Source organism: Candidatus Rickettsiella isopodorum, from assembly GCF_001881495.1.
Taxonomy (GTDB): domain Bacteria; phylum Pseudomonadota; class Gammaproteobacteria; order Diplorickettsiales; family Diplorickettsiaceae; genus Aquirickettsiella; species Aquirickettsiella isopodorum.
Map to the genome: position 1 here is coordinate 1 of NZ_LUKY01000029.1, position 87,813 is coordinate 87,813.

Annotated in this window: 66 protein-coding genes, 1 tRNA gene and 1 pseudogene; 42 read left to right on the forward strand and 26 right to left on the reverse strand. The window is 36.1% G+C overall.

The features are described 5' to 3' along the window. Positions 1–151 precede the first annotated feature (151 nt). The 5 genes from A1D18_RS01030 to panC all read left to right on the forward strand — a co-directional run bounded on the left by A1D18_RS01030 (position 152) and on the right by panC (position 5,670). A complete protein-coding gene (locus tag A1D18_RS01030; protein ID WP_071661969.1) occupies positions 152–880 on the forward strand; it encodes a TerC family protein in 729 nt (242 codons plus the stop codon). 138 nt (positions 881–1,018) lie between these two features. Then, complete coding sequence (locus A1D18_RS01035; RefSeq protein WP_071661970.1) at positions 1,019–2,536, forward strand: LbtU family siderophore porin; 1,518 nt, start codon at positions 1,019–1,021, stop codon at positions 2,534–2,536. Between the two features lie 188 nt (positions 2,537–2,724). After that, complete coding sequence (gene coaBC / locus A1D18_RS01040; protein WP_071661971.1) at positions 2,725–3,945, forward strand: bifunctional phosphopantothenoylcysteine decarboxylase/phosphopantothenate--cysteine ligase CoaBC; 1,221 nt, start codon at positions 2,725–2,727, stop codon at positions 3,943–3,945. Between the two features lie 191 nt (positions 3,946–4,136). After that, entirely contained in the window at positions 4,137–4,928 is a 792-nt protein-coding gene (panB, locus tag A1D18_RS01045) for a 3-methyl-2-oxobutanoate hydroxymethyltransferase (RefSeq protein WP_071661972.1), read from the forward strand. Continuing rightward, on the forward strand, positions 4,906–5,670 hold the full coding sequence (gene panC / locus A1D18_RS01050) for a pantoate--beta-alanine ligase (protein ID WP_071661973.1): 765 nt from the start codon (positions 4,906–4,908) through the stop codon (positions 5,668–5,670). The genes panB and panC overlap by 23 nt, the downstream gene beginning before the upstream one ends. Positions 5,671–5,686: 16 nt before the next feature. Here panC and A1D18_RS01055 read toward each other — a convergent pair whose 3' ends face one another. The 8 genes from A1D18_RS01055 to A1D18_RS01090 form a co-directional block, all read right to left on the reverse strand. Then, on the reverse strand, positions 5,687–7,804 hold the full coding sequence (locus A1D18_RS01055; RefSeq protein WP_071661974.1) for a RelA/SpoT family protein: 2,118 nt from the start codon (positions 7,802–7,804) through the stop codon (positions 5,687–5,689). 18 nt (positions 7,805–7,822) lie between these two features. Further along, positions 7,823–8,062 carry a DNA-directed RNA polymerase subunit omega gene (rpoZ, locus tag A1D18_RS01060; RefSeq protein ID WP_071661975.1) on the reverse strand — a complete coding sequence of 80 codons (240 nt, stop codon included), beginning with the start codon at positions 8,060–8,062 and terminating at the stop codon, positions 7,823–7,825. A 160-nt stretch (positions 8,063–8,222) separates the two neighbouring features. Continuing rightward, positions 8,223–9,239: a type I glyceraldehyde-3-phosphate dehydrogenase gene (gene gap / locus A1D18_RS01065; protein WP_071661976.1), complete on the reverse strand. Its 1,017-nt coding sequence runs from the start codon at positions 9,237–9,239 to the stop codon at positions 8,223–8,225. Positions 9,240–9,254: 15 nt separating this feature from the next. After that, positions 9,255–11,258 carry a transketolase gene (tkt, locus tag A1D18_RS01070; protein WP_071661977.1) on the reverse strand — a complete coding sequence of 668 codons (2,004 nt, stop codon included), beginning with the start codon at positions 11,256–11,258 and terminating at the stop codon, positions 9,255–9,257. A 58-nt stretch (positions 11,259–11,316) separates the two neighbouring features. Continuing rightward, complete coding sequence (locus A1D18_RS01075) at positions 11,317–12,504, reverse strand: amino acid permease (protein WP_071661978.1); 1,188 nt, start codon at positions 12,502–12,504, stop codon at positions 11,317–11,319. 7 nt (positions 12,505–12,511) lie between these two features. After that, the gene (locus tag A1D18_RS01080) at positions 12,512–13,708 is read right to left on the reverse strand and encodes an amino acid permease (RefSeq protein WP_084028684.1); all 1,197 of its coding nucleotides are present in this window, start codon (positions 13,706–13,708) and stop codon (positions 12,512–12,514) included. A gap of 8 nt (positions 13,709–13,716) precedes the next feature. Continuing rightward, complete coding sequence (gene lpxL / locus A1D18_RS01085) at positions 13,717–14,625, reverse strand: LpxL/LpxP family Kdo(2)-lipid IV(A) lauroyl/palmitoleoyl acyltransferase (RefSeq protein ID WP_071661980.1); 909 nt, start codon at positions 14,623–14,625, stop codon at positions 13,717–13,719. Then, a complete protein-coding gene (locus tag A1D18_RS01090; RefSeq protein WP_071661981.1) occupies positions 14,615–14,935 on the reverse strand; it encodes a (2Fe-2S) ferredoxin domain-containing protein in 321 nt (106 codons plus the stop codon). Before A1D18_RS01090 ends, lpxL begins: the two co-directional genes overlap by 11 nt. A 190-nt stretch (positions 14,936–15,125) precedes the next feature. Between A1D18_RS01090 and A1D18_RS01095 the strand changes: the two genes are divergently transcribed. Continuing rightward, entirely contained in the window at positions 15,126–15,590 is a 465-nt protein-coding gene (locus tag A1D18_RS01095; protein WP_071661982.1) for an Hsp20/alpha crystallin family protein, read from the forward strand. 136 nt (positions 15,591–15,726) lie between these two features. Here the strand turns inward: A1D18_RS01095 and A1D18_RS01100 are convergent, their stop codons facing one another. Further along, the gene (locus tag A1D18_RS01100) at positions 15,727–16,236 is read right to left on the reverse strand and encodes a uracil-DNA glycosylase family protein (protein WP_216095007.1); all 510 of its coding nucleotides are present in this window, start codon (positions 16,234–16,236) and stop codon (positions 15,727–15,729) included. Positions 16,237–16,325: 89 nt separating this feature from the next. Between A1D18_RS01100 and A1D18_RS01105 the strand changes: the two genes are divergently transcribed. The 4 genes from A1D18_RS01105 (at position 16,326) to tilS (ending at position 19,640) form a co-directional block, all read left to right on the forward strand. Then, positions 16,326–16,622 carry a PA3496 family putative envelope integrity protein gene (locus A1D18_RS01105; RefSeq protein WP_071661983.1) on the forward strand — a complete coding sequence of 99 codons (297 nt, stop codon included), beginning with the start codon at positions 16,326–16,328 and terminating at the stop codon, positions 16,620–16,622. Positions 16,623–16,624: 2 nt separating this feature from the next. After that, positions 16,625–17,572 (forward strand): acetyl-CoA carboxylase carboxyltransferase subunit alpha, encoded by a 948-nt coding sequence (locus tag A1D18_RS01110; protein WP_071661984.1) that lies wholly within the window; start codon positions 16,625–16,627, stop codon positions 17,570–17,572. A 39-nt stretch (positions 17,573–17,611) separates the two neighbouring features. Further along, entirely contained in the window at positions 17,612–18,211 is a 600-nt protein-coding gene (pnuC, locus tag A1D18_RS01115; RefSeq protein ID WP_071661985.1) for a nicotinamide riboside transporter PnuC, read from the forward strand. 91 nt (positions 18,212–18,302) lie between these two features. Next, complete coding sequence (gene tilS / locus A1D18_RS01120) at positions 18,303–19,640, forward strand: tRNA lysidine(34) synthetase TilS (protein WP_071661986.1); 1,338 nt, start codon at positions 18,303–18,305, stop codon at positions 19,638–19,640. Positions 19,641–19,736: 96 nt separating this feature from the next. On the opposite strand, the gene A1D18_RS01125 is transcribed toward tilS, so the two are convergent. Continuing rightward, on the reverse strand, positions 19,737–20,966 hold the full coding sequence (locus tag A1D18_RS01125; protein WP_143750408.1) for a Do family serine endopeptidase: 1,230 nt from the start codon (positions 20,964–20,966) through the stop codon (positions 19,737–19,739). A 216-nt stretch (positions 20,967–21,182) separates the two neighbouring features. Between A1D18_RS01125 and coq7 the strand changes: the two genes are divergently transcribed. Genes coq7 through A1D18_RS01140 form a run of 3 tightly spaced genes read left to right on the forward strand, consistent with a single transcriptional unit; the run spans position 21,183 to position 23,844 of the window. After that, positions 21,183–21,824 carry a 2-polyprenyl-3-methyl-6-methoxy-1,4-benzoquinone monooxygenase gene (coq7, locus tag A1D18_RS01130; protein WP_071661988.1) on the forward strand — a complete coding sequence of 214 codons (642 nt, stop codon included), beginning with the start codon at positions 21,183–21,185 and terminating at the stop codon, positions 21,822–21,824. 16 nt (positions 21,825–21,840) lie between these two features. Further along, the gene (locus A1D18_RS01135) at positions 21,841–22,962 is read left to right on the forward strand and encodes a mechanosensitive ion channel family protein (RefSeq protein WP_071661989.1); all 1,122 of its coding nucleotides are present in this window, start codon (positions 21,841–21,843) and stop codon (positions 22,960–22,962) included. A gap of 18 nt (positions 22,963–22,980) precedes the next feature. After that, positions 22,981–23,844, forward strand: coding sequence for a Rossmann-like and DUF2520 domain-containing protein (locus tag A1D18_RS01140; RefSeq protein WP_071661990.1), 864 nt, complete (start codon positions 22,981–22,983; stop codon positions 23,842–23,844). 9 nt (positions 23,845–23,853) lie between these two features. On the opposite strand, the gene rpsT is transcribed toward A1D18_RS01140, so the two are convergent. Next, positions 23,854–24,213, reverse strand: coding sequence for a 30S ribosomal protein S20 (rpsT, locus tag A1D18_RS01145; protein ID WP_425429434.1), 360 nt, complete (start codon positions 24,211–24,213; stop codon positions 23,854–23,856). A 44-nt stretch (positions 24,214–24,257) separates the two neighbouring features. Then, a complete protein-coding gene (mrdA, locus tag A1D18_RS01150) occupies positions 24,258–26,357 on the reverse strand; it encodes a penicillin-binding protein 2 (RefSeq protein WP_084028685.1) in 2,100 nt (699 codons plus the stop codon). Positions 26,358–26,598: 241 nt separating this feature from the next. On the opposite strand from mrdA, the gene hemL reads away from it, so the two are divergent. Further along, a complete protein-coding gene (hemL, locus tag A1D18_RS01155) occupies positions 26,599–27,903 on the forward strand; it encodes a glutamate-1-semialdehyde 2,1-aminomutase (protein ID WP_071661991.1) in 1,305 nt (434 codons plus the stop codon). A 128-nt stretch (positions 27,904–28,031) separates the two neighbouring features. Further along, on the forward strand, positions 28,032–31,742 hold the full coding sequence (locus tag A1D18_RS01160; RefSeq protein ID WP_216095008.1) for a hypothetical protein: 3,711 nt from the start codon (positions 28,032–28,034) through the stop codon (positions 31,740–31,742). Here the strand turns inward: A1D18_RS01160 and A1D18_RS01165 are convergent, their stop codons facing one another. Further along, on the reverse strand, positions 31,743–33,065 hold the full coding sequence (locus A1D18_RS01165) for a M16 family metallopeptidase (protein WP_071661993.1): 1,323 nt from the start codon (positions 33,063–33,065) through the stop codon (positions 31,743–31,745). It abuts the gene before it with no gap. Beyond that, entirely contained in the window at positions 33,055–34,428 is a 1,374-nt protein-coding gene (locus tag A1D18_RS01170; RefSeq protein ID WP_071661994.1) for a M16 family metallopeptidase, read from the reverse strand. The genes A1D18_RS01165 and A1D18_RS01170 overlap by 11 nt, the downstream gene beginning before the upstream one ends. 282 nt (positions 34,429–34,710) lie before the next feature. Between A1D18_RS01170 and A1D18_RS01175 the strand changes: the two genes are divergently transcribed. From A1D18_RS01175 to A1D18_RS06910, 4 genes and pseudogenes are all read left to right on the forward strand, one after another. Further along, positions 34,711–34,965, forward strand: coding sequence for an exodeoxyribonuclease VII small subunit (locus A1D18_RS01175; RefSeq protein ID WP_071661995.1), 255 nt, complete (start codon positions 34,711–34,713; stop codon positions 34,963–34,965). Next, complete coding sequence (locus A1D18_RS01180; protein WP_071661996.1) at positions 34,965–35,837, forward strand: polyprenyl synthetase family protein; 873 nt, start codon at positions 34,965–34,967, stop codon at positions 35,835–35,837. Before A1D18_RS01175 ends, A1D18_RS01180 begins: the two co-directional genes overlap by 1 nt. Positions 35,838–36,013: 176 nt before the next feature. Beyond that, on the forward strand, positions 36,014–36,562 hold the full coding sequence (locus A1D18_RS01185) for a peroxiredoxin (RefSeq protein ID WP_071662028.1): 549 nt from the start codon (positions 36,014–36,016) through the stop codon (positions 36,560–36,562). A gap of 140 nt (positions 36,563–36,702) precedes the next feature. Further along, positions 36,703–37,583 (forward strand): annotated as a pseudogene (locus A1D18_RS06910) (bifunctional methionine sulfoxide reductase B/A protein). 113 nt (positions 37,584–37,696) lie between these two features. Here A1D18_RS06910 and A1D18_RS01200 read toward each other — a convergent pair. Together A1D18_RS01200 and A1D18_RS01205 are read right to left on the reverse strand one after the other, a co-directional pair. Continuing rightward, complete coding sequence (locus A1D18_RS01200; protein ID WP_071661999.1) at positions 37,697–38,710, reverse strand: alpha/beta hydrolase fold domain-containing protein; 1,014 nt, start codon at positions 38,708–38,710, stop codon at positions 37,697–37,699. A gap of 20 nt (positions 38,711–38,730) precedes the next feature. After that, the gene (locus A1D18_RS01205) at positions 38,731–39,519 is read right to left on the reverse strand and encodes a class I SAM-dependent methyltransferase (protein ID WP_071662000.1); all 789 of its coding nucleotides are present in this window, start codon (positions 39,517–39,519) and stop codon (positions 38,731–38,733) included. 96 nt (positions 39,520–39,615) lie between these two features. On the opposite strand from A1D18_RS01205, the gene cdd reads away from it, so the two are divergent. Both cdd and A1D18_RS01215 read left to right on the forward strand, forming a co-directional pair. Further along, positions 39,616–40,011, forward strand: a complete 396-nt coding sequence (cdd, locus tag A1D18_RS01210; protein ID WP_071662001.1) for a cytidine deaminase — start codon at positions 39,616–39,618, stop codon at positions 40,009–40,011. 41 nt (positions 40,012–40,052) lie between these two features. Then, on the forward strand, positions 40,053–42,140 hold the full coding sequence (locus tag A1D18_RS01215; protein ID WP_071662002.1) for an ATP-binding protein: 2,088 nt from the start codon (positions 40,053–40,055) through the stop codon (positions 42,138–42,140). Between the two features lie 125 nt (positions 42,141–42,265). Here A1D18_RS01215 and A1D18_RS01220 read toward each other — a convergent pair whose 3' ends face one another. Together A1D18_RS01220 and A1D18_RS01225 are read right to left on the reverse strand one after the other, a co-directional pair. Beyond that, entirely contained in the window at positions 42,266–49,537 is a 7,272-nt protein-coding gene (locus A1D18_RS01220; RefSeq protein WP_071662003.1) for an NB-ARC domain-containing protein, read from the reverse strand. A 336-nt stretch (positions 49,538–49,873) separates the two neighbouring features. Beyond that, positions 49,874–49,949: transfer RNA gene (locus A1D18_RS01225), tRNA-Thr, on the reverse strand. A gap of 408 nt (positions 49,950–50,357) precedes the next feature. Between A1D18_RS01225 and A1D18_RS01230 the strand changes: the two genes are divergently transcribed. From A1D18_RS01230 to A1D18_RS01265, 8 genes are all read left to right on the forward strand, one after another. Next, positions 50,358–50,807 carry a pilin gene (locus tag A1D18_RS01230; RefSeq protein WP_071662004.1) on the forward strand — a complete coding sequence of 150 codons (450 nt, stop codon included), beginning with the start codon at positions 50,358–50,360 and terminating at the stop codon, positions 50,805–50,807. Between the two features lie 173 nt (positions 50,808–50,980). Then, entirely contained in the window at positions 50,981–53,821 is a 2,841-nt protein-coding gene (gene ileS, locus A1D18_RS01235) for an isoleucine--tRNA ligase (RefSeq protein WP_071662005.1), read from the forward strand. Positions 53,822–53,852: 31 nt separating this feature from the next. Further along, positions 53,853–54,332 (forward strand): signal peptidase II, encoded by a 480-nt coding sequence (lspA, locus tag A1D18_RS01240; protein WP_071662006.1) that lies wholly within the window; start codon positions 53,853–53,855, stop codon positions 54,330–54,332. Further along, positions 54,332–55,744 carry an amino acid permease gene (locus A1D18_RS01245; RefSeq protein ID WP_071662007.1) on the forward strand — a complete coding sequence of 471 codons (1,413 nt, stop codon included), beginning with the start codon at positions 54,332–54,334 and terminating at the stop codon, positions 55,742–55,744. Before lspA ends, A1D18_RS01245 begins: the two co-directional genes overlap by 1 nt. Before the next feature lie 40 nt (positions 55,745–55,784). Further along, positions 55,785–56,222 (forward strand): lytic transglycosylase domain-containing protein, encoded by a 438-nt coding sequence (locus A1D18_RS01250; protein WP_071662008.1) that lies wholly within the window; start codon positions 55,785–55,787, stop codon positions 56,220–56,222. Positions 56,223–56,349: 127 nt separating this feature from the next. Continuing rightward, positions 56,350–57,333, forward strand: coding sequence for a lipopolysaccharide heptosyltransferase I (waaC, locus tag A1D18_RS01255; protein ID WP_071662009.1), 984 nt, complete (start codon positions 56,350–56,352; stop codon positions 57,331–57,333). A 93-nt stretch (positions 57,334–57,426) separates the two neighbouring features. Beyond that, a complete protein-coding gene (locus A1D18_RS01260) occupies positions 57,427–59,496 on the forward strand; it encodes a primosomal protein N' (protein WP_245756765.1) in 2,070 nt (689 codons plus the stop codon). Positions 59,497–59,569: 73 nt separating this feature from the next. After that, positions 59,570–60,961, forward strand: coding sequence for an L-serine ammonia-lyase (locus A1D18_RS01265; RefSeq protein ID WP_071662010.1), 1,392 nt, complete (start codon positions 59,570–59,572; stop codon positions 60,959–60,961). 11 nt (positions 60,962–60,972) lie between these two features. Here A1D18_RS01265 and pssA read toward each other — a convergent pair whose 3' ends face one another. The 3 genes from pssA to A1D18_RS01280 all read right to left on the reverse strand — a co-directional run bounded on the left by pssA (position 60,973) and on the right by A1D18_RS01280 (position 64,970). Continuing rightward, positions 60,973–61,806: a CDP-diacylglycerol--serine O-phosphatidyltransferase gene (gene pssA / locus A1D18_RS01270; protein WP_084028686.1), complete on the reverse strand. Its 834-nt coding sequence runs from the start codon at positions 61,804–61,806 to the stop codon at positions 60,973–60,975. Further along, positions 61,799–64,396, reverse strand: coding sequence for a DNA mismatch repair protein MutS (gene mutS, locus A1D18_RS01275; RefSeq protein ID WP_084028687.1), 2,598 nt, complete (start codon positions 64,394–64,396; stop codon positions 61,799–61,801). The genes pssA and mutS overlap by 8 nt, the downstream gene beginning before the upstream one ends. A 205-nt stretch (positions 64,397–64,601) precedes the next feature. After that, entirely contained in the window at positions 64,602–64,970 is a 369-nt protein-coding gene (locus tag A1D18_RS01280) for a dihydroneopterin aldolase (protein WP_171910802.1), read from the reverse strand. 93 nt (positions 64,971–65,063) lie between these two features. On the opposite strand from A1D18_RS01280, the gene A1D18_RS01285 reads away from it, so the two are divergent. Further along, positions 65,064–65,528 (forward strand): PH domain-containing protein, encoded by a 465-nt coding sequence (locus A1D18_RS01285; RefSeq protein WP_071662013.1) that lies wholly within the window; start codon positions 65,064–65,066, stop codon positions 65,526–65,528. Between the two features lies 1 nt (position 65,529). Here A1D18_RS01285 and gloB read toward each other — a convergent pair whose 3' ends face one another. The 3 genes from gloB to asd all read right to left on the reverse strand — a co-directional run bounded on the left by gloB (position 65,530) and on the right by asd (position 67,790). Further along, complete coding sequence (gene gloB, locus A1D18_RS01290; RefSeq protein ID WP_071662031.1) at positions 65,530–66,303, reverse strand: hydroxyacylglutathione hydrolase; 774 nt, start codon at positions 66,301–66,303, stop codon at positions 65,530–65,532. 98 nt (positions 66,304–66,401) lie between these two features. Beyond that, positions 66,402–66,887, reverse strand: a complete 486-nt coding sequence (locus A1D18_RS01295; protein ID WP_071662014.1) for an acyl-CoA thioesterase — start codon at positions 66,885–66,887, stop codon at positions 66,402–66,404. Positions 66,888–66,953: 66 nt separating this feature from the next. After that, positions 66,954–67,790 carry an archaetidylserine decarboxylase gene (asd, locus tag A1D18_RS01300; RefSeq protein ID WP_071662015.1) on the reverse strand — a complete coding sequence of 279 codons (837 nt, stop codon included), beginning with the start codon at positions 67,788–67,790 and terminating at the stop codon, positions 66,954–66,956. 91 nt (positions 67,791–67,881) lie between these two features. Here asd and A1D18_RS01305 point away from each other — a divergent pair, with 91 nt between their 5' ends. From A1D18_RS01305 to rsmA, 9 genes are all read left to right on the forward strand, one after another. After that, positions 67,882–69,462: an FAD-dependent monooxygenase gene (locus A1D18_RS01305; protein WP_071662016.1), complete on the forward strand. Its 1,581-nt coding sequence runs from the start codon at positions 67,882–67,884 to the stop codon at positions 69,460–69,462. A gap of 137 nt (positions 69,463–69,599) precedes the next feature. Then, positions 69,600–71,510, forward strand: a complete 1,911-nt coding sequence (locus tag A1D18_RS01310) for a glycoside hydrolase (protein WP_071662017.1) — start codon at positions 69,600–69,602, stop codon at positions 71,508–71,510. 79 nt (positions 71,511–71,589) lie between these two features. Further along, a complete protein-coding gene (locus tag A1D18_RS01315; protein ID WP_143750409.1) occupies positions 71,590–73,521 on the forward strand; it encodes a hypothetical protein in 1,932 nt (643 codons plus the stop codon). A 220-nt stretch (positions 73,522–73,741) separates the two neighbouring features. Further along, positions 73,742–74,935, forward strand: a complete 1,194-nt coding sequence (locus A1D18_RS01320; RefSeq protein ID WP_071662032.1) for a multifunctional CCA addition/repair protein — start codon at positions 73,742–73,744, stop codon at positions 74,933–74,935. Between the two features lie 118 nt (positions 74,936–75,053). Further along, positions 75,054–76,097, forward strand: coding sequence for a Leu/Phe/Val dehydrogenase (locus tag A1D18_RS01325; RefSeq protein ID WP_071662033.1), 1,044 nt, complete (start codon positions 75,054–75,056; stop codon positions 76,095–76,097). 41 nt (positions 76,098–76,138) lie between these two features. Continuing rightward, positions 76,139–77,230: a pyruvate dehydrogenase (acetyl-transferring) E1 component subunit alpha gene (gene pdhA, locus A1D18_RS01330; protein ID WP_071662019.1), complete on the forward strand. Its 1,092-nt coding sequence runs from the start codon at positions 76,139–76,141 to the stop codon at positions 77,228–77,230. Continuing rightward, complete coding sequence (locus A1D18_RS01335; protein ID WP_071662020.1) at positions 77,223–78,206, forward strand: alpha-ketoacid dehydrogenase subunit beta; 984 nt, start codon at positions 77,223–77,225, stop codon at positions 78,204–78,206. Before pdhA ends, A1D18_RS01335 begins: the two co-directional genes overlap by 8 nt. Next, positions 78,203–79,363, forward strand: a complete 1,161-nt coding sequence (locus tag A1D18_RS01340) for a dihydrolipoamide acetyltransferase family protein (protein ID WP_071662021.1) — start codon at positions 78,203–78,205, stop codon at positions 79,361–79,363. Before A1D18_RS01335 ends, A1D18_RS01340 begins: the two co-directional genes overlap by 4 nt. An 8-nt stretch (positions 79,364–79,371) precedes the next feature. Beyond that, on the forward strand, positions 79,372–80,175 hold the full coding sequence (rsmA, locus tag A1D18_RS01345; protein ID WP_071662022.1) for a 16S rRNA (adenine(1518)-N(6)/adenine(1519)-N(6))-dimethyltransferase RsmA: 804 nt from the start codon (positions 79,372–79,374) through the stop codon (positions 80,173–80,175). Between the two features lie 77 nt (positions 80,176–80,252). On the opposite strand, the gene A1D18_RS01350 is transcribed toward rsmA, so the two are convergent. Continuing rightward, the gene (locus tag A1D18_RS01350; protein ID WP_071662023.1) at positions 80,253–80,462 is read right to left on the reverse strand and encodes a CsbD family protein; all 210 of its coding nucleotides are present in this window, start codon (positions 80,460–80,462) and stop codon (positions 80,253–80,255) included. A 218-nt stretch (positions 80,463–80,680) separates the two neighbouring features. After that, positions 80,681–81,436 carry an FKBP-type peptidyl-prolyl cis-trans isomerase N-terminal domain-containing protein gene (locus tag A1D18_RS01355; RefSeq protein ID WP_071662024.1) on the reverse strand — a complete coding sequence of 252 codons (756 nt, stop codon included), beginning with the start codon at positions 81,434–81,436 and terminating at the stop codon, positions 80,681–80,683. A gap of 89 nt (positions 81,437–81,525) precedes the next feature. Between A1D18_RS01355 and mnmG the strand changes: the two genes are divergently transcribed. The 3 genes from mnmG to A1D18_RS01370 form a co-directional block, all read left to right on the forward strand. Then, positions 81,526–83,394, forward strand: coding sequence for a tRNA uridine-5-carboxymethylaminomethyl(34) synthesis enzyme MnmG (gene mnmG, locus A1D18_RS01360; protein ID WP_425429435.1), 1,869 nt, complete (start codon positions 81,526–81,528; stop codon positions 83,392–83,394). Between the two features lie 15 nt (positions 83,395–83,409). Further along, complete coding sequence (mfd, locus tag A1D18_RS01365; RefSeq protein WP_071662026.1) at positions 83,410–86,859, forward strand: transcription-repair coupling factor; 3,450 nt, start codon at positions 83,410–83,412, stop codon at positions 86,857–86,859. 180 nt (positions 86,860–87,039) lie between these two features. Beyond that, a partial coding sequence (locus A1D18_RS01370) for a hypothetical protein (protein WP_143750410.1) occupies positions 87,040–87,813 on the forward strand: 774 nt, incomplete at its 3' end.

Here is an 87,813-nt window from a genome sequence, read left to right on the forward strand (position 1 = left end):
AATTATTTTTACAACCTAAATTTAAATAAAACATTAAGCCCGCGAAAGCGGGCTTTTTTATTAGGTAAGTAAAATTTTGTAATGCTATAGATCTTTTTACAATCGATTTATTTTATGATCTATAGTAATTAGAACTTTCCTGAGGATAATTATGTTTGAATTATTTTTTTCTGCTGAAGCTTGGATTAGTTTACTTACCTTAACCGCATTAGAAATTATTTTGGGAATTGATAACCTAGTTTTCATTTCTATAGTAACCAATAGACTTCCTAAAACTCAGCAACATTCAGCACGCCAATTTGGTTTATTACTCGCTTGTTTGACGCGCTTGCTTTTACTGGCAACCTTAGCTTGGATAACTAAGTTCACACAACCTCTTTTTACCTTAGTGGGTCATGTTTTTTCAGGAAGAGATTTGATACTCATCGTAGGAGGATTATTTTTACTTGCAAAAGGGACCAGTGAACTTCATTTTAATGTAACTATTACCGCAGAAAATAAAAGTAGTCTGCATCGATACTCACGATTTTCAATGGTTATCATTCAGATTATGTTACTAGATATTATTTTTTCATTAGATAGTGTGATCACCGCAGTAGGAATGGCTCAGGAATTTATCATTATGGCCTTAGCTATTATCATCGCAATCGTACTGATGATTTGGGCCAGTGGACCCATCAGTCATTTTATTAGTACCTACCCGAACTTAAAGATTCTCGGTTTAAGTTTTTTATTGTTAATTGGCTTAGTCTTAGTAGCGGATGGCTTTGGTTTACATGTGCCTAGAGCCTATCTCTATTTTGCTATTGCTTTCTCAGTATTTGTAGAATGGTTAAATATTCTGGCTAGTCGATGGCGACAGAAAAAAAATTCGAATTAGAGGCTTTTTTTAAAAATCTAGGGGTATTCACCCCCAGGTGAAGGCTTAGAGAGCCCATAAAGAAAAATATGCTTGCATTATCGACTCTTTTTTGATAAATAGAGGGCTAGCTTATTTCCAATAATAAGGTGTTCCCTCATGCTAAGTAATAAGTATAAATTAACAGTGATAATGGCTGGCTTTTTTTGGTTAAGCTTACTCGGCAACGTTGCTTTAGCGGATGAGACTTCACCATCAAATGATGATGAAATCAGAAGACTGGCACAAAAAACTCAAATTTTAGAGTCCGAATTGCAACGCGTGCAAAATCAAGTGGCTACTTTACGTAGGCAATCAAACCCAGATCATCTTTCTCCTACAGAAATTGCTAATCATCAAAGTTTAGTTACTTCTCTGCACCCTTTTTTTATTATTGGCACGCCTGTCGTTAGCTCACCGTATATTGGGATAAACTCCGAATTTAATGCTTCTGACTTAATCGTTAATCAGCCTTATGTGAACGAGGATCTCTATTTACTACAGCAGCGAAAACGGATTTACAATTATTTAATAGAAAATGGGCATTCTTTTCCAGCGACACCGGTTGTTAATCTGAGTGGAAAAGTAGAGTCCCAGATCTACCATACTAGCCATTTTGGTACTTTTCAAAATAACTCAGCGACAGATATTAATTTGACGGGTATTGAGTTAGATACTGAAATTTTAGTGAATCAGTGGGTAACAGGTCTTATCGCGTTTGTTTATGATAATACTCCTCCTGATATGTCGCCAAGACGCATTGATAATTCGCATGTTTTTTTAGAGCGGGGGTTTTTAACCATAGGAAATTTAGCTAAGTTTCCTCTGTATGCGACCATGGGTCAATTTTACGTGCCATTTGGTCAGTACTCATCTTCAATGATTAGCGATCCATTTACTAAAATCTTAGGCAGGACCAAAGCGAGGGCCTTGGAGTTAGCTTTTTCAAAACAATTTAATGATGAAAATAATTTAAATTTATCGACTTTTGTTTTTAGAGGACCAAGCCGAACCAGTATAGACAATAATGGTCTACGGAATTATGGAGCTAATGCGGAGTATATTTTTACTAAACCTAAATGGAATATTGATATAGCAGGAAGCTATATTCGTAGTATCGCGGATTCCATTGGAATGCAGCATAATGATAACGATGGAACTAATAATTTTGAAGGATTTGCTACTAACAATAATACTGAAATTCTTAATCCTGTGTCGGGTTTAGATGCTCGCGGAACGTTGAGCATCGAAGCATTTAGTGTTACGGGTGAATATGTTACGGCTAGCCGTTCATTTTCACAAACAGTATTATCATTTAACGGGCAGGGTGCTAAGCCTTCAGCTTTTCATGTAGAGGCAGAGTATAAATTTAATGTGTTAGAAAAACCTAGTGCAGTTATTATTGGATATGACCAATCCAAAGATGCTTTAGGTTTACTCATTCCTAAGAAGCGCTATATAGCAACCGTTAGTACATCCATTTGGAAATATACCATCGAAAGTTTAGAGTTTCGCCACGATATTGACTATAGTGCAACAGATGTTGCTCAAGGCCAATCGGGTTTAGGGTTTAATCCTATTAATGGAACAGGAAAAAGTGGTAATACAATTACTTTACAAGTTGGCTTATATTTCTAAAGATATACGCTTCGCACTTTAATTTTTGATTGTTGCTGCTCAACTCGTAATCCTCATGTAGGTTAATACAGTCTGGTTGCTTCGTTTTCACGCCGCTTTGCCAAAAAATCCAATTGCTGTGAGTATAAATTTAAGAAAATTTATATAGAGGACCATACTTTGATGCCCCTTTTTGTTATTCTAAGCCGATGAACAAGCGTATTTTGTTGGGTATTACAGGTAGTATTGCTGCTTATAAAACACCTGAACTTATTAGAAAATTAAAAGAACAACATTATGAAATTAGAGTTGTTTTAACTTCCTGTGGCAAAGCTTTTGTAACTCCTTTGACATTACAAGCAGTTTCACAGCATAAAATATATGATGAACTTATAGATATTGAAGCTGAAGCGGCAATGAGTCATATTGAGCTTGCACGATGGCCTGATTGCATTTTGATAGCCCCGGCTACAGCCCATCTGATTGCTAAATTAGCGCATGGTTTTGCGGATGACTTATTGAGTACCTTATGTTTAGCTGCCAACGCGCGTTTAATTATTGTGCCTGCCATGAATCAAGCGATGTGGTCAAATCAGGCAACCCAAGATAATATAAATAAACTCAAAGAAAGAGATTGCTTGTTTTTAGGGCCTGGGGAAGGAAGTCAAGCTTGTGGTGAGTTTGGTTTTGGTCGCATGCTAGAGCCGCTAGAGATAGTGGAAGCACTATCAAAAGTATTTATTAAACCTTATTTACAAGAACAGAGAATTTTAATTACCGCAGGTCCCACTCAGGAAGGTATCGATCCCGTGCGCTACTTATCAAATCGTAGTTCGGGTAAAATGGGATTTGCTTTAGCGCAGGCGGCTATTGAGGCAGGTGCTGAAGTGACACTCATTAGTGGACCGGTTGCTTTAATTCCCCCCCCCAAATTGAAGTTTATATCGGTGAAGACAGCTACTGAAATGCTAGTAGCTGTTCAGAAGGAAATTAGTCATCAGACAATTTTTATAAGTACTGCTGCGGTGGCAGATTATCAAATAGTAAATCCAGCATTACAAAAAATTAAAAAATCCAATGCGTTACTCACTTTGCAATTAAAACCCACAATTGATATTTTAGCCTCCGTTAGTCAAATGAATTTACAACCTAAACCTTTACTGGTTGGATTTGCTGCTGAAACTGAATATATCTTAAAATTTGCCGAAGAGAAGCGAAGAAATAAAAACATAGACTTAATGGTAGTTAACGATGTAAGTCAATCGGATATTGGTTTTGATAGTGATAAAAATGAAGTAACGGTATTGTCTTCAGATGTGCCTATACATCTTGCATGTGCAACTAAGCAATCAATAGCCCAACAATTATTACATATTGTGGCGAATCGTATACTTAGCATGTCAAAAAAAAATGCTAAAACGCCTCTTTAGAGCGAATGAAATAGGGATAAATAGTCAGATCGCTTGATAATGGGACATTTGCTCTTTAAACTAAGCATGCTCCTAGCCTTTGTGGCAGAGACAAAAATTTAAGTGCGAAGAAAGTATACCGATGAGGACTTGATCATGCGACAGGTACCTAGTGTTCTTTGCTATTACCATTCTTTACGGGTAAATAGCGTATGAACGTTTTAAAGTTTTCTGAAAAAAAAATAACTAAAGAAAAAATCGTAATCTTAACTTGTTATGATTACAGTACCGCAAAAATTCTTAATGAATCTTCTTTAGATGCCTTATTGATTGGCGATAGTCTTGCCATGACTATGCATGGCTTTAAAGATACGGTTATGGCTACATTGCTTATGATGGAGCTTCATACTGCGGCGGTGTCTCGAGGTGCCCCTTCTAAATTTATTATTAGTGATCTCCCTTTTTTAAGTTATCGTCAATCTGTTAGTCGTAGTGTTATTGCTGCGCAAAAGCTTATGCAAGCAGGTGCACAGGCTATTAAGTTAGAAGGTGCCGCAGGCAATCTTTCCTTGATAGCCCATTTAGTCGAGTCAGGTATTCCAGTTATGGGTCATATAGGTTTAACTCCGCAATTCATCCATAGCTTAGGTGGATATAAAGTCCAGGGGAAAACTCCTGCTCAAGCAGAGCGACTTAAACAAGACGCCTTAGCTCTAGAGCAAGCAGGTTGTTTTGCTATAGTCCTAGAATGTGTTCCATCACTGCTTGCAAAAGAAATAACGGCTTCTTTAAAAATTGCAACAATTGGTATAGGAGCGGGTGTTGATACCGACGGACAGGTTTTAGTCATACAGGATTTATTAGGGCTCAATCTAGATTTTAAACCAAAATTTGTTAATCACTTTCTTGATGGTAGTCAATTGTTTTTAAAAGCCGTTAATCAATATAGTCATTCTGTTAAATATAAAGAATTTCCTCGCTATGAACATAGTTACCCAACTTGATGATTGGCAAGTCATCAGAAAAAAAAATAATAATAAAAACATAGGTTTTGTGCATACGATGGGTCATTTGCATGCGGGACATTTAAGTCTTTGTGCTCGTTCGCAAGCAGAGAATGATTTGACTGTGCTAGCCATTTTTGTAAATGCGACACAATTCAATCAGATAGAGGATTTTAATCATTATCCTCGCACGCTTGAAGAGGATAAAGCTTTGTTACGGAAACAAAAAGTTGATTATTTATTATTGCTAGATGCTGCCATTATTTATGGTGATAATTATCAAATTCAGATTCATGATATAAGTGATTTGAGTAAAGAATTAGAAGCAAAGTTTCGTCCAGGACATTTTACGGGGATGTTGACCGTGGTATTAAAGTACTTGAATATTGTAAAGCCTACACGCTCCTATTATGGCGAAAAAGACTTCCAACAATTATTACTTATCAAAAAAATGGCGCAAGCACTTTTTTTAGAAACAGAAATCATTGGTTGCCCAACGATTCGTGCCGCAGATGGTTTGGCTTTAAGCTCTAGGAATACTCGTTTGAACTTAGAACAACGCGCTAAGGCGGGTCATTTCCCTACTATTTTACAGAGAGCCTCAAGCTCTGAAGAAGCTATGCAGCAATTAAAAACTTTAGGGTTTAGGGTTGATTACGTTACGGATCATTGGGGAAAACGTTTAGCCGCTGTTTACGTGGGAGAGGTAAGATTAATCGATGCTTTGCCTATTTCTGCGTAAATAGATTCATCAGATTTTATAAAGAAAGATGACGTGTAATTTTTATTGTATATTGAATCGTACGCAAAAAACGAATGACTTTTGCTAAGTGCTTGCGATTTAGAACGGATAAAGTAAAGTGAATAATACTATGTTTTCTATCACGACTTTCAACTTTAATATTTTCAATATTTGCATCTGCTTTAGCAATATTATGTGTTAATAATGCTAACACACCATGTTGATCGATAGTTTCAATATAAATATCTGTTTTAAAAAAACCATTGGTTTGTTTTTCCCATTGTATCGAAATGGCCCGTTCAGGATTTTTTTTAATAAGTCGTGCGGCGTACTTACAACGTTGTAAATGCACAGTAAGACCATGTCCAGCATTGAGTAAACCTATAATTTCATCGCCTGGAATAGGTCGGCAACATTCGGCAAATTTGATTAAGCTATTATCTGCATTTTTAAGAAACAAGGGTAAGGAGTTAATTTGATTTTTAAAACTAGATTTCAAACTACATAAGGAATAAGCGACTAAAGCAGGATGTATATAACCGAGCCCAATGGCTTCGAGTAGATCTTCTAATGATTGGGATTGAAATTTTTGCAATGCCTTATTTAGATTTTTAGGGTTGATATGTGTACTGTCTTGCCCTAAAGGCGTTAGATGGTTATCCAGCAGGCGTTGGCCTAATTGAACCGCTTCATTATGCTGCTTATTTTTGAAAAATTGTCTAATATGGCTGCGCGCACGTCCAGTTGCTACAAACTCTAACCAGCGTGAATCAGGAAAAGTTTTCGAATCAGTAATGATTTCTACCGTTTGACCACTTTGCAAGTGCGTACTGAGCGGAACTAAATGTTTATCTATTCTGGCTGCAATGCAGTGGTTCCCGATATCAGAATGAATGGCATAAGCAAAATCGATAAGAGTGGCTTTATGGGGAAGCTCAATGATGTCGCCTTTAGGTGTAAAAATATAAATATCTGTGGGGAAAAGATCAATCTTCACTGTCTCCATAAATTCGAGTGAACTAGGAGTTGTTTGTTGGATATCCAGTAAGCGTTTAAGCCACTCTCGTGCTCTTAAATGTGGGCGTAACTCGTTAACCTTCGTTTTTTCTTCTAACCAGTAACTGACAATACCATGATCAGCGCCATTATCCATCGTAGTTGTACGGATTTGTATGTGGATTGAAGTGGCTTCAGGGGCGAATAAAGTCGTATGTAATGCTTGGTAACCATTCGCTTTGGGTAGAGCGATATAGTCATGGAAATGATCAGGTAGAGGCTTATAAAGATTATGTACAGCACCTAGTACGCGATAACAACTATCTATCTTATCTACAATAATACAAAAAATGGGGATATCAATGATTTCATTGAAAGATAAGTGATTCTCGCACATTTTTTTGTAAATTTGGTAGAGGTGCTTTTTTTTATGCCAAATGGCATGGAAAGGTAAATGATGTTTATCCAAGCACTCTTTTAAAGCAGATTCTATTTTATGGATACTGGCTTTATGTTTGCGTCGATTTTTTTGTACAGTTTCTTGTAATATACGATATCGCCAGGGATAAAGATTTAAAAAACAGAGATCTTCTAACTCTATGCGCACCAGATGCATACCTAATCGCTGCGCAATAGGTGCATATATATCCAGGGTTTCTTTAGCAATACGGTGCCGTTTCTCTACAGAAACGGCAGATAAGGTACGCATGTTATGTAAACGATCGGCTAGTTTTATGATGATGATGCGGATATCTTTTGCCATAGCCAGCAGCATTTTGCGAAAATTTTCTGCTTGAGCTTCAGCGCGGCTTTGAAATTGAATTTGTGTCAGTTTACTCATCCCATCGACAAGTTCTGCTATTTCACTGCCAAATGTCGCAGTTAACACCGTTTTTTCAATGGGAGTGTCTTCAATAACATCATGTAAAATGGCGACGATTAGCGTTTGAACATCCATGCGCATTTGAGCAAGAATTTTAGCGACGGCTATAGGATGGCTAATATAAGGATCCCCACTATGGCGTTTTTGACCAGAATGGGCCCTAGCAGCAAATTGATAGGCGTTATAAACCTGCTTTATTTGCTCAGGAGATAAATAGATTTGTAGTTCTTGTTTGAGGTCACTAAACATGTGCATGCAAGCGCCTCCGATTTTTTACAAGCCCGTAGATTGTGACCCACTTATGCCGCTTTCTTGCACTGATTTTTCTTCAGCTTCATTGAGTCTGCCACCCGCGATTTCTCTTAAGGCGATTACGGTAGGTTTATCGTTTTCGGGATCAACCATGGCCATGCCACCTTTAGCAATTTGCCGGGCTCGTTTTGAGGCTATAATAACTAACTCGAAATGATTTTTAACCTTCTTTAAACAATCTTCAACTGTAACTCGTGCCATATGAATTCTCTGTTTATTGAGCGAAATTGAACCTAATACTATAACATTATTTAACTATATCTATACTATATTTCTGGTGAAAATATAGCTTTTCCGCTATTTTTTGGGCTTAAGTCTAAGCGATGTCTAACTAAATACTTGCTTTTTAAGAGGATTGACTTTAGTTAGCTGCATTCATCAATGCGACAGTAACATCCAGCATTCTATTGGAAAACCCCCATTCATTGTCATACCACGCAAGTACCTTAACAAAGTCACCTATAGCGCGAGTTTGCGGTGCATCTACTGTAGAAGAAGCCGGATTATGATTGTAATCGATGGAAACTAGAGGCTCTTCACTATAATTAAGCAGACCTTTCAGTGGACTAGTTTTAGAGGCCTTTTTTAAGATTTCATTCACCTCTTGAGCGGTTGTTTCGCGTTTAGCCTGAAAACTTAAATCAACTAAAGAAACGTTTATTGTAGGAACGCGTATTGCTAAACCATCGAGTTTTCCATCTAATTCAGGATACACCAAACCGAGTGCCGAAGCGGCGCCTGTTTTTGTAGGAATCATCGAATGAGTGGCTGAACGTGAACGATACATATCAGAGTGATAAGTGTCGATAAGTACTTGATCATTCGTATAAGCATGAATCGTGGTCATTAAACCATGGATTATACCTAGATTTTCATGTAAAACTTTGGCTAAGGGAGCTAGGCAATTGGTAGTACAGGAAGCATTAGAAATAATGGAATAGCTACTTTTTAAGGTATGGTGATTAACACCATAAACAATAGTTGCATCCACTCCTTTCCCAGCGGGAGCGGAGATAATGACTTTTTTTGCACCTGCATTAATATGTTTTCTCGCTTTTTCTGGCGAAGTGAACAGGCCTGTACATTCGTGAACGACATCAATATCTAGTTTTTTCCAAGGTAAATTTTCTGGATCACGTTCCGAGAGGATCTTTATTCGCTGATCATTGATAACTAAATAATCTTTATCAACGGTTATGGTCCCTGAAAATTTTCCGTGAGTGGTATCATAACGTGTCAGATGAGCATTAATATCGATATTTCCTAAGTCATTTATAGCAACAATCGCTATATCATGCTGCTTAGGATTTTCAAAAAAAGCTCTTAAAATATTACGGCCAATGCGACCATAGCCATTGATAGCGATACGTGTTGTCATAGTAATTCTCCTAGCTTAATCGGCTAATAGTGGGTTTAGTATTTTAATAATGTTTTCTATAGTAAATCCAAAATTTTTAAAAACATCTGATCCGGGTGCAGATTCGCCAAATTGACTAAGTCCGATTACTTTTCCCTTACTACCTACATATCGATACCAAAAATCTTTAGTTCCCGCTTCTATAGCAATGCGCAATGTAATCGAGTTAGGAAAAATTTTGGCTTTGTAGGAAAAATCTTGTTGTTCAAAGCGATCAGCGGAAGGCATAGAGACGACACGGATTTCCCTACCCTGTTGATTTAAAGACTGTGCAGCACTGATGGCTAAATTAACCTCAGAGCCTGTTGCTATGATGATGGCTTCAGGTGTTGTGGAGGGACTATCGAGAAGAATATAAGCTCCTCGATGGATAGATTGTAAAGTTTCTTGGCTGTGTGTTTGTGGAGGGATAGCTTGTCGAGTGAGTAATAAACAAGTAGGCCCTAAATGCTGTATCGCTTGTTGCCAGGCAACGGCGGTTTCTAATGCATCGCAAGGTCGCCAAACAGAAAGGTTGGGAATAAGTCGTAAGCTATTAATGTGTTCTATAGGTTGATGAGTCGGACCGTCTTCTCCTAGTCCAATAGAATCGTGTGTATAAATAAAAATAACATGCTGTTTCATTAATGCAGATAAGCGAACAGCATTACGTGCATAATCGCTAAAGACCAAAAAAGTTCCTCCATAAGGGATGAATCCTCCATGTAATGCTATGCCATTCATCATGGCGGACATACCAAATTCACGTACGCCATAATGTAGATAATTACCGGCTGGATTTTCTTTGGTTAAAACTTGAGATCCTTTCCAAAAAGTTGAATTAGATTCAGTCAGATCGGCCGATCCACCTAACAACTCCGGTAAAAGAGGTGCAAAGGCATTTAATGCATTTTGTGAGGCTTTACGCGTGGCTATTTTTTCTGGAAGATTTTGATAAATTTTTTCTAGAATTTTTTTAGTTTTTCCTTCCCAATTTAAAGGGAGTTTTTTATTAATTCTGCGTTCATACTCTTTGGCGAGTTCAGAAAATTCTGATTGATACGCACTCCATTTTTCTTCCCAAGCTTTTTCTAAAGCATTTCCTTTAGAACGAGCATCCCAAGCTTGATAAATATCCTCTGGTATTTCGAAAGGCGGATAGTCCCAATGTAGTGCAAGTCGGGTGGCAGCTATTTCTTTTTCACCTAATGCTGCACCATGCGCTTGGTGGCTGCCCATTAAATTAGGAGCACCGCATGCAATTTTGGTTTTACAACAAAGTAAGCTGGGTTTATCGGTAACAGCACGAGCTTTTTCAATAGATAATTTAATTTGTTGTGGATCGTGACCATCAATATCAGGAATAACATGCCAATGATACGCTTTAAAACGTTCAGGCGTATTGTCTTTAAACCAGTCTGAAACATCACCATCAATAGAAATGTTATTGTCATCCCAAAAAGCAATTAATTTACCTAAACCTAAACATCCTGCCAAAGAAGCAACTTCGTGAGAAATACCTTCCATTAAACAACCATCACCTAAGAATACATACGTAAAATGATCGATAACGGAGTGAGAAGGACGATTAAAACGAGCGGCTAAATTTTTTTCCGCTAAGGCCATACCGACAGCATTTGCGAATCCTTGACCGAGAGGACCCGTTGTAGTTTCTATGCCGGGAGTTAAACCGACTTCAGGATGTCCTGGTGCTTTAGAATGTAATTGGCGAAATCTTTTAATTTCAGCTAATGGAAGATCATAGCCGGTTAAATGAAGTAATGCATAATGCAACATCGATCCATGGCCATTAGATAAAATAAAACGATCTCGATTACTCCAGTTTGGGTTGTTGGGATTATGAACTAAAAATTCTCTCCATAGGACAGTTGCAATATCTGCCATTCCCATAGGCATGCCAGGATGGCCTGAATTGGCTTTTTCTACGGCATCTATGCTTAAAAATCGAATGGCATCCGCATATTTTTTTTGGTAAGACATCAAAGGTTTTCCTATTTACCCATAATCAGGAATATTTAAAAAATTCGATTCAAATAAATTAAAAAACATCACTCACGATCGCATGCGCAATAATAATAGAGGAGGACAGGATCAGCAAACTTAATAAACTTTTTCCGCCCGTTACTCGATATCGTCCATCGATTTGTTGACAATATCGTCCAGACCAAGCCATCAATGCCGGAAGCAAAGCTAATAAGACGGCACACCATATGCCAGCATAATTTAATGCCAACATAAATGAAGCAGGGTAAAATAAAACAATCATTAAAGGAGGTAAAAAAGTAAGTAGATAGACAATAAATTTATTTTTTTCAGTATGGGTTAAGCTTAACCCATCCATTAAAAAATCAGATAAACTAATACCTACACCTAAAAAAGAAGTTGCTAAACAAATGGATGTGAAAATCCAAGCAAATAAAGTAATGCTTTTTTTATTTAATAAATGACTCAATGTATTGGTTAAATAACTAGTGGATTGGCTAGATTGCGCAATAGCAAAAAGCTTATTGATAGGGATAACTCCCATAATGGCTGCATTCCAAAAAATATAACAGATAAGCGGAATTAAACTACCTAGAATAATGACGCGACGTAATTGTTTAACGTTACTATGGAAATAACTGCGTAAACTTGGGATAATCGCGGCAAAGCCAAATGATGTAATGAGGATAGTAAGACTATTGGGTAAATAATGTATATTTCCCTGTCCTAGCTGCTTGGCGGATATAAAAGGAAATAGAAATAATATTAGGAGAAAAAAGATAAGTAATTTTCCTCCCATTAGAATGCGATTCATTAAATCAACTGAACGCATGCCTTTATAAACAATAGGGCCTAAGATAAGTACAAATAAGATGGCTGTAGCGAATACAGAAAACTGAATATCAATTTTTTGTAAGATTCCTTGTAAAAAATCTGAACCTCCAGCGATATAAGCGGCTAGTAAAGTATAGAGTAATAATAAATAACATAACCAGGCTATGACCTCGCCTGGAGCTCCTAAAGTAGCTCGTGCCATGGAAATTAAATGGCTATTAGGGGGGAACCAAAGGTTTACTTCTAAAATAAGCAAACCACCGGCTAGCATAATACCCCAACAAGCAATCAAAAAAAGCGATGAATTTAAAAAGCCAGCTTGGGCGGTGGCAAGAGGAACAGCTAACATTCCACCGCCTATTGCATTACCAGTAATTAATAAAATACCACCCAATTGTTTAATATTCATAGGATACTTAGTTAATGAGGCTTAAAATAATAATAAATAAGGCAATTATTATTAAACTAATTAATAAAGGCTTTCCTCCAGTAACTTGATAGCCTGAAGCACATTTTTTGATATATCGTCCACTCCAGACCATCATAGCAGGAAGCAGAATTAATAGAATGGCACAAAGTACCCCCGCATAAGATAAAGCCAGGATGAAAGCATGAGGATAACGGTTGGCAATGAGTAAGGGAGGAAAAAAAGTGACGGCATAAAGAAGTAACTTTTTTAAACCTTTTTTTTCAATTTGCAATCCATCACTGAAAAAATCAAATAAGCTTAAAGCGACACCTAAAAAAGAGGTAGCAAAACATATTGATGTAAATATTTTTGCTAAAAAATTAATTAACTTGTTATCAAGTAAATGACTTAAAGCGGCCATTAAATTGCTAGTGGAATGGCCTGAATGATACATGAATATTAAACCTGAGTCCCCATGTGCGGGGATGGAGCCCATAATGGTTAATTCCCATAAAATGTAACAGAGTAAGGGAATTAAGCTACCAATGAGAATAGCTTTGCGTAACATAAACAAATCATTAGTAAAATAGCTACGTAAGCTGGGGACTATTATCGCAAAACCAAATGAGGTCATAATGACCGTTGTGCTGCCTAAAATAATGCTAAGCCGATAAGTATTTTCCAAGCTTAATAAGTAATGAATAGAAATAAATGGAAAAATACAAATCACTAACAAAATAAAGGTTAATAACTTACTAAACATTAAACTCCTATTAACATAATCCACTGAGCCTAATCCTTTGTAAACGATGAGACTTAATAATCCTGCAAATAAAAGAGCGGAAAGTTTTGCTGGTAGGTTGATATGAAACGTTAATAAAAGATGTTGTAAGAAATCACTACCACCGGCAATATAAGCGGCTAATAAAGCATAGAGCAATAAAAGATAGCTAAACCATGCGACGATCTGGCCAAATCTACCTAAAGTTGTTTTAGCCATACTAATTAAATTGCTATTTACACTATGCCAAAGATTAACTTCTAAAATAAGCAATGCAGCAGCGGTCATTATTGCCCAGCACGTCACTAAAAAAAATAGGGCATTGATAAAACCTAATTGTGCAGTAGCAATAGGTAGAGCTAACATGCCTCCACCGATGCTAGTGCCTACGATAAGTAATATTCCGCCGATAAGTTTATGCATGTTTATTTTTAATAGAGATAAGGTTCACCTTGCGGCCTTGTTTTAAACCGCCGATGTATCCAGAGATACTGTTCTGGATGAGCACGGACAGCTTGTTCTAGCAATTGATTAAAACACAGCATATCTTGGTAATCATTGCCTTGGGCAAAATTTTCTAAAATGGGTCCGATAGTAATTTGATAGCCTTCACCTTTTGGAAGACGATGATAAAATAAAGTGACAACAGTTGCGCCAGTTCGACTTGCATAGCGACTAGGGGTTGAGATGGTTGCAGTAGAAATGTTAAAAAATGGCGAAAAAATGCTGTGTGTAGGACCATAATCTTGATCAGCCGCATACCAAATTGCTTTGTTTTGTTTCAAAGTTTTAATAATTTGGCGGATTGCATGACGATGTATAGGCTGCATCCATTTAAATTGACGATGTTGTTTTAGTAATCTATCGATGACTTGATTTTTTTGTTCGCGATAAACCACATACATTGGAAAAATACTAGAAAACAGGCGGCCACAAATATCCAGCGATGTAAAATGACCACTTAAAATAAGCACCCCTTTTTTTCTGGATATAGCCTCTTGCAGATGTTCTAAGCCATCTACATGAATGAGCGAATCAATTTTGTGATCAGGCATCCACCAAGCCATAGCCGATTCGATGAGCCCCATTCCTAAAGATTGAAATTGTTTTTTAAGTAAGTTTGTTCGTTCTTTGTTGGATAACTCAGGAAAGCAAAGTTTCAGATTAATTTCTCCGATATGCCGAAATCTTTTCAATAAATAATAGGAGATACGCCCTAAATTTTTACCAAATTGTAGTTGTAATCGGTAAGATAGTTTTGTGATGAGATATAAAATTCCTAAACTTAACCACGTAGGCCAATAGCGAGGGTGTAACAGATCTAAAAATTTATTTTTCATTAGATAATAATAATCGATTTATTATTTGTTTTTTTATTAAATGTTGTTGAATAATTTCGTCAATATCATGTTGTGTTTCGTAGTGATACCAGGTGCTTTCAGGATAAATCACCAATACAGGGCCCAAACTACAACGCCCTAGGCATCCAGAATGGCTTACTCGAATTTTTTGCGGTTGATTTTTTATCAGTAGTTTTAGGTTTGCTTTTAAATAGTCTAATAAGGGTTTAGCCCCACGTTTCGCACAACAATCCTTATTATTTTCTCGTAGATTAGTGCATAAAAAGATATGATGTTGATAATAGGACATAAATTTTTTTGTAGCAAAAATAAGAAAGTTTTTACTCTACCAGAAAAAAATAAGTATCTCTATTAAGCAGCTGATTTACAGACATTAAAGATTAGGGCTCAAGCTTAAAAAGCGGGATCGAAATCATAAAACTGATCAAATGCGTCTTTTTGAGTTAAACTAATAGTTTAAAATAGGAAGGGAGTAACTTATGTCAAATATTATACGGCACCGATCACCTTCTTTATTACACCAATTACACCGTCTGTCACAAGAGTGGGATCAACTCTTTGACCCCAGTCATCAACTCATTGAAGATAGTTCCATGGTTGAAACGAGCCATTGGGCGCCTGCCGTGGATATCAAAGAAGAACCTACTCGCTTTGTGCTCTTTGCAGATATTCCAGGGGTTGATCCAAAAGATATAGAAATTTCTATGGAAAGTGGTATTTTGACAATTAAGGGTGAAAGAGTGGCGACTCATACCGAAGAGAAGGAAGGGTATACACGAATTGAGCGATCAAAAGGTAGTTTTTACCGCCGCTTTGCTTTGCCTGATACTGCAGACGCCGATAAGATAACTGCTGAAGGAAAACAGGGCGTACTTAGAATCATTATCCCTAAAAGTGAAAAGGCAGCGGCTAAAAAAATAAAGGTGGAGGATAAAAAAGATTAATTTTTTATCGCCAACTATGAATTAGGTAAAGAATTCGTGTATAAGCTAATAATCTCTTAGGGAGTTATACTTAATATTGTAGAACATGTTATACGTAAGGCGGGGAGAATGAATTTCTCAAACCATGGATTTCTTTTTAACCAAATATTATTGCGTGGTGATGGATGTGGTAGTGGAAAATAGGTGGGTAAATAATCTGCGAAAGAAGCGACGGTTTGGTTAAATTTGTTTTAGCCTGTTTACCTAAATAATGTTGTTGTGCATACTGGCCAATTAGTAAGGTCAGTTGAATGTTCGGCAGACCAGCTAAAAGTTTAGCTAACCATAAGCTTGCACATTCTTTTCGCGGAGGTAAATCGCCTGAAGGGCCCGTCCCAGGATAACAGAAACCCATGGGAATGATGGCAATTTGATTAATATCATAAAATGTTTTTTTATCGAGATTTGTCCAATGCCGTAAACGATCCCCGCTAGGATCGTTCCAAGGAATTCCCGTGTTATGTACGCGAATTCCTGGTGCTTGACCAACGATAAGTAAACGACTTAGATGATGTGCTTGTAATACAGGTCTGGGGTTTAAAGGTAAGTGATTGGCACAGAGTCGACATTCACGAATGTTTTTGATTAGAGGTAAAAGTTTATTCATAACAGGATGGAGGTTCTACTTGCCAAATGGGTATTACACCCACTAAAGTAAGCGCTGAAATAGGCTGCTTTATTTAATAGGTAGGATCTATGGAGTATAAAGAAACAGAGGCTTTATTAGAAGAAGATGATGGTGATGGAAGTAGTGATACTGAATTATCACCTGACATCTTAGACATTGAAGATGAAGAATTAGATACATGGCCTGAAGAATTGGCCTTAGATGCATTGAATAAGAAAACAAAAGTCTCGCCCGTTCGGTTTTCACTTGAAAAGCGCCGAGCTATTGAAGATTATTTAGAGCAACGACGATTACGTGAAGAATTCGATTATGAGTTTGAAAATGAACCTTCATCAGAAACTTCAGATGCAACAAAAAGTGAGTAGCTATGCACTTTAAGTTTTTGGATTTTGAACAGCCTATCGCAGAGCTCGGAGCCAAAATAGAAGAGCTACGTAAGTTAGGTAACGATGCCGAGCTTAATGTCAATGAAGAAATTAAACGCTTAGAGCAAAAAAAAATAGAATTAACCGAGTCTATTTTTCAGTCATTAAATGCCTGGCAAATAGTTCAGTTAGCGCGACATCCACAAAGACCCTATTTTTCGGATTACGTCAATAGAATTTTTTCTGATTTTGATGAGCTACATGGAGATAGAGAGTTTTCAGATGATTCTTCAATTATCGGTGGCGTGGCTAATTTAGCGGAACAACCCGTCGTTATTATTGGTCAACAGAAGGGTCGCTCCACGAATGAAAAAGTCCAACGTAATTTTGGAATGCCTAAGCCAGAAGGTTATCGTAAAACAATGCGGTTAATGGAATTAGCGGAGCGATTTAAATTACCTATTTTGACCTTTATTGATACCCCAGGAGCTTATCCTGGAATTGACGCCGAAGAACGTAACCAAAGTGGTGCAATTGCACAAAACTTACAGCGGATGTCTCAGCTGAAGACGCCTATTATTTCTACCATAATTGGAGAAGGTGGGTCAGGCGGGGCTTTAGCTATTGGAGTCGCCGATCGAATTTTAATGTTGCAATACAGTGTTTATTCAGTTATTTCACCAGAGGGATGTGCTTCTATTCTATGGAAAAGTGCTGAAAAAGCTTCTGAGGCGGCGGAAGCGATGGCTATGAATGCCGATCGTTTATATGAACTCAAACTGATAGATGCAGTGATTCAAGAACCTTTAGGTGGCGCTCATACTGATTTTGATGAGATGGCTAATCGACTAAAGGATGAACTTGTTAAACAACTAACACAGCTCCAGTATTTTTCTATGGAAAAATTACTCGAACTGCGTTTTAGCAAAATTTTAGCTGTAGGTACTTAGCTCTGAGATAAATCTAGTTTCTATTAATTGATTAAAATAATGAAACTTTTATATATTGAAGTAATAGCGTTTCTATCGGGTATAGTCAATATTTATCTTTTAACTCGCTGTAGTTTATGGAATTGGTTTTTCGGAATCATTACGGTTTCTTTATATGCCATCATTTTTTTTCGTACCAAGTTGTATGCCGATATGGGTCTACAGGGAGTTTTTTTAATTTTTCAGTTTTATGGACTTTATCAATGGTGTTATGGTAATCGTGGAAAGAAACCCATAGCGATGCAAATAATGCATTATTCTACGGGTTTGTCTTTAGTGCTAGCCGCGATTGTTTTATTTGCCAGTATTAGTTTTATTCTAAAACACAATACCGATTCTACGACTATTTATGCCGATACCACGATTACTACGTTAAGCTTGATTGCTCAATGGATGATGAGTAAGAAATATTTACATCATTGGGTTTTATGGATAGTGATTGATTTTATTTCTATAGGTTTGTATATCAGCAAAAACTTATATTTAACCTCCCTACTTTATTCAGTATTTCTTCTGCTGTGTATCAAGGGCTATTATCGATGGAGAGAAACTTTAATTAACTCGATATTGCCTCATTCCATCGCGGTTAAATCTGGCTAAAATCATCCTTGAGCCCACTTTTTTCATATTGGTTTAATTACTCTCGAACTTAGACTTTACAGATCCTAGGCAAATTTTGTAAGGTTAACTTATGTTTACGCACGAAAAACTCCAATTTTTATTAAAACAATACCCTGCATCTATTTGTTTTTGGATAGCCTATAGCGGCGGCTTGGATTCGCAAGTTTTACTCTATGCATTAAATCGCTTATTACCCACAAAACGTTTACGAGTTATTCATATCAATCATGGTTGGCATGTTGACTCAATAAAATGGGCGAATGTTTGCCGGCATACTTGTGAAAAACTAGGTGTTTATTGTGAAATCATCCCTGTGGATACGCATCCTAAATCAGGTGAAAGCCCAGAGGCATACGCCCGAGAAGTTCGCTATAGTGCTATAGCAAAAAGAATTCGACCAGGAGACTTTTTATTGACGGCTCATCACCGTAATGATCAAGCAGAAACTTTATTATTACAATTAGTTCGTGGCTCAGGTCTTAAAGGTTTAGTGAGTATGCCATTTTGTCAGAGGTTTGCAAAAGGTTATCTAATACGACCTTTGCTAGATTTTACCCGTACAGAACTTTATGAGTACGCTCAAAAGCATCATTTAACTTGGATAGAAGATGATAGCAATAGAGATTTACGTTTTAATCGTAATTTTATTCGTCATCAAGTGCTACCAGTTATTCAGCAACGTTGGCCTCAAGCAGACAAAACTATCGCAAGAGCCGCTGCAAATTTGGCAGAAGCGCATTCTCTGCTTGATGAGGTAGCCCACCAAGATTGGAGTATGGTTCAAGGGTCTGCACCTAATGTATTAATTATTTCTAGTTTGATGAAGTTAAGTGCTATACGTCGAAGTAATCTTTTGCGTTATTGGTTGCAGCAGTTACATTTTTCTTTACCTAGCCAAAAGCAATTAAAACAAATTGATATTTTACTAAAAAGTAGAGTGGATGCATCTCCTCAAGTTAATTGGAAAAATATTCAGTTACGTCGATACCGTGATAGTTTATATGTCTTAACTTTACTAGAAAACGAAAAAAATTTTATTTTTCAAGGTGTTACTCCATGGGAGTTGAGTCAGACACTGATATTACCAACATTAGATCAACTAACTACAAGGCAAGTTTTAGGGGTAGGATTGAACTATTCTTTACTCATAGAAGGACAAGTCGATGTGACTTTTCGGCAAGGAGGAGAACGGTTCTATGCAAGCAATCGTCAAGGTTCCCATCCGTTGAAAAAATTATTTCAAGAATGGGGAGTTCCTCCTTGGGAGCGTAATAGGGTGCCTTTAATTTACTATCGAAAGGAATTAATTGCTGTGGCTGGATATGGTATAAATCCTCATTTTGCAGCAAAGCAAAATGAGTTGGGTTTCGTTATTGAACTGATTCCAAAATCTTCTGACACAGCATGACCAAAATTGTCTAAAGGCGTAAACAAAGCAACAAGTATTCTATACTTCTAATGAATTGATCAGTGATTAAAATAATCAATTTGAACTAAAAGCTTCTTATTTAATCACTACAAATCTAAAGCCACCGCTGGATAATACGTTAACTAAAAGTTCGTGTTTACTTTGCTTAGCGATATCTTGTAGTTGAGCAACATTAGTTACAGCTATTTGATTAGCCGAGGTTATGACGTTTCCAGGACGGATACCGGCATGCCAGGCCATACTATTTTCATCGGTATCAACGACTTCTACACCGATCAAATGACCTTGACCTGTAATCGTTTGATTTAAGTCACGTAACACTAATCCATAGAGAAAGGGGTTATTATGTTCAGCGACTTTTTTAGAATCTTTAGGATCAGTCAAGTTTATTACTGTATTGATAGTTTTTCCTTTGCGCAATAGCTTGATAGTAATTTTATCTCCAACTCTAAGCATCCCGACGATATTTTTTACTTGTCCACCGTTATGGATGGGTGTACCGTTAATTGATTGAATGATATCACCGGTTTGAATGCCTGCTTTTTCAGCGGGTGAGTAATTAGGAACTTGAGAGACTAATGCACCGTTGGTGTCAGGCGAAATATGCAATGCGGTAGCTAATGCGGGTGTTAAATCTTGTACTAGAACACCCATTAAGCCTCGTTTTACCGAACCATATTCAGCTAATTGTTTCATAACGCCATGCGCCATGTTAATAGGTATAGCAAAACCAATCCCAATATTTCCTGGATTTGAGCCTGGCGCCAATATGGCCGTATTAATACCCATTAATTGGCCTTGTAAATTAATTAAAGCACCACCCGAGTTTCCTGGATTAATGGGAGCATCCGTCTGGATAAAATTCTCATAACCCTCTATTCCTAATCCTGTGCGCTGTAATGCGCTAACTATACCTGAAGTGACTGTTTGATTGAGGCCGAAAGGATTACCAATAGCGGCTACAAAATCACCTACTTTTAAATTATCAGAATTTCCTAGAGGAATAGCCGTTAGATGATCAGGGGTGATGGTAAGTAAAGCGATATCAGAAGCAGGATCTGATCCTTTAAGTGTTGCTTTAAAAACGCGACCATCACTTAAAGTAACGGTGATGGTTTTAGCCTCGCGAATAACATGTGCATTAGTTAAAATATAGCCTGCTTTTGCGTCTACAATAACGCCTGAACCCATGCTTTCAAAATGCCGTGGATAAGGACGCCCTGGTACAGGAGGGGGTAATTGATTAGGAGGAATATCTCCTTGAACAGAAACATTCACGACTGCTGGGAGTATAGGTTGTAACATCTGAGAGATGCTATTCTTGTTTATTTGATGAGCTAAGCTAAAGGGCCAGCCTGCGTAGCTTAAGGGGCAAAAGCCAATTATAAGTAAAGAACTGAATAATAATTGGTATAATAATTTTTTCATAGATTTGCGATGTCAAATGAGTAGCCGCTAAGCTTAACGTATTTTTTGGTTTTGTTGCAATTATCGATTATTATACACTCTAAAGGTTATTTAATGCGCGATTATTCTTTTTGGGATCAATTAATTTTACAGTTTGATGAAGCTTTAGGATCCATACCACTGCTCTCTGCGGCTACTCGGCCTAATCCGGCTGAAAATTTATTGATACAAGATAATGTTTTAAGTAAAAAAGAAAATCAACTTTCAGGCAGCTTGATGCGGATAAATCATGTAGGTGAAGTTTGTGCCCAAGCGCTCTATACCGGGCAAGCATTGACTGCCCGTTCCAAGATCATTAAACAAAAATTAAAAAAAGCGGCCGGAGAGGAGGTCGATCACCTCAATTGGTGCCGGCAGCGTATCCATGAATTAGATACCCATGTTAGTTATTTGAATCCATTTTGGTATATCAGTGCTTTGTTAATGGGTTTGATTGCCGGCTTGTGGGGCGATAGGGTAAGCTTGGGGTTTTTAGCTGAAACAGAACATCAAGTAGAAAGGCATTTGTATAAGCATTTACAGAAACTGCCATTACAGGATAAAAAAAGTCGGATTATTGTCGAGCAAATGCGCAAAGAGGAACTAGAACATGCCCTGACAGCTGAGTATGCTGGAGCTATTCCCTTACCGATTGTAATTCAATGGAGTATGCAAGGGTTGGCTAAATTTATGTCTATAATCGCGTATCGAATTTGATTCTAACTTCGGAAAAATGGTGAATTTTCTGCAAACACTCTTTAGAGCTTTATTACAATTTTGTATACTGAAAGCATTAATTATTCTTGTAGTAACAGCTATTCTTTGTTTCTTACTGCCTATTTTCTATCAAAAATACCAGCGACGTTTAAACAGTAAATCACCTATTTTAAGCGTTGCATTACTAGAGTCTATTTATAAACCCTTAATGGTATTGATTGCTATTATGGGCATAATCTATGCGTTGGAATCACTGTGTATCGCTTGGAAAGGGTTGAGTGTTGAGCAATTACATTTAATTCGAAATTTAACTTTCACAGGTTTATTTGCATGGTTTTTATGGCGTTTTGTTTCTGTTGCAAAAGAAGCTTTTCTGCAAACTTATAAAAATAAAACTCCGAATAAAGCCATTGATAAAACCCTAGTTCATGGCTTGAGTCAGATTGCGAAGCTATCCATTATTATTTTAACTGCTTTATCTGTATTTCAAATTTTTGGCTTTAGTATGGCGGGGATCTTAGCTTTTGGTGGTATGGGAGGAGTCGTCATAGGATTTGCCGCTAAAGATCTTTTGGCCAACTTATTTGGTAGTTTTATGTTGTTTTTAGATAGGCCTTTTGTGATAGGCGATCAAATCAGCTTACCGGCACTTAAAGTGGAAGGCGCCGTCGAAGAAATAGGTTGGCGAGTTTGCAGGTTACGAACCCCTGATTGTCGGCCTGTGTATATTCCAAATGCTTTATTTTTAAATTTAGTGGTCGAAAATCGATCAAGAATAAAATTTAGAAGATTTTATTGTCGAATTAGCTTACGTTACCAGGATTTAATGAAAGTTCCAGCTATTTTAGAGGATATGCAGTCAATATTAAAAGACAATACAGCTATTGATAAAAATAGGTCCATTACCGTAAACCTTAGTGAATTGGGTAATACTTCTCTTAATTTAGTAGTGATAGCCTATACCGATATTGTTAGTGGCGCAGATTTTTTAAAGCTTCAACAAGCATTATTTTTAGAATTGTTAGCCTGTATTCAGCAGCACGGCGCTGAATGGTCTTTTCCTAGTCATAATGTTTATTTAAACAAAGAAGGTAATCAGTTGCTTAGTTCTCAAAGTCAAAATGATAAAAACAATTAAACTAAGTTATTTGGCTAAATGAAATTAAAACTTAGTATCATCGGTTGTGGTCGCCTAGGAAAAACTTTGGCTACCTTGTTCCTTAAGACAGAACTTGTTTCTATTCAAGATATCATTAATTTCAGTATCGCTAGTAGTAAAAAGGCAGTTGCTTTTTTAGGGGAGGGTAGAATTTGTCATACCCTAAAGCAACTTAAACCCGCTGATATTTATTTAATTGCTACACCTGATGATTGTATTGAATTTATAGCGCAGCAAATAACTCAGCAAAATATATTAAAACAAGGTGATGTGGTTTTTCATTGCAGTGGTTTGGTCTCTTCTGAATCCTTGTATTCTGCAGCTCGTTTAGGTTGTTACACAGCGAGCTTGCACCCAATTTTTAGTTTTTCTGATCCAGTAATGGATGTAAAAAACTTTAGAGGAACGTATTTTGCATTTGAAGGGAGTAAAGAGGCATTCGATCGGCTGCTACCATTACTTAGCGCCATAGAAGGAAAGGTATTCGCAATTGAAAAAAAAAATAAGCCGATTTATCATGCCGCCAGCGTATTTTCCTCTAACTATCTAGTTACCTTATTGGCTATGGCAAAGGATTGTTATTCCAGAGCCGGATTACCGGATAAACTGGCTGAAAATCTTACGTTAGCGCTGATGTCTCAGGCCTTAGATAAAGCACAAAGACTGAAGCCTAAACAAGCGTTGACAGGGCCTCTGCAACGAGGAGATATAGTGACTTTAAAAGAACATCTATCTGCGCTGAAACCTTTTCCTGAATTAAAATATATTTATAAAAGTTTGGGAAAAGCTACATTAGCATTAACTAGGCACGACAAAAACCTAAAAAAATCATTAATGCAGCTTTTTATATCTGATATTTGAATGAGGATTTTAGGCAGTAACAGTATTTGTTAATTTGCGAATTCTAGCTAACAAACGACTCTTATGTCTTGCGGCTTTGTTTTTGTGGATGAAACCTTTATCAGCCATGCGATCAATAATGGGTGAAGCGACTCGGTAGGCCTCATCGGCTTCCATTGCTTTTCCATTCTCAATAGCGACAACAACACGTTTAATATAGGTCCGCATCATGGAGCGATAGCCGGTATTATGCTGGCGGTGTTTTTCTGCTTGTCGAACCCGTTTTTTTGCTTGTTTTGTATTGGCCAATGGACAACCTCCTGAAATAACAACAAACGAACTTACAATTAATAAATTTAGCGTAAGCCTGAATAAATAGGGGCCAATCATGCCCTTATAGAGGCTATTTGTCAATCAAGAGAGAATTTAATGGATTACTCTTCTATTGAGTTATCATGATCCTCTCTATCTTGAATATCTTGGTGTTTATCAGACTGAGTGGGGAGAGTGTCTTCTTCCATTTCGTTGTTATCTTCATCCTCTTCAGCTTCCAATTTATTGGTATTAGGTTGCTTTAGAGTATCAGAAGCCTCTGGGGAATTCGATAGATTTTTAGACGGCTCATCTAATTGATTATTCTTTGGTTTTTTTTCAGGAACAATAATCGGAAGAGCTTGTTGAGAAGTAATAGTTGGTATGGGTGAAGGGAGTATTAAATAATAGTCTAAAAGTTTGCGTGCGATTTGAGGAGCTGGAGTAACGCTATTCTGGATAACAATAGCAAGAGCAATAGTAGGTTTTTCAACGGGTGCAAAAGCAATAAATAATGAGTTATCGCGCAGCTTGGCAGCGATTGTTTTGGTATCATAACGCTCATCGTTTTTAAAACTATATACTTGCGCTGTTCCTGTTTTACCTGCCAAGGTATAGGGAACACCCGGAAAGAAACGTTCGGCTGTTCCACCTGGCGCATTCACAACGTGTTGCATAGCTGTACGGATAAAGCCTAAAATATCTTGAGGTAAATTGATTGGTTCTAAATGTTGTGGTTTAGTTAAGGTGATTGTTCCGTCCCCCTTGCGCCAGCTTAATACGACATGAGGTTTCCAACGATCTCCCCATTCAGCGAGAGCACTGACTGCGAAGGCAAGCTGTAGCGGTGTTACTAATAGATAACCTTGGCCTATGCCGCAATTTAATGTATCTCCAGCATACCAGGGAGTGTGATAGAATTTTTTTTTCCATTCAGGATTAGGTAAAACTCCACTCCCTTCATCAGGAAGATCAATATCAGTTAGAGCTCCGAACCCAAATCGTTTTAGGCTAGTATAAATCCGACGTATACCCATACGTAGACTCAGATTATAAAAATATATATCGGAAGAAACAGTCAGCGCTTTGAGTAAATTGACATCACCATAAGCATGACGACGAAAATTATGATAAATCCGCCCTCTGCCATTAATTTGAAACTCCCCAGCATCATGAATGGTAAAGGTGGGAGTTACCACATTTTCTAGAAGAGCCCCCGTACTGATGAAAGGTTTTATGGTAGATCCGGGATGGTAAGCCCCACGTAGGGCACGGTTATAGAGCGGATTTCCAGGTTCATTTTGTAATAATTCGTAATCATGTTGTCGAATTCCGCTCACAAATAGATTGGGATCAAAAGTAGGATTGCTTACAAAGGCTAAAACTTCACCATTACGAGGATCCAAAGCGACTATAGCTCCTTTTTGGCTGCCTAATGCTTGTTGTGCTAATTTTTGCAAACCACTATCGATGGTTAAGGTAATACTTCTTCCTGCAATGGGTCGAGTTTGTTTTAATATACGCACGATTTGGCCGTGTACATTCGTTTCTACTTGCTGGTAACCGACTGCACCATGTAGCTGTGCTTCATAATATTTCTCTACGCCTGTTTTTCCAATGAAATTACTTGCACTATAATTCACCGGATCTAAGGTTTGTAATTCTTTTTCATTAATTCTCCCCATATAACCCACTATTGCCGCAAAAGGAGCTCCCTGAGGGTAATAACGTATCATTTGTGCTTGTATCGCAACACCGGGAAAACGATATCTTTCTAGAGAAAATTTAGCTACTTCTTCTTCATTTAATTTTAAGCGTAGGGGTACAGGTTCAAAACGATGATGTAAATGCTTTTGACGGTTAAACTGTTTTAAATCCTCTGCGTCTATTTTTATAAAAGAGCTTAATTGTTGAATAGTCGCATCTATATTTTTTACCAAATCAGGTGTAATAACAAGATTAAAAATAGGTTTATTTTCTGCCAGTAATACACCCTTTCTATCATAAATTAAGCCGCGATTGGGCTCTATTGAGACTAGGCCAAGCTGATTTTGACGGGCTAAGGTGGTATAAAGTTTATGCTGAAAGACTTGTAAATAGACTAACCTGCTTAGCAAGAGGATGCTTAGAATCAATATCCCAATAAGAATAGCGATAGCTCTACGCTTAAATAATTTATGCTCTTGAAGAGTGTTTTTAAATGTATTAATTGACTTAAGCATAATATTTGATTGTGCCTTAGTTAAATGCTGAGTAACAGCATGGTCCTGTCCCTGTTACACTCAAATGGGTCGTATTTGGTTCTTACCCATTTAAAACGCTTGTAAGTCTTATGATGGCATTTTTGCTTTGGTTTATCGTTTACAATCAAGTAGATTGCTGCCCGGTATAAAAAATTTTATTAACATTTAATTTTTCTGAGTATATAAAAAAGTAAAGATTTAAGACAGGTCTAAGTTAAATATGGTTTCTTCACATGAGTTATTTAGTAAGGCTAAGCAGTTTATTCCAGGAGGGGTTAATTCTCCGGTGCGCTCGTTTAGTGCAGTGGGTGGTGATCCGATATTCTTTTCACATGGGAAAGGGGCTTACTTATTTGATGTTCAAGGTCAGTCCTATATCGATTATGTGGGGTCCTGGGGCGCGTTAATTCTTGGGCATGCTCCAGAAAAAATAGTATCCGCTGTAGAGCAAGCTGCTAGACGAGGTTTAAGTTTCGGTGCTCCAACACCCGGAGAGATTGACTTAGCAGAAAAAATTTCCAATTTAATGCCTAATTTAGCAAAAGTCCGTTTAATGAACTCAGGTACTGAAGCGACCATGACAGCGATACGGCTTGCCCGAGGATTTACTGGTCGCGATAAAATCCTTAAATTTAATGGGTGTTATCATGGCCATGTGGATGCACTGTTGGTAAAAGCAGGTTCAGGATTAGCCAGTTTTGGTATACCTGATAGTGCGGGTATACCGAAAGAAGTGGCGCAACAAACCTTGAGTGTTGACTTTAATAATCTTGAGCAAGTTACACAAATGTTTATGCATTATGGTAAGGAAATTGCTGCCGTCATCGTAGAGCCTATCGCAGCTAATATGAATTGTGTTTTACCACTGTCTGGTTTTTTAGAAGGATTACGTGAATTATGTGATTACTATGGAAGCTTACTCATTTTTGATGAAGTGATATCAGGTTTTAGGGTATCTTTAGGTGGTGCACAAGCAATCTATCAAGTGAAGCCCGATTTAACTACGCTAGGTAAAATTATTGGCGGTGGTTTACCAGTGGGCGCTTTAGGCGGTCGATCTGAAATTATGGATTGTTTGGCTCCACAAGGAAAAGTTTATCAAGCTGGCACTTTATCAGGTAATCCAATTGCAGTGGCAGCAGGTCTTGCTACTTTAGAAGTAGTCAGCCAACCAGAATTCTATGCTGAATTAAATTTTATAAACGAAAAACTAGTATCTGGATTATTAGCGCTTGCTAAAGAGGCCAACATTTGTTTTCAAGCCCACCATGTCGGAGGATTATTCGGGTTTCTTTTTACTCAAGAGATTGGAATCTATAATTACCAACAAGTAAAATCAGCCAATCAGCTCCTTTTCAAAGAATTTTTCCACAGAATGCTTGCTGAAGGTATTTATTTTTCACCCTCTGCTTTTGAATCAGGTTTTATATCCAGTCTACATGGAAGTCAGGAGATAAATTTTACGTTAGCAGCGGCAGAAAAAGTATTTGCTAAGCTAAAAGAACAAAATTTAATTCCCGCCTAATTTTCTATTCCACTCAGTTAACTTAAGTTTTTTTATAAAAATTCTCTTATTCTTCATTTTCTAGTATAATTTATAGTTAGCTAGAGTTTGGACATAAAAAATAATCAAAATTTATTGGAAAATAAGAAATGCTAATGGAAGAAGTGCACGCTATCACAAATACCGAAGATGAAAATAGGAGTGTACTTCACAATCTGGCTTTGCCTATTTCTTATTCTTTATCAAAAGAATTACATGATAATTCAGCTGAATTATTATTATTAGAAAAAAAAATTATATTAGGAAATAACTTATTAGCTAAGGTTAATGATCAAGCGTTAATATTAAAATTAAAGAAAGAGAGAAGAAAATTTCAAGAGAAAAAAACAGAACTAACTACTTTAATTGAAAAACTGAAATTTATTATTGGCTCTATAAAAGATTTTACTTTATTCTTTATTTTTATCGGAAGATTTTATACGCTGACAATTGAAAAATTAAATTTTGAACAGCGTGCCAAGAAAATTTCTTTAAAATTAATTTACGACTTAAAAAAAGAAGAGCAGAATTTATATAATGAATATGTTGAAGGAGATTGCTTTACTAAAGTATTAGAAGTCTTATCTTTTGAATCTTATCAATGTTATTTCCAGGAATATACCAAAAATTTTTTTGGTAATATCCCAAATTACAGTGATCGCTATGTCAATGTGCTTTTAATCATAAAAGCCATGTTTTCTATGTGCGCTTGTTTTAGAGTAGATCAATTTGATTTAACCAATGTCAAAATTTTTTTATCCAACCATATACCGCACGCGGTTGTTTTGCCAAACCATAATTATGAGTTAGTTGCATTGCGCTGCTTTTTTTTCTATGAAATTGTAAAAGAATATCTTAAGTTAAAATTAGTAAAAAATAATCTGAGTAATTTGAAAAAATCGATTAGTTTGGAATTAAACATAAGCAATTATAAATCACAAAACAAAAAGGTGCTTATAATGGGGTTATATAATTTGCAAGAATCTTTAAGCAAGATTGAAGAAAAATATAGTAATTTTCTAAAAAAAAAACCAGAAGATAATGAATCAGACATTAATGAATCGTTAGCTTTTTTTAAGATAATAGTCGATGACATTCAGTTGCTTAATACAAAAACAAAAAATTTAATTGAAGATAAATATGCTAAGTTGAATAAAATGTGTAGCCTTTTAGTAATCATTACGCATGAGAATTATCTGCCTAAATTTTTAGAAGTATTTAATATTAAAATAGGGAATGATTTTTTATTAAATGAAATAAAAGGATCAGAAAATATAGAGACAAATAAAGAAGCGCTTAATCATTTATTTCATGCTATCTGTAGAGATGAATTTTATATCCCATTAAGCAAAAGAGTTAATTTATTTATTAAGCAAATGACCGAAACTTATTGCAAAGCCGATATTTCAGTGCTTGAAAGTATAGAGTTGGAAGACTTAATAGAATTTAGCTTTTATTATATTTTTACTTTGGCTTATATGAATTTTAATGATCGTTTGAAAGGAACTAACACTAAATTGCTTTATGCTCAAATGGTTGCTTTTAATAGGTTTATCAATATTAAATTTGAATCCTTAGAAGTATTAGAAAAAAGAAAAAATGAAAAAATAAGTAAATTTTTAGAAAAAAACTTTAAAAATAAAGAAAACTACTTTCATCATAAGGAAAATATTCTTGAAGAAATCAAATTAAACTTAGAAATGATACAAAATATTAAAAGTATCTTGTCTGATGCCAAATCGCTAGAAACGGCTCTTATCCCCAAGTTAGAGTCAGATTTAATTCCGATGCCTGAAGCAAATACGCTAATTAATTTTTTAAAAAAATTAGAGAAAAAACAAAAAACTTGTGAAGCTGAGTATCAAAAAATAGAAAAGCACCTGTTCTTTGATAAATCTAAAACTAAAAAAATAATTAAAAAAAGTAATGAAGTTTATTCAGAGAAGGATAAGAGAGTAGAAGAGAATAAAATGATTGAATTTTTTTCAGAACCATTAATTTATTTGTCTAGAAATTTGATGGAAATTTTAAAAAATATAAATATAAAAGAGAACCTCCAAGATATAAATCAATTTTGCCAGAAACTTTCTTCTGCTATGGGGCAACTCTCCTCATCTATAAATAAGCTTATATTAAGTATGGGTAATTGGAATTATATTTATAAAACACACCATTTAACCGATCTAAGTTTACCTGAACTATTAAAATTAATGGATGAAATTATAATTAAGGAACCTTTAACAAAAAGTAGAGGCCATAAAAAGAAATTGTTTCAATTAAAAGAGTTGCTTAATACGTCATGTTTATCGACAGAACTTCTTATTGATCAAGTTAACCCAATAATTAAAAAATATCATAATTTAAATACGGAAGCCAAAAAATTTTTAAGTATGCTTCCTGTTTCTTTTATCGATGATCACAAAAATTTTAAACTCTTGTCTAAATCAATGATTAAAAAAGTAAAACGTAATATTAAGGAATATAAACAATTAAAAGAACAATCAAATTGTCTGGTAAAATTAATTCGATTAATTAAGTGCGAAATGGATGATCGAGCAATTAGATTATATGCCATCATCGTAGAAGCCGATGACTATCAAAGAACCTATAAATTTTTTGAAAAACTGTCTAGCAAAACTTTTAATCATTCAAAACAGATTCTTTCTGTTGTTAAACAAAGAAGTTCTGAGGATACGGATAAAAAAGTTGCCTTACCTCAGCCGAGCCAGTTAATGAATGCAACTAAAGAAATAACGATTGAAAGCTTGGGTGAAGCGCAAGTGGAATCTAATTATACTGCTAATGGAAATAGAGAACTCGAGCTTAATGAAGATTTGCTCAACAACCAAGAACCATTAAACGTTGAAAAAAAATTGATAGAAGAAGAGATCTTCATTGAGGCTTCTTTAAATAATCGTTCTAATAATTCGGGTTTGCCTGATATGACTTTACTACAAGACTATGAAGCTTGGAATTTTGAATTTGAAAAATGGAAAAACGATAAAAATGCTCAACTATACAAGCTTTTTCATATTATTGAAAATTGTTCGAAAACAGTTTTAATGAGTAGCGCAAATGCATTTTTAAAATATTTGTCTTTACATCAGAATGATCTTATTGAAAAAAATGACGAACTAAACAAACGTAAAAATCAAATAAGTTCTTTTTTTAACGATCCGGCTAAAAATAAACTATTTATAAGTTATTTGACTCAATACTTAAACTGGTTCGACGAAATCTTTCAGCGGATTATCGTTTGTAGGACACTGATTTTGCAGAATGAGCAAAATCCTGAAATTCAAGAATCTCCTCGTTTACCTAGTTCCTTCGCTAACAATAGAGCAGAGTTTAATAATTTATTAACTTTTTATTTAGGGGCTACTGATAAATACAATAAGTTTCGAGATAATTTAATTAATGAAGAAAAAGAATTAAATAATTTGAATCGAAATTTTATTAAACAAATACTTAGCCTAGGATCGCTTGATGAAATGGAAGAAGATAATGTATTATCTGGCTTCAGTAAACAATTAGATAGGGTCAATCAATTAAAACTAGCAATAGAACAAGAATTTGAAACTAAACAGAAAATCAAAGAGAAATTATCGTTGATTGCAAGCCCTGAAATTGTTAAGTTTTATTTAAGTCGTATTGATCCATGCGATGCAGACAGCTTAAAAACTGTAGGATCGGATTTGTTTCCCCCACAATTTCCTGCAATAGCAAGTTGTGGTCCGTCTACATTTTATTATTTGCCTCCATCTGCTCTTGGTCCCATTGATGGAGCTCAGTCATACAGTCAAATATTTTACACGATGTAATTATTTTTCCCCTAGCGTAATGACAATCATTTTTTTTGGTTTAATCCTTTGGAATGCCTGCTTAATTTGCCCTAAATTTACAGAATTAATATTTTGTTGGTAGGTGTCTAAGTAATTCAATGGTAATTGATAAAAACCTATCTTTTCTGTAGCCGCTAAAATGCCTTCATTACTAGTGATCGAAAGTGGAAAGCTGCCGACAAGAGCTCGTTTGGCTTCTTGCAAATTTTGCGAAGTGGGACCTTTAACAAGAAAGTTTTTTAAAGTTTGTTCAGTCAAAGAAAGTGCTTTAGCCGCTTGATCGCAGCGTGTTTGTAGCACAATTAAGAAAGGGCCAGCGGCTTGTAATGGCTTGAATCCACTATTTATGCCATAACATAAACCTCGTTTATTTCTAACCTCATTAAAAAGTTTTGAGGTAAGTATGCCACCACCTAAAATTTGGTTACCGACAACCAGTGGAAAATAGTCAGGATCTTTTATAGCAATACCGATTTGACCTAAAAAAATAGTTGTTTGTTTGGATGGATAAAGAACTTTTATGATGTGACTTTTTAAGTGAGGAGATAAAGGTGCATTGACAGGGATAGAGGCTTTTCCTTGTGCCAACGCACCTGAAAGTTGTTCGGCAATATTCATTGCTTTTGCTTTAGTTACATTTCCTACGATAGCGATGACGCCATTTTTTGCAACATAATGGCGATGGTAAAATTTTAATAATTTTTCTTGGGATATTTGCTTAATATTTGTTGTAGTTCCTAATATAGGTGAGGCATAAGGATGAAGACCATATAAAGCTTGGTAGAAGATTTTAGCGGCAATAGCACTCGGTGTTTGCGCTTCTTGTTGTAGAGAGATTAGAATTTGTTTTTTAATCCTATTGATAGCCGTTTTAGGGAAAGTCGCATCCTTAAGTAAGCCAGAAAAAGTGCTTAATGCTGAGTTGAAGAATTGTGGAGCGCTGAGTGAGCGTAGATTTAAGACGGTCATATCTTGGTTAACACCTGCATTATAATGAGCTCCGACGGCTTCAAATCGGTTAGCAATTTGATCAGCATTTAAATTTTGAGTCCCCTGGTCTAACATTTGTGCAGTAAATTGAGCAATCCCTGGTGAATCATGATCTTGAGCAGAGCCAGCATGAAATAAGACACCGATATCTATAATAGGTAGTTCTTTTTTAGCAACGAAATAAACCGGCATACCATTTTTTGTAGACCAGTGTTCAATTTTTAGAATAACGTGTGGGGTTTCTGCTTGCGTAGTGCCAATAATAAATATCGATAAAAAAGTCAAAAAATAAAAGTAAAATTTAATGCGCATGTATCGATCCTATCATTGATAAAGAATTGGGATTACTTGAGTTGATGGGTAAAGGCAGTAAGTAAGCGATAGTCAAATGAGAAGCGAGCAAATATTTATTGGCAACAGTTTGTATTTGACGTGGTGTAATAGCGTTAATATGTTTTAAGTAATCTCGTTCTATTTGCCAGGGCAAGTTAATTGCAGCTAAACTTCCAAGTTCATACGCTTGTGCAGTTATAGAATCTTCTCGATATATTTTGTCAGCAGCTATTTGGGCTTTTGCGCGTTTCAATTCTTCACTATTAACACTAAAAGTTTGTAACTGTTTGATTTGCTTTAATAAACTTAATTCAAGTTCTGATAAAGTATGTCCAGTCGTTGGTGTGGCTTGCAACAAAAATAAATTATTTAGACGACTGACAGGGTTATAAAATGCGTTAGCATTGGCAGCTATTTGTTGCCCTCTAATAAGATTTTTCGCAAAACGAGCACTATTACCACCTGATAATAAGGTTGTAATAAGATCTAAAACGTAAGGATCTTGACTATTTAAACCTTCCTTAATGACTGGCACTGGATAAGCCATGACAAGCCAAGCTAACTGAGCAGGGGTTTGTATGATGAGGCGCTTTTCTCCTAATGGGGGAATAGCTTTTTCTGGTTTTATTTTCGGGAGAGGGAGGGGTTTTAAATTAGAAAAATAAGCTTGTGCTAATTGATAAACTTGGTTGGGTTTTACATCTCCTACGACAACTAGTATGGCATTATTAGGTGCATACCAGGTTTCATACCATTTTCGTAAATCTTCAACGGTCATATTTTGTAGATCGCTTTTCCAGCCGATGACAGGATGATGATAAGAGCTTGCAACAAAAGCGGCAGCATTAAGACGTTCTAATAAAATTTCTTGGGGATTATCATCGACACGCATACGTCTTTCTTCCATTACAACCTGAATTTCTTTAAGAAAATCTTGTGGGCGTAATGATAAATTGCGCATTCTATCGGCTTCTAATTCAAAACTAATCGCTAATTTGTCAGCAGAAAATTTTTGATAATATGCAGTAAAATCTGAATCGGTGAAGGCATTTTGTTCTCCTCCATTTTCCGAGACAATTTTTTCTAGCATACCCGGTCCAAATTTTTTGGTTCCGCGAAACATCATATGTTCTAAAGCATGTGAAATACCAGTTATTCCATTAGGTTCATAACTGCTTCCAACTTTATACCAGATCTCTGAAATAACTACAGGGGCTCGATGATCCTCTTTAACTAGCAAAGTTATTCCATTTTTTAAGTGATATTCATGTACATCCTCTGCCAAGCTTAACGGAGATAAAAATATTAAACCTAAATAAACTAAAATTTTTTTAAAAAACATCGATTAATTTCCTAGAGAACTATGTTGCTCGTGTTCCTGATTTTCATGCCTGCCTAAGCTATATAGGGCTTACCTAACATGAGGACGAGTGGTTTCCTCTTGAGAATATCCGTACAAGACGAAGTATTTCAAGCGGCTTGTTTGAATTTAATAAATATGGTAACAATTATTAGCATTATTTGACATCACTTTATGGGGCTTTCATAATCATTAGATTATTTCTTAATTTAAAAAGTCTGGGCCTGATTTCTATTTAATCGCAGGTAAAACGAGGTTACTTTTATGTCAAAGACAAAAAAAAATACAGTTTTTCAATTCGAAAAAGGTTTAGAAGAGCTTGAAAAAATTGTTGAACAAATGGAGTGCGGTAACTCGACGTTAGAAGCTTCTCTTGAGCAATTTAGCCGAGCGGTGAGCTTATTAAAAGACTGTCAATTGACTTTAAAAAAAGCTGAGCAACGCGTGCAAATTTTAGTAAATACAGATACCAACCAGAAAAAGGAACTGTTACCTTTTCAAGCAGAAGAATTAGTCTAGTGAGCATAGAGCCTAACTTTGTAAGCTATCAGGAACGGGTTAATGGATTATTGACGCATTGTTTGTCAAATCCTCCTCCACTATCAAAACCCTTATACGATGCGATGTATTATGGAGTTTTAAAAGGTGGGAAACGTTTAAGACCTTTATTTGTTTATACGTTAGGAATGGCTTTAGGATTATCGTTGCAGGATTTAGATCATACCGCTTGTGCAATTGAATTGATTCATGCTTATTCATTAATTCATGATGATCTGCCTAGTATGGACAATGATGATTGGCGACGTGGAGAGCCTAGCTGCCATAAACAATTTGGTGAGGCTATGGCTTTGTTGGCAGGCGATGCGTTACAAGCATTAGCTTTTGATGTGCTTCTTAAGGCGCCATTCCAATCACCTAAAATCGTAAAAATGCTTAGTGTGTTGGCAAAAGCAATAGGATCATGGGGAATGGTGGCTGGGCAAGCAATGGATTTTACTGGCTCAAGCGGTGTCAATAAATCGGATGCTGAAAACATTCATTCTTTAAAAACGGGAGCATTATTCGGAGCCACTTTTCAGTTACCCGCCATAATCGCTAACCTGCCTCAGGATGATTTTTTAACCCTAACGAAAGTGGGTAATAGAATAGGTTTGGCTTTCCAAATTCAAGATGATATCTGCGATAATGAAAATATTCATTTTTGGAAGGACCCCCTCGAGAGAGAAAACCATCTAAAAGGACTTAAAGACCAAATTTTAGCTGATTTAGTTTCTATTTTACCTTCCTGCAGAGAAAAAAATTCCTCTCTTATCCAGTTGATAAAGATTTTGTTTATTGATAAAACGATTGACAATAACTATCGACTTGATAGAAAAAAATCATTTCTTTAATAGAGATGAGGCTGTTATAATCGGCTAGTAGCTTCAAATAGCTAGATGTACACAGTAAATAACGGATTTATTGCTTACCTAATTCTTCCTAGAAGCTGCTATCAACTAGATGCTTGCGAAAACTAAATTGTAGGCATTCTCACTAAATGAAATGAGAGGAAAATAACGATATGTCAATGCTGAAAGTAGGTGATAAATTACCTGAATTTAAACTCACAGCTACCGTTGATATTGATATCAACAAGGCTTTTACTGAGATTACTCATGCTTCTTACCCTGGTAAGTGGCTAGTACTGTTTTTCTGGCCTAAAGATTTCACCTTTGTATGCCCTACTGAAATAGTGGCATTTAACGATCTCAATGCTAAATTTAAAGAGAGTAATGCTGTATTATTAGGGGGTAGCACGGATAATGAATTTGTGCACCGTGCTTGGCGACAGTATAACGATGAATTACGGGATCTTTCATTCCCTATGTTGAGTGATATTAAACGTGAATTATGCAGTAATTTAGGGGTATTAGATAACGATGCAGGTGTTGCACAACGAGCAACGTTTATTATCGATCCAGAAGGTATTATTCGTTTTAATATGGTGACAGATTTGAGCGTTGGACGTAATCCTGAAGAAGTGCTACGTATACTTCATGCTTTACAAGATGGAGGACTCTGTCCTTGTAATTGGCAAAAAGGTCAACGTACTATTAACCTTACTGAAGTTACTTAATTTTACAAAATTAGTTTAACAAATAAACCCGCTTCATTAGCGGGTTTTTTATGTCAAAGATAGATGTAATTGGTATAGTGAAATGATGGACTTTCTCCTATAATCTACCTAATGTGTTATTTAAATTTCTTTGAGATAGAATGAAAAAACTGACTCCAGAAGAAGCGAGGGTTATTTTATTAAAAGGTACCGAGTCTGCGTATTCAGGAAAATATTATCGATTTAATGAAAAAGGAGATTACACCTGTAAACAATGTGGGACATTGCTCTATCATTCATCAGCTAAATTTGATTCTGGATGTGGTTGGCCCAGTTTTGATGATGAAATATCGGGTGCAATTAAACGGATACCGGATTCTGATGGTCATCGTACTGAAATTACTTGTGCGAAGTGTGGAGCGCATCTTGGCCATGTTTTTCTTGGCGAAAGATTGACACCTAAAAATATTCGACATTGTGTTAACTCTATATCTTTAGAATTTATTCCTGAAAATGCAAGTAAAAAGGAGAAAAAATGAAAGATAAAGCTAACCCAAAGACCGAAATAGCTATTTTTGCCGGAGGATGTTTTTGGGGCGTAGAACATTTAATGAAACAACTCCCAGGAGCTATTTCAGTAACGTCTGGATATATTGGCGGTAATACGTCTAACCCGACTTATGAAGAAGTGTGTAATGAAAATACCGGTCATGTTGAGGCAGTGGAAATTATTTTTGATCCTAGCAAAGTAAGTTATGAAACTTTAGCTAAACGGTTTTTTGAAATTCATGACCCCGAACAATTAAACCAACAAGGTCCCGATAAAGGTCCGCAATATCGTTCTGAAATTTTTTATACGACGCCTGAACAAAAGGAAATTGCTTTAAAACTGATTAGTATTTTAAAAGGCAAGGGCTTTAAAATTGTTACTAAAGTGACACCGGCAACAAAATTCTGGAAAGCAGAAGATTATCACCAAAACTATTATGAGAAAACTAAAAAAAAACCTTACTGCCATACCTATGTTAAAAAATTTTTATAGTTAGTTTTGACTTAACGAAAAAAGTAGTTAAGTCTCGAATTTTCATATTATCTTTTTTGCTTAGTATTAAGGACTCTGCACACTTTTTTGAATAGACTATATTTCTTATCAATTTATTTTGAAAGGCATATCGATGATTTTTTTCTAAAGAATTCAAATTTATCATTGTTTTCTTTGGCAAAAAATTTAAATTTTAAGGAAGGAGCTTCATTTGAAAAATTTGAGAACAAGAGTCTTGGTATTTTCATTAAATTAAATCCCATTTTTAATTGAGTGGATATAGTTTCTATAGCCTGTATATTTCGCCAAAATAAGGAATGGTTTTCTTCTTTAAAACTATATTTGTATGTCCATAAGCCAAGCTGATTTAATTTATCGTAAAAAACTTCGCTATCACTTCTAAAGCGGTCATATTCTCCAAATAAAAAATAAGTTGGAGGCAAACTAATAAGGGAATTTGACCAAAAAGGGGATATTTCTGGGGCATAATAGGCATTAAAATTATTTTGCAAGTAAAGTTCTATAAACCAATCGACTAAAGAATTTGGAAAGCTATCTTTATTTTCCAATTTAACGTATTTTTTCAAGCTTCGTGATAAATCTAATATAGGAGAAATTAATATTTGCAAAGCAACAGGAAGTTTGTCTTTTTTAGCTTGAATAGTCATTAAAGCAGCTAAATTTCCTCCTGAGCTATAGCCAGAAATAGCAATTTTGTTTACATCAATTTGCATGAAATTAGCATGAAAAATGATTGATTTATAGGCAGCATACACATCATTAAATGGTCGTGGAAAAGGATTTTCTGGAGCTAAGTGGTGATCTAAATCAATGACTTGGCAACCTGATTTTTCTGCTATATGACTACAGGTAATATAAGAATAGTATCTTGCAGATGCGTTAAAACCAGTGCCTCTAATATGAAGTAAGGTAGGATAGGGTGGATTTTTTAACTGAGCAGATCTGTAAATAACAAGAAAAAGATCGCTAGTCTCTTTTAATAAAACAGACATAAGTATAATTATTATTTTAACATTTTTTGCAGGAGATCTTTTTTCTCTTTCTTGCATACGTAAAATAAAAGCACGATGCTCAGTAAGTCTTTTTTTATCGTTTTTATATGGCACTATTGTAAGATACTTATTTTTTATACTTTAGTGGCCGTGATTATATAATAATCAATTAATCCTTTTCTATAGGCAATTTTCCAGTTGGTATCCCATATACAAGGATCGTTTTGTCTGACCCATACATCGTATCCTGGCCAAACATACTGACTAATATTTTCTAGCTTTACATTAGTGAATGAATTTTTTTTTAGTAAATGTAAAATATCAGGTAATGAAGCAAATTCTCCATTACAGCTATCTGCTAAAATAGCAGGTTTTGGTAGCAAGTTAAGTAAGTTCACAAAGCAAAGGCTATTTTTTGCGAAAAAAGTAGAAATGACTAGCGTGCCTCCTTGGCATAAAATTCTTTTTAATTCGGGGACAGCATTCGAAGCATTAAAGTGTTGAAAAGCTTCTACCGTATAAATTTTACTAATACTCTCGTCGGACAAAGGGATTGATTCCGCCGCCCCTTGAAGGAATTGAATTTTTTTCTCTTCAACAAGGGAAAAGTGAGTGTTTATTGAATGATCAATATGTTCTTTTAAATAATCTATACCTAATAGAGATTGAACAACATAGAAATTTGAAAAAAGTACACACCCTCCACCATGGCCAGAACCTAATTCTAATACAGTATCCTGTTCTTGAGGATTTAAACGTTTAAAGACTTGATGATACAGTTGTTTATTAGCTTCAATAACGTCTAGGCTAGATATTACATTAGGAACCGTTTCCCAATAGCCAAAATTAATAAAATTTCCTTTAAATAAAATATCTAAATCGGTACCTGAATAAAGATCGGAAAGATTTTTTGGAAGTAACATTTTTTAATTAATATTAATTTAATAATTATCTTTTTATACTAATTAAATTCTTTTAAAATAGCTAGTATATTTTTAGTATTTATTTGGATTTTTAGAATGAAAGATTATCTTATTCAGATGGTGTCGCTAGGAAAAAAAGCAGCAATGAATGCTTATGTGCCCTTATGCAAATTTTCAGTGGGTGCTTGCATTAGAACTAATGAGGGCCAATTATTTCACGGTTGTAACTGGGAAAATAGGGCGACTCCTCTTAGTCAGTGCGCAGAAACCTCAGCGCTTAGTGGGATGCTAACAGCGGGTTATAGAAAAATAAGTGAAATTGTTTTAGTTACTCCTAAATTTGTTTGTACGCCTTGTGGAGCTTGTAGACAGAGATTGCTTGAATTTTCTCATGAAGAAACAAACTTTTATTCATATAATAGAGATGGATTGTTACTTAAATCGATTAAATTAAATAAACTTCTACCAGAGGCATTTACTTGGAGGCCTTAATCTTAGACTGAATAGGTGTACATGATTCTTTAGGAAAAAAAATGATTTCGCCAGAACAAAAAAAAATATCTATTATTGAAGAGAAGGAATTATTTAATATCATTACAAAACAAAAAAAAGAAATAAAAAATCTAAAAGCTAAATACGAAAAGGATATTTTTACTTTAAATTTTATAGTCCAAAACCTTCCCGGAAGTATTTATTGGAAAAATAAAAATGGATTATATTTGGGAAATAACGATTATGCTAAACGGTTAATGAAAGTCCTTGGATTGGAAACAGACGTTATTGGAAAAACAGATTACGATATTTTCCCAAAAGAAGTAGCGGATGATTTTAAAAGAGCCGATTTAAAAGTTTTATCAGGGAAAAATTTGATCGTCGAAGAAGTGACTACTTTTTCTGATTCTACAGAAATGATTCAATTATCTTCAAAAATACCTCTATTGGATAAAACAAAAAAAATAGTTGGTATTCTAGGCATATCTCTTGATATTACTAAATTAAAAAAAACCGAGTTGGCGTTACAAATTGCTCTGGATAAAGCAAAAGCAGCGAGTCATGCTAAAACTGAATTTTTAGAAAATATGCGACATGATATTCGTACTCCCTTGAGTGGTATTGTGGGTTGCGCCCAAATTATTAAATCGCAAGCGAGTGATCCAGAAAAAGTATCAGAATATGCAGAAGATCTTATTCAATCTAGCGAAGCTTTGTTGAATTTTCTTAATAGGATTTTAGAAGGGATTAAAGTGGCTACTGGAGAAACGTTACTCTTAAAAAAGAAATTTGATTTTAAGAAAAATATTCAAGCTATTCTTAATTTAAACAAGTCACTGGCTGCTAAAAAAAATCTGGAATTAACTTTAGAGATTGATGAAAAAATCCCTCCTTATTTAATAGGAGATCCGATTCGATTACAACGAATTATATTAGAGTTAATGACTAATGCGCTAAGGTTTACACAACAAGGAACTATCAATATTGAAGCAAAAATAAACAAACGCGAAGCACAGCAAGTTGTTATTGAAATAAAAATCACAGATACTGGTATTGGGATACCGGCGGATAAAAAAGAGGATATTTTTACACGGTTTACGCGTTTAACTCCCTCTCATCAAGGTATCTACAAAGGGCTAGGGCTAGGATTATCTATTGTAAAGCAATTTGTTGATGACCTGGAAGGGGAGATCTATGTCGAAAGTCAGTTAAAGCAAGGAACCACCTTTACTTGCCTCCTTCCTTTTAAAGAACCATTGATTATGGATCACATGGGTGTTGAGGATATTACTTTGCCAATTGAAAGTAGAATATATAAGCATATTGCAGAAATTGTGCCAAACATTAGCTTAATAAATCAAGATTTTAATTCTTATCAAAGGAAAGTGTTGTTAGTCGAAGATGACAAATTAGCCGCTAAAATTGCACAAATTATTTTCTTAGAATTAAATTGTGTTATTGATATAGCGCATGACGCGAAGATGGCTTTACAACGAATTCAAAAGCAAGACTATCATCTTGTTTTGATGGATATTGGCTTGCCTGATATGGATGGTATTGCACTAACTCATCGAATTCGTCTACAGCAATGGCAGCGAACAGATATCACTCCAATCATTGGATTAACGGCTCATATTGATATTGAAAATAGACAGCGCTGTTTAGATGCGGGTATGAACACGGTTATATTAAAGCCTTTAAAAAAAGAAACCGCATCAGAATTATTGACAGCCTTTGTGCCAGATGCATGTATTAATCAATCATACTTATTTACTGAGATACGCCCAGTGAGTGGTCCCGTATTAGATGTTGATGCAATGAAAGCACTCTTAAAAAATGAAGGATTGATTAAGGATTGCATTAATTTAATAATCAATGGATTAGAAAAAGAACTCGTTAAACTTCCTGAATTGCATCAAGTCGCTAATTGGCACGCTATACGAGAAATTGCACATAAATTACAAGGCGGAGCTAGTTATTGCGGAGCTAAACGTTTGGAGCAAGCCTGCAAACGAATAGTAGATTATTTGCGAGAAAATGGTCCAGCTAGACACGTTAATGCGCTTTATCAACAATTACTTCAAGAAATGCAAGCTGCAAAAACGGTTTATAAAGATTATCTTAAATAAGAGGATTATCTAAAAACTTTAGAGATTAGGACTTTTCCCATTTCTATATTCAATGAAGTTAAATCATCAAAAACTATTCATTTTTTTTAAATTTCGCTTTTTTTACTAGGTTTTTTAGAAATTTTTTATAATTTTTGGAATCCAAAAGTTTTAGATTTAATGTTTTCTTTTTGTTTTTCAACTTTTCGAATAGTTTTATTTAATTTTTTATTGTAAGAAGAGGGTACGACCGGGTTTTTTAAAGATTTCCGAGCAATCAGATCAAAAAGCATGAGTGTGCTATGAAGATTCGGTGGCGCTATAGACGAAGGGACAGTGTGCTGATTCGATTTTTTCGGTCTCGATTCATTTGGTTGGTAGGTTAGTTTTGGAGATAGCGATAGTGCTTTCGTCGTCGATTTAAAACTTTCTTGATGAGGTAAAAATTTGGGCGTTACTAAAAAATTTCTTTTTTTATCAGAGTTTAGGTCGTTAAAAAAGGTTTTCTTTAGCTTAGTAGTTTCTGGTTTAGAAAAAGCGGGTGTTCGAAACTGATTTTTGGTGGGGGATTTGGCTAACGTTTTCGAATTATTTTGAGCCGAATAGTTCGGCATAGTTCGCCGATAAAAATTCCCCTCATTTTTATGTTGAACAGAGTCATTCTTTTCAATAAAGGATTTAGCTTTTTCCTTCTGAACAGAGAGAAGCGGATTTGTTTTTTTCTTTTTATTTTTTGTTTGATTGATGTTTTTCTTACCACGATAAGCTTTCATTTCCGAATCGTCATATTTTTTTAAATACTCATCGGCCATTGCTAAGATACGTTTTTTCTCATCAACAGTCCTAGATTGAGGATAGTGAGTCATTTGAGGAAAAAAGGTTTGATCAGTGTGCTGAGATACTTCTTTAGAAAGGGTTGATTTTTGAAGAGTATTGATGGTTCTCTTTTCTTCTCGATGAGCTTGGCGCTTACGGCGCAATATCTGCGGTGGCAACTTCTTCTGGTTCTGCATTCCTACCGTATTTAAAAAGGCATGGGCTATTATGTCGCTCACATTAGGAGAATTAGAAGAAAATAGTTGAGATAAATAAGAAAAATGAGTCGCATGCTTAATTTCTTTTTGATAATCCTGAGGATGAATTTCGTAGTCAAAAAATTTAAATGTCGCGGATAATATCTTTTTTTTCATTTCGGGCATTTGATAAAATTGGCAACAGATAATCGTGCAGTAATCCATAGAAGATGGAAAGGCATTCGTCAGAATAAGATTCATTTCATCACGAAAAAATGCAAAATTTCCTATGTTTTTCAATATAAGAATTTCTGATTTTTCTTCTAAATCTTGATGAGTCAGGAGGATAATCTTCTTATCATCAGTAAACATTAAAGGCGCTGCAGTCAAAGTCCAAACGTCATCCTCTAGGGCGACTATATTTCTAGAGACAGAATCCAAAACAATATCAAGTTTTTGATACCAATTACTATTATCAAGCAGTGCATTTTTTAATTGGATAGTTACCCAAGGCCAGAAACAAGTGGAGTCATAAAAATAAGGATAAATCGGAGAATAAACCGAATTACTTAATGTTAAGATTAAATCGTTTGCAGAGGGAAATACATGTGAAGAGATAACAGCCTTGGGATAGATTTGTTTATATTCCTTTATTATTTCGCGTAAATCTAACGTATCTATTAGCTCGATTAAGTCATTTGAATCTCTTTCTGAAGTATCGTATAAGATGACTTTAGGGAGTGGAAACTTAGTGTTCTTCCCCGGTAAAATAATATAAACATTTTCACCGCCATTACCTACTAAATGACTTTCATGCAAGCCGTTGATATAAAAAAGTTCATGTTTTTTTTGTCGCCCTATGGAGAGGGTGAGATTGTTTACTAATTGAATAGAGATAGTTTTTTCTAAACGATTCGCTATTTCGCTAAATAAACTAATTTTTTCGTCCATTGTTTTATTATTAGAGGTTATTTCTTGTCCATATAAATGCTCATTATGGATTAATTTTATTTCAATATCTTGAAAAAAATAAGCTATATTGTTTGAAAGATTCGCTGTATTCTTTGTTTGATTACTGCTTGAGGTAATCCGGTTTGAAATAGTAATAGCAAATAGTTTTCTATCTGTATTTTCAGAAGTGAGCACAGAAATATGTAGCGTATTATTTTTTACCGTCATTGCCTCTAGATTCTCTAAAGGATATTCAAAAAAGAATTGATGCTGAAGGGTTTCTTTAAAATAGTAAATCCACGATTCACCTACCTCGTCTGAGGGAATTCTATACTCGATAGAATCGGTTGTTGCGTCCGATAAAAATGTGATGAGTGTATTGTTTCTTAATACAAACTTCAGATTTTTATAAGAGTGATTAGTGATAAAAAAATTATCGGGATGGGTTTGATTTTTCCCCCCATAACCATCGATAAAGCAAACCGATTGATCCAGATAAAAAATATCGGATTCATTCTTTCGTCCGTAAATTTGATCAATTTGATCGATTTGAACGCGTATCTCATCAGAAGAGCAAAAAGGTGGAATCTGCTGCAATAAACTCTTATTTTTTCCGCATAAGAATCCATCCGTGTCAAGTAGCAAATAATCACTGTTTTCAGGATAAAAATTATCGAGAACCAGTATATCGGATCCCTTGCCGCCTTGTAGTTGGCCTGTAATCGAATTTCCTTGTAAATTAAATACATTGCCATTATCCCCACCGACGTACCATTTTTTACCGTTTTGTACAATGAATAATGTGGGTGAATGAGAAAAAGCAATGACTTCGTCCTCTCCTTCTCCTAAATCGACTAAAGTCCCATTACCCGTTCTGTTTAACGTGTAGCTTACGCCTAAGGCCTTATGACATAAATAATACTTCATCTTTATAGCTTCATTAAGCGCTTCATAAGGAGGTGGAGAGGCGGATAAACAAACTAAATTACCCTCAGCAGGTTCGTCAGGGTTATTATCGTCCGGTGTAAAATTTATTTTTTCATTTAAAAAAACTTTACGAATCTTGCATAAATCGGCTTCAAAGTGAAAAGAAGGAAAAATAGACCACTGAATATCCGTATTATTTTTTAAAAGATTAATCGCATTTTCTACCAATTGCCCATTATTTGCTTTAAGCTGTAAGTACTCTAAAGGCGCTTGATGAAGCGTAGCCAATAAAAACTCAAAAGATTTTTCACCCCTAGAAAGATGAACATATTTTTCAATGGCTTCCACTTGTTGTTTGGCCGCATATCCTTCAGCGCCTAGCCAAACGAGTAACGCAATGCCTTCTCCTAGAGGGCCTGTGAAGGCCGATAGGCCAGTAATAAATCCAAGAAATTCAGCGCCCTCGATAGTGGCTTCGATGCCATCAACAGCTACGATAAGACTATTTGAAGTTAAACTCGGAAGAACAGTTTCATCTCCCATTCTATAGAGTTGTATTTCATTTTTAAGATTGTAAGCAAAAAAAATTGACGTGGCTTTGGAAACAAAAGGCGAAGCAACTTGCATGGCTTTCCCTAACAATTTTCTTTTACCCATGGATAATACGTCTTCATTAAAGAGAATAGTGAGCACTTTTTTGTTTTCCAAGCCTAAATTCTTTTCAAGTAAACTGGCATCGGAGGCTAAGTTTTTTCCTTGAGCGAACAGACTATTGGATAGACTTCCAAAAAATAGACTGCTAGTCATTAATCCGAAATTAATGGCCACTTCATCAAAATGACCTTGAAGCAAAGCCGATAAGGTATCTTTGGTCATAAGTGCTGAGCTTATATAGCGGGATACCTGTTCTATTTTTTTAAAATGAGCTTTAATACGTGAATTACTGATTTCTTTAATTCTATCTTGATCTGGCTCTGATAAGGCACAAACACTCCTCTTTAAACTATGGGATGGACAGCTATCGTAATTGGAAAGCTGATTGCCAAATATTTTCATCTTTAATTCATAAAGAAGTTTTATTGCTTGTTTTTGATTTGCTTTTTTTGAAGGAATCGTTGAATAGCGCTTCATCTTCAAAAGAGGATTTTTCATATTATAAAAATGATCCAAAATGTACTTAATATTTTCCTTAGACAGGATTTCTATCTGCCATTTTTTTTCAATATAGTTAAATATTTCAGACAAATTAAAAAATGAGCCTAATTTGATATAATAAGCTACCGCATCGCCTAAAAACCTAAGGAATTTTTCTTTGGGGTACTTGAGATAGGCCAAATCAATAAAATAATGGCAATATTTTACATTCTGCAAAAGCAGATTATCAAAAAATGTTTTTTCTGGATGGGAATACATCACTTTAGATATTAACTCTGTGTGCTCAGACATATAGAGAAGAAAATGAAGATAATGAAAAACACTTTCTTCATCTTTTTTGAAAGTAAAATGCCAAAGCCAAAGTAAGTGTTGGGTTTTTTCGACTATTTCTTTAAATTTTGGTTGATTTTGTTCGAGATCAATCCGTATGATTTGTTGAACTAATCGATGAATCGTATACTTACCCTCATTTTCCAAATTAATCATGGAATAACTGCTCAGCAAATGCATAATGGTATCTAAGTCATCAATTGTTAGCTCGCGATTGATATGATTGAAATAATAAAATTTTTTACTTGTAATAATATCTGGGTATAAATAACCCATAATATTTAAAATTTCTATTGCATGGTTGCCCAGTGGATCTGCTTTAATTTTATCTAGCGTAATGAGCCAGGTTGTAAAAACTGTCTCTAAATAGGGGTCATTGGAATAATGTGAGAAATCAAAATTTAATAATTCTTTGGTTTTTTCTTTATAGAGTTCGATGTAATGAGAAAGAGAAAAACTAGTATCGGTGTTTCTTCTCAGTTTGATATAAGCGAGTGCTTGTTGTAATGCTAAAGGTAGGCCTTGAAGCAATTGATGTAATTCCTTTATTCTTTCATACGGAATATTATCACCTAAATCCAATGATTTTTTAATGAGTTCTTTGGTTTCTAGTTCCGAGAAAACATTCAGTGTCATAATAGTGGCAATATTACTCCAATTACTATAGCGTGAAGTGATTAACAAACTCGGTTTATTGCCAAGCATAGACTTAGGTAAATAAGCTTCTATGGCACGGTAATTCTCAACATTATCAAAAATAAATAGACTTTTTCGGTCCGAAAAATACTCATAAACCTCTTCTACAATCTTTTCCAGCATTTTTTCTTGGTTATAAGAGTCCTTAGTTATAATTTGTAACTTTGCAGTTAGTTTGTTGAAAGAATACGCTATATTTTCCTTAGTTTCTGCATTAATCCATAAAACATTATGATCGTAATTTTGCGCATAAAGCTCAGCATAGCGTAATGCTAATTGAGTTTTACCTATTCCCCCTAAACCATTAATTGATAATTGGGAACCGGAAGTTTGTGATGACTCGCTATCCGGTGGACTTAAGACCCCCGGAATGGGAGAAATAGATAACATAGACCAAGAAGGTACGATGGCGGTTGTTCTTTCTGAGATTAAGGTACGATGCAATCTCTCAAGTACTTGAATTCTTCCACTGAAGTTTTTAACTGGCTTTCTTAAGTCGAAATAAATAGGTTTTTTACTTAAAGGTTCTCTATTCAAAATGTGAGGGGGGTATCGATTCGCAATTTTATCTAGAATACGTCGTGCTTCGACTGGATTCGTTTCTTTATGTAAAACATAACGATATCCTTTTGAAATAAAATGAAAAATGCTTTTTTCCTGGAGAAATTGGTTTTCTGTATACTTATTTTTTAAGTTTTCTTTCAATTCTCCATTTTCTTCCTGTTCCCAATCTAATAGTCGACGATAACCATATGCGTTGTTAGATGCAGGTTTGAAAGCATAAAATTTATGAGATTGGCCCTTTTTGTCGAGATCAACTAAACCTATTTTTTCAAATAAATTGGCGGTATTAATAGCTTTTTCGTTGTTATCTTGTATGGTATATCCTGAAACGCGTAGTCGAGCTCGTTTAACGTTAGGATCAAAAAATTTTTCTGATGGCCCTTGTAACACACTTTTTTCTATCAGTTCCTTGGAAATAATCTTATCTAAGTTGGAATATTTATCTATAGCGTTGAACAGCCGTCCTACAGCATCCTCTGCTAATTTTTCCATCGCAACCTTACTGCCGGCCTTATCGGTTACTGCTACAAACTGACTTTCAAAACTTTGGAAGATATCAACCGCCGACTCAGATAAAATAGAGTTTAAATAATCTGACTGAATTTCAGAAAAAATTTTGGTAATTTTTTGGGCTTTATCTTTAGAGGGGTAAAATTTACCGCTAATCATTCTCAGCGAAGCCACCAATGAAGGAATTGAACCCACAAGGCTTTGAGAAATACCTATCCCTAATAACGCACCGCTTAACCCTGTTTTTAATTCAGTTTTCAGGCTTTCCTCTGTTAAGCTTTCTCCTTTGGCTAACAAATGATAGGCACCCAGTTTTTTTACAAAAGCACTCATAAAAGTTTCGACAAAAGTCTCTAATAAAATCGTTACTTTTTCTTTTTCATCGTTAAATGCTTTAAATCGTTTAAGATCAGGTTCAATGTTAGTGGGTAACGCTTCTTTGATAGTAAGGTCTTGCGAAAACAGCGGATGCCGTTCACGCCAAACAGAATCAGCACGAAGTTTTTCAGCAAAATATTCCCTTCTTGTATCAAAATATTCTTTACTGCGTGATCGTTTCAATTTATTAATTATCCAGTGTATGGATTGATCCTGGTCAATCATCTGATTCAGATCAGCGGCATTTTCGAGCGCCCATAAACCGCAATTGGAGTTATCTTTTTGTTGAATAAATCCAGGACTTAAATTTATTAATGGTTGTATTAAAAATCGATTAAATAGCAGTTGAAAATATCTTGATGGAATGGGATTATTTTTTGAATCTGTATAATAGCCCACATACTGATCATTTTTATAAGAAATAGCCAATGTCACCCAATGTAAATTTTCTAAATTAATAATTAAAGTAAGACGAGACTCAGTGAATTGATTAGCTTTAACTTTTAATTGAAATGACTCTAAGGTAATTTGCAATTGTGACATGGAGCCTAATATTTCAAATTCAGCATTGCTCTCTCCATGGTAATTGTTATATTCTAAGCGAGCGATCTCAGCGATATCCTCTTGGCTTAACCAATAGCTATACTGGTTTTTTACTGTTGCTTCCACAAGCGTTTTATCATCGCCTGCTCGCTTAATGCGAGAGTTTAAGAGATTGTGAATTAAACTATTATTAAAATGATTTTTTTTGATAGTGGCTGATGAATAGAATACGTTGCTTTTACTATGAATAAGTAAAGGCTCTCTAGCAGTTAGGTTAAATATCTCATGACTTGAGATATTTAACACATTTTGATCATGAAGCGGCGGATGTCCATTTTTTTTTATTTGCATTATTATATTTCCTTTTTTAATTTAACGATCCTATTTATAGTTACTCAGACGCTCTAAATAATTAGTACGAAAGCCTTGGCTAATTAATTTACTGAAGTCTGATGGTGGTGTCGATACCTTTTTGGAAGAAGTTGTGTCAGTATTTACTTATTTTTTATTCTGATTGTTGGTGAAAATTTAATATATAAATTTAAATTTTTGAAGTTCTAAAATACAAAAAATCCGCATTATTTAGTATCGCAGCCAATCTACTGAAAAAAATTATTAATTATTTCGCAATTGACTGTATTTTGTTTAGAAAGAGAAAAGTTATTGGGGCTAAGTCTTTGATTTAATTGGTGCCAACGAGACGAATCGAACGTCCGACCTACTGATTACGAATCAGTTGCTCTACCGACTGAGCTACGTTGGCAATATTCTAAAAAAAGCCAAATTGTAGTCAATTTCAGTGTGATTAGCAATTTCATCTTTAAGCTATTCATAATATTGGCTAAAGTAAATTTCTCTCTAGACGTAGGATCTGTATATCTATTGAATCTACAGGAAGTTTTTTTAAAGATTCCTAATCGTATAATTGACCTTGTTGTAGGATTGGCGTGCCTCAAGAAAGCAAAAAACTGAGTCCAATGATTAACTTTATGATCTTAATACCTATCAATTAGATTAAAGAGAATTATGAAAAGAATTTCAGCTTTTTATCTTGGGGCAGGTTAATTTTTCCCAATGACTCAATAAATTAAATCTTTTTTAATAGAGTGGGCACTGGTTTAAACAAGTATGGCTTGTTAAACTAGGGTATCTATTTTATAAGGCGTAGTTTATGTATTTAATCAAAGGAAAGCAAAAGGGTCTAACTTTACTTGAGCTCATGATAGTTATTGCGATTATTGGTATTTTAGCTGCAATAGCCATACCCAGTTATCAGAATTATAGTAATCGAGCTAAGTTTGCTGAAATTATTCAAGCGACTGCGCCGTTTAAGTTGGCAATTACTACCTGCGTGCATGAGCATGATAATTTAGTTGCTTGTGGCACACCCGGTCAAAATGGAATTCCAGATAATTTTAAATCAGAAAATCAAACTAAAGGCTATGTTGCGACGGTTGAAGTGGGTAAGAGCGCACAGATTATTGCTACCTCTCAGAGAATTCGTATTAATAAAATTGATCATTTTACATATATTTTAACACCTATTGATCAAACAGATGGTCAATTACGCTGGGACGTCAGTGGAACTTGTATACAGGCAGGCCTATGTAAGGCAGAGTAATTAGATGCTTACTCTGATAAGGGGTAAGTGACTTCATAATCAATCAAATAGGCTATACAATCCTAGAGTTTAGTTTCTTTTCAGTTTTGACTATATTGTAGGTTCTTTAAGCATGTTATTCTAAGCCTATTTAAATTTAAGACTAAACAGAGCCTCTATTGAGGTTAGATAACATGACTGACTATAAAAATACCTTAAATCTTCCTCACACTAAATTTCCAATGAAGGCCAATTTGCCGCAGGCAGAGCCAGCTATTTTAAAGCAGTGGGAATCTTTATCGCTTTATAAAAAATTACGCGAAAAAAATCATGGCAAGGCCAAATATATTCTTCACGATGGTCCCCCTTATGCGAATGGCCACATTCATATTGGGCATGCGGTGAATAAAATTTTAAAAGACATGGTTCTGAAAGCAAAGACCATGAGTGGTTTCGATGCTCCTTTTGTTCCAGGTTGGGATTGTCATGGGCTACCTATCGAGCTAAACGTTGAAAAAAAACTTGGCCAAGTCGGTAGTAAATTAACAGCAAAAGCTTTTCGGCAGGCTTGTCGTGAATATGCAAGCCAACAAATATCGATTCAACGCGAGGAATTTAAGCGGTTAGGTGTGCTTGGCGATTGGGATCATCCTTACTTGACTATGAACTTTCAATTCGAAGCGAATATTATTCGCGCATTAGGCCAAATTATTAGCCGAGGGCATCTGCAACAAGGATTTAAACCCGTGCATTGGTGCGTCAATTGTGGATCCGCTTTGGCAGAGGCCGAGGTCGAATATGCGGATAAAATTTCACCTGCAATTGATGTACGGTTTAGCGTGATTGATGAGAGTGATTTTTTAAGTCGAATACCTGCTGACGCAGGTTATGGACCTATAGTAATCCCCATATGGACCACAACACCTTGGGCTCTACCCGCTAATGAAGCAGTTACTTTAAATCCAGATATTGAATATGTTTTGGTGCAAACTGAGAGTGAACGTTTATTAATTGCTGAGTCTTTATTAGTAAGCTGTATACAGCGTTACCAAGTAACGGATTATAAACATTTAGGTAGCGCGACAGGACAAGTTTTTGAAGGAGTTATACTGCAACATCCTTTTTATCATCGACAAATACCCGTTATTTTAGGTGAACATGTTACTACAGAAGCAGGTACGGGCGCGGTACAGACTGCGCCCGCACATGGTGTTGAAGATTATAATGTTGCTCAACACTATGGATTGCCATTAATTAATCCAGTTGGTGGCAATGGCTGTTTTTTACCGGGTACTGCTCTATTTGAAGGGGAGCATGTGTTTAAAGTCAACCCTTTAGTGATCGATAAGTTAAGAGAGTCCAAAAATTTATTGAAAGAAGAAAATATTAAGCATAGTTATCCACATTGTTGGCGCCATAAGACTCCTTTAATTTTTCGTGCGACACCTCAATGGTTTATTAGTATGGAACAACAAGCCTTAAAGGAAGATAGTTTAGCCGCTATCAAGCAAGTTACTTGGATTCCACAATGGGGAGAAGCGCGTATTGAATCCATGGTTAGCAATCGGCCCGATTGGTGTATTTCTAGACAACGAAGTTGGGGGGTTCCTATTCCTTTATTTGTACATCGTTACTCTCGTGATTTGCATCCTAATAGTCTTAGCTTGTTAGAACAAATTGCAAATCGTGTGACAGAGATAGGGATAGATGCCTGGTATGATTTAAATCCAGAAGAAATATTAGGTAATGAAGCAAAAGATTATGAAAAATTAACCGATTGTCTAGATGTATGGTTTGACTCAGGCGTCAGTCATTATGCCGTTTTAATGAAAAATCCTGCTTTGGCGTGGCCTGCTGATCTTTATTTAGAAGGTTCTGATCAGCATCGAGGTTGGTTTCAATCTTCTTTATTAACTTCTGTGGCGATGAACGTCCAAGCGCCTTATAAGTCGGTTTTAACACATGGATTTACTGTGGATGAAAAAGGCCACAAAATGTCTAAATCCTTAGGGAATGTGGTTGCACCAGAAAAGGTTATACAAAGTTTAGGAGCGGATATTTTACGTTTATGGATTTCTTCAACCGATTATCGTAAAGAAATAGCTGTTTCTGATGAAATTTTAAAACGTACGGCAGAAGCTTATCGGCGAATTCGAAATACGATTCGTTTTTTATTAGCCAATTTACATGACTTTGATCCAGCGGATGCTGTGCCAACGAGCGACATGTTGTCTTTAGATATTTGGATCTTAGAACGGGCAAAATTATTACAACATGAGATCATCGACGCTTATGAGAATTTTCAATTCCATACCATTTATCAGAAGCTACAACAATTTTGTATTAGCGATTTAGGTGGCTTTTATTTAGATATTATCAAGGATCGTCAATATACGTTACAAAAAGACAGTGTCGCACGACGTTCTGCACAAACGGCACTTTTTTATATTGTTGAAGCAATGGTGCGTTGGTTAGCGCCCATTTTAAGCTTTACGGCAGAAGAAATTTGGCACTATCTTCCAGGGAAACGGGAAGATAGTGTATTTTTAAATGAATGGTATTCCTTATCTTTTTCGTTCGCAGAAGATCCATTACAAACAATTTATCAGCAAACTGATCGACAAACTTACTGGAATAAGCTCATCCAAGTTCGTAATGAAGTTAACAAAGTGATTGAAAAATCACGTATCAGTGGTGAATTAGGTTCTTCATTGGAAGCGGAGGTTGAACTTTATGTCAAGGAAGATTCTCAACTCTATAAAATACTCTCTGCTCTAAAGGATGAGCTTAGATTTGTATTGATAACCTCTGATGTAAAACTATTGATTTCCAAGCCACTCAAACAGGTATTCTTTACTATCAATGCTGAAGAATTAGGAATAAATGTTATTTCTACGGTAGGGAAAAAAACAAAATGTGCTCGTTGTTGGCATCGACGTTCCGATGTAGGAAAAGCCCCCGAGTATCCTGAGATCTGTTTGCGCTGTGTTGAGAATCTTCCCGAAGGGAAAGGAGAACAGCGAATCTATGCTTAAAATCGAATTTCCCCCCCAACCTATTTGACTTATGCAAGAAAAAAAAATATCTCAGTTAGTATGGCTTTGGTTAAGTGCATTCATTATTGCTCTCGATTATTTAAGCAAGTTGTGGATGACACATTGGTTAGATCAGGCTAGCGTCATTCCGGTATTTCCTTGCTTAAACTTTATATTGACGCACAATTTTGGTGCCGCATTTAGTTTTTTAGGTCAAGCGGATGGATGGCAACGATGGTTTTTTTCAGCAATTAGTGGAATTGTTAGTATTTACTTAGTACGCTTGCTTTATCGCGGAGGTTTAAGTAATTGGGTAGCATGCGCGATTGCGTTGATATTAGGTGGAGCGATTGGTAATTTATACGATCGGCTAAGTCTAGGTTACGTCATAGATTTTATTGATTTTTGTATTGGCCATTGGCATTTTGCTACCTTTAATTTGGCTGATACAGCCATTTCTATAGGTGCTGTTATCTGGATCATTGCTAGCTATAAATCCGGAAAAAAATAATGATAGGGTCTACTAAAAATAGGCTTATTAAAAAACCACTGGGTGTGTTTAGTTTAGCCATGATGAATGTCATTGCGGTTGACAGTTTGCGTTCATTACCTATCGCGGCTCAATTTGGTTATGCCTTAATATTTTTTTACTTACTTGCCGCATTGCTGTTTTTTATTCCGACAGCGTTAGTTACTGCTGAATTAGCTACTTCTTGGCCGAGCACAGGGGGTGCGTATATATGGATTCGCACTGCGTTTGGTGTGCGATGGGGTTGGTTTGCGATTTGGCTGCAGTGGATATACAACGTTGTTTGGTATCCAACGATATTGTCTTTTGTAATAGCGGCCTTTGCGTATTTAATTGATCCACAATTGGTACAACATAAACTCTATCTTTTAAGTACGATATTAATTATCTGGTGGCTGGTTACGGCTTTAAGTTGCTTAGGTTTGCGTGTTTCGAGTTGGCTTAGTAGTATCGGCGCTTTAGTAGGTACTTTAATTCCTATGCTTTTTATGATTGTGTTAGCGCTCATTTGGATTAAAAGCTCACGTCCATTAGCGATACATTTTTCCTCGTATTCATTTTTTCCTAGTCTGAGTAATTTTAATAATTTGGCCTTTTTAACGACTATTATTTTTGGTTTAATGGGCTTAGAAATGTCTGCTGTACACGCAGGGGATGTACATAATCCACAGAAAGATTTTCCGCGAGCCTTATTTTGGTCAGCAAGTTTAATATTGATAAGCTTGATATTGGGCTCTTTAGCTATAGCGCTTATTGTTCCAGCAAATCAGCTTAGTATATTGTCGGGTTTAACGGAGGCTTATGTTGCTTTTTTTAGTAGTTATCATTTGTCCTTTTTTATACCGATCACTATTTCTTTAATTATCATAGGAAGTTTGTGCAGTATTTCTACCTGGGTCATAGGTCCTACGCGAGGTTTGCTGATTGCTACATTCGAGAGCCAAATTCCAGGCTTGCACTGGTTGCTTAAAGTTAATCGGTTTGGTGCACCTATAAGCTTATTGCTAGTTCAAGGTGTTCTAGTTTCTCTATTAACGAGTCTTTTTATACTGATTCCTAGTGTCAATGAGACCTATTGGTTATTAAGCGTTATGACGGCACAATTGGCAGTATTATTTTATATTTTTTTGTTTTTAACCGCATTACGTTTGCGATATAAAGAGGCAGGCAGAAATCGTGCCTATCATATTCCAGGAGGCCATTGGGGGATTTGGATAGTCTGTGGTGCGGGTTTAGTAGGCTGTTTGATTACATTTATACTCGGATTTTTTCCTCCTAGTGGTATCGAAGTGAGTAATCTACTAAAATTTGATATGATTTTGTTAGGCGGCCTTTTGTTATTTTGTTTGCCAGCTATTATCTGCGCTGGATGGGCTTTAGCTTTAAAAAAGTGAGAATAATAACAAATTTGTTAATAATTAGAAGAGGTTGCTGATGATAAGCGCATTAGAAATTCATGGTGTGCCTATCGAGTGTATTAATCAAGCGGCCATAACTTACCATGTTCCAGCGACTTTAATTCTTTCCGTTTTAGCGATAGAAAATGGGAGGAAAGGTTCGGCTTCGTCTAATCAAAATGGGACTTTCGATTATGGTCCTATGCAAATTAATTCAATTTGGTTATTAAAAATTCGACGATATGGTTATACGCAGTATCAGTTGCAATATGATCCTTGTATTAATGTTAAGGTGGGTACTTGGATACTGAGCCAACATATTGCAAATGATGCAAGTCCTTGGCGAGGAGTAGGCAGTTATCATTCACATACCGCTCGATTAAACCATAATTATCAAATCAAAGTCTCTGAAGTCTATCGGCTTTTAGCGAATTATTTGTCTCATCCGAATAACTCGACATTATCTGTGGCTTAAGATTTAAATTTTTAATCTTAGATTAGAATCGATATGCAAAATTTTTTTCATCGTTGTTTTTTGCGAAGCAATCTAAACATCGAAAAGATCAAAAAAAGATGCCTTCTTATTGATAATTTATTTTTTTATGCGTGTTTTAATCATTAAAATGTCCTCAATGGGTGATATTATTCATACATTACCTGCAGTTACTGATGCGATTCAGGCTATTTCGAATATTCAATTTGATTGGGTAGTGGAAGAGTCTTTTGCAGAAATTCCAAATTGGCACAAGCAAGTCCAACAAATCATTCCTATCGCATTACGGCGATGGCGAAAAAATATCTGGCAAGCGGTTCAAAATGGAGAAGTAAAGCAATTTTATAAACAATTATCTGCCCGGCAATATGATATTGTTTTAGATGCGCAAGGATCTATTAAAAGTGCAATTACGACGCGATTAAGTCGAGGTTGTCGCCTAGGCATGGATAAGCATTCCGTTCGGGAAAGTTTAGCCTATCTGGCGTATCAGCAAACCTTTTCTGTGCCCTGGCAGCAACATGCTATTGATCGGTTACGTCAATTATTTGCTAAAGCCTTAAAATATCCTTTACCAAAAACTCGACCTGATTATGGTATTAATAAAGAAAATTTAAGCCAAGCTAAAATACAATTACCAAGAGATTACCTGATATTTATACCTAATACGAGTTGTTCAAGTAAACATTGGCCCAATTATTCCTGGTCTTTACTCATAGAAGAAATGACTCGTCAGAAAGTAAGCGTTTTTATTCCTTGGGGGAATGAAAATGAAAGAAAAAATGCTAATCGATTGACTAAGAAAAACCGTCTAGCACAGGTATTACCTTACTTAAGTCTCAATGAGTTAGCGGCAGTTTTAGCGAATGCTAAAGCAGTCGTTGCAGTAGACACTGGATTAAGTCATTTGTCTGCAGCTTTAGGCATTCCTACGATTGTTCTATATGGTCCAACTAACTCTTCATTGATAGGAACCATAGGTCTTTCACAATGTCATATCAAAATGGCAGTTAATGGGAGTAGTAAACAAGATAATAATACCATTGTTTTAAAAAAAATAACCGATAATTTGCGGCAATTTTTGAAACTTTAATTAGCTTAGACTACATAATTTTTAATTTCTAAGTGTTATTTTTTTCGATAAACCGATCAGTTTTTAATTTTATGCAACCATGAGGATTGCGAGTTGATCAGTAACACAGACAAAAATTCAAGTGCGAAGCGTATTCTAAAAATTGCTATTCCAGCACCTTTACATCAATATTTTGAATATTTGGCTCCAGCTGGCTTTCCATTAACGCCATTAAAAAAAGGTTTACGTGTACTCGTGCCTTTTGGTAATCAGAAAAAAATTGGTTTTTTAATGGAAATAAGTGAAGAATCAGTTTGGCCAAAATCTCAGCTTAAACAAGCGCTTGCTATTCTTGATGAAACTCCGCTTTTACCGGATTCTATTCAAGAGTTATTAGAATGGACAAGTCGATACTATCATTGTCCTATCGGTGAAGTGTTTGCTAATGCTATGCCGCAGGTATTGCGCACAGGAAAAGACGCTAAAAAACTTAAAAACTCCGTTAAAAAACGAACTAAAGAAATTAACAGAGACGAGCTCACGAATCATTCTGAGAATAATTTAAATTTATCGGATCAAATTCGACTAAATAATCATCAGCGACAGTCTATTGAGAGTATTGTTAATTCATTAGATAAATTTCAAGCGTTTCTTTTAAATGGCGTGACAGGAAGTGGAAAAACAGAAGTCTATTTGGAAGTGATACAAGCCGTACTCGATCGAGGTAAACAAGCATTAGTCTTAGTTCCAGAAATTGGTTTAACACCGCAAATGTTAGCGAGATTTCGAAATCGCTTTTCAGTTCCATTGGTATTGTTTCATTCTAAATTAACCGATAAGCAGCGCTTAGAAAATTGGTTACTCTCTAAATCAGGTAAAGCATCTATTATTATTGGTACACGCTCAGCTTTATTTACACCTTTATTACATCCGGGCGTTATTATCATTGATGAAGAACATGATAGTTCTTTTAAGCAGCAAACAGGTTTGCGTTATCACGCTCGAGATTTAGGCTTAGTTCGCGGCCGTTTAGAAAACATCCCGGTCGTATTGGGTTCAGCGACGGCATCTTTAGAAAGTATTTTTAATGCTAAGCAAAATCGTTATCAAATATTACACTTACCTGATAGAGCAGGACTCGCTATTCAACCTAGCTTTCATTTTATTGATTTACGTCAGCAAAAACTTGATCAAGGATTTTCTCCCGCATTATTACAAACCATGGAAAAGCATTTGCAAAATCAAGGTCAAGTACTTTTATTTTTGAATCGACGTGGCTATTCACCAGTTACTATTTGTCATGATTGCGGTTGGACAGCCGATTGCCAGCGTTGTGAACAAAAAATGAATTTTCATCAAAAGCCGGCTCACTTACAGTGTCATTATTGCGGCTATCGGCGTCCTTTAGATTCGCGCTGTCCTGACTGCCAGGGTCAACAATTACTTGCTTTGGGTCAGGGTACACAACGTTTGGAACAAACCTTAAAAAAATACTTTCCTGATATTGGGATTGCTCGAATCGATCGAGATAGTACGCAACGTAAAGGAAGCTTAGATAAATTATTAAAAAATATACATGAAGGTGAAAGTCAGATTTTAATTGGAACACAAATGTTAGCGAAAGGTCATCATTTTCCAAATGTGACTTTAGTGGGGATTTTAGAAGCAGACAGTGGTTTGTTTAGTGCGGACTTTCGTGCCTTGGAACGTACCGGCCAATTATTAACGCAAGTAGCAGGCCGATCCGGGCGAGCCGATAAACCTGGAGAGGTATGGATTCAAACCTATCATCCAGAGCATCCTTTATTAAAGCATTTGTTAGAGCAAGGTTATCTTAGTTTTAGCGAACTATTATTACAAGAAAGACGGCTCTCTCTATTACCTCCTTACAGTTATTTGGCACTGATACATGCCGAAGCCTTAAGCTCAGCCTATCCATTTGATTTTTTAAATGAAGTAAAAAATCAGGCTAAATTAGTGGGGAAAGAAATCAGCCTATTAGGGCCAGTTCCTTCTTTATTACCTCGTCGGGCGGGTTATTATCGTTGCCAATTATTGTTACAGGCAAAACAGCGTAACACTTTACAGGGTTTATTAGAGCAAATTATTAAACCCATTAGCCTTTTTGCTAGTAGTCGTCGAGTTCGTTGGTCACTCGATGTCGATCCCATCGAGCTTTTTTGATTAAAAAGGCTTCTTTTGCATGAAGTAAAGCGCTAAAATACTGTCAAATAATGAACTAAAAAGTAATTTGTTTATGACTATTAGTGTGTTTGATTTGTTTTCCATCGGTATAGGTCCATCGAGCTCGCATACCGTAGGCCCTATGAAAGCTGCTTATGCTTTTGTCGAAAAACTAGCACTCGATCGTGAATTATTTAATGAAGTAAATCGTTTGCAGGTTGAACTCTTTGGCTCGCTAGCGTTAACCGGCCGAGGTCACGGTACAGATATTGCGGTTTTAAATGGCCTGGAAGGGCAACTTCCTGAAACAGTTAATCCCGATGAGGTTACTCCACGAGCCAAGACAATTTTTGAACATTGTAAAATTCAACTGGCGGGAAAAAAAAGTATTTCATTTTCTCAACAGACCGATCTATTATTTTTACAAAAAGCGTTACTTCCCTTGCATACTAATGGCATGCGTTTTAGTGCCTTTAATCCACAAGGAGTTCTTTTAAACAGCCAAATTTATTACTCCATCGGCGGTGGTTTTATCGTTACTGAACAAGCGTTTGGTCAGCAGCATAAAGATGCTGTTCCGGTGCCTTATCCTTTTTCTACCGCCATAGAGTTGTTTAATACCTGTAAAAAAAATAACTTAACGATTTCAGAGCTTATGTTAGCTAATGAACAACAATTAGCACCCGATAGAGAGTTACGCACTGATTTATTGAAAATAGCCGATATTATGCAAATCTGTGTGGATAACGGTTGTCATACCCAGGGAATATTACCGGGTGGGCTGAGCGTCAAACGTCGGGCACCGGAACTTTTCAGCAAGATGAATAATAAAACCATATCGAAGTTAGGGACGTGTCCAGACTCATTATTATGGCCAACTATTTACGCGATGGCGGTTAATGAGGAAAATGCTGCGGGAGGGCGTATAGTCACTGCGCCAACGAATGGAGCTGCGGGTATTATTCCTGCGGTATTAACCTATTATCGCCGGTTTTATGACGAAGTGAACGAACATTCCATCACTGATTTTCTATTGACGGCAGGTGCTATTGCCTTACTTTATAAAATGAATGCATCGATATCCGGTGCAGAGGTTGGCTGTCAGGGGGAAGTCGGTGTTGCTTGCTCGATGGCGGCAGGTGCATTAACGGCAGTTTTAGGTGGTAGTTTAGAGCAAATAGAAAATGCCGCTGAAATGGCAATGGAACATCATTTGGGTTTAACGTGTGACCCAGTTGCAGGGCTAGTCCAAATTCCTTGTATCGAACGCAATGGTGTCGGTGCGGAGAAAGCGATTAAATTGGCGCATTTAGCTTTAATGGAAGATGGGAAAAATAAAAAAGTACCTTTAGATAAAGTTATCGAAACTATGTTTGCCACCGGAAAAGATATGATGGCGATTTACAAGGAAACTTCTTTAGGTGGTTTGGCAAAAACTCTCGCTGTGAATATCCCCGAATGTTAGCGTCTTTTTTGTTATTTTCTTTTTAAGGATCGCGCTTTATACAGTGCATGTAAGGTCAAAATAGGTCCGGAAAGAGCATAGCAGAAAAAGATTAGAAATAATATTTTAGGTGGGTCGAGTGAAATACCCACAAAAGCTAATACTACCAATAAAATAGCCACAAAAGGCACACGTCCTTTCAGATCAATTTCTTTGAAAGAGTAATAACGCACATTACTGACCATTAGAATTGCAATGAGTATCGCTAATACGGCAGTTATCATACTAACGCCATCACCTAAAATTTCTGAATCAACACACAACCATACCATACTGGCTAAGACACCCGCTGCGGCAGGGATAGGGAGTCCTTGAAAATAACGTTTATCAGCTATCAATACTTGTGTATTAAAACGCGCTAAACGTAATGCTCCAGCTGCTGCAAATATAAATGCGGCTAACCAACCTAATTTACCTAATCCTTCTAAAGACCAACTATAAATAACTAAAGCGGGAGCGACACCGAAAGAAACCATGTCTGATAAACTATCTAATTCGGCTCCAAAAGCACTTTGCGTGTTGGTTAGGCGTGCAACACGACCATCAAAAAAATCCATAATCATCGCAACAAAAATAGCAATCGCCGCATAATTAAAATAACCTTCCATGGCAATGACGATGGCATAAAAACCTGCGAATAAACCGGCGATGGTAAACAAATTTGGCAGTAAATAAATTCCACGGCGACGGTAAGCTAATCTTTCTCCGTCTTCATGATCACCATGGTGACTACCTTTTTCATCAGAATTAGCCAATTTTTCTTCAACAGGCTGGGCGAAAAGTTTTGTGTCATTTGGGTTATTCATTAGGAATTCCTTGCAAGGATTTTAATCTATAAATGATCTCAAGTGCTTTTTTGGGAGCTAATTGATCGGGATCTACTTGGTCGAGTAGGTTCATAATATCAGGGTTAGCAGAGAGTTTCTGTAAGGGAAGTGGGTTTACTTTGTTGTTGTGGTTAGTTACGGAGTTTTTTTCAAGTGCGGTGAGTTTTTCTCTGGCGCGCTGAATAACGGGTTTAGGGACGCCTGCTAATTGCGCTACTTGTAATCCATAACTTTGATTCGCAGGTCCTTCCTTGATAGTATATAAAAATACGATGCTATCGTTATGTTCTCTTGCTTCAACATGACAGTTCTTTATGACAGAGTTTTCTTCAGCCAGGCCTGTCAACTCAAAATAATGAGTTGCAAATAAGGTATAAGCTTTAACATACTTTGCTAAATACTCAGCGCAAGAAAAAGCTAAAGCAAGTCCATCAAAAGTACTGGTGCCGCGTCCAATTTCATCCATAATAATTAAACTTTGCTTCGTTGCATTATGCAAAATAGAGGCCGTTTCTGTCATTTCTACCATAAAGGTTGAACGACCACTAGCAAGATCATCAGCTGCTCCGATTCGGGTGAAAATACGATCAATGGGGCCTATCGTAGCGCTTTTTGCTGGAACAAAACAACCTATCATTGCTAATAAACAAATTAAAGCAGTTTGGCGCATATAAGTTGATTTTCCACCCATGTTCGGACCAGTAATGATTAATAAGCGTTGTTCAGGATCTAAATGACAATTATTCGCTACAAAAGGGGTATCTAAGGAGTGTTCAATAACTAAATGTCGACCTCCTTCAATATGGATACCTGGATTTTTACTTAATCGAGGACAGGTTAAATGGAGTGTTGTTGCACGTTCTGCAAAGCATATCAGCACGTCTAACTCGGCTATGGCATTGACGGTTTTTTGTAAATCTGCTAGATAAAAAGCTAATTGATCGAGTAATTCATCATAAAGTTTTTTTTCCAAACTTAACGCTTTAGAACGAGCGCTTAAAGCTTTATCCTCAAATTCTTTTAACTCAGGTGTAATAAAGCGCTCGGCATTTGTCAGAGTTTGCCGACGAATATAATGTGGTGGGACGTGTTTGGATTGCCCTCGACTTATTTCGATGTGATAACCATGTATCCGATTAAAGCCAACCTTCAACGTACTAATGCCTGAAAGCGTTCGTTCACGTTTTTCTAAATCAATCAGATATTGCCCAGTATGTTCACTTAGGTTTTTTAATTCATCAAGTTCAGCATGATAACCTTTTGCGATCATACCTCCTTCACGAGTAACAGCAGGAGGATGTTCAACAATTGCTTGCTGTAATAAACAAAATAATTCTGGAAAGGTTTTTATCTGTTGACTTAATGAAATAAGTAATTCTGATTTTTCATCAGGCGCTTGAGTCTTTAAACAAGGGCCAAGTTTATTATGAATATCTGGCAAAATCGCAAGACCCCATCGTAATTGACTTAAATCTCGTGGTCGCGCCGATTTTAATCCAACTCGTGTAATAATACGTTCGAGATCACCTAGTTGTTTTAACAACGAGTGTAAACTTATACAGGATTGTGTCGCTAATAAATTTATAATAGCGGTTTGCCGTGATTCTATGGTAAATACCTTACGTAAAGGCCGATGCAACCATTGATTTAGTAAACGACTTCCCATGGGAGTGGCTGTTTTATCTAAAATAGACATTAGAGTATTGCTTTTTTCGCCTTGTAAATTAAGCGTTAACTCTAAATTACGTCGGGTAGTTACATCTAATACGATACTTTCTTCGCGCCTCTCTATGCGAATCGGCTGAATATGGTGTAATTGGGTACGCTGCGTGTCTTTAACATAATTTAATAAACAACCGGTTGCTTGTATGGCTAAGGGTAAATCCTGACAACCAAAACCACTGAGATCGCGTGTTTGAAATTGTTGGGTTAATAAATGAGTGGCAGTGTTGAAATCAAATTCCCAGGGCGGGCGGCGTCGAATTGTTTTATAAGAGGTTAATACATCTTCATCTTTATATTCTTCGCTAATTAATAGTTCAGCGGGATTAAGTCGTGCTAATTCACTGGTAAGTGCTTCTTTACCATTAATTTGTAAAATATGAATTTGGCCACTCCCCATGTCAAAATAAGAAAGTCCAAATTGTTCATCGTGGTTATATAGTGCAAGTAATAGGCTTTGATTTTTTTCTAATAATGCTTCATCACTGAGTGTGCCTGGCGTAATAATACGTGTTACTTGTCTTTCCATTGGACCTTTGGAGTGATTCGGATCACCTATTTGTTCGCAAATAGCAATTGACTCGCCAAGTTTAACCAGTTTTGCTAAATAGTTTTCAACGCTATGAAAGGGTACACCGGCCATAGGAATAGCTTGGCTGGCGGATTGACCTCTCTTGGTTAAGGTAATGTTTAATAATTTTGCAGCTTTGATGGCATCTTCATAAAATAATTCATAAAAATCCCCCATGCGATAAAACAATAATTTATCACTGTGTTGAGCTTTTAGTTGCAGATATTGACGAATCATGGGTGTATGCTGGGATAAATCGGTGCTATTCTTCTTCATAAGACAAGACCTCGTGCAAAATCTTTGCTTCTTATTGGTTGTTTCATTAATTTTAACTTTCAGATTTTTAATTATTCGAGAAGTAAACGCTTTACAAAGCTAGAAATTAAATATCTTGAGAAAAATTCCTTTTTGACTTAATTAAGATAGTGTAACTAAAATATAAATTTAATTATACTCTCCGCACTTGAGTTTTTGTCTATTGCTAATCGCTGATTGAAAAGCTAGCTTGTTCTAGTTTAGATAATTGAGGGTTTTTGGTAATACATAAGAAAACATTAATTTTTTTGTCATTTATTTTTTCAGATAGTTCTATTTTAAGAAATTGGTAGAGTTGATAAGTTAAGGCTTCAATAAGTTTAAAAGAACGATCATCACAAAACTGTTGCAAATTATCTGCTAGATTGGCGTAACAGATCGTATTCATTAAATTATCATTAGTACAGGCGTCAAGTAAACGATCAAAACCAAGCTTTATTTGCAGGGAAACTTTTTGAGGTAATTGTCGTTCCTCGACTGAATTGCCTAATTTAACCAGTAAGTTAAGTTTTTCTAGTATCAATTGAGAGTTCATACGCGAAAAGCATAGCAAACTAGTGTGAGTTTGGCTACTATAACCCATTCTGCTCAAAAGCGGTGAGTTAAATAAAATAATAAGAGGTCCTTAATGAATTATATCAATAAAACGCTCTTGCCGGATGAAAAAGTTATCTATTGTAGTCACCCACACTGGATCATTATTTTTAGATCACTAATGGGTTTGATTTTAATTGCTGGATTTTTGATGATCGGAGGTTGGCTTACTCTATTGCTCATCAGTCTTTTTTCTTTATTAGGTTTAGCTACTTGCCTGTCTGGACTGATTGTTTACTATTCTTCTGAATTTGGTATAACAGATAAACGGGTCATCATGAAGTCTGGATTGATTACTCGCTATGCTTATGAAAATTCATTGGATCGCATTGAAGGGATAGAAATTAGCCAAAGTATTATGGGCCGTATTTTTGATTATGGATCAATTCGTATTCGCGGGGTAAGTGGGACCAATGAATTATTTTCTGCTGTTTGCCATCCATTTAGATTTCGATATAAAGTATTAGATGAAATTGAACGGCAAAAAAAAACTAAATAGCTTATTTGAAATTATTTTTCCATTGACGAAGATAAGTGAATATTTCAACGGGAGTGGCAAGTTTTTTACCGGTTCTTTTTTCTATACGTCTCTTTATTTCGGGATTATCACAACGTAAAAAAGGATTACTTAAACGTTCTTCAGATAAGAGACTGGGTACACTGGGCAGATTTTTTTGACGTAATTCTCTAGTTTTTTCTAAGCGTTCTTTGATATGGATATTATTGGGCTCTACTGCTTGAGCGAAGTGTAGGTTAGCCAGCGTATATTCATGACCGCAATAAATCTGCACTTCATCGGGAAGTTGAGCCAGTTTATTCAAAGAATTTAACATTTGTTCGGGAGTCCCTTCAAATAATCGACCACATCCTGCTGTAAATAAGGTATCTCCACAGAATAAAAGAGAGTTTCCAAGGTAAGCAATATGCCCTAAGGTATGGCCAGGAATAGCGAGGACTTCAAAAATTGGCCAATTGACTAATTCAATTTTATCGCCCTCATCGACAGGGTTATTTACACCGGCTATTTTTTCTTTTGCTGGTCCAAATACAGGGACATGATGGTGTTTTAGAATAGAACGAATACCATTCGTATGATCCCAATGATGATGAGTGATTAATATGGCATCGAGTTTAAGGTTTAACTGTTTTAATTGCGTAAGGACGGGTTTTGCTTCACCTGGATCGACAATGATGCAATGTTTTGTTTTTTCATTGATAAGACACCAAATATAATTATCTTTAAAACCTAAAATAGGTAATATTTGTATCGTCATAATCTCTCCACAAAATTCTTTTATTTTTTTAATCGACATCCTTGAAACAGTTCAAATCAGTTCGAGAGGATTTCAATTATTGATTTAGCATTTATGTATCAGTTTGTTTTTCTTGATGCTTGATGTCGGCGCTCACGTCGCTTACCCGCTTCTTCATAACGCCGTATTTCATCGTTTGTTTCAGGAATAACTTTAGGGACGGGTGCAGGATGGCCATGCTCATTAGTACCTACAAAAGTAAAATAGGCAGATACTATATGACGTCGTGTTCCGGTACGATAATCTTCAGCAAGAACCCGTACTCCGATTTCCATTGAACTGGTCCAACTACGGTTAATAGCCGCTTGAAATATTAGAATATCTCCTCGAGTTGCTGGCTGCAAAAAATGCATAGCATCGACAGAAACAGTCACACAAGGCCTTTGACTGTGTCTCTCGGCAACAACAGAAGCCACTCTATCGAGAGTGGACATCACTAAACCACCGAACACGGTTTCTGTTGAGTTCAAATCATTAGGAAATATTTTATAAGTATGGTCATGTACAGCCGAGGCTGAAACGGTTTTTTCTTGTGGTATAGACATTAGCCACCTAAGTTTTCTTTTATCATCAAAAAACTATTATAACTTAATATTATTTACAAACACACCTCATGTTGTTTGACCAATACATTCTCCAAATTTCATTTTTTTTCCAGATAATTCAGCCAACCACTTCATACGATTGGGGGCGAATAAAATAATAACCGTAGAACCTAATTGAAATTGCCCTATCTCTTGTCCTTTAAGTAAGGAAATTTTGTTATCTAGATAATGCCAATGATAAATATGTCGTTTCAAAGCAGGTACGATAACTCCTTCCCACGTGATGTTGATGCTGCCAACGAGCATCGCTCCGACTAAAATGACTGCCATGGGACCTATAGATGTAGAAAATAGCGTAATAACTCGTTCATTTCGAACAAATAAATTGGGTAGTTCTTTTGTGGTTTGATCATCTACTGAAAATAAACGTCCTGGAACATAAATCATTTCTTTCAATTCGCCGCTATAAGGAATATGGACACGATGATAATCTTGAGGGGCTAGATAAAAGGTGGCAAATTCTCCTCCTTGAAATTGTGTGGCTATTTTGGCTGAGCCTCCTAATAAGGCTTGTAAGTTATAGTTTACTTTTTTGGCTTGGATAAGCTGATTTTTCTTGATATGGCCAATTTGACTAATAGTTCCATCTACAGGCGACACAATATCTCTAGTATCACTAGAAATTGGGCGCATTTCGGTTTTTAAAGAGCGTGTAAAAAAATGATTAAAATTAATATAACGATTAGGATTTTCTTCCCGCGCTAAAGTCATATCAACCTGATAATGGCGAATGAACCCATGGATTAATCTATTTTTGATCCATGGCTGTTTGCAGTTGGCTATCCATCCAGCAAAACGCGAGAGACTATGTTGGGGTAGTAACGATTGATAACGAGTGTGCAAATAATTCTCCTTAAGAATTTTATCAAGCGAAATATTTGACCATTATAGCGCGGTCATTTTAATTCGTGAAAGTCTGAACTATAGTTTTTTTATGGACACCGAAGTATTGATTATTGGGGCTGGGCCCACGGGACTGATAATGGCCTGTCAGTTGCTGCGTTATGGCGTTAAATTTAGAATTTTGGACAAACAAAAGGATCAAGTACATGAATCGCGAGCTTTCGCTATTCAAGCAAAATCGATGGAAATATTTCAGAATTTAGGTTTTGCTGAAGAATTTCTGAAACTTGCACGTTCTAACGTGGATTTTGCTTTTTTTATTAATGGTAAAAAACAAATAGAAATCAATTTTCAGCAATTTCAGCATCAAGATACGCCTTTTTCTTCGGTTTATTTTCTTCCGCAAACAGAAACTGAATGTATCTTTATTGAGTTTTTAGAAAAACAAGGTATTTACATAGAGCGTCAAAAAGAATTAATGACTTTTACCCAAGGTACTAAGGGTGTGCAGGCAACTATTAAAAGCAATAGCACAGGAAGCACAGAAAAAATTGCTTGTGCCTATATTATAGGTTGCGATGGAGCCCACAGTAGTGTACGTCATATGCTTAATTTTTCGTTTGAGGGAAATGTCTATCCTCAGCTCTTTAATTTAGTTGATGCGCGTATTGAGTGGCCTTATTCGCGAAACAAATTCCTTTTTTTTCTGGGGAAAGAGGGTGTATTTGTGCACATTCCACTTACAAAGAAAATAAGTCGGGTCATGTTAGCAAAACGTTCGGCTCATTTAGAAGAAAAACTAGATATACCGAACTTAAATGATTTAGAAAATTTAGCGAGTTTGCTGACTCAAGTTTCTGTGAAACTAGTTAATCCAATTTGGATCTCTCAATTTCGCTTACATCATCGTGGCGTAAGCCAATATTATCAAAATCGGGCTTTTCTAGCCGGCGATGCGGCACATATTCATAGTCCAGTAGGCGGCCAGGGTATGAATACCGGCATACAAGATGCCACTAATCTAGCTTGGAAGCTAGCGTTAGTATTGAAGAAAGCTACTGACGTTAAATTATTAGCTACCTATGAGACAGAACGACATCCGGTTGGAAAAACTTTATTGAAAACGACGGATCAGTTTTTCTCCTTACTTACAGCAAAAGGTTTTTTTATTTCCAGGCTACGAAACTGGCTATTATCTTTTGTTATTTCATTTCTTTTTTCAAAGAAAAATTTAGAAAAGCGTTTATTCTGGTTTATATCACAATTGAATATTCATTACGCCCAAAATGAATTTAATTATGAGATCAAAGAAAAATCTCATCATGCTTTTAAAAGAGGTCCATCGCCAGGATATCGAGCACCGAACGCGCCTGCTAATGCATCAAATTTATTTATATTGCTAACGTATAAACCCTTTAATATACTTTATTTTCAGACTAAAAAGAATCAAACTCAGTTAATAGAAAAAATAAATGCCCTTATAAAAAATTATAAAGACTGGGTGCAAGTTCACACTTTTGTTTTATCTCCAGAAAATAAATTACTTTTTAAACGATATGGCGTAATTTCTTCTGCCATTTATGTCATTCGACCTGATGGCTATGTAGGATTTCGAATGAATGCAGATAAAGATTTATGGTTGGAGGAATATCTTAAGAATTTTTTTAAATAAAAAATCAAATAGTGATTTTTATTTTTAATGAGAATAACCTGAGTCTAATTAGAAACTTTACAAGTTGTAAATAGTTTGACCATTTGCTTGGTGGGATCTCTAGTTAGCTAATTTTAAATTGCTTGGAATTTTAAACGATGTGTAAAAAATTTGGGGTTTTTTTTCTGGCCATACTATTGACTAGCTCTTTAGTATCCGCTAAAGAAAACGTTATCTTAAAAACTAGAGCGGGCGAATTTACGATTGATCCAGCAAGGTTGGCTATTTTAGTTGATCCCAGTGGTGATTCAGCAGCGATTAGTTTGACACAAGAAGGTCCTTTATTTGATGAAGTAAAAGATCTAAAAGTGGATAATAAAACGGCACAATGGTATTACCCTCATCTTAAGATGCAAGTTAAAGTAGCAGCAGATGAACAAGGCCTAAAATTTTCTTTTAAAACAAGCAAAGAACAAACTTTTCAATGGCCTATATCGGGATTAACACCACAAGCTAAAGCTTTAGTTCTTCCAGATGGAGAAGGGTTATATATTCCTAATCACGATCTTTTTTGGCTTAAAGAATTTAAAAAATATCCTAGCTTATCTTTAAGTATTCCATTCTGGTCAATAGAATACGCGGATGACAATTATGTCAGTTATATTTGGGACGATCATGATGTTGATACTGATGTGCAGGTACATGAAAAGCAAACCCAACTTTATGTGATGAACGAACATCACTTTCTAAAGCGATCCCATTTTTCAGAATATACCCTATTAATCCACTTGACAGGAGATTCGCCGATAAGTCCAGCACTGGATTATCGTAATTTACTGATCAATGAAAATAAGTTTGTGTCTCTCAAGCAAAAGATACTCGAAAATGCCAATGTAAATAAATTATTAGGAGCTTTTCACATTTGGGTATGGGGTGATGGTAAAAGCTTAGTAATGTTAGATCAACTGGAAAAATTAGGTATTAAGCATGCTTTAATAAATTATGATGCGAATCCAATTCCGAATGGTTTTAACATTGAAAAAGAGTATATTCATAATGCTAAAAGCATGGGTTATTTAATAGGCCCTTATGATAGTTTTGATAATGCCCAAAATCCAAAAACTTCCGATAGTATAACCTCAACTTGGCCTAATCATTTATGGCCAGAAGCTTGTATTCGAAATCCCAATGGATCGATTTTAACTGGATTTGCAAGTCGTGGCTGTTATTTAAGCTCAGAGGCACTTCGCTTAAGAGAATCTAAAGAGAAAAATATCGCAAATCAAATCGAAAAAATGTTAAATAAAGGAGACAATACAATTTTCTTAGATTGTGATGCAGCCTATCCACTTTATGATGATTATTCAAAACATCATCCTATGATACGCGAACAAGATTTAAGTAATCGCTTGGAACGGATGCGATTTGTTGGTAGTGATCAGAAGATAGTGTTAGGTTCAGAAACGGGATTGTCTTGGGCTAATCCAACTATCGCTTATAATAATGGTGCGTTTTTGGCGTTTCCAGAAACTTTTTGGCCTGCTTTGCAAGATAAGAAGCATTTTGGAGTTTGGCAGCCTGGTTATGCTCCAAAAATTCTATTCCAAGCATATAATGCACCCGATGAATTTATTCGTGGATCCTATAATCCGCGTTATAGATTGCCGCTGTATGAAGCAGTATTCCATGATTCAGTGATTACCACTGATCGTTGGGAATTGAACGAATTAAAGATTCCAGCGATTAGAAAAATTAAAGCGTTATTACAAAATCTTTATAATGTTCCTCCGATTTGGGTGTTAGATCAAAAAACATTACAAAAAAATAAAAAATATTTTCTAGATTACTATAATTTTTTCTTCCCTCTTCATCAAATGGCTGGAATAGAAGCACTCACAAGGTTTGATTGGCTAACGGATGATCATTTAATCCAACAAACGCAATTTGGGAATCGACTTATCCTAACTGCAAATTTTTCCGATAGAGTCTATGAAAATATAGGGCCGCGTTGTATACGAGCGGAATGGAAAGAAGATGGTAGTACGTCTTTATTTTGTCCAAAAAATTAATGTTTTTATACTAGATATTTTTAATCATCTAATTTAATCTAAGTCACTTTAGTTTACCAAAATAATAAAAAAATACGGGATGACTTGTCGTAAAAAATTTATTTCAGTTTGGAATGAAATAAAGAAATTTCTTAGTTTTATGGATAAAAGGACTGCAGTGGGTCAATTAAATGATACCACTGCTTTTCCTTGGGTTTTAAATTTTTCCAAGAATTTTTCTGCGAATTATAGAAAATGTAAAAGTAATCGTTGGGATTATTTAATTTCTATTCATGCCTTTAAGAATTCTAATGAATTGATGAAACGAGTTGAAGAAGATCCAATCTATGAAAGATCCTATTTAATAAAAAAATATAATGAACGTCTATTATTTTACTCAAAGGATAAAATCAATCCTTGGATTATTGACGATACAAATGATATTTGTCTCGTGCTCAATAGAAAAAATTATTTGGAATTTGAGGCGAAATTTCAATTTTTAAAAGAAAAAGATTCTGTCAGATTTTATTCATTGATTTCAATTTGGGAGAAAATTAATAAATTCATAATTAAAAACAAAGCGATGCAATTTTTTTATTTACTTTGGTCTGGCTTTATTAGCCATGCTAATTTATTAAATTGGATTAGTTTTTTACTCTTATTATTTTCCTTGTCGCTTTATAGCTATCCGGTTATTTTTTTAATGTTAGGCATATCTTTAGTCAGCTATCTGATCGTACAGCTTGTTTTTTTGGTTAAAAAAAATTCAATAATCCTTCCGAAAATCAACCCAGAAGAATCTGAACAAATTCTAGAATCTTTAAAAATAGAAATATTTAATGAGGAAAAAAATAAGCATGAATTTAAATTGATTCATGAGATAGTTTTTGATTTTTCAAAAAAAGTAAAATTACATGAGGTTTTAAATTCAATTTCAGCTATTCAAAAAAATTTTGACCCAATTTATTATCCACGTTTAGGTATAAAACAATCCAAACTTTATCAATATTTAACAGAAGTGTATCCGAAAACACAGTTTATTGCTTCTCTAATGGTGAATTTGATCAGTGTGATACTTTATACGTATTTGTTACTTTGGGCTATTCAAAGTTGTTTGATAGTTTTAGGGGCTGTTTGTTTGGCGGGCATAATTTCCTCTCCTGTGGCAGTGGGTAGCTTGATTTTAATTGCAGCGGGGTTTTTTTTAATTCATCATCTTTGCGAATTTCTTGCCAGAGAAGTTTTTTATCAACGAACTATCTTAAATCGAATGGATGAAAAATGTGAATATCACTATAAGGATGAACAAGGTAAACAACAAGTTATACAATTAGAAAAATGGAAAAAATTTGAATATTTACAAGATAATATTTGTTATTTGCAGCTAGAATTTAAAACTTTTTTTAAAAAAAATAACTTAAACAATTTATATGATAAATTTTATAGCGTGTTTAATAGTTTGATACTAAAAAAAAATGTCTATTGTTCTAGCGAGCAAGATAAAGTATTAGGGAAAGCAAGTTCTGCTTTCAAAATAGTAAAAAAATTATTGAATCGTTTTTTTGCTTTTTCTGGAGGTGGTTTTTATGGGTATAATCTAAGCCAGCAAATCGTATGGAAAAGTAAGTTAGGACTTCATATTCTTTCTAAGACGCTTACATTGCCAATAGTACTGATCGTCATTCCACTAATTGTTATCAATGGGATTGCTAATCTAATCACCTATCATTTTCATAGTAGACAACTAAATCGTTTTGAAGTGGCAAAGAATTTAGATAGAAAACTAGAAAGTTTAGAACAAACCAATAAAAAACTTTTATTTTTAGCAGCTCTTTTAAGCTTAGAGCTTAAACATGCATCCGATCCAGTGGTTAACTTGATTGCGGATTTAGAATCCGATTTATTACTAGTCAATAAAAATATTTCTTGTAAAAAAAAACCTGATCATTTTTCTTTTTTTAAAAAGAACTCTCAAAAAATAGATACTGTCGTCGATGATAAATATTTACAAAATTTGAAATTTGAAATATAAAAGATTTATTTTAAGAATTATTTTTTTATGCTTGTCTTATTTTAAACTAAAGAATATATTTGCTTAGCTTAAATATCGAAGCAATATTCTCAATAAAAAACAGAGGAAAAAATAAGGATACGAACATCCATACCTTTCTAGTTTGGCAAATGGGCTGCTTTAGTCTATTTTATTATTTTGTTTCTAGCTAGGTTATGCAATAACTTTGAAGGAAGGCGCTTTGGAAATTTATTTGGTTGGTGGAGCAGTGCGTGATCAATTATTGGGTTATCCGATAAAGGAACGTGATTATGTAGTCGTAGGCGCAAGTCCTGAAGAAATGTTAAAGCAAGGTTTTCGCTTGATTGGGAAAGATTTTCCGGTATTTCTTCATCCTAAAACTCATGATGAATATGCATTAGCACGCACAGAGCGAAAAATTGGTCCTGGTTATAAAGGCTTCTCCTGCTATGCAGCGCCGGATGTTACACTCGAGGATGATTTGCTACGTAGGGATTTGACCATTAATGCGATGGCACAAAATAGCAGTGGCCATATTATTGATCCTTTTCAAGGACAAAAAGATATCGATAATAAGATGTTGCGCCATGTCTCTCCCGCCTTTAGTGAAGATCCCGTACGTATTTTACGCGTTGCACGCTTTATGGCGCGATTTTCTCCATTAGGCTTTCGAGTAGCTAAAGAAACCATGGAGTTAATGAAGGCTATGGTATCTGTTGGTGAAGTGCAAGCGCTGGTGCCGGAACGAGTTTGGCAAGAATTTTCTACTGCACTCACTGAACCTGCACCACAAGCTTTCATTAGAACTTTATATGATTGTGGTGCGTTAGCAGTATTATTTCCTGAGCTGCAAGCGTTATATATAAAATATGAACGTATAGCCGACCCAAGATCGCAAGGTCATAGTTATTTATCCGTTTTAGAAAAAGCAGTGGTCTTGACTGATGATCCCCAGGTACGTTTTGCAGCAATACTTTGTGATTTAGGTAAGGGTGTAGCAAAAGAAGAAACTCAAATGGGAATTCATACGATACAAACATTATGCCAGCGTTATCGTATACCCCATGCTTATGTTTCTCTGGCAACGACAGCCGCTGCATACCACTTGCTTTGTCATCGCGCATTAGATCTAGATGCACAATCGTTATATGTTTTACTGGAGAAAACGGATGCATTTAGACAATCTTCTCGTTTAGATCAATTTTTATTAGTTTGCGAAGCAGACTTTCAAGCTTATTCTGGATTAGGTCACATAATTTATTTACAAAAAGATAGAGTATGGGCGGCGTTCGTTACTGCTAAAAAAGTATCTGCCAATAAGATAAAAAAATCGGGTATAACCGGCGCAGCATTGGGGAAAAAATTGATTGAACATCGTATTAAGGCTATATCAGATTTTTTACAAAAAATATAAACTATTTTCTGCTAAAAAAACACTAGCATTAGAGCCCTTCTTTTTTTCCAATTGAAATCATTGCATGCATGAGCAGAGTCTCTTAGAATGTGGGCTCATTTATGATCCTCTTTTATTTATGTTAAGTGATGAACTACTCAGCTATGCAAAAAAACTCGGTTTTGGCGAACTTTTTTTTAAAATAGATCAAGTTAATCAACTTTGTGCCATTGTAGCGATACATAGCACGCGCTTAGGTCCTGCCTTAGGGGGATGCCGTTTTATTGAATACACATCCATAAACCTTGCTATTCATGATGCCTTACGTTTAGCGCAGGGGATGAGTTACAAAGCAGCATTAGCCAATTTACCTTTAGGTGGTGGCAAAACGGTGTTAATGCGACCTAAAGAACTGTCAGATCGTAGCGCCTATTTTCGCGCATTGGGTCGTTTTGTGAATGAATTTAAAGGACGTTATATTATAGCGATGGATAGTGGTGTGGTGATTGAGGATATGGATAGTATTGCGCTCGAAACTCCCTATGTCGTCACTACTTCTAAGCATAAAGGCAATCCTGCGCCTTATACTGCTTTAAGTGTATTATATGGCATTGAGGCGGCGGTTAAATTTAAACTTCATCTTGATCATTTAGAAGGCGTGCATGTTGCTATCCAAGGGTTGGGACATGTGGGGATTGCTTTAGCCAATGCATTGCGAAAAAAAGGTGCTCGTTTAACTGTTTGTGATAATAATGCCGAGTTAATGCAACATTACGCAAAAGATTTACAGGCTACTATTGTGGAGCCAGATGAGATTTATGCCATTGAATGTGATGTTTTTTCTCCTTGTGCTTTAGGAGCTGTATTGAATGATGAATCAATTTCTCAACTCAATACGGCGATTGTGGCAGGCTCCGCTAATAATCAATTAGCCGAACCTCGACATGCGAATTTATTGCATAAAAAAAATATTTTATATGCTCCGGATTATGTTATTAATTCGGGAGGCTTGATTTATGCTTATGCGGAATATCAAAATCGCTTGAATCGAGCACATGTGGTGCAACACATATCGACAATTTATAGTACACTCTTAGAAATATTTAGGTGTGCACATGAGGAAAATAAATCCCCCAGTAGGGTTGCTGATAGCTTGGCTGAATCACGATTAAATAGTATTTAAAAAATATTTCGATCAGGTAGCACTTTTAAAAAGAGGTTAATATGAGCGAGGTTGCGAGATTCTCTATTGAGTATACTCGTTTTTTGGATCCTAAAGGCGAAGCTCAACAAGATTTGCCAGCATTTACGCATAATCTTCATGAATTGTTAAAATTGTATCAGCAAATGATGTTCACGCGTCTTTTTGATTACAAAGCGGTAGCCTTACAAAGAACAGGTATGCTCAATACGTATGCTTCGACACTTGGACAAGAGGCCATTTCTGTTGGGATAGGTGCGAGCATGCAAAAAGAGGATGTCTTGTGTCCTTTTTACCGAGATTATGCTGCCCAATTGATGCGCGGTGTGAAAATGAGTGAGATTCTTAGTTATTGGAAAGGAAATGAATGGGGAAATCATTTTAGTGAATGTCCTTTAGATTTCCCTATTTGTGTACCGATAGCGACTCAGCTTTTACATGCCGCAGGTGTTGCAACGGCGTTTAAACTTCGCAAACAAGCAAGAGTTGCCGTATCAACCTGCGGAGATGGGGCTACCTCTGAAGGTGATTTTTATGAAGCCTTAAATATTGCTGGCGTTTGGCAATTACCCATAGTATTTGTCATTGATAATAATCAATGGGCAATTTCTGTGCCGCGTAAACATCAATCTCACGCACGAACTTTAGCGCAAAAGGCCATTGCGGCAGGAATTCATGGTGAACAGGTTGATGGAAATGATGTGATTGCCATGAAATTTGTAATGGATAAGGCGCTTAGCAAAGCACGTGATGGGCATGGTCCGAGTCTCATAGAAGCGTTAAGCTATCGATTATGTGATCATACTACTGCTGATGATGCGAGCCGCTATCGTCGTGAGGAAGAATTACAGCAAGCATGGCAAGAAGAACCCTTAAGACGTTTAAAAAATTATTTAATTAATCAGAAAAGTTGGTCGGATGAAGAAGAGGAAAATTTTAAAAAAGAATGTGAAAAAAAGATCGAAATCGCTGTAACTGAGTATCTTTCCTTAGCTAAACCGGCAGTCACTGATATATTTGATTATCATTATGCAGAATTACCACATGATTTAATTGAACAACGTATCGAAGCTGAGGCATTGTTTATGTTAAGCAAGGATCGCGTCGATGGTTGAAATAACATTGATAGAAGCGATTACACAGGCATTAGCCTATGAAATGTCTGTTGATGAAGAAGTTGTTTTACTGGGTGAAGATATTGGTATTAATGGGGGTGTATTTCGCGCAACAACTCAATTATTCAAAAAATTTGGTGCCAATCGTGTTTTGGATACTCCTTTAGCTGAGTCTATGATAGCGGGTCTTGCGATTGGCATGGCAACACAAGGCTTAAAACCGATTGCTGAATTCCAATTTATGGGATTTAGTTATCCAGCGTTCGATCAAATTATCAATCATGCGGCGCGCTTTCGTAATCGTACTCGTGGACGTTTACATTGCCCTTTAGTGTTTCGTATGCCCTATGGTGCAGGGATCCACGCACCTGAGCATCATTCTGAGAGTACCGAAGCGCTTTTTTCACACATTCCAGGTTTACGTGTGGTGATTCCTTCATCACCAGCACGCGCTTATGGTTTATTGCTGGCCTCGATCCGTAATCCTGATCCAGTTATTTTTTTAGAACCCACCCGTCTTTATCGTTTAAACAAACAAAAAGTAATCGATACCGGTGAAGCGTTGCCGTTAGATCAAAGTTTTATTTTAAGAGAAGGGAACGATATCACTTTGATTAGTTGGGGGGCGATGTTGCATGAAACTTTATTAGTTGCGGATAAGTTATTGCAAGAAAAAGGAAGGCATGCTGAAGTCATTGACGTTGCTACGATTAAACCTTTAGATATTAATACGCTTTTAACCTCTGTAGAAAAAACTGGACGATGCATCGTCATCCATGAAGCCGCCCGTTATTGTGGTGTAGGTGCAGAAATTGTCGCACAATTGAGTGAAAAAGCATTTCTCTTTTTACAGGCACCACTACAGCGTGTTACCGGTTACGATGTAACGGTTCCTTATGCGCAATTAGAAAAACAATATTTACCCAGTGTCACCAGAATTTACAATGTAGTTGAGCAAACATTGGAGTTTACATGACGACGTTTAACTTGCCTGACCTAGGTGAAGGCTTGCCGGATGCTGAAATTCGAGAATGGTACGTCCAGCTAAATGACGTTATTAAAGTGGATCAGCCTATGGTGGCGATGGAAACCGCAAAAGCATTGGTGGATATTCCTGCGCCTTTTAGTGGGAAAGTAACTAAAATTTACGGGAAAAAGGGTGATATCATTAAAACGGGCCAGCCTTTAATTGATATCGAAGGGGAAAATCCAATAAAGAAAACCACTGATCAAGCCACAGTCGTGGGTAATTTGCAATTAGGTGATACTATTATTGAAGAATCTCCGCTAGGAGTCCAACCTAAGCAACAATCCATGCCGCATCAGAATGGGATTAAAGCAACGCCGGCGATTCGTGCATTAGCAAAAAAGTTTCAAATTAACTTAAATGATTGTAGAGGAACAGGTCCTGATGGACAAATTCTCATCGCTGATATTGAAAAAATGATGCAGAAAAAGTCCAGTAAAGAGTCTGCATCACCATCAAATTTTTTATCTACAGCAGGTTATGAACCTTTACGCGGCGTTCGCCGTGCAATGGCAATCGCAATGCAACAATCACAGCTATCTATCGTGCCAGTAACTCTGGTTGACGATGCGGATATTCATGCTTGGCCAGAAAAAACAGATATTACTTTACGTCTCATTCGTGCCGTTATGGCGGCTTGTCAGCGCGAACCAAAACTTAATGCTTGGTTTAATGAGTCACAATTGGCGTTATGTCAACATAGTCAGATTGATTTAGGTATAGCGATGGATGCACCCGAAGGTTTATTTGTTCCGGTGTTAAAAAATATTGCTCAAGAAAGTGCAGTCAATTTAAGGAAAGCCATCGATAAATTTAAAATAGAAGTAAAAAATCGTAGTGTTTCACCAGAAGATTTAGTAGGAGCGACTTTTGTCTTATCTAATGTAGGGGTTTTTGCGGGTCGTTATGCTACACCTATCATTATTCCGCCTATGGTTGCCATTTTAGCTATTGGACGAATTCATGAAAAAGTTGTTTCCGAACAAGGGAAAATCAGTGTGCATAAACAATTGCCTTTATCTTTAACCGTGGATCATCGTGTTATCACCGGCGGTGAAGCGGCACGATTTTTATCGGCTTTAATGATTGATTTACAAGCAGCGTGATGTAAATAATGTCATCTTTACCTGCACGTAAACGCTTCGGCCAACATTTCCTGCATGAAAGTTTTATTATTGATAAAATCGTGCAAGCGATTTCACCTAAAAAAAACGATCATATGATTGAGATTGGGCCAGGTTTGGGTGCGCTAACTGAACGATTATTACCTCATCTTAAAAATTTAGCCGTGATAGAGCTAGATAGAGACCTCATTCCTTTATTAGAAGAAAAGTGTGCAGTGCTTGGAAAGTTAACTGTTTATCAAGGAGATGTTTTAAAAATTGATTTTCATACCTTGAGTAAGACTAAGCAGATTTGGCGTTTAGTGGGGAATCTTCCTTACAATATTTCGACACCTTTATTGTTTCATTGTCTTGAGCAAGCCAACATTATTCAAGATATGCATTTTATGTTACAGAAGGAAGTAGTCGATAGGATAAGCGCACATCCAGGGCAAACCAGTTATGGTCGTTTAAGCGTGATGATTCAATATTATTGTCAAGTAGAAAAATTATTTAATGTGAAGCCAGGTGCTTTTCAACCACCCCCAAAAGTAGATTCGGCAGTGATTCGACTTATTCCTTATAAAGTATTACCTCATAAAGCCAATGCCCCCTTACTATTTGCTGAAATAGTCAAAAATGCATTTAATCATCGACGAAAAATGCTACGTAATAATTTAGCGCACTGGTTAAAAGAGCAAGAATTTTCACAGCTGAAAATTAATTCGACGTGGAGACCAGAACAACTGACTATTAGTGATTATGTTAAATTAGCTAATTTTGTGGCTGAAAGAAATGAGTTAAAAAAAAATTAGCTAACCACAATCCCACTTCAATAAATTGATGTGGGATGATGATTAGATTAAGAATTTACTGGTTTTAAATGAAAAGTTTAATGATGGTCTTTGTGTTTGTTAAAAAATTCATGAAGTTCTTTCTCCGCTTGTTCCTTGCCAATACCATACCGTTCTTGAATTTTTCCGACTAATTTTTCTTTATCACCATGTAATTGTTCCCAATCATCATCGGTTAATTTAGCCCACTTTTCACGAAGCTTACCTTTTATTTGATTCCATTTTCCCTTTAGCTCTTCTGGATTCATATCTTCCTCCTTAAACTGAGATGAAAATTATATTCTTTGCACTTGAGTTTTTTTTCTGTGTGTATATTAAAAAACTATTTCCGTTAATTTTTATCTCATCCAGTATAGCTTAAGTTCAAAGACATTCAAGTTGGCGAATGTCGATTCATTTTATTCTAAATCCATCATAACGATATTTGTACACTGCCGCTTCATCAATAGGATGGATTTAATTCAATTTATGCGTTTTTCTTTACTTCAATAAGATGAATAGTAAATACGAGTGTTTGATTAGGCCCAATCGCTTTATCAACACCATGCTCTCCATAAGCAAGTTGTGGTGGAATAACGACTTGGTAGGTTGCCCCTGGTTTCATGATCTTTAAAATTTCTATCCAACCAGGAATCACATTATTTAGAGGAAAAGTTACCGGTTCTTTTGATTTTTCAAAAACGGTACCATTAATATAGCTTCCGGTGTATTCAACTTTAACCATAGAAGTATCAGTTGGGCTTTCACCGCTGCCAGGTTGTAGTATTTTATATTGAATTCCACTTTTGGTAGTGATAACACCGGGTTTTGTTTTGTTAACCGCTAAAAAGGAATCACCTTGTTCTTTATTTTTGAGACTAATGCCTTTAAATTCAGCTTGTTTTTTGTTAATCAATTCTTGTTGAAAGTTTTTCAAAATATCCGCCATTTGTGCTTGGGTTAATAAAAGTTTTCCGTGAGCGCCATCGGCCAATCCTTTTTCTAACGCAACTGGATCGACATCAATGCCTTGCTCTTTAAAATTTTCAGCCAAATCAGCGCCAATACTATAGCTTATTTGACCTTTGATCGTCTTTAGTAAAGGAGAGTTAGTGACTATTTTGGGGAAAGTAACGGTGGGTTTAAGTTGATTAACCGTAACTGGAGGGGTACTCTGTGCAGCCAGTACGTTTGAGCTGATGAGTAAACTAGCCAGGGCAGTCAATACAGGTAATCTTGTCATTGGATTTCCTCTTGAGAGACGGTATTAAAAACCGATAGTTTGCCCTAACTTTCGTTAGAAAACTATAGTTAATTAACAAAAATTTTAAAATTATGCCATTTTCAACAGAATATGATGTCATTATAGTCGGTGGAGGTCATGCCGGCACCGAAGCGGCTTTAGCGGCTGCGCGCGTAGGCGCGTCGACTTTATTATTGACACATAACATTGAAACCTTAGGGCAACTTTCTTGTAATCCCTCGATAGGGGGGATTGGAAAAAGCCATTTAGTGAAAGAGATTGATGCTTTAGGTGGCATTATGGCTTATGCGGCTGATCGGGCAGGAATACAATGGCGTACACTGAATGCCAGTAAAGGTCCTGCAGTACGCGCAACAAGAGCACAGATGGATCGGTGTTTATATAAACAAGCGATTCGTAACGCTTTGGAGAATCAAGCTAATTTATTTATTTTTCAACAGAGTGTTGATGATGTAATCCTTCAGTCTAATCGCATCGTCGGTGTGATGACGCAAATGGGATTGCGTTTTTATGCAAAGACTGTCGTGCTGACAGCCGGTACATTTTTAGCTGGAAAAATTCACATCGGTTTGCAGCAAGCTCAAGGAGGGCGTGCCGGTGACCCAGCCTCTAATTCTTTAGCTGAAAAACTGCGTCAATTACCTTTTCGGATTAAGCGATTAAAAACTGGAACGCCTCCGCGTTTAGATGGTCGTACGATTAATTGTGAAATTTTATTAGAGCAGCCGAGTGATAATCCTTTGCCGGTATTTTCGTATTTAGGAAAAGTAGTACAACATCCTGCGCAAATAAGTTGTTTTATTACTTATACCAATGAAAAAACTCATGCAATAATTCGTTCAGGTTTAGATCGTTCCCCTATTTATAGTGGCGTAATAGACGGTGTAGGTCCACGTTATTGCCCCTCTATAGAAGATAAAGTAGTGCGCTTTGCGGACAAATTATCCCATCAGATTTTTCTTGAACCTGAAGGTCTTAATACGCATGAAGTGTATCCAAATGGTATTTCGACCAGTTTGCCCTTTGATATACAATGTGACTTAATACATAGTATTAAGGGCTTAGAACAGGCACATATTACACGTCCAGGTTATGCCATCGAATATGACTTTTTTGATCCACGTGATCTTTTTCCATCTTTAGAGTCGAGATTACTGGAAAATTTATTTTTTGCGGGGCAGATCAATGGAACAACCGGGTATGAGGAAGCGGCTGCACAGGGACTTATTGCGGGTTTAAATGCCGCTTTAAAAGCGCAAGAAAAATCAACGTGGTGTCCTCGTCGCGATGAGGCTTATATTGGTGTATTAATTGATGATTTGATTACACAAGGAACACTTGAACCGTATCGGATGTTTACGAGTCGAGCTGAATATCGTTTACTGTTGCGCGAGGATAATGCCGACTTACGTTTAAGTGAGTCAGCCTATAAATTAGGACTAATCAATGAAACTCGTTGGAAATACATCAATGAGAAGCGCGCTACCTTAGAACAAGAACAACAACGATTAAAACAATTTTCGATTAAGCCCAATACGACTTTAAGTGCAGCAATAGAAGCACTTATAGGACAAGTTTTAACACGTGATTATCGAGTTTCTGAATTATTAACTCGGCCAGAATTAAATTATGCCGATTTAATGAAGGTTGAAGGTTTGGGTCCAGGAATTGCTGATCTAGCTATTTCAGAACAAATTGAGATTCAAGCGAAATACCAAGGTTATATTGATCGGCAATTAGTGGAAATTCAACGACAAGCACGTTATGAAAATATTACTTTACCCCTTACTTTGGATTATAACCGAGTTAAAGGTCTCTCTAATGAAGTGAGAGAAAAATTAATTCAGCACAAACCATTAAATTTGGGACAAGCGTCACGTATTCCGGGTATTACTCCTGCGGCAATTTCCTTGTTGTTGGTCTACATAAAAAAGTAAAATAAACTAAGCTTTATGTCTATTTCTGAATTTTTAAATTTTTCCATTCCCACTGAGCCAAATCAGCGTTTACGCTTAAGTAATCTACAGCAAGATAGCCTTGCCTTAGCATTAAATCAGATAGCCGATAGTTATGAAGGCACAATTTTAATTGTTACACCGGATAACCTAATGGCAAATCGGCTAGAAGCGGCATTAAAGTTTTTTTCTCCGCAGTTAACCGTCATAAACTTTCCTGACTGGGAAACATTGCCTTATGATCATTTTTCTCCCCATCAAGATATTATTTCGCAACGACTTTCGACCTTAGCTCAATTATATGATGTTAAGCGGGCTATATTGTTGGTCCCTATTACCACCTTAATGCAGCGTATTGCTCCGCTGAGTTATATCCAAGCGGCAAGCTTGAGTATGACTTGTGGTGAAAAAAGATCGATCGAGGAGTTGCGAAAAAATTTACAATTAGGAGGTTATCACGGTGTATCGCAAGTTTTAACCCGTGGCGAATTTGCTGTACGCGGATCCATTTTAGATATTTTTCCCATGGGTAGCGATTTACCTTTTCGTGTTGATTTTTCTGATGATGAAGTGGATAGTATTCGCCATTTTGATCCCGATACACAGCGCTCTATAGGAAAAATAGAAAAAATAAATTTGCTTCCGGCACGTGAATTTCCTTTATCAGAATCTGCAATCAATTTTTTTCGCCAACAGTGGCGTGAAAATTTTGTCGGTAATCCTTTAAATTGCCCTTTGTATGAAGCTGTGAGCGAGGGACGTGCTCCAGCCGGAATAGAATATTATCTCCCATTATTTTTTCCGAAAACACAATTATTGATTGATTATTTGCCAAAGAAAGCTTTAATTTTACAAATTAATAATGCTCAGTTAGCAGCAGAAAATTTTTGGAAGGAAATTAATGAACGTTATGAACAACTTAGACATGATATAGAGCGACCCATCTTAGCCCCCAAGCAACTTTATGTGGAAGTCGATACATTATTTACGCGATTAAAAGAATTTCCAAGAATATTGTTACAACAAGCCCCTGCAGAGTCTGCTGATCCTTATCATTCGCTGGTTAAGAAATTTCCTAATTTAACGGTTGATCATAAGCTTGAACAACCGTTAGAACATTTAAATTTATTTCTAAATGAATTTTTAATGAATTTACAAGCGCGTGTTTTATTTTGTGTGGAAAGCGCAGGTCGTAGGGAAGTGTTGCTGGATTTACTCAATAAATTTTCTATACACGCTCATCGCTGTGAAACTTGGCAAGAATTTCTGCATGCTCCTGAACCTATTCATATCATTATTGCGCCATTAGAAGAAGGCTTCTATTTAGAGAACCCCCCTTTGGCATTAATTAGTGAAGCACAGTTATTTGGTAACCAGATTATTCAAAAACGTCAAACTAAAACTAAAAGTGTAGATGCACGTACGATTATTCGAAATTTAGCGGAGTTAACCGAGGGTAATCCAGTTGTTCATATTGATCATGGCGTAGGACGTTATCGAGGTTTACAGCATTTAAAAATAGATGATCAGGAAAATGAATTTTTGATAGTCGAGTATGCTGCAAAAGCAAAATTATATGTTCCAGTTTCTTCGCTTAATTTAATTAGTCGTTACAGTGGGAATGATAGTGAGCATGCGCCTTTGCATCAATTAGGTTCTGACCAATGGGAAAAAACCAAGCGTAAAGCGGCAGAACAAATGCGGGATGTGGCCGCTGAATTGCTCGATATTTATGCCCAACGCGCTGTGCACAAGGGTTACGCTTTCCATCTGCCTGAGCATGATTATCAAGTATTTGCTGCACAATTTCCTTTTACAGAAACACAGGATCAAGAACAAGCTATCCAGCAAGTTATTAAGGATATGATTTCAGAACGCACCATGGATAGATTAATTTGTGGCGATGTTGGTTTTGGCAAAACAGAAGTTGCGATGCGTGCTGCATTTTTAGCGGTGCAATCCAATAAGCAAGTCGCCATACTTGTTCCAACCACCTTATTAGCCCAACAACATTATCAAAATTTTAGTGATCGTTTTGCTGAATGGCCTATACAGATTGAAATGATTTCACGTTTCCGAAGTGTTGCGTTACAGAAAAAAATTCTAGAACGCTTGCAAATCGGGAAAATTGATATTTTGATAGGCACACACAAATTATTAAGTAAAGAGCTACAATTTCCTCGGTTGGGTTTATTGATCATCGATGAAGAGCACCGCTTTGGGGTACAACAAAAGGAACGTTTAAAAGCATTACGTGCTGAAGTAGATATTTTAAGCTTAACTGCAACACCTATCCCACGTACCTTAAATATGGCTTTATCCGGTTTACGTGAATTGTCTATTATTGCTACACCACCGGCACGACGGTTATCGATCAAAACCTTTGTACAAATGCGTAACACCCGTTTGATTCGTGAAGCCATATTGCGTGAATTACTCCGTGGGGGCCAGGTTTATTTTTTACATAATCAAGTCGATAGCATTGAAAAAACGGCAAGAGAATTAGAAACATTAGTACCAGAAGCACGTGTTCAGGTGGCCCATGGCCAATTACGTGAAACGCAACTCGAACGCGTGATGGCAGATTTTTATCATCAACGCTTTAATGTATTGGTTTGTACGACCATCATCGAAACCGGCATTGATGTGCCATCGGCTAATACTATTATTATTGATCGAGCGGATAAGTTTGGTTTAGCACAGCTACATCAATTACGTGGCCGAGTGGGACGCTCTCATCATCAAGCTTATGCGTATTTAATGACACCTCCTAAAGAAATTATGACGGCTGATGCGATGAAACGTTTAGAAGCCTTTACTTCTTTAGAAGATTTGGGCGCTGGTTTTACCTTAGCCATGCATGATTTAGAAATTCGAGGTGCGGGTGAAGTTTTAGGTGAACAGCAGAGTGGTAATATGCAATCGATAGGATTTTCACTCTATATGGAATTACTCGAGCAAACGGTGGCTGTATTGAAATCGGGTAAAGAGCCCGCACTAAAACCGGTTAGTCATGCTGTCGAAATTGATTTGCAAATCTCCGCGTTGATCCCAGAAAACTACTTACCTGACGTACATACTCGTTTAGTGCTTTATAAGCGTATTGCCCATGCTAAAAATGAACAAGAATTAGAGCAATTACAGGTAGAGATGATCGATCGTTTTGGCTTATTGCCTCAGGCACTGAAAAATCTATTTCAATTAAGCGAGTTGAAATTACTTGCGCAAAAAATTGGTATTACAAAGATTGTGTCTGGACCTCAGGGAGGTCGCATTGAATTCAATGAAAAGCCTAATATCAATCCCACCGCTATCATTCAGTTGATTCAGAAAAATCCGGCATTGTATCAGCTTGACGGTCCTGCTCACTTACGCTTTAGCTTTGCACAACCCACACCTGAATTAAGAATAAAAAATCTTTATAGCGTGTTACATAAATTTATTTGATATTCACGGTAATCTTTATAGGATTTATAAAATACTTTCTTTATTTATACTCATGAATCATTTAAAATTATTAGGTTTATATTTTTTTTAAATAATTTAATTTTAAAACTTAGTGTCTTGAATGTTTTTATTACGAAAAGTATAATAGAAATTAAATAATTTAAATGTGATAAAAAAATTATGCCAAATAAAAAAAACATAAAAAAAAATAAATTAATTACAGGACTTGAAAAAAATATTTCAGAAAATGAATCAATTAATCAATGGCGAGAGGAGAACAAGCTTCCAACTCAAAGTTCTCTTGATGCAGGGAAGGTGATTAATACAGGAAATTTATCACATTGGCAAATTCCGTCGGTACCTTGTTCTTCTAATCTTAAACATGAAGCTTCTGTTTCCCTGTCTCCCCGCTCTCCTAATCCTAAACGGCATTTAAAACCTAAAAAACCTGCAATATCAACAACTCCTCCTGGATATATTCGCTTACCTAATCCTAACCGTCATTTAAAACCTAAAAAACCTCCACTACCAACGGATAAAATTTCTGAAATGTTGCAATCAATGAAGCTAAAAGTGCGCAACGAGACTCAAAATCTAAGCACTCGCGATTGTTTTACACTTAACCCTACATTTTCCAAATCTTTTTCTACTTCTGCGACACAGCAAAATTTTGATAGCTCCCTTCCCAATTTTTCTTATGGACATGATAACTCATTAGCTCAAGCAGAGTCTAAATCTACTTTTCCTGTTGCAAATTATTCTGAAGAATCTGAATTTGGGGAACCGGCTGAACTTGGATATCCATCGTATGTCTTCGTAAAACAAAAAGGACATACGGATACGGGAGCGGAATCTAAATTTGGGGAACCGGAATCTTATAATGATGAACAAGAAGAGTATTTTGAAAACCCAGAGTATGTTCCTTATGAGGAAAGGGATAATAATCCTTCTGGG

What these genes read in the sequence shown, in the direction of transcription:
- A1D18_RS01305 (WP_071662016.1), top strand. Translation starts at nt 67,882, where the DNA reads ATGGACACCGAAGTATTGATTATTGGGGCTGGGCCCACGGGACTGATA.
- A1D18_RS01205 (WP_071662000.1), bottom strand. Translation starts at nt 39,519, where the DNA reads ATGTTACTTCCAAAAAATCTTTCCGATCTTTATTCAGGTACCGATTTA.
- panB (WP_071661972.1), top strand. Translation starts at nt 4,137, where the DNA reads ATGAACGTTTTAAAGTTTTCTGAAAAAAAAATAACTAAAGAAAAAATC.
- waaC (WP_071662009.1), top strand. Translation starts at nt 56,350, where the DNA reads ATGCGTGTTTTAATCATTAAAATGTCCTCAATGGGTGATATTATTCAT.
- gap (WP_071661976.1), bottom strand. Translation starts at nt 9,239, where the DNA reads ATGACAACACGTATCGCTATCAATGGCTATGGTCGCATTGGCCGTAAT.
- rpoZ (WP_071661975.1), bottom strand. Translation starts at nt 8,062, where the DNA reads ATGGCACGAGTTACAGTTGAAGATTGTTTAAAGAAGGTTAAAAATCAT.
- mrdA (WP_084028685.1), bottom strand. Translation starts at nt 26,357, where the DNA reads ATGCTTAAGTCAATTAATACATTTAAAAACACTCTTCAAGAGCATAAA.
- A1D18_RS01355 (WP_071662024.1), bottom strand. Translation starts at nt 81,436, where the DNA reads ATGACAAGATTACCTGTATTGACTGCCCTGGCTAGTTTACTCATCAGC.
- A1D18_RS01250 (WP_071662008.1), top strand. Translation starts at nt 55,785, where the DNA reads ATGATAAGCGCATTAGAAATTCATGGTGTGCCTATCGAGTGTATTAAT.
- coaBC (WP_071661971.1), top strand. Translation starts at nt 2,725, where the DNA reads ATGAACAAGCGTATTTTGTTGGGTATTACAGGTAGTATTGCTGCTTAT.
- pssA (WP_084028686.1), bottom strand. Translation starts at nt 61,806, where the DNA reads ATGAATAACCCAAATGACACAAAACTTTTCGCCCAGCCTGTTGAAGAA.
- rpsT (WP_425429434.1), bottom strand. Translation starts at nt 24,213, where the DNA reads ATGATTGGCCCCTATTTATTCAGGCTTACGCTAAATTTATTAATTGTA.
- lspA (WP_071662006.1), top strand. Translation starts at nt 53,853, where the DNA reads ATGCAAGAAAAAAAAATATCTCAGTTAGTATGGCTTTGGTTAAGTGCA.
- A1D18_RS01125 (WP_143750408.1), bottom strand. Translation starts at nt 20,966, where the DNA reads ATGTTACAACCTATACTCCCAGCAGTCGTGAATGTTTCTGTTCAAGGA.
- A1D18_RS01350 (WP_071662023.1), bottom strand. Translation starts at nt 80,462, where the DNA reads ATGAATCCAGAAGAGCTAAAGGGAAAATGGAATCAAATAAAAGGTAAG.
- A1D18_RS01185 (WP_071662028.1), top strand. Translation starts at nt 36,014, where the DNA reads ATGCTGAAAGTAGGTGATAAATTACCTGAATTTAAACTCACAGCTACC.
- A1D18_RS01285 (WP_071662013.1), top strand. Translation starts at nt 65,064, where the DNA reads ATGAATTATATCAATAAAACGCTCTTGCCGGATGAAAAAGTTATCTAT.
- A1D18_RS01325 (WP_071662033.1), top strand. Translation starts at nt 75,054, where the DNA reads ATGTTAAGTGATGAACTACTCAGCTATGCAAAAAAACTCGGTTTTGGC.
- mfd (WP_071662026.1), top strand. Translation starts at nt 83,410, where the DNA reads ATGTCTATTTCTGAATTTTTAAATTTTTCCATTCCCACTGAGCCAAAT.
- A1D18_RS01265 (WP_071662010.1), top strand. Translation starts at nt 59,570, where the DNA reads ATGACTATTAGTGTGTTTGATTTGTTTTCCATCGGTATAGGTCCATCG.
- cdd (WP_071662001.1), top strand. Translation starts at nt 39,616, where the DNA reads ATGAAAGATTATCTTATTCAGATGGTGTCGCTAGGAAAAAAAGCAGCA.
- A1D18_RS01340 (WP_071662021.1), top strand. Translation starts at nt 78,203, where the DNA reads ATGACGACGTTTAACTTGCCTGACCTAGGTGAAGGCTTGCCGGATGCT.
- gloB (WP_071662031.1), bottom strand. Translation starts at nt 66,303, where the DNA reads ATGACGATACAAATATTACCTATTTTAGGTTTTAAAGATAATTATATT.
- A1D18_RS01220 (WP_071662003.1), bottom strand. Translation starts at nt 49,537, where the DNA reads ATGCAAATAAAAAAAAATGGACATCCGCCGCTTCATGATCAAAATGTG.
- A1D18_RS01095 (WP_071661982.1), top strand. Translation starts at nt 15,126, where the DNA reads ATGTCAAATATTATACGGCACCGATCACCTTCTTTATTACACCAATTA.
- A1D18_RS01310 (WP_071662017.1), top strand. Translation starts at nt 69,600, where the DNA reads ATGTGTAAAAAATTTGGGGTTTTTTTTCTGGCCATACTATTGACTAGC.
- A1D18_RS01170 (WP_071661994.1), bottom strand. Translation starts at nt 34,428, where the DNA reads ATGTTTTTTAAAAAAATTTTAGTTTATTTAGGTTTAATATTTTTATCT.
- A1D18_RS01105 (WP_071661983.1), top strand. Translation starts at nt 16,326, where the DNA reads ATGGAGTATAAAGAAACAGAGGCTTTATTAGAAGAAGATGATGGTGAT.
- A1D18_RS01315 (WP_143750409.1), top strand. Translation starts at nt 71,590, where the DNA reads ATGACTTGTCGTAAAAAATTTATTTCAGTTTGGAATGAAATAAAGAAA.
- A1D18_RS01160 (WP_216095008.1), top strand. Translation starts at nt 28,032, where the DNA reads ATGCTAATGGAAGAAGTGCACGCTATCACAAATACCGAAGATGAAAAT.
- A1D18_RS01055 (WP_071661974.1), bottom strand. Translation starts at nt 7,804, where the DNA reads ATGCACATGTTTAGTGACCTCAAACAAGAACTACAAATCTATTTATCT.
- pnuC (WP_071661985.1), top strand. Translation starts at nt 17,612, where the DNA reads ATGAAACTTTTATATATTGAAGTAATAGCGTTTCTATCGGGTATAGTC.
- rsmA (WP_071662022.1), top strand. Translation starts at nt 79,372, where the DNA reads ATGTCATCTTTACCTGCACGTAAACGCTTCGGCCAACATTTCCTGCAT.
- A1D18_RS01230 (WP_071662004.1), top strand. Translation starts at nt 50,358, where the DNA reads ATGTATTTAATCAAAGGAAAGCAAAAGGGTCTAACTTTACTTGAGCTC.
- A1D18_RS01080 (WP_084028684.1), bottom strand. Translation starts at nt 13,708, where the DNA reads ATGCATAAACTTATCGGCGGAATATTACTTATCGTAGGCACTAGCATC.
- mutS (WP_084028687.1), bottom strand. Translation starts at nt 64,396, where the DNA reads ATGAAGAAGAATAGCACCGATTTATCCCAGCATACACCCATGATTCGT.
- A1D18_RS01335 (WP_071662020.1), top strand. Translation starts at nt 77,223, where the DNA reads ATGGTTGAAATAACATTGATAGAAGCGATTACACAGGCATTAGCCTAT.
- panC (WP_071661973.1), top strand. Translation starts at nt 4,906, where the DNA reads ATGAACATAGTTACCCAACTTGATGATTGGCAAGTCATCAGAAAAAAA.
- A1D18_RS01215 (WP_071662002.1), top strand. Translation starts at nt 40,053, where the DNA reads ATGATTTCGCCAGAACAAAAAAAAATATCTATTATTGAAGAGAAGGAA.
- A1D18_RS01030 (WP_071661969.1), top strand. Translation starts at nt 152, where the DNA reads ATGTTTGAATTATTTTTTTCTGCTGAAGCTTGGATTAGTTTACTTACC.
- lpxL (WP_071661980.1), bottom strand. Translation starts at nt 14,625, where the DNA reads ATGAAAAATAAATTTTTAGATCTGTTACACCCTCGCTATTGGCCTACG.
- A1D18_RS01100 (WP_216095007.1), bottom strand. Translation starts at nt 16,236, where the DNA reads ATGAATAAACTTTTACCTCTAATCAAAAACATTCGTGAATGTCGACTC.
- A1D18_RS01075 (WP_071661978.1), bottom strand. Translation starts at nt 12,504, where the DNA reads ATGAATATTAAACAATTGGGTGGTATTTTATTAATTACTGGTAATGCA.
- coq7 (WP_071661988.1), top strand. Translation starts at nt 21,183, where the DNA reads ATGCGCGATTATTCTTTTTGGGATCAATTAATTTTACAGTTTGATGAA.
- A1D18_RS01110 (WP_071661984.1), top strand. Translation starts at nt 16,625, where the DNA reads ATGCACTTTAAGTTTTTGGATTTTGAACAGCCTATCGCAGAGCTCGGA.
- hemL (WP_071661991.1), top strand. Translation starts at nt 26,599, where the DNA reads ATGGTTTCTTCACATGAGTTATTTAGTAAGGCTAAGCAGTTTATTCCA.
- A1D18_RS01295 (WP_071662014.1), bottom strand. Translation starts at nt 66,887, where the DNA reads ATGTCTATACCACAAGAAAAAACCGTTTCAGCCTCGGCTGTACATGAC.
- tilS (WP_071661986.1), top strand. Translation starts at nt 18,303, where the DNA reads ATGTTTACGCACGAAAAACTCCAATTTTTATTAAAACAATACCCTGCA.
- ileS (WP_071662005.1), top strand. Translation starts at nt 50,981, where the DNA reads ATGACTGACTATAAAAATACCTTAAATCTTCCTCACACTAAATTTCCA.
- A1D18_RS01135 (WP_071661989.1), top strand. Translation starts at nt 21,841, where the DNA reads ATGGTGAATTTTCTGCAAACACTCTTTAGAGCTTTATTACAATTTTGT.
- A1D18_RS01140 (WP_071661990.1), top strand. Translation starts at nt 22,981, where the DNA reads ATGAAATTAAAACTTAGTATCATCGGTTGTGGTCGCCTAGGAAAAACT.
- A1D18_RS01245 (WP_071662007.1), top strand. Translation starts at nt 54,332, where the DNA reads ATGATAGGGTCTACTAAAAATAGGCTTATTAAAAAACCACTGGGTGTG.
- tkt (WP_071661977.1), bottom strand. Translation starts at nt 11,258, where the DNA reads ATGTCTTACCAAAAAAAATATGCGGATGCCATTCGATTTTTAAGCATA.
- A1D18_RS01090 (WP_071661981.1), bottom strand. Translation starts at nt 14,935, where the DNA reads ATGTCCTATTATCAACATCATATCTTTTTATGCACTAATCTACGAGAA.
- A1D18_RS01175 (WP_071661995.1), top strand. Translation starts at nt 34,711, where the DNA reads ATGTCAAAGACAAAAAAAAATACAGTTTTTCAATTCGAAAAAGGTTTA.
- A1D18_RS01035 (WP_071661970.1), top strand. Translation starts at nt 1,019, where the DNA reads ATGCTAAGTAATAAGTATAAATTAACAGTGATAATGGCTGGCTTTTTT.
- A1D18_RS01165 (WP_071661993.1), bottom strand. Translation starts at nt 33,065, where the DNA reads ATGCGCATTAAATTTTACTTTTATTTTTTGACTTTTTTATCGATATTT.
- pdhA (WP_071662019.1), top strand. Translation starts at nt 76,139, where the DNA reads ATGAGCGAGGTTGCGAGATTCTCTATTGAGTATACTCGTTTTTTGGAT.
- A1D18_RS01280 (WP_171910802.1), bottom strand. Translation starts at nt 64,970, where the DNA reads ATGAACTCTCAATTGATACTAGAAAAACTTAACTTACTGGTTAAATTA.